At 56.4% G+C, this 115,343-nt stretch carries 90 protein-coding genes and 1 pseudogene (1 of these 91 running past the window's edge); 44 read left to right on the top strand and 47 right to left on the bottom strand.

What is annotated here, in order from left to right:
- Window positions 1–414, bottom strand: the beginning of a protein-coding gene (locus METAL_RS07195) for an efflux RND transporter periplasmic adaptor subunit (protein WP_040578302.1). 696 nt of this gene lie to the left of the window's left edge; 414 of the gene's 1,110 nt are visible here — the first part of the coding sequence; its start codon is at window positions 412–414; its stop codon lies off the left edge, out of view.
- A 146-nt stretch (window positions 415–560) separates the two neighbouring features.
- Between METAL_RS07195 and METAL_RS07190 the strand changes: the two genes are divergently transcribed.
- Both METAL_RS07190 and METAL_RS07185 read left to right on the top strand, forming a co-directional pair.
- Window positions 561–2,069: an ATP-binding protein gene (locus METAL_RS07190; protein ID WP_213069475.1), complete on the top strand. Its 1,509-nt coding sequence runs from the start codon at window positions 561–563 to the stop codon at window positions 2,067–2,069.
- Window positions 2,066–3,418, top strand: a complete 1,353-nt coding sequence (locus METAL_RS07185; RefSeq protein ID WP_005370984.1) for a sigma-54-dependent transcriptional regulator — start codon at window positions 2,066–2,068, stop codon at window positions 3,416–3,418. Before METAL_RS07190 ends, METAL_RS07185 begins: the two co-directional genes overlap by 4 nt.
- 52 nt (window positions 3,419–3,470) lie before the next feature.
- Here METAL_RS07185 and METAL_RS07180 read toward each other — a convergent pair whose 3' ends face one another.
- Window positions 3,471–3,776 carry a chaperone modulator CbpM gene (locus METAL_RS07180; RefSeq protein WP_005370982.1) on the bottom strand — a complete coding sequence of 102 codons (306 nt, stop codon included), beginning with the start codon at window positions 3,774–3,776 and terminating at the stop codon, window positions 3,471–3,473.
- On the bottom strand, window positions 3,776–4,729 hold the full coding sequence (locus METAL_RS07175) for a DnaJ C-terminal domain-containing protein (RefSeq protein ID WP_005370980.1): 954 nt from the start codon (window positions 4,727–4,729) through the stop codon (window positions 3,776–3,778). Before METAL_RS07175 ends, METAL_RS07180 begins: the two co-directional genes overlap by 1 nt.
- Before the next feature lie 185 nt (window positions 4,730–4,914).
- On the opposite strand from METAL_RS07175, the gene METAL_RS07170 reads away from it, so the two are divergent.
- From METAL_RS07170 to METAL_RS07160, 3 genes are read left to right on the top strand one after another with little or no spacing between them, the layout of a single operon-like run.
- A complete protein-coding gene (locus METAL_RS07170) occupies window positions 4,915–7,314 on the top strand; it encodes a Lon protease family protein (RefSeq protein ID WP_005370978.1) in 2,400 nt (799 codons plus the stop codon).
- A gap of 40 nt (window positions 7,315–7,354) precedes the next feature.
- Window positions 7,355–9,874, top strand: coding sequence for an alpha-glucan family phosphorylase (glgP, locus tag METAL_RS07165; protein WP_005370976.1), 2,520 nt, complete (start codon window positions 7,355–7,357; stop codon window positions 9,872–9,874).
- Window positions 9,862–10,791 (top strand): class I SAM-dependent methyltransferase, encoded by a 930-nt coding sequence (locus tag METAL_RS07160; protein ID WP_005370975.1) that lies wholly within the window; start codon window positions 9,862–9,864, stop codon window positions 10,789–10,791. The genes glgP and METAL_RS07160 overlap by 13 nt, the downstream gene beginning before the upstream one ends.
- Here the strand turns inward: METAL_RS07160 and METAL_RS07155 are convergent.
- The 4 genes from METAL_RS07155 to METAL_RS07140 are packed head-to-tail and all read right to left on the bottom strand — an operon-like array spanning window position 10,780 to window position 17,098.
- Complete coding sequence (locus METAL_RS07155; RefSeq protein ID WP_005370974.1) at window positions 10,780–11,544, bottom strand: hypothetical protein; 765 nt, start codon at window positions 11,542–11,544, stop codon at window positions 10,780–10,782. The two genes, METAL_RS07160 and METAL_RS07155, sit on opposite strands and share 12 nt — an antisense overlap.
- A 28-nt stretch (window positions 11,545–11,572) precedes the next feature.
- Window positions 11,573–13,018 (bottom strand): dihydrolipoyl dehydrogenase, encoded by a 1,446-nt coding sequence (gene lpdA, locus METAL_RS07150; RefSeq protein WP_005370973.1) that lies wholly within the window; start codon window positions 13,016–13,018, stop codon window positions 11,573–11,575.
- A 2-nt stretch (window positions 13,019–13,020) separates the two neighbouring features.
- Window positions 13,021–14,268, bottom strand: coding sequence for a 2-oxoglutarate dehydrogenase complex dihydrolipoyllysine-residue succinyltransferase (odhB, locus tag METAL_RS07145; RefSeq protein WP_005370972.1), 1,248 nt, complete (start codon window positions 14,266–14,268; stop codon window positions 13,021–13,023).
- A 1-nt stretch (window position 14,269) separates the two neighbouring features.
- Window positions 14,270–17,098 (bottom strand): 2-oxoglutarate dehydrogenase E1 component, encoded by a 2,829-nt coding sequence (locus METAL_RS07140; RefSeq protein WP_005370971.1) that lies wholly within the window; start codon window positions 17,096–17,098, stop codon window positions 14,270–14,272.
- Between the two features lie 178 nt (window positions 17,099–17,276).
- Between METAL_RS07140 and METAL_RS07135 the strand changes: the two genes are divergently transcribed.
- Both METAL_RS07135 and METAL_RS07130 read left to right on the top strand, forming a co-directional pair.
- Window positions 17,277–17,987 carry a DUF2914 domain-containing protein gene (locus METAL_RS07135; RefSeq protein WP_005370969.1) on the top strand — a complete coding sequence of 237 codons (711 nt, stop codon included), beginning with the start codon at window positions 17,277–17,279 and terminating at the stop codon, window positions 17,985–17,987.
- 304 nt (window positions 17,988–18,291) lie between these two features.
- Window positions 18,292–18,606: an H-NS histone family protein gene (locus METAL_RS07130; RefSeq protein WP_005370967.1), complete on the top strand. Its 315-nt coding sequence runs from the start codon at window positions 18,292–18,294 to the stop codon at window positions 18,604–18,606.
- Between the two features lie 180 nt (window positions 18,607–18,786).
- Here the strand turns inward: METAL_RS07130 and cysZ are convergent, their stop codons facing one another.
- Both cysZ and mtnA read right to left on the bottom strand, forming a co-directional pair.
- Entirely contained in the window at window positions 18,787–19,506 is a 720-nt protein-coding gene (gene cysZ, locus METAL_RS07125; RefSeq protein ID WP_005370965.1) for a sulfate transporter CysZ, read from the bottom strand.
- A gap of 27 nt (window positions 19,507–19,533) precedes the next feature.
- The gene (gene mtnA, locus METAL_RS07120) at window positions 19,534–20,574 is read right to left on the bottom strand and encodes an S-methyl-5-thioribose-1-phosphate isomerase (protein WP_005370964.1); all 1,041 of its coding nucleotides are present in this window, start codon (window positions 20,572–20,574) and stop codon (window positions 19,534–19,536) included.
- A gap of 61 nt (window positions 20,575–20,635) precedes the next feature.
- Here mtnA and METAL_RS07115 point away from each other — a divergent pair, with 61 nt between their 5' ends.
- The 5 genes from METAL_RS07115 to sufT all read left to right on the top strand — a co-directional run bounded on the left by METAL_RS07115 (window position 20,636) and on the right by sufT (window position 24,739).
- A complete protein-coding gene (locus METAL_RS07115; RefSeq protein WP_005370962.1) occupies window positions 20,636–21,946 on the top strand; it encodes a TRZ/ATZ family hydrolase in 1,311 nt (436 codons plus the stop codon).
- A 133-nt stretch (window positions 21,947–22,079) separates the two neighbouring features.
- Entirely contained in the window at window positions 22,080–22,787 is a 708-nt protein-coding gene (ubiG, locus tag METAL_RS07110) for a bifunctional 2-polyprenyl-6-hydroxyphenol methylase/3-demethylubiquinol 3-O-methyltransferase UbiG (protein ID WP_005370961.1), read from the top strand.
- A gap of 6 nt (window positions 22,788–22,793) precedes the next feature.
- Window positions 22,794–23,462, top strand: a complete 669-nt coding sequence (locus METAL_RS07105) for an HAD family hydrolase (protein WP_005370960.1) — start codon at window positions 22,794–22,796, stop codon at window positions 23,460–23,462.
- Entirely contained in the window at window positions 23,453–24,181 is a 729-nt protein-coding gene (locus METAL_RS07100) for an SDR family NAD(P)-dependent oxidoreductase (protein ID WP_005370958.1), read from the top strand. Before METAL_RS07105 ends, METAL_RS07100 begins: the two co-directional genes overlap by 10 nt.
- Before the next feature lie 9 nt (window positions 24,182–24,190).
- On the top strand, window positions 24,191–24,739 hold the full coding sequence (sufT, locus tag METAL_RS07095; RefSeq protein WP_005370956.1) for a putative Fe-S cluster assembly protein SufT: 549 nt from the start codon (window positions 24,191–24,193) through the stop codon (window positions 24,737–24,739).
- A gap of 319 nt (window positions 24,740–25,058) precedes the next feature.
- Here sufT and METAL_RS07090 read toward each other — a convergent pair whose 3' ends face one another.
- Window positions 25,059–25,529 carry a DUF302 domain-containing protein gene (locus tag METAL_RS07090; protein ID WP_005370954.1) on the bottom strand — a complete coding sequence of 157 codons (471 nt, stop codon included), beginning with the start codon at window positions 25,527–25,529 and terminating at the stop codon, window positions 25,059–25,061.
- 40 nt (window positions 25,530–25,569) lie between these two features.
- Here METAL_RS07090 and mobA point away from each other — a divergent pair, with 40 nt between their 5' ends.
- The 7 genes from mobA to METAL_RS07055 all read left to right on the top strand — a co-directional run bounded on the left by mobA (window position 25,570) and on the right by METAL_RS07055 (window position 33,665).
- The gene (gene mobA, locus METAL_RS07085; RefSeq protein ID WP_005370952.1) at window positions 25,570–26,166 is read left to right on the top strand and encodes a molybdenum cofactor guanylyltransferase MobA; all 597 of its coding nucleotides are present in this window, start codon (window positions 25,570–25,572) and stop codon (window positions 26,164–26,166) included.
- On the top strand, window positions 26,156–27,349 hold the full coding sequence (locus tag METAL_RS07080; RefSeq protein ID WP_005370950.1) for a pyridoxal phosphate-dependent aminotransferase: 1,194 nt from the start codon (window positions 26,156–26,158) through the stop codon (window positions 27,347–27,349). Before mobA ends, METAL_RS07080 begins: the two co-directional genes overlap by 11 nt.
- 342 nt (window positions 27,350–27,691) lie before the next feature.
- The gene (locus METAL_RS07075) at window positions 27,692–28,168 is read left to right on the top strand and encodes a formate dehydrogenase subunit gamma (RefSeq protein WP_005370948.1); all 477 of its coding nucleotides are present in this window, start codon (window positions 27,692–27,694) and stop codon (window positions 28,166–28,168) included.
- The gene (locus METAL_RS07070) at window positions 28,165–29,718 is read left to right on the top strand and encodes a formate dehydrogenase beta subunit (protein WP_005370947.1); all 1,554 of its coding nucleotides are present in this window, start codon (window positions 28,165–28,167) and stop codon (window positions 29,716–29,718) included. The genes METAL_RS07075 and METAL_RS07070 overlap by 4 nt, the downstream gene beginning before the upstream one ends.
- Before the next feature lie 19 nt (window positions 29,719–29,737).
- Window positions 29,738–32,578: a formate dehydrogenase subunit alpha gene (gene fdhF, locus METAL_RS07065; RefSeq protein WP_005370946.1), complete on the top strand. Its 2,841-nt coding sequence runs from the start codon at window positions 29,738–29,740 to the stop codon at window positions 32,576–32,578.
- 3 nt (window positions 32,579–32,581) lie between these two features.
- Window positions 32,582–33,442 carry a formate dehydrogenase accessory sulfurtransferase FdhD gene (gene fdhD / locus METAL_RS07060; RefSeq protein ID WP_005370945.1) on the top strand — a complete coding sequence of 287 codons (861 nt, stop codon included), beginning with the start codon at window positions 32,582–32,584 and terminating at the stop codon, window positions 33,440–33,442.
- A 10-nt stretch (window positions 33,443–33,452) separates the two neighbouring features.
- The gene (locus METAL_RS07055) at window positions 33,453–33,665 is read left to right on the top strand and encodes a formate dehydrogenase subunit delta (protein WP_005370944.1); all 213 of its coding nucleotides are present in this window, start codon (window positions 33,453–33,455) and stop codon (window positions 33,663–33,665) included.
- Between the two features lie 360 nt (window positions 33,666–34,025).
- Here METAL_RS07055 and METAL_RS21520 read toward each other — a convergent pair.
- A pseudogene (locus METAL_RS21520) lies at window positions 34,026–34,159 on the bottom strand (IS5/IS1182 family transposase); the annotation flags it as partial.
- Between the two features lie 257 nt (window positions 34,160–34,416).
- Here METAL_RS21520 and METAL_RS07050 point away from each other — a divergent pair.
- Window positions 34,417–35,007, top strand: a complete 591-nt coding sequence (locus METAL_RS07050) for an SRPBCC family protein (protein WP_005370943.1) — start codon at window positions 34,417–34,419, stop codon at window positions 35,005–35,007.
- Window positions 35,008–35,212: 205 nt separating this feature from the next.
- Here the strand turns inward: METAL_RS07050 and METAL_RS07045 are convergent, their stop codons facing one another.
- Entirely contained in the window at window positions 35,213–36,112 is a 900-nt protein-coding gene (locus tag METAL_RS07045; protein WP_005370942.1) for a hypothetical protein, read from the bottom strand.
- 841 nt (window positions 36,113–36,953) lie between these two features.
- On the opposite strand from METAL_RS07045, the gene thiO reads away from it, so the two are divergent.
- Together thiO and METAL_RS07035 are read left to right on the top strand one after the other, a co-directional pair.
- A complete protein-coding gene (gene thiO / locus METAL_RS07040) occupies window positions 36,954–38,057 on the top strand; it encodes a glycine oxidase ThiO (protein WP_005370941.1) in 1,104 nt (367 codons plus the stop codon).
- A 13-nt stretch (window positions 38,058–38,070) separates the two neighbouring features.
- Window positions 38,071–39,093 carry a quinone-dependent dihydroorotate dehydrogenase gene (locus METAL_RS07035; protein ID WP_005370940.1) on the top strand — a complete coding sequence of 341 codons (1,023 nt, stop codon included), beginning with the start codon at window positions 38,071–38,073 and terminating at the stop codon, window positions 39,091–39,093.
- Window positions 39,094–39,279: 186 nt separating this feature from the next.
- Here METAL_RS07035 and pmbA read toward each other — a convergent pair whose 3' ends face one another.
- The 8 genes from pmbA to rlmH form a co-directional block, all read right to left on the bottom strand.
- Complete coding sequence (gene pmbA, locus METAL_RS07030) at window positions 39,280–40,611, bottom strand: metalloprotease PmbA (protein ID WP_005370935.1); 1,332 nt, start codon at window positions 40,609–40,611, stop codon at window positions 39,280–39,282.
- A gap of 111 nt (window positions 40,612–40,722) precedes the next feature.
- A complete protein-coding gene (tldD, locus tag METAL_RS07025) occupies window positions 40,723–42,162 on the bottom strand; it encodes a metalloprotease TldD (protein WP_005370933.1) in 1,440 nt (479 codons plus the stop codon).
- 47 nt (window positions 42,163–42,209) lie between these two features.
- Window positions 42,210–42,899, bottom strand: coding sequence for an outer membrane protein assembly factor BamC (gene bamC, locus METAL_RS07020; protein WP_005370931.1), 690 nt, complete (start codon window positions 42,897–42,899; stop codon window positions 42,210–42,212).
- 10 nt (window positions 42,900–42,909) lie between these two features.
- Entirely contained in the window at window positions 42,910–43,722 is an 813-nt protein-coding gene (locus METAL_RS07015) for a carbon-nitrogen hydrolase family protein (RefSeq protein ID WP_005370929.1), read from the bottom strand.
- Window positions 43,723–43,745: 23 nt separating this feature from the next.
- On the bottom strand, window positions 43,746–47,564 hold the full coding sequence (locus tag METAL_RS07010) for a YhdP family protein (RefSeq protein WP_005370927.1): 3,819 nt from the start codon (window positions 47,562–47,564) through the stop codon (window positions 43,746–43,748).
- A gap of 76 nt (window positions 47,565–47,640) precedes the next feature.
- Window positions 47,641–49,095 (bottom strand): ribonuclease G, encoded by a 1,455-nt coding sequence (gene rng, locus METAL_RS07005; RefSeq protein ID WP_005370925.1) that lies wholly within the window; start codon window positions 49,093–49,095, stop codon window positions 47,641–47,643.
- Window positions 49,088–49,669: a Maf family protein gene (locus METAL_RS07000; protein ID WP_005370923.1), complete on the bottom strand. Its 582-nt coding sequence runs from the start codon at window positions 49,667–49,669 to the stop codon at window positions 49,088–49,090. Before METAL_RS07000 ends, rng begins: the two co-directional genes overlap by 8 nt.
- Window positions 49,666–50,136: a 23S rRNA (pseudouridine(1915)-N(3))-methyltransferase RlmH gene (gene rlmH, locus METAL_RS06995; protein WP_005370921.1), complete on the bottom strand. Its 471-nt coding sequence runs from the start codon at window positions 50,134–50,136 to the stop codon at window positions 49,666–49,668. The genes METAL_RS07000 and rlmH overlap by 4 nt, the downstream gene beginning before the upstream one ends.
- 632 nt (window positions 50,137–50,768) lie before the next feature.
- Between rlmH and METAL_RS06990 the strand changes: the two genes are divergently transcribed.
- Window positions 50,769–51,869 carry an L-dopachrome tautomerase-related protein gene (locus METAL_RS06990; protein ID WP_005370919.1) on the top strand — a complete coding sequence of 367 codons (1,101 nt, stop codon included), beginning with the start codon at window positions 50,769–50,771 and terminating at the stop codon, window positions 51,867–51,869.
- Window positions 51,870–51,876: 7 nt separating this feature from the next.
- Here METAL_RS06990 and METAL_RS06985 read toward each other — a convergent pair whose 3' ends face one another.
- Complete coding sequence (locus METAL_RS06985; protein WP_005370918.1) at window positions 51,877–52,800, bottom strand: LysR family transcriptional regulator; 924 nt, start codon at window positions 52,798–52,800, stop codon at window positions 51,877–51,879.
- A gap of 286 nt (window positions 52,801–53,086) precedes the next feature.
- Between METAL_RS06985 and amoA the strand changes: the two genes are divergently transcribed.
- The 4 genes from amoA (at window position 53,087) to METAL_RS06965 (ending at window position 57,201) form a co-directional block, all read left to right on the top strand.
- Entirely contained in the window at window positions 53,087–53,839 is a 753-nt protein-coding gene (gene amoA / locus METAL_RS06980) for a bacterial ammonia monooxygenase, subunit AmoA (protein WP_005370916.1), read from the top strand.
- 14 nt (window positions 53,840–53,853) lie between these two features.
- Window positions 53,854–55,077, top strand: a complete 1,224-nt coding sequence (gene amoB / locus METAL_RS06975) for a bacterial ammonia monooxygenase, subunit AmoB (protein ID WP_005370915.1) — start codon at window positions 53,854–53,856, stop codon at window positions 55,075–55,077.
- Window positions 55,078–55,190: 113 nt separating this feature from the next.
- A complete protein-coding gene (gene amoC / locus METAL_RS06970; protein ID WP_005370914.1) occupies window positions 55,191–55,964 on the top strand; it encodes a bacterial ammonia monooxygenase, subunit AmoC in 774 nt (257 codons plus the stop codon).
- A gap of 7 nt (window positions 55,965–55,971) precedes the next feature.
- Window positions 55,972–57,201 (top strand): MFS transporter, encoded by a 1,230-nt coding sequence (locus tag METAL_RS06965; protein ID WP_040578481.1) that lies wholly within the window; start codon window positions 55,972–55,974, stop codon window positions 57,199–57,201.
- Window positions 57,202–57,448: 247 nt separating this feature from the next.
- Here the strand turns inward: METAL_RS06965 and ispF are convergent, their stop codons facing one another.
- The 15 genes from ispF to METAL_RS06890 form a co-directional block, all read right to left on the bottom strand.
- Window positions 57,449–57,925, bottom strand: coding sequence for a 2-C-methyl-D-erythritol 2,4-cyclodiphosphate synthase (ispF, locus tag METAL_RS06960; protein ID WP_005370908.1), 477 nt, complete (start codon window positions 57,923–57,925; stop codon window positions 57,449–57,451).
- Entirely contained in the window at window positions 57,922–58,614 is a 693-nt protein-coding gene (gene ispD / locus METAL_RS06955) for a 2-C-methyl-D-erythritol 4-phosphate cytidylyltransferase (protein ID WP_005370907.1), read from the bottom strand. Before ispD ends, ispF begins: the two co-directional genes overlap by 4 nt.
- 63 nt (window positions 58,615–58,677) lie before the next feature.
- Window positions 58,678–58,950 (bottom strand): cell division protein FtsB, encoded by a 273-nt coding sequence (ftsB, locus tag METAL_RS06950; RefSeq protein ID WP_005370906.1) that lies wholly within the window; start codon window positions 58,948–58,950, stop codon window positions 58,678–58,680.
- A gap of 58 nt (window positions 58,951–59,008) precedes the next feature.
- Window positions 59,009–60,289, bottom strand: a complete 1,281-nt coding sequence (gene eno, locus METAL_RS06945; protein ID WP_005370905.1) for a phosphopyruvate hydratase — start codon at window positions 60,287–60,289, stop codon at window positions 59,009–59,011.
- 10 nt (window positions 60,290–60,299) lie between these two features.
- Window positions 60,300–61,133 (bottom strand): 3-deoxy-8-phosphooctulonate synthase, encoded by an 834-nt coding sequence (gene kdsA / locus METAL_RS06940; RefSeq protein ID WP_005370904.1) that lies wholly within the window; start codon window positions 61,131–61,133, stop codon window positions 60,300–60,302.
- A gap of 19 nt (window positions 61,134–61,152) precedes the next feature.
- Entirely contained in the window at window positions 61,153–61,413 is a 261-nt protein-coding gene (locus METAL_RS06935; RefSeq protein ID WP_005370903.1) for a Txe/YoeB family addiction module toxin, read from the bottom strand.
- Window positions 61,410–61,643: a hypothetical protein gene (locus METAL_RS06930; RefSeq protein WP_005370902.1), complete on the bottom strand. Its 234-nt coding sequence runs from the start codon at window positions 61,641–61,643 to the stop codon at window positions 61,410–61,412. The genes METAL_RS06935 and METAL_RS06930 overlap by 4 nt, the downstream gene beginning before the upstream one ends.
- A 54-nt stretch (window positions 61,644–61,697) precedes the next feature.
- On the bottom strand, window positions 61,698–61,997 hold the full coding sequence (locus tag METAL_RS06925; RefSeq protein ID WP_005370901.1) for a hypothetical protein: 300 nt from the start codon (window positions 61,995–61,997) through the stop codon (window positions 61,698–61,700).
- A gap of 149 nt (window positions 61,998–62,146) precedes the next feature.
- Window positions 62,147–63,778 (bottom strand): CTP synthase, encoded by a 1,632-nt coding sequence (locus METAL_RS06920; RefSeq protein WP_005370900.1) that lies wholly within the window; start codon window positions 63,776–63,778, stop codon window positions 62,147–62,149.
- Between the two features lie 105 nt (window positions 63,779–63,883).
- Entirely contained in the window at window positions 63,884–65,203 is a 1,320-nt protein-coding gene (tilS, locus tag METAL_RS06915; protein WP_005370899.1) for a tRNA lysidine(34) synthetase TilS, read from the bottom strand.
- Between the two features lie 63 nt (window positions 65,204–65,266).
- A complete protein-coding gene (accA, locus tag METAL_RS06910; RefSeq protein ID WP_005370898.1) occupies window positions 65,267–66,235 on the bottom strand; it encodes an acetyl-CoA carboxylase carboxyl transferase subunit alpha in 969 nt (322 codons plus the stop codon).
- Window positions 66,236–66,495: 260 nt separating this feature from the next.
- Window positions 66,496–67,377: a YiaD family glycine zipper/OmpA-like lipoprotein gene (locus tag METAL_RS06905; RefSeq protein ID WP_005370897.1), complete on the bottom strand. Its 882-nt coding sequence runs from the start codon at window positions 67,375–67,377 to the stop codon at window positions 66,496–66,498.
- A 189-nt stretch (window positions 67,378–67,566) separates the two neighbouring features.
- A complete protein-coding gene (locus METAL_RS06900; RefSeq protein ID WP_051040357.1) occupies window positions 67,567–69,933 on the bottom strand; it encodes a phosphoketolase family protein in 2,367 nt (788 codons plus the stop codon).
- Window positions 69,934–69,983: 50 nt separating this feature from the next.
- Window positions 69,984–71,189 (bottom strand): acetate/propionate family kinase, encoded by a 1,206-nt coding sequence (locus METAL_RS06895; protein WP_005370895.1) that lies wholly within the window; start codon window positions 71,187–71,189, stop codon window positions 69,984–69,986.
- A 121-nt stretch (window positions 71,190–71,310) separates the two neighbouring features.
- Entirely contained in the window at window positions 71,311–72,528 is a 1,218-nt protein-coding gene (locus METAL_RS06890) for a UbiH/UbiF/VisC/COQ6 family ubiquinone biosynthesis hydroxylase (protein WP_005370894.1), read from the bottom strand.
- Between the two features lie 432 nt (window positions 72,529–72,960).
- Between METAL_RS06890 and METAL_RS06885 the strand changes: the two genes are divergently transcribed.
- The 5 genes from METAL_RS06885 (at window position 72,961) to smbP (ending at window position 82,600) form a co-directional block, all read left to right on the top strand.
- Window positions 72,961–78,468 (top strand): glutamate synthase-related protein, encoded by a 5,508-nt coding sequence (locus tag METAL_RS06885; RefSeq protein WP_005370893.1) that lies wholly within the window; start codon window positions 72,961–72,963, stop codon window positions 78,466–78,468.
- Window positions 78,469–78,551: 83 nt separating this feature from the next.
- Window positions 78,552–80,294, top strand: a complete 1,743-nt coding sequence (locus METAL_RS06880; RefSeq protein ID WP_005370892.1) for a sulfite reductase subunit alpha — start codon at window positions 78,552–78,554, stop codon at window positions 80,292–80,294.
- A 263-nt stretch (window positions 80,295–80,557) separates the two neighbouring features.
- Window positions 80,558–81,079, top strand: coding sequence for a hypothetical protein (locus METAL_RS06875; protein WP_005370891.1), 522 nt, complete (start codon window positions 80,558–80,560; stop codon window positions 81,077–81,079).
- 2 nt (window positions 81,080–81,081) lie between these two features.
- Window positions 81,082–81,654, top strand: coding sequence for a hypothetical protein (locus METAL_RS06870; RefSeq protein ID WP_005370890.1), 573 nt, complete (start codon window positions 81,082–81,084; stop codon window positions 81,652–81,654).
- Window positions 81,655–82,267: 613 nt separating this feature from the next.
- On the top strand, window positions 82,268–82,600 hold the full coding sequence (smbP, locus tag METAL_RS20600) for a small metal-binding protein SmbP (protein ID WP_005370889.1): 333 nt from the start codon (window positions 82,268–82,270) through the stop codon (window positions 82,598–82,600).
- Window positions 82,601–82,667: 67 nt separating this feature from the next.
- On the opposite strand, the gene METAL_RS06860 is transcribed toward smbP, so the two are convergent.
- Window positions 82,668–84,422, bottom strand: a complete 1,755-nt coding sequence (locus tag METAL_RS06860) for a proline--tRNA ligase (RefSeq protein WP_005370888.1) — start codon at window positions 84,420–84,422, stop codon at window positions 82,668–82,670.
- Window positions 84,423–84,601: 179 nt separating this feature from the next.
- On the opposite strand from METAL_RS06860, the gene METAL_RS06855 reads away from it, so the two are divergent.
- Window positions 84,602–86,059, top strand: coding sequence for a M48 family metalloprotease (locus METAL_RS06855; protein WP_005370887.1), 1,458 nt, complete (start codon window positions 84,602–84,604; stop codon window positions 86,057–86,059).
- 629 nt (window positions 86,060–86,688) lie between these two features.
- Entirely contained in the window at window positions 86,689–87,393 is a 705-nt protein-coding gene (locus tag METAL_RS06850) for a urate hydroxylase PuuD (protein ID WP_005370886.1), read from the top strand.
- Between the two features lie 270 nt (window positions 87,394–87,663).
- Here the strand turns inward: METAL_RS06850 and METAL_RS06845 are convergent, their stop codons facing one another.
- Genes METAL_RS06845 through miaB form a run of 4 tightly spaced genes read right to left on the bottom strand, consistent with a single transcriptional unit; the run spans window position 87,664 to window position 91,324 of the window.
- Window positions 87,664–88,506, bottom strand: coding sequence for a CorC family transporter (locus METAL_RS06845; protein WP_005370885.1), 843 nt, complete (start codon window positions 88,504–88,506; stop codon window positions 87,664–87,666).
- The gene (gene ybeY, locus METAL_RS06840; protein ID WP_005370884.1) at window positions 88,503–89,006 is read right to left on the bottom strand and encodes an rRNA maturation RNase YbeY; all 504 of its coding nucleotides are present in this window, start codon (window positions 89,004–89,006) and stop codon (window positions 88,503–88,505) included. The genes METAL_RS06845 and ybeY overlap by 4 nt, the downstream gene beginning before the upstream one ends.
- A complete protein-coding gene (locus METAL_RS06835) occupies window positions 88,975–89,952 on the bottom strand; it encodes a PhoH family protein (protein ID WP_005370883.1) in 978 nt (325 codons plus the stop codon). The genes ybeY and METAL_RS06835 overlap by 32 nt, the downstream gene beginning before the upstream one ends.
- A 16-nt stretch (window positions 89,953–89,968) precedes the next feature.
- Window positions 89,969–91,324 (bottom strand): tRNA (N6-isopentenyl adenosine(37)-C2)-methylthiotransferase MiaB, encoded by a 1,356-nt coding sequence (gene miaB / locus METAL_RS06830; protein WP_005370882.1) that lies wholly within the window; start codon window positions 91,322–91,324, stop codon window positions 89,969–89,971.
- 413 nt (window positions 91,325–91,737) lie between these two features.
- Between miaB and METAL_RS06825 the strand changes: the two genes are divergently transcribed.
- Window positions 91,738–92,370 (top strand): PilZ domain-containing protein, encoded by a 633-nt coding sequence (locus tag METAL_RS06825; protein ID WP_005370881.1) that lies wholly within the window; start codon window positions 91,738–91,740, stop codon window positions 92,368–92,370.
- Window positions 92,371–92,766: 396 nt separating this feature from the next.
- Window positions 92,767–94,557, top strand: coding sequence for a multicopper oxidase domain-containing protein (locus METAL_RS06820; RefSeq protein WP_005370880.1), 1,791 nt, complete (start codon window positions 92,767–92,769; stop codon window positions 94,555–94,557).
- 175 nt (window positions 94,558–94,732) lie between these two features.
- Here the strand turns inward: METAL_RS06820 and METAL_RS06815 are convergent, their stop codons facing one another.
- The 4 genes from METAL_RS06815 to cysS all read right to left on the bottom strand — a co-directional run bounded on the left by METAL_RS06815 (window position 94,733) and on the right by cysS (window position 99,374).
- On the bottom strand, window positions 94,733–96,310 hold the full coding sequence (locus METAL_RS06815; RefSeq protein WP_051040356.1) for a cation-translocating P-type ATPase: 1,578 nt from the start codon (window positions 96,308–96,310) through the stop codon (window positions 94,733–94,735).
- Window positions 96,311–96,336: 26 nt separating this feature from the next.
- Complete coding sequence (locus METAL_RS21515) at window positions 96,337–97,044, bottom strand: P-type ATPase actuator domain-containing protein (protein ID WP_051040355.1); 708 nt, start codon at window positions 97,042–97,044, stop codon at window positions 96,337–96,339.
- Between the two features lie 53 nt (window positions 97,045–97,097).
- Window positions 97,098–97,727, bottom strand: a complete 630-nt coding sequence (gene fchA, locus METAL_RS06810; protein WP_005370879.1) for a methenyltetrahydrofolate cyclohydrolase — start codon at window positions 97,725–97,727, stop codon at window positions 97,098–97,100.
- 213 nt (window positions 97,728–97,940) lie between these two features.
- Window positions 97,941–99,374, bottom strand: coding sequence for a cysteine--tRNA ligase (cysS, locus tag METAL_RS06805; RefSeq protein ID WP_005370878.1), 1,434 nt, complete (start codon window positions 99,372–99,374; stop codon window positions 97,941–97,943).
- Between the two features lie 210 nt (window positions 99,375–99,584).
- On the opposite strand from cysS, the gene METAL_RS06800 reads away from it, so the two are divergent.
- From METAL_RS06800 to METAL_RS06785, 4 genes are all read left to right on the top strand, one after another.
- Window positions 99,585–100,094 (top strand): peptidylprolyl isomerase, encoded by a 510-nt coding sequence (locus METAL_RS06800; RefSeq protein ID WP_425357666.1) that lies wholly within the window; start codon window positions 99,585–99,587, stop codon window positions 100,092–100,094.
- Between the two features lie 296 nt (window positions 100,095–100,390).
- Entirely contained in the window at window positions 100,391–101,107 is a 717-nt protein-coding gene (gene lpxH / locus METAL_RS06795) for a UDP-2,3-diacylglucosamine diphosphatase (RefSeq protein WP_005370876.1), read from the top strand.
- 412 nt (window positions 101,108–101,519) lie between these two features.
- Entirely contained in the window at window positions 101,520–103,358 is a 1,839-nt protein-coding gene (locus tag METAL_RS06790; RefSeq protein ID WP_005370874.1) for a methanol/ethanol family PQQ-dependent dehydrogenase, read from the top strand.
- Window positions 103,359–103,619: 261 nt separating this feature from the next.
- Window positions 103,620–104,489, top strand: a complete 870-nt coding sequence (locus METAL_RS06785) for a quinoprotein dehydrogenase-associated putative ABC transporter substrate-binding protein (protein ID WP_005370873.1) — start codon at window positions 103,620–103,622, stop codon at window positions 104,487–104,489.
- A 214-nt stretch (window positions 104,490–104,703) separates the two neighbouring features.
- On the opposite strand, the gene malQ is transcribed toward METAL_RS06785, so the two are convergent.
- Window positions 104,704–106,185 carry a 4-alpha-glucanotransferase gene (gene malQ / locus METAL_RS06780; protein ID WP_005370872.1) on the bottom strand — a complete coding sequence of 494 codons (1,482 nt, stop codon included), beginning with the start codon at window positions 106,183–106,185 and terminating at the stop codon, window positions 104,704–104,706.
- Between the two features lie 580 nt (window positions 106,186–106,765).
- Window positions 106,766–108,025, bottom strand: coding sequence for a glucose-1-phosphate adenylyltransferase (gene glgC, locus METAL_RS06770; RefSeq protein WP_005370871.1), 1,260 nt, complete (start codon window positions 108,023–108,025; stop codon window positions 106,766–106,768).
- Window positions 108,026–108,257: 232 nt separating this feature from the next.
- On the opposite strand from glgC, the gene glgB reads away from it, so the two are divergent.
- The 4 genes from glgB to METAL_RS06750 all read left to right on the top strand — a co-directional run bounded on the left by glgB (window position 108,258) and on the right by METAL_RS06750 (window position 115,329).
- Window positions 108,258–110,531: a 1,4-alpha-glucan branching protein GlgB gene (glgB, locus tag METAL_RS06765; RefSeq protein ID WP_157203548.1), complete on the top strand. Its 2,274-nt coding sequence runs from the start codon at window positions 108,258–108,260 to the stop codon at window positions 110,529–110,531.
- 8 nt (window positions 110,532–110,539) lie between these two features.
- Entirely contained in the window at window positions 110,540–111,973 is a 1,434-nt protein-coding gene (gene glgA, locus METAL_RS06760; RefSeq protein WP_005370869.1) for a glycogen synthase GlgA, read from the top strand.
- 180 nt (window positions 111,974–112,153) lie between these two features.
- Window positions 112,154–113,659, top strand: a complete 1,506-nt coding sequence (locus METAL_RS06755; RefSeq protein ID WP_005370866.1) for an endonuclease/exonuclease/phosphatase family protein — start codon at window positions 112,154–112,156, stop codon at window positions 113,657–113,659.
- 74 nt (window positions 113,660–113,733) lie between these two features.
- The gene (locus METAL_RS06750; RefSeq protein ID WP_005370864.1) at window positions 113,734–115,329 is read left to right on the top strand and encodes a phospholipase D-like domain-containing protein; all 1,596 of its coding nucleotides are present in this window, start codon (window positions 113,734–113,736) and stop codon (window positions 115,327–115,329) included.
- The last annotated feature ends 14 nt before the right edge of the window (window positions 115,330–115,343 follow it).

The following is a 115,343-nucleotide window of genomic DNA, read 5'->3' as shown; positions in this document are numbered from 1 at the left end:
GGCTTGAGCGACTTCAAGCTCGGTCCCGGACACGATGTTTTTGGCCGCCAGCAGCTTGACATTGGCTAAATCCACTTTAGCCGCCTTCAAATCGGCCAAGGTATTTTTATAGACCGCATTCGCTTTTTGAAGCTCCTTTTCAAACTCCAATGCACTCAACGTGAACAATAATTGGTCTTTCTTTACGGTCTGACCTTCGTCCACATGAATTTCGTCGATGTATCCCTTCACTTTGCTGCGAATCTCGACATATTTCACCGACTGAATTTCGGCGACGTAGTCGCTGCTCCGGGTGATGTCTTTTACCATCGGATGGATCACTTCGCGGGATTCCGCAGTTTCGGTCTCCGTTTCTGAAGTGCAGGAGGCCAAGGCCAGGCACAGGGCGAGCAATGCGGTTCGGCTGTTTTTCATTGAAAAGAGGGATGTCATTGGCAATCCTAAAATTTATGCAATGATCATGCCGCCTTAAGCCGGAAATAAATTCATGCCGTTTTTCATGGGGTTTTCATGGGGTTGCTTGGAAGTAATTTTTTATTCGCTTACCGATGTGTTGCGTCTTGCAACAAAGCGGCGCAAAATACGTCACCATGTCGGTGATTTATAAATTGACCCTCTCCCTGTTTGCCCTGTCTCTCATGGTGTTCGGCATCTACGGGACGTATCAGCTTCGGGCCGAATCGCAAAATTTGCGGGATGAAGTCGAACAGGAAACGCGCTTGCTGGCCTACAGCCTGCTCGTTTCGGTAGAAAACGCCTTGCGGGATGAACAAACGGAAGACGTACAGGCGCTGTTGCAGCAAATAGACCGGCTCAGGCCCTCCATCGACGTACGCATCTATATTCGCAACCGCAACGTCATCCGTTCGGCTGCGGAAGGGCTGGCCTGGCCCGAACAAGTCGAGCATACCCTCTTCCAGACCACCCTTGAGGGTGAAAGAAAAGAATTTTACTTTCCCGCTGAAGATCCCGACTTTCTTGTGGTGTCTTTGCCTTTCGGCAAGGATTCCGGGGCCATTCCGCCGGGCAATCTGGCTCTGGTGCGCTCGCTGCAGAAAATGAGAGCGGACTTGAGCGACATGAAGACCTATATCGCGGTGTCCTTTTTTTCTTTCATTTTATTTATCACCCTCCTTTGCTTCTTTTTGGGCCAGATCTACATCTCCCGCCCTTTACGGGAACTGCGCCAGGCCATGCTTGCCTTCGGGAACGGCAAGGAGCCGCCGAAACCCTTGCCGGTGAACGGCAGCGACGAGCTGGCGTCGGTAAGGCAGGAATTCAACCGGATGACGACCCAATTGTTTTCGGCGCATTGCCGGCTCGAAACCGAAACCCAGCAACGCCGGCAGCTCCAGCGCGCGTTGCAGAATGCCGACAAAATGATCACGATCGGCCAACTGTCGGCAGGGCTGGCCCATGAAATCGGATCGCCCTTGCAGATCCTCAACGGCCGGGCAAGAGCGCTTGCAAACGGCGGCGACGATCCGGGAGAAGTGCGGCGAATCGCCAATATTCTGGTCGACCAGACCGACCGTATTACCCGCATCGTCCAGCGCCTGATGGAATTCGCCCCGCGCCATCCCGCCGAACCCGTGCCATGCGACGTCATCCAGACGGTCGCGGAAGTCATCGACATGCTGGGTTTCGAAGCGCGCCGGCAGGGAGTGACCATGACTTACACCCATCCCGAAACACTGCCGTTGGGGATGATCAACAAAGACGGCGTCCAACAAATCGTGTTAAACCTGCTGTCCAATGCGCTGGCGGCCATCGTCGGCCAGGGCGAGATCGGCATCGATTTGGCGCAGGAGTCGATCGCCTATGCCGACAAGCCGGTCACGGCGCTCCGGCTGACCGTCCGCGATACCGGAACCGGCATTGCTCCGGAGCATCTCCCCCATCTCTTCGAGCCTTACTTCACCACCCGCGGCAAACAGGGCGGCACCGGCCTCGGGCTATCCGTAGTCAAAACGCTGGTAACCGAAATGGGCGGCACTGTCGCCGCCGAAACCGCCGCCGGCAAAGGTAGTCGGTTCATCGTCCATCTGCCCTGGAAAAATCCGTTATGACCGAAGAAAACGCTCGCCTGCTGGTAATCGATGACGATCCCGGCGTTGTGGATTATCTGCTCGAAATGCTCAGGCAGCAGGGTTATTCGGTTACCGGCTGCACGCAAACCGGACAGGCGCTCGAAGCGATAGAAAAAGAACCGTTCGACCTGGTCGTTTCCGATGTGGTCATGCCCGGAATGCGCGGCCTCGAATTAATGGCCGCGATCCACCGCAAACGGCCCGAACAGTTGGTATTGCTGATCACCGCCTTCGGCAGCATCGATTTGGCGATACAAAGCATGCGCGCCGGCGCCTGCGATTTTTTAACCAAGCCGTTTCGCATCGAAGAACTCTATGCCGCGGTAACGCGCGCGTTCGAGGACAGGCAGATGCGCCGCACGGCGGTAAAAATCGGCGAGAGCGGCGGTAAAAACCCTGACGAAAGCACTTTCATCACCCGCAGCCCTTGCATGCTTCAACTGATCAATCTGGCCACCCGGGCGGCGGGGGTAAATTCCACGGTGCTGCTGACCGGCGAAAGCGGCACCGGCAAAAGCGCGGTGGCCCGCTGGATTCACGACCACAGCCCGAACCGTTCGGGCCCTTTTATCGCGGTGAATTGCGCGGCGCTGCCCCACAGCTTGGTGGAAAGCGAACTGTTCGGCGTACGCAAAGGCGCTTTTACCGATGCCAGCAAAGATCGTCCGGGGCTGTTTTTACAGGCCGACTCGGGAACGCTGTTTCTGGATGAAATTGCCGAACTGCCTTTGGAAATTCAACCGAAACTGCTGCAGGCATTGGAAACCGGAAAAATAAGGGCGCTGGGCGACACACGGGAAATCCGGCTGAACGTCCGCCTGATCGCCGCGACCCACCAGCCTCTGGCGCAGCGCGTCAACGATAAAACGTTTCGCGCCGACCTCTATCACCGGCTTAACGTGATCAATCTCGAAGTACCTTCTTTAAGGGAGCGCAAGGAGGATATCGACGAATTGGTCAATGTATTGCTTCACAGGATTTGCCGGCGGCTCGGCAAACAGGAATCCGTCAATATTTCCATGGAAGTGTTACGCTGGTTTCGGGCTTATCACTGGCCCGGCAATGTCAGGGAACTGGCCAATACGCTGGAAAGGGCCATCGTACTTGCCGAGCATGATACCCTGCTGTTGGAAGATCTGGCGCAAGCCTCGAAACTGCCGCCGAGCGAAGGGGATTTTCTCGAGTCGGCCATGCAGCAGGGATGGACGCTGGCGAATATCGAACGGGCTTATATCCGTCATGTACTGGAAGCGACCGGCGGCAATAAAATACAGGCCGCGCGGATACTTGGCCTGGACCGCAGCACTTTATACCGTAAGCTGGGCTGAGGCTTACTCCGAATGGCGCCCTGGCTCAGCCCAGTGGATTGACCGTTAAAAATCAGAAATCGCGCATTTGCCGGCGCAGCGTCTCCATTTCTTCGAGCAAATCCAGCACCAGCGCGCTACCCGGCAGATTCACGCCCAGATCGTGCTGCAAGCGGATCGCGATTTGGACCCGCTTCAGCGCCCGCGTATCGAAGCGCCAGGTATGGATCGAAGCCCCCTCCGGATCCAGAATGCCTTCCTCGACCATTTCGACCACCTGCTCCCGGGTGGCTTTCGCGCACTCGCACAATTCCACCAGCGAAAATTGGACCGATTCGTCCATGACCGTTCCGGCGATCACCAACAGTTCTTTTTTCATCAGTCGATTCCCATGTTCTGGCGAGGATTCATCGGCATCAGCTCGGCCATCCGTTTATACAGCGCGGCGGCGGCTTCATCGGGCGCCGGCGGCGTCACGATTTTCAAGGTGACGAGTTGATCGCCCGGCGTCACGCCCGGCAATCCGCGTCCCTTCAAACGCAACTGCGTCCCCGCTTGCGAACCGCGAGGAATTTTGACTTCGACTTTCCCTCCCAGCGTGGGAACCGGCACATTGCCGCCCAACGCCGCTTCCCAGGGCGTCACCGGCAACTCGATCGAAATATCCTTTCCTTTCGCCTGGAAGTAGCGGTGTTTGTTGAATTCGACTTCGAGGTACAAATCGCCGTTTTTTCCACCCTGCATGCCCGGCATACCCTGCCCGGTCAGGCGAATGCGCTGGCCGGCCTGAATCCCGCGCGGAATTTTGATATTGAGCGTTTTCCTGTTCGATACGATGCGGCCCTGGGCGTCGATTTCCGGCGTATCCAGCGCAACCGTCCGCGACGCGCCGTGGTACGCATCCTCCAGATCGATCAGGATACGCACATGCTGGTCTTCGCCCTGAGCCTGAAACCCGCGATAGAACACGCCTTCTTGATGCGGCGAAAAGCCGCCTCCGAACAACGCTTCGAAAAAATCGCTGAAGCCGGTTGTCCGGCCGCCGCCCGCGAACCCCGTACCGAAATCGAATTCGCGCTGCCACTCGGGTGGCGGGGTAAAGGTCTGCCCTTCCTGCCAATTCTGGCCGATCCGATCGTAAGCCGCGCGCTTCTTCGGGTCTTTCAGAACCTCATAAGCCTCGCCCAGTTCTTTGAATTTGGCTTCCGCATCCTTTTCCTTGCTCACATCGGGATGGTATTTGCGTGCCAACTTGCGGTAAGCTCTCTTGATTTCCTCCGGCGTTGCCTTACGATCAACACCCATGATCTTGTAATAATCTTTATATTCCATTGGCTTCGGCAAAAGGTTGGAAAACGCTGAAAGTTATGATAATCCTAATCCACGAAAACTATAATTAAAACTTCGGGTCTTTTGGTTTAATGGATATAGCCCCTATATTCATGATCAGTCTCGGCTAAAATAGAAATGGCGTAACCGCTCTTGCCCCTCCCGCTTCATTGGATGAGTAATATTGAATGAAAATGACACCGCTGCCATCTTCACAACTCTATAAAGCCTGCGATACCTCACAGTTAAACTTCGCTTCCACACAGGAACTGGAGGATATCGCCCTGACGGTCGGCCAGGAGCGCGCGATCGAATCGCTCAAAATCGGTATCCGGATCGCCAAAAAAGGCTACAACGTCTTCGCAATGGCTCCCTCGGGCACCGGCAAGCTGACGTCGGTGCTGCAGTTGGCCGAACACGAAGCCAGCCGCCATGAAGCCCCGGCCGATTGGTGTTACGTGAACAATTTCGCCCAGCCGTCCCGACCGCAGACAATCAGGCTCGCTCCCGGCGAAGGGCGCATTTTTCAGACCGATATGGAAAAATTGGTCGACGAACTCAGCATTGCGATTCCCGCCGCGTTCGACGGCGACGAGTACCGCTCCCGAGTCGGCGAACTGGAGAGCAAATCGCGCCAGCATGAAGTCGACCAGCTCAGTCAGCTTCGCGACGAGGCCGCCGAAGCGCACGTCATCCTGACCGAAACGCCGACCGGCTATGCGTTCGTTCCGGCCGACGATAAGGGAGAGCCGATCGGCGCCGAAGAGTTCAACAAATTCGATAAAGACAGGCAGCATCAAATTCAGGAAGCGATTTTCGCTTTCCAGGAACGCCTGCAGAACCTGCTCAAGAAATTTCCGGCGTGGCGCAAGGAAACCAAGCGCAAACTGCAGGCCCTGAACCGCGAAATCGCCGAACTGGCGGTCAACCATTCGATCGACGACCTGCTCGCCAAATACAGCCGGCAGGATGCAATCATGGCCTACCTGAAAGATGTCAAACAAGACATCATCGAGCATATCCGCGATTTCATTCCGCATGCCGAGAAAGTACTTCCTTTCATGGAAATGCCGCAGGAACAGAGTCCGTTCAAACGCTATCAGGCCAACCTGATGGTCGACTTCAGCCACAAAAGGTCCGCGCCCGTCATTTTCGAACAACATCCGAACTACGGCAATCTGATCGGGCGGATCGACCATCAGGCTTACATGGGTTCGCTGGTCACCGACTTCACGATGATCCGGCCCGGCGCGCTGCACAAAGCGAACGGCGGCTTCCTGATCCTCGATGTGCAAAAACTGCTGTTCCAGCCCTATGCCTGGGAGGGCCTGAAAAGAATCCTGCAGATGGAGGAAATCCGGATCGAATCGCTGGAACGCGCGCTGAGCCTGATCAGCACGGTATCGCTCGAACCCGAGCCGATTCCGCTGGACGTCAAAGTGATCCTGATCGGCGAACCGATTTACTATTATTTGTTGAGCGCCTACGATCCGGAATTTCACGATCTCTTTAAAATCGCCGCCGATTTCGACGATACGGTATCGCGCGAAACCGAAACCCGGGACTACGCACGACTCCTGGCAACGCTGGCGCGGCGCGAAAAGCTTCGCCCATTGAGCCGTGCGGCGGTAGCCCGCGTCATCGAACACAGCGCGAGGATGGCCGGCGATACGGAGAAGCTCCTGACCCACCTGCGCAGCCTTACCGACCTGCTGACCGAATCTGACTATTGGGCCGGCAGCAACGGCCATACCGAGATCACCAACAGCGACGTGCAGCAGGCGATCGACCACAAAATCAAACGGCTCGACAAAGTGCGCGAGAAACTTTACGAAAACATTCTGCGCGGCACTCTGATGATCGATACAGAAGGGACGGTCGTCGGCCAGATCAACGGCTTGTCGGTGTTGCAGCTCGGCGATTTCATGTTCGGCCAGCCGTCGCGAATTACCGCGACGACGCGCCTCGGCAACGGCAAAATCGTCGACATCATGCGCGAAACCGAGCTCGGCGGCGCCCACCATTCCAAAGGCGTGCTGATCCTCTCGAACTTCATCGCCGCGCGCTATGCGCGGAAAAGCCCGTTTTCGATGTCCGCCAGCCTGGTTTTCGAACAGTCTTACGGCCATGTCGACGGCGACAGCGCCTCCCTGGCCGAACTCTGCGCAATTCTTTCCTCGCTGGCGCGGGTGCCGCTCCGGCAGGATATCGCGATGACCGGCTCGGTCAACCAGCTCGGCCAGGTGCAGCCGATCGGCGGCGTGAACGAAAAAATCGAGGGCTTCTTCGACATCTGCTCCGCCAAGGGGCTGACCGGCAACCAGGGCGTGATCATTCCTGCCAGCAATATCAAGCACCTGATGTTACGATGGGACGTGGTGCATGCCGCGCAAACGAAACAATTCTCGATCTTTGCGGTTTCTACCGTCGACGAGGCGTTGGAAATACTGACCGGCATCGAAGCCGGCGAAGCCGACGCCGCAGGCACCTACCCGCAGGAATCGTTCAATGCGAAGGTCGACGGGCAGTTGCAGCAATTTACGACGATAAGAAAGGATTACGCCAAATCCCAGTCGGATCAAGCCTGAAAGGATGCCTCTTTCCCTCCTCCCCTTGAGGTAACATACGATGAAAACCCCTGCCTTCTTTCGTCCGGACATGGCATCGAAGCTCGACGGCCTCGCCGAGCTCGCCATTGATTGCAGTTACACCTGGGCGCACGGCGCGGACGAAGTCTGGTGCGAACTCGACAAGAAATTATGGACGCTGACCCGAAACCCGTGGCTGGTGCTGCAATCGGTGTCCTATTCGCATCTGGAAAAACTGTCCGAAAATCAGGACTTCTGCCAAAAGCTTCGCACGATCGTATCGGCGCACCGGCTGGCCTTGTCCGAAAACCGCTGGTTCCAGCATCATTACCAGCAGCAGGCCTCCCTGAAGAAGATCGCCTATTTCAGTATGGAATTCGGGCTCAGCGAGGCGCTGCCGATCTACTCCGGCGGCCTTGGCCTGCTGGCGGGCGATCATTTGAAAGCCGCCAGCGATCTGGGCCTGCCGCTGGTCGGCGTGGGCCTTCTCTACCAGAACGGCTATTTCCGCCAGGACTTCGATGCGCGCGGCAACCAGATTGCGCTCTACCCTTCCAGCAACACCAGCGATCTGCCGATCACTCCGGTGCGCGATGCCAACGACGAATGGCTGCGCATCAAACTGCTGACTCCTTATCAGCTTTGGGTGCGCGTCTGGAAGGCGCAAATCGGCCGCATCGAACTGTACCTGCTCGATACCAACGACCCGATCAACCATCCGGTCGACCGCTGCATCACCACGGAACTTTACGGCGGCGGCTCCAATCACCGCCTGGCGCAGGAAATTCTGCTCGGCATCGGAGGCTGGCGCGTTTTGCAGGCCTTGGGCATTACGCCCGACGTCTGCCACCTGAACGAAGGGCACGCCGCGTTCGTGGTGCTGGAGCGGGCGCGCGACCTGATGCGCGAGAAAAATCTCGATTTCGCGACCGCCGTGACGATCGGCCGCGCCGGCAACCTGTTCACCACGCATACGCCGGTCGAAGCCGGTTTCGACCGCTTCAGCCCGGAACTGATCAACACCCAGCTGGGGCTGTATGCGCAAGAACTCGGCATCGACATGCCGACACTGCTGAGCCTCGGCCGGGCGCCGGGTTGCAACGATCCGCAGGCCCTATTCAACATGGCTTACCTGGCGATACGCGGCAGCACCGCGGTCAACGGCGTCAGCCGGCTGCACGGGGAAGTCAGCCGGGATATTTTTACCCCGTTGTTTCCGAACTGGTCCCGCCATGACATTCCGGTCACGCATGTGACCAACGGCGTGCATGTGCCGGCATGGGACTCCAAAGAGGCGGACGAATTATGGACGCGCCAATGCGGCAAGACCCGCTGGTTGTGCGACCCGGAGATTCTCGGCAAAAACTTCAACCGCGTCGAAGACCTGGAACTCTGGAACATGCGCGCCAAAAACCGCGACCGCCTAGTCCATTTCGTCCGCGACGAATACAGCCGGGAAATCAACATCCACAGCAATTTGAACCCGGACGAACTCGAAAAGCACGTCCTGCGCCTGTTCGACCCGAACGTGATGACGATCGGCTTCGCGCGCCGCTTCGCGACCTACAAACGCCCGAACCTGCTGCTGACCGATCCGGAGCGGCTGGCCCGCATTCTATGCCATCCTTCAAGGCCCGTGCAGCTGGTCGTATCCGGCAAGGCGCATCCGGCCGACATGCCGGGACAACAACTGATCAAGGACTGGCACCAATTCATGCGCCGCCCCGAGATCCGCGAGCGCGCGGTATTCCTGAGCGATTACGACATGATCACCGCGGAATACCTGGTGCAGGGCGTCGATCTCTGGATCAATACGCCGCGGCGGCCGTGGGAAGCCTGCGGCACCAGCGGCATGAAGATCCTGGTCAACGGCGGCCTGAACGTTTCCGAGCTGGACGGCTGGTGGGCCGAGGCTTATACGCCCGAAGTCGGCTGGGCCTTGAACGGCGACGAAGCCGGACACAGCGACCTGGAACAGGCCGAGATACTTTACCGGCTGCTGGAAGAAGAGATCGTTCCGGCCTTTTACGAGCGCAACGAACAAGGCATTCCGGAACGCTGGACGAAAAAAATGCGCGCCAGCATGAGCTTGCTGACCCCGCATTTCTCCGCCAACCGGATGGTCCGGGAATATACCGAGCGTTTCTATCTGCCTCTGGCCGCGCAGTATCATCAAAGGGCGGCGGCGCAAGGCGACTCGGGCAAAAGGCTGACGCAATGGCTGCAGCGCCTGCAGGATTTCTGGCCCAAAATCCATGTCGAGCAGGGGCAGGCGGAAGACCACGGCGCAGAGCAAACCTTCAAACTGCACGTCTACCTGGGCGACTTGACCGCCGATGACGTTTCGGTGCAGCTGTTTTCCGAACCTGCGGCCGACATTCCGGAAAACATTTACCCGATTCCGATCGCACACCCGATTCCGGGCGCCGTCAACGGCTATGTGTACAGCCTCACGATTCCGGCGGTCCGCCCGATCCAGGATTACACGCCCCGTATCATTCCCCGCCATCCTGGCTGTCTGGTTCCGATCGAAACGCAGCATATTTTGTGGATAAAGTAGAGGGCCGCCTATTTCCGGGCAACCCCGGACCTACACATTCGGGCGAGCCTAACGCGCTAAAAACGGCCGATCTTCCCTATTTCGACGCGCTGCTGAAACTGCTGCAGAGCGGCAATGCGGCGGTCGAGCAGAGTTTCGGACGGCATGTGCACTGGGGATATTGGGAACATCCGCAGGAAGCTCTTCCGAGCGCCGCCGGTTTTGCCGAAGCCGCCGAGAACCTGAGCCGGGAACTCTGCCGGGCCGCCTCGATAAAAACGGGGCTGGCCGTATTGGATGTCGGCTGCGGTTTCGGCGGGACGATCGCGCATATGAACGACCGCTACGCCGACATGCAATTGACCGGTTTGAATCTGGACGCCCGCCAGTTACAGCGTGCCCGCGACCGGACCGTTCCTCAAGCCCGGAATCGGATCGGCTTCGTCCAGGGCGATGCCTGCCGACTGCCGTTTCCGGACCGATGCTTCGATGCGGTGCTGGCCGTCGAATGTATTTTCCATTTTCCGAGCCGCGAGCGGTTTTTTCGGGAAGCCTGGCGCGTATTGAAGCCGGGCGGCATACTCGCTCTGTCCGATTTCATTCCCGCGCCGGTGATCGCTCCTTTCGCCAAGATCAGGCTGCCGGAGCGTTTAAGCCGGGGATTTTACGGTAAATGCAACGTGCGATATACGCTTGCGGATTATCGGCAATTGGCCGCCGGCTCCCGGTTTACCTTACTTTGCGAACGGGATATTACGAGAAATACGCTGCCGACCTACCCTTACCTCAGACGCCTCGCCCGGCAGGCAGGCTATTTTAACGGCTTCGCGATGGTTGAAACCGCTGCATTGGAACTGCTGAGCCGTCTCGAACTGATCAAATATTTCGTTTTCGCGTTCGAAAAAGGCGCCGACGAATCCGCACCTTTAACGGGATAGCCTGACCGGCGCGATCGGCAGCATGATCAAAAATCCTAATCCAGAACCGAGCGCCAGCCATTTTACGAACGTATAAAGCCGGCGCAGTTTGCGGTTGGCCTTGTTGACGATCGTAAACTCGTTCAGATAAATCGTTTCGCAAGCGCCGTTGCCGGTATCCTCGCGCGTCGTGCTGGTGCCCCGGTAGAAGCCGTTGGCGGGATTCGCATACTCGACAAGCAGGCCGCTCAGGCGGATGTGATCGCCCGGCTCGGCTTTCATCAGCGCGGCTTTGACCGTCTCCTGGTCGGCCAGCAGATGATTGTTCGACAGCGCATTCATCTTAAACGCACTGCCGGTCTCGCTATCCTGCCAGGAAACCCAGCAGGTCCAGGAGTCGTTACGAAAGTCGATCCGGCGATAGATGCCGGACTGCACATTCTCGCCCCAGACCACGCACAAATCGCGCAGGTTCAGAAAATCCTGCCAACGGCCGTGATGCCAGATATCGTCCAGTTGATCCGCATCGTGCAGGCTGACCACCACGCCGTCGAGCCGGTAGGAAAATCTGGGCGTTACCGTATAATGCCGCCCATTGACTTGCGCTGTGAAGGCGGCTTCATCGGTCGGCTCCTGTTGAGGCTCCTGAAGCGCCTCGGCATCGTAATAGGAAGGTTCGGGCAGTCTGTCCTTGTAGACGTACAGGCTTACCCAAAGCAATGCGCTGACCCAGAAGATCCTCTTGAACAGCGTTTCCAGAACCGACAACAGCATCCTGCTCAGCGGTGCGGCAAATACATAGTCACTCGCTCATCGGCAAATGCAGGGCCATCTTCCGCAACGCCAGTGCGCCTTCGTAGAGCGCTTCGGACAGCGTCGGATGGGCATGGATGGTCTTCGCGAGGTCTTCGCTGCTGGCGCAAAACTCCATCGCGAGCACCGCTTCGGCGATCAGTTCGGACGCCTGCGCGCCGATCATGTGAACGCCGAGAATCCTGTCGGTTTCGGCATGCGCGATCACTTTGACCAGCCCTTCGGTGCGCCCCATCGTCAGTGCGCGCGGCGAAGCGCTCATCGGAAAAAAACCGACCTTCACCGGTTCGCCGAGCGCCCTGAGCGCCTGCTCGGTGTGTCCGACCCAGGCAATCTCCGGATCGGTATAAATCACGCTCGGCAACAGATCGTAGTTGATGATCGGATGGAGGCCTGCGATCTGTTCGGCCACGAACACCCCTTCTTCGATCCCCTTATGCGCGAGCATCGGACCGAGCAGAGTCAGATCGCCGACCGCATAAACGCCGGGTAGATTGGTCCGGCAATTTTCATCGACATGCACATAACCCGACTCGTCGAGCAACAGGTCGGCTTCAGGCGCAGCCAGTCCTTCGGAGTTGGGCTTCCGGCCGATCGCGACAATCATCCTGTCGACATGCAGCGTATCGTTGCCCTCGTGATTCTGGTATTCGATCACGACTTTGCCCTCGCTTTTCTTCGCCGAAATCACGCGCGCGCCGAGCCGCATCTCTATACCCTGGCCGGTGAAGATACGGTAAGCTTCGAGCGAAATATGCCGGTCCGGCAGATTCAGAAAATTTTCCTGGGCTTCGAGTAAAATCACTTCGGCTCCCAACCGGTTCCAGATACTGGCAATTTCCAGCCCCTTGATCCCGGCGCCGATGATCGCAAGGCGTTTGGGGACCGAATCCAGGTTCAATGCGTCGCCGGTGTCAATGATGTATTCCCGGTCGATCGGCGCATAAGGCAACTCCAGCGGCTTGGAGCCGGTCGCCAGAATGATATGGTCCGCGTTCAGATAAGACGCTTCGCCGCCTTTTACCGGAACGATCTCGACCCGTCCCGCCTGCAGCAATTTGGCTCTGGCATGAATATGATCGATCTTGTGAAAACCGAACAGTCCGGCAATGTGGCGGTTGATCTCCGCAACGATCCGGTCTTTCCGTTCGATCATCCGCCCGACGTCGAGCGAAATGTTTTCGACGCCGATCCCGTGCTGCGCCAGGCCGGTGGTCAGCGAATGATAAATCTTCGCCGACTCGAGCAGGGCCATCGACGCGATGCAGCCCGCGTTCAAATACGACCCGCCCAGATTGGGCCGGCCGAGTTTATCGCTCCAACTGTCGACGCAAGCCGTTTTCAACCCCAGCTGGCCGCAGCGTATCGCCGTCACATAGCCCGCAGGACCTGCACCGATGATGATGACGTCGTACTTCGCTCGTTGTATCGGCATGTTTAAATGTTCAGCAGTAAATGGGCCGGCGATTCCAGACACTCCTTGACCGTGACTAAAAACTGCACCGCTTCGCGGCCGTCCACCAAGCGATGATCGTAAGACAGCGCCAGGTACATGATAGGCCGGATCACGATCTGACCGTTCTCGACGACCGCCCGTTCCTTGATCGCATGCATGCCCAGAATCGCGCATTGCGGCGGATTCAGAATCGGCGTGGACAGCATCGAGCCGAACACGCCGCCGTTGGTAATCGTGAAGGTGCCTCCCTGCAGATCTTCATAGCTCAGCGTGCCGGTGCGGGCCTTCTCGCCGAAATCGGCGATGCTTTTTTCGATGCCGGCAAAATCCAGTTGATCGGCATCGCGCAACACCGGCACGATCAGGCCGCGCGGAGTCGAAACCGCGATCCCGATGTCGAAATAGCCGTGATAAATGATGTCGTTGCCGTCGATCGACGCATTGACCGCCGGAAATTTTTTCAACGCTTCGATCGAAGCCTTCACGAAAAACGACATGAAGCCGAGCTTGGTGCTGTGTTTTTGCTCGAATCGCGTCTTGTACTGGTTGCGCAGGTCGATCACGCTCTGCATGTTGACCTCGTTGAAGGTAGTCAGCATCGCCGCGTTCCGCTGCGCCTCCAACAGCCGCTCCGCGACTTTCGCGCGCAGCCGGGTCATCGGCACGCGCTGTTCCGGACGCAGGTTCGAAGCCCCGCGATTTTGCTCGGGCGCCGGACGCGGCGCCTGTTCCGGTGCGGGCGCGGGCGCTTTCTGCCCGGCTTCGGGCGCAGCCTGCTTCTTGAGATGGTCGAGCACATCGGATTTGGTAATCCGTCCGCTTTTGCCTGTGCCGGTAATTTCCTGCGGACTCAGCGTCGTTTCCTGAAGCAGGCGCCTGACCGAAGGGCTTAACGGCATTTCCGCGGCCTCCTGGCGAGGCTCCTCGGTTTTCGCCGCCGCCGCGGGGCTTTCAGCAGGCGGCCGAGTCTCGGCGGCATCGGCGCCAGCCCCGGAAGTATCGATGACGGCCAGCACCTCGCCCGCGGTCACGACCGTACCGTTCTCCTTCAGAATGCCGCTTAGCACGCCCGCTTCGGGAGCCGGAACTTCAAGCACGACCTTATCGGTTTCCAGGTCGACCAGATTCTCGTTCCGGGCCACCCGATCGCCGGGTTTTTTATGCCAGTTCACTAAGGTGGCGTCGGCGACCGATTCGGGTAAATTGGGGACTAACACTTCTATGCTCATATTAACTTCCTGAGGAATTGCCGTATAAAGCCGAATCCACGACGGCTTTCTGTTGCTGGATGTGTTCATGGAAATGGCCGACCGCCGGCGCCGCGGAAGCCTCGCGTCCGCTATAGCTCATCCGGATATGCGGCGCCAGGTTGTCGCGGAAATGATGGTTCGACTGATACCAGGCTCCCTGATTCTTGGGTTCTTCCTGGCACCAGACGAACTCTTCCAGATTCGGATATTTGGCCAGCTCGGCCTTGAACAATTCGGTCGGAAACGGATAAAGCTGTTCGATTCGCCCGATCGCGACCTGTTTCAGGCCGGCTTCGCGGCGCGCTTCCAGGAGATCGTAATAAACCTTGCCGGCGCAGAACACGTAGCGGGTCACCTGCCGAGGGTCGATCTCGTCCGTCTCGCCGATGATCGCCCGGAAATGACCGCCGGTCAATTCTTCCAGAGTCGAAACGGCCAGCTTGTGCCTGAGCAGGCTTTTCGGGCTCATCACGATCAGCGGTTTCCGGTAAGGCCGGATCAACTGGCGGCGGAGCAGATGAAAAATTTGCGCCGGCGTGGTCGGCGTGCAAACCTGAATATTGTGTTCGGCGCAGAGCTGCAGGTAACGCTCCAGCCGGGCGGAAGAATGCTCCGGCCCCTGCCCTTCATAGCCGTGCGGCAGCAGCAGCACCAAGCCGCACAAACGCCCCCATTTGGTTTCGCCGGAACTGATGAACTGGTCGATCACGACCTGGGCGCCGTTTGCGAAATCGCCGAACTGCGCCTCCCAGATCACCAGCGTGTTAGGCATCGTGGTGCTGTAGCCGTATTCGAAACCCAGCACGCCGGCTTCGGACAGCAGCGAATCGTAAATATCCGCGCGCCCCTGGTCTTTATCGAGGTGTTTCAGCGGAATGTATTCTTCGTTCTTCAGCTGGTTGTGCAGCACCGCATGGCGATGTACGAAGGTGCCCCGGCCCACGTCCTGGCCGGTCAGGCGCACATGGTATTTTTCCATCAGCAGCGTCGCATAAGCCAGGTTTTCCGCGAATCCCCAATCCAGCGGCAACGCGCCGGCCGCCATCTTACGGCGATTGTCCATCACCTTGGCAACGCGCGAATGAATTTCGAAGCCGGCCGGCAAACGCAGCATACGGTCGTTGCAATAGCGGATCCGGTCGAGCGAGACCGTCGTATCGCACGGCGCTTCCCAGTGCTGGCCGTGAAACTGATTCCACTGGTGCGTATAGGAATATTTCGGATTTTGCGACAGCGGCCGCGAAACGACCTGCCCTTCATCAAGCATTTTTTGATAGTTTTGCTCCATCGCCGCGGCTTCTTCCGCCGCAATCACCCCTTCGGCGATCAATTTTTCGGCATATAGCCTGCGGGTGGTTTTGAGCTGGCGGATTTTTTTGTACATCATCGGCTGCGTCGCGGCCGGCTCGTCGGCCTCGTTATGGCCGAGCCGCCGGTAGCAGATCAGATCGATCACCACATCCTTCTTGAAGGTCATCCTGAAATCCAGCGCCAGTTTGCTGACGAAGGCGACCGCTTCCGGATCGTCGCCGTTCACATGAAACACCGGCGCCTGGATCAGGCTCGCAATATCGGTGCAATAGAGCGTGGAACGAGCATCCCTCGGGTCGCTGGTGGTGAAACCGATCTGGTTGTTGATCACGATATGGATCGTACCGCCGGCTTCGAAGGCACGGGTTTGCGACATGTTCAAGGTTTCCATCACGATGCCCTGCCCCGAGAAGGCCGCATCGCCGTGGATCAGGACCGGAACGACCTGATCCTTGCCGTCGATGCCGGCGCGGTCCTGCCGCGCCCGGACCGAACCTTCGACCACCGGATTGATGATCTCCAGATGCGAGGGGTTGAACGCGAGCGTCAGGTGAATCGGGCCGGTCGGCGTATCGATATCCGACGAAAATCCCATGTGGTATTTGACATCGCCCGAACTGACGCCCGGCGGCGACGATGCCGAGTGACCCGCAAACTCGTCGAACAATAAGGCCGGACTCTTGCCGAGAATATTGACCAGCACGTTCAGGCGTCCGCGGTGCGCCATGCCGATCACGATTTCGTTGACCCCTTTGGTGCTGCAGCCCATGACCAGCTCGTCGAGAATCGGGATCAGCGATTCCCCGCCTTCGAGCGAAAACCGTTTCTGGCCGACGAATTTGTTATGCAGATAAACTTCGATCCCCTCGGCCGCCGTCAACAATTTCAGCACCCAGCGCTGTTTCTCAGCATCGAGCGTCAGATTGCCCTTGGCGTTTTCCATCCGGCTGATCAGCCACCGGCGCGTCGCGGTATCGACGATATGCATGTATTCGGAGCCGATGCTGCCGCAGTAAATCTCTTTCAGATTCGCGATGATTTCGCGCAACGGCAGGCGGTCGACGCCGTGCAGGATGCCGGTATCGAACCAGGTATCCATGTCGAGTTCGGAGAGTCCGTAAAAGGCCGGATCCATATCCGGGGGCGGCGGCAGAGTCTTGCCGAAGGGATTGTTGTCGGCGATCTGATGCCCGCGCACCCGGTAGTGATTGATCAGCCGCGCGACCGCAGCCTGCTTCTTGACGCTCTCTTCGGTAAAGCCCTGCAATTGGGCCAGCCGCCCCTGCGATTTCGTCGCGAGTTCGGCAAACCGTTCGACAATGGGGCTGTGCGGGGTCTCATAACCGCCGCCGTTCTGAATCGAGCGAAAACGCTGCCGCCAATCGGGATCGACCGACTCGGGGTCTTTCAGATAACGCTCGTATAAATCTTCGATAAACCAGGCGTTGCTTCCATACAGGGAGGAAGATTCCCGGAATTTTTCAAGCAGCGAAGCCATGATTAAGTATCCTGATGGGAAAAAGCGGAAACGGCTGTCTGTCCGGATTATATTCGCACGCAATAGCGTAGTGGTATATTACCAGTATGTACGGCCTTTGCTCACTAAATAAATGCGCGATAAATGCGCGCATAAAACTTGAGACAACGGAATTTCTTGAACTGTAATCGAAAAACGTATGACAGACCCTAAAAACATCGTAATCAAAGTCAAATACACGACGCCCGGCACCGCTGCAGAAACGTCGGCCTCGAACGTGAAAATGATCACGGAGTGGAACATCAAACGCATCGCCTGCACGGTAAGCGTCTTGATTTTGTCGATTACGGCGCTGTTCCTCCTGCTGGCCGGCAATTCCGAACCGGAAGTCGCCGCACGGAACGAAACTGCACTGCCACCGACACCTTCCGCAAGCCAAAGCGCTATTCAGTCCGGCCCGAAGCTTTCCTCGCCAGAGGTTTCGGCAACCCCGGAGAAGCAGGCTGCGATTCCGAATCTCTCTTCCCCTCCGGCAGTATCCACTCACGCCGAACCTTCCGCCCCTGCAGGCAACGGCGGTCGAATCCGACGGGCTGCGCTTGCCTACCGCATCGTCGATAAAGAACCGGCTGATTTGATCGAGGGCAACGTCAGTATCGGCAACGGAAAACCCGTGCAGATGTATTACTTCACCGAAGTCAGGGGCAAAACGGCACAAACCCTGTTCCACGAATGGCTTAGAAACGGCCAGAGGGTGCTACGCCACCCTGTTGCCATCGCCGCGGAAAGATGGCGCACCTCCAGCCAACGCGAACTTGGCCTCAACGACCGAGGGAACTGGTCCGTACGGACTATCGACAATCACGGCACGGTCATGAATGAAATACGTTTTACCGTATCGGCCGAATAATCCGGTCTGCCTCCCGGCTTGTAGCCTTGAATTATATTACGCATAAAAACGCACCCTGCCGTTCAGTTAAATATTACTGAATGTTTCCTTAAAACTTTGGTCACATAATCAATATCTCAATATCGGATGGAATTTTCTTCTACAGGGGGTTTTGTTTTTCTTAATAATCTCAACCATGCCGGATGCAGGATTGCTGATTCCGAGAATCAACGTGATCAATTTCACTAAATGATATAAGGCATGTTTTAAAATCGATAGGGGTTATGATAAAATTCAACCTCACTAAAATTTTGAGCAATACATTATGACTGATTTTCAGAATCTTTCTGTGAACGAATTACAAACGGTTATCGAAAACGCAGAGAAGGCGTTAAAAAATAAGCTTGTCAACCATCGCAAAGAAATCATCACGCAGATAAAAGAATTGGCCGCTTCGATCGACGTGACGGTGGAAATCATCGAGAACGATAAAAAATCGCCCCGGAAAGACGTTAAAGTGCCCGCAAAATACCGCCACCCTAATGATCCCAGCAAGATCTGGACGGGACGCGGCATGATGCCGAAATGGCTGCGCACTTTAATCGAAGAAGGGCACGATAGTTCGGAATTCAAAATCTAAATCGATTTTGAAAAATCTGAAACTGTTTCAAGCAAAAAATCGTTCTAACACCCTGTACTGTTCCGCAATGGGATTCCGCGGCTGCCGCCTGACGAGAGGAGGCGAAACCTCAAGCGTGAACTGATGCTATGGGCAAAAATGGGGATATTCGACAAAAAGACTATCCCCATTTCAAAGCGATCACTTTTTTTCGATTTCCCGTAAATACAGCGTCGCCCCGATCACTGCGGCAGGCGCAACGACGATATTCACGATCGGCACAGCCAAACCCGCTGCCGCCAGCCCTCCGAAACTCAAAGCCCCCCACCTGACGCTGCCGATGAGTTTACGCTGTTCGGAAAACAGAATACCCGCATTTTCCAACGGATAGGCCAGATATTCCAATGCCATTCCCCAAGCGCCGAATAATGCCCATAATAACGGCGCGATCACATTAATCCCGGGAATAATCGAAATGATTACCAGCAATATTGCGCGTACCCCCAAATAAGCCGCCCGCCGCAATTCGGCCTTGACGACCCGAAGCCAGGGCACTTCCATCACCGTTGCCGATTCCCCGGCGGCAATCCCCAAGGTCGCGGCCGATAACATCCCGTAAAACGGCGACGCGATCAGATTGGCCAATACTGTAAAGGTAAAAAATCCGCCGATAAAAAAACCGATAAAGAATAGCGGCCATAATATCCAGCGCAGCCATTGCAGCCAGTCCGGAATCAATCGATCGATCATATCGCCGAGATAAAGATATCCCAGCGCGAATGCGACCGCATACAGCACTAGATTGACCAGTACCGGAATCACGACAAATTTTCGCAGCTTCGAATTGCCGAGCCATCGGATTCCCTCCCCGAAAAACTTAATCGCCAGCAAAGGATTATTCCCTTTTCGATCTAACATCATTAGCCATACCTCCCGTATTTATTATGCTCAGGACATCCGCAAGCGGGCCATGCCGTCGGCGGACGGATTCGGCACGACTCCCGTTTCGGTCACGATCGCATCGATCAATTCCGACGGCGTCACGTCGAAAACCGGATTCCAGGCCTGGACCAGCGAATCCTGCTCCCGGTAACAGGCAGGCAGCAGTTCCGCCGGATCACGCTCTTCGATCTCGATACGGCTGCCGTCGGCGATCGTCCAGTCGATCGTCGAAGTCGGCGCGACCACCATGAATTTGACGCCGTGCTGCCTAGCCAAAACCGCCAAGGCATAAGTGCCGATCTTGTTCGCCGCATCCCCGTTCGCCGCGATCCGATCCGCGCCGACGATCACCCAGTCGACCGCGCCGGAGCGCATCAGCCAAGCCGCCGCCGAATCGGCAATCAAAGTCGCGGGTATGCCGTCCTGGGACAATTCCCAGACGGTCAGCCGCGCGCCTTGCAGCCAGGGCCGCGTTTCGCCCGCATAGACCTGCACCGGCCGGCGGCTGTACAAGCTGCGTATCACGCTGAGCGCGGTCCCATAGCCGCCGGTGGCGAGCGCGCCGGCATTGCAGTGCGTCAAGACCCCTTTCGCGCTGCCGATCAGGTCCGCGCCGCGTTCGCCCATCGCCCGGTTCGCGGCAATGTCGTCCGCATGGATCTTTTCGGCTTCCGCAAGCACCGCGGCCAAAGGCGTATCCGGGTGCGCATCGAGCGTCTTTTTCATCCGGTCCAGCGCCCAAAACAGATTCACCGCGGTCGGCCTCGATTTGGCCAGCCCGTCGATATCGGCATCGACCTTGGCCCGCCAGTCCGCTGCATTTTCGCCGGCATGGCGCCTCACCGACAATACCACCCCATAGGCAGCGGCAATCCCGATTGCCGGCGCCCCGCGCACTCGCATCGAAGCAATCGCACGGCTCACCTCTTCGGCCGTGTCAAAATCCTGATAAACGATCCGTTCGGGCACTTTCCGCTGATCCAGAATCTGCAACGCATTACCGGTCCACTTGAGAGCTTCGACAGACAATCTGTTTTGTTTCGTCATTATTTAGTCAAAAATCATCGTATATAAAGTTATAATTCCGCGCTTCAATCAAGGAATGCCCATGCAAGTCGATACCCTGATCCATGCCCGCTGGATTATACCCGTTGAACCCGAATCCGTAACCTACGAAAACCACACCCTGGCAATCGACGGCGGCCGGATTGTCGATCTTTTGCCAACCGAGGAGGCCCGGCAAAAATATACCGGGACGCATATCGAAAACCTGGACAGCCACGCCTTGCTGCCGGGGCTGATCAATTGCCATACCCATGCCGCGATGACGCTGTTGCGGGGCATTGCGGACGATCTGCACTTGATGGACTGGCTGCAGAACCACATCTGGCCGATCGAACAGCGCTGGGTCGGCGAAGCGTTCGTCAGGGACGGTACCGAACTGGCGATCGCCGAGATGATCCGCGGCGGCACGACCTGTTTCCAGGACATGTATTTCTTCCCGGAAGTCGTGGCGCAGCAAGCCGTACAGCACGGCATCCGCGCCAGTATCGGCCTGATCGTGGTCGATTTCCCGACCGTCTGGGCCGAAACCGGCGACGCCTACATCGAAAAAGGCCTGGCGTTGCGCGACCGGCTTCGCTACGAGCCGCTGCTGACGACCGCGTTCGCCCCGCATGCGCCTTACACGGTATCGGATGCGCCGCTCAAAAGAATCCGGATGTTTTCGGACGAACTGGAACTGCCGGTACACATGCATGTGCACGAGACGAAGCACGAGGTCGAGGAGGAATTCGCCAAGACCGGCCTGCGGCCGCTTCAACGCCTGAAAGCCTTGGGATTGTTGAGTCCGATGCTGTCGGCAGTCCATATGACGCAACTGACCGAGGACGAAATGGACCTGCTCGCGGAAACCGGCGCGCATGTCGTGCATTGCCCGGAATCGAACCTGAAACTGGCCAGCGGCTTTTGCCCGGTCGCACAATTGATGGCCCGCGGCGTCAACGTCACGCTCGGCACCGACGGCGCGGCCAGCAACAACGACCTCGACATGTTCGGCGAAATGCGCACCGCCGCGCTGCTCGCCAAAGCGGTCGCGAACGACGCGAGCGCCCTGCCTGCGTCAATGGCGCTGAGAATGGCGACGATCAACGGCGCCAAAGCGCTCGGCATCGGACGGGAAACCGGCTCGCTCGAAACCGGCAAGGCGGCCGACGTGATCGCGGTCGATTTGAGCGACCTCGAAACCCAGCCCTTGTATTGCCCGGTTTCGCAGATCGTCTATGCGGCCAGCCGCCGGCAGGTCAGCGACGTCTGGGTTGCCGGAAAACGCCTGCTGAAACAAAGAGAATTGACGACGATCAATTCCAACGAATTGAGCGGAAAGATCGGCCATTGGAAAGAACGGCTTTCATCCTGATCGGTTTATCTGAGGGCGCGCGCATTACGTATGATTTTCGCCGCGAAAAAGGTACGCACAACGTCCTCCGACGTATTGACCAAGATCAATAACCTAGTAAAATACTAAACTATAGCCACCCACGCTAACGCTTATGACTGCATCCAATAACGTCCACCCGCACGAAATCAACAAGTTCGGCTCGCAAGCCGAGCGCTGGTGGGATCCGCAGGGCGAACTGAAAACCCTGCACGACATCAACCCTCTCAGACTCCAGTTCATCCGCCGCTTTATCGACCTGAAAGGCGCGCGGATCGTCGACGTCGGCTGCGGCGGAGGCATTTTGACCGAAGGCCTGGCCAAAGAAGGCGCGGATGCGCTCGGCATCGACTTGAGCGCAGAACTGCTCGACATCGCCGACCTGCACGGCCTCGAATCCGGCATCCCTACGCAGTACCGAAAAATCAGCGCCGAAGACCTGGCCGCCGAGCAGCCAGCCGGCTTCGATCATGTGACGTGCATGGAAATGCTCGAACACGTGCCCGATCCCGGCGCGATCATCAACGCCTGCGCGACGCTGGTCAAGCCGGGCGGCATGGTGTTCTTCTCCACCTTGAACCGCAAGCCGAAGGCTTATCTGCTTGCGATCGTCGCGGCCGAGCACGTGCTGAAGATGCTGCCGAAAGGCACCCACGAGTACAAGACCTTCATCAAGCCTTCCGAACTCTGCCAATCGGCGCGCAACGCCGGCCTGCAGCTGAGCGGCGTGGTCGGGATCGAATACAATCCGCTGACCCAACGCTTCAGCCTCGGCAACGACATCGACGTAAACTATATCGCCGCTTTTCGGCGCCCCGAGTAAACGCCGATGGAACTTGCCTGCATCCTATTCGATCTGGACGGCACTCTGGTCGACACGGCGCCCGATCTGATGCGCTGCCTGAACCTCTCGCTCGCCCGGCACGGCTTTCCGGAAGCCAGCGACACTGCGGTTAAACCGTTCATTTCGTTCGGCGCCCGCGCCATGATCGCTGCCGGCCTGGCCGAACCGGTCGCTTCCGGCGTTCGGGAAACATTGCTTGCGACGATGCTCGACTGTTATGAACGGCATATCGCCGATCAGTCGAGCTTCTTTGCCGGTATCGAAGAGACGCTGGCGCAAATCGAAGCGCAAGGCCTGAAATGGGGCGTCGTGACAAACAAGCGCGAGCGTTTCACGAACCCGTTGATGGCGGCCTTGAACCTGACCGACCGCGCCGCCTGCATCGTCAGCGGCGACACCACCGCCTATTCGAAACCGCATCCGGGCCCCATGCTGGCCGCCTGCGAACAAGCCGGCGTAAAACCGGAGCAGTGCGTCTACATCGGCGATGCGGTTCACGACATCGCCGCCGGCAAAAACGCCCACATGAAAACCCTGGCAGCAAGCTACGGCTACTTGAAACCCGGCGACCGGCCGGAAACCTGGGGAGCCGACTCGGTGATCGATTCGCCCCTGCAAATTACCGACTGGATAGGAGCGCACCGATGCCGCTGAGCCACCAAGTAATACTGATTACCGGCGCGGGCGGCGGCCTCGGCGCGACCGCCGCATTGACGCTCGCCAAGCGCGGCGCGCATGTGATTCTGCTCGACAACAAAATTCCGAAACTCGAAGCGGTTTACGACAAGATCGTCGAAGCCGGCGCTCCCGAACCGATCCTGTACCCGTTCGACCTGGCCGGCGCGAGCGAAAACGATTTTCAGGAACTGGCCAACCGGATCGACGAAAAATACGGCTCGCTGCAAGGCGTTCTGCATTCAGCAGTCGAATTCAGCGGCTTTACGCCGATCTCGCTGCTTGGCACCAAGGAATGGGGCCATGCGCTGAACGTAAATCTAAACGGGCCGTTTCTGCTCTGCCGCGTGCTGCTGCCGGTACTGCAAAAAAGCCCGCATGCCTCGATCGTATTTATCTCCGACTCGTCCGCCCGAAACGCCCCGGCTTATTCCGGCGCCTACGGCGTGTCCAAATTCGCCGTCGAAGGCCTGGCGAAGATTTTGGCCGAAGAAGTGGAAAGCACCGGCAAAATCCGGGTCAACATCATGGTGCCCGGCCCGGTCGACTCCCCGCTCCGTAAAAAAGCCTATCCCGGCGTGGACAACAGCAAACTGCCGTCGATGGAATCCCTGGCGCCGGTCTACCTTTATCTTTTCGGCCCGCAGAGCATCGGCGTGAACGGCCAGGTGATCGATGCGCGGACCTTTCATCTCTAAAGCACTTTTATGACAGAACGAGAAGCCTTTGTCCTGACCCGCGACGTGGACGTCATCACGATCCCCGACGGCGTTCCCGGCAAGCTGAAAGAAGGGGAAACGGTCGTGATTCACCAATCGTTGGGCAACAATTATACGGTGGTAACCGAATACGGGCATATGGTCCGGATCGACGGCAAGGATGCAGACGCGCTCGGCAAGGAGGCGCACGCACTGCATACGCTGATGTCCGACACCAGCCCCGAAGCGGTCGAAAAAAACTGCTGGGAAGTGATGAAGACCGTGTACGATCCGGAAATTCCGGTCAATATCGTCGACCTCGGGCTGGTATACTCCTGCGAGGTCACGCCGGTCGGCGAACATCTGAACGACGTGCAGATCCGGATGACGCTGACCGCCCCCGGCTGCGGCATGGGCCCGGTGATTCAAGGCGACGTCGAAAGAGGCATCCGCGCGCTGCCGGGCGTCGACCAGGTCACGGTCGAAATCGTGCTCGACCCGCCCTGGTCGCGCGAGATGATGTCGGAAGTGGCGCAGTTGCAGTTGGGCCTTTACTGATCCTCATTCTTGGCGAGGCCGCGAAGGATATATACCTCTCCTCGATCTTCCATACTCCGCCGATCGTACCGTAACATAACGAAAACCCGGTGCCCTCAAGCCGATCGCCTGACGGCCTGACGACAAATAGAAGCGGAAACGCTCCCGATCAGTAATTATCGGGATTTGCCAATAGGAGTGGAATATAGCGGAAAAAAAGACAGCGCGAGAGGAAAATAAGCATACCAAATGGACATCCAAGCTGATGTAAGGAAATCGCTTCCGGTTTCCGGCGCCCGCCGGGTGTTGCCCCACCGGGAGGCGTTACGCGCCCGTCCTCCTACTCCTCGACGGCAAAGTCGAGAATCTCTTTTAGCTTTTGGTTCATCGTCTCCAGGAAACGATTCAATTCGGGATTGTCCGAATCGGTCGGCAGCAGGTGGGTCCTGACGACAGTCTTGCCGTCCCGCCGATACATTACGACATTACAAGGCATGTATTTGATCGCTTCCGGCGCCATCTTCAGCATCGTCCTTGCATGGGTCAGATTGCAGAACTGGATCGTGTCGAAATCCGGAAAATCCTTGTCGCCGCGTTCGCGGATCACTTTACCGACCCGACTGTGTGCTGTTATCCTGAAATTGTTTTCCGCAATCGCGCTTTTCAGCTCGTCGAGCACTTCGTCGTAGGGCTTCCGCGTTTCGACCTGGTAATAGTACACATACTCGCCGGACACCGGGGCAGCGCCGTTAATCCCTGCGCAACCGGCAAGGAATGACAGGCTGATCAAAATCACGGCGCATCGGAACATGGTCAAACCGAAAAGTGAACAACCGGCACAGCTTAACATTATGAACCATCGAACAACAACGGCAGGCGTGATCCTGGCGGGAGGGCGGGCGCGCAGGATGCACAATCAGGACAAAGGGCTGATTCCGTACCGCGGCCGTCCCCTGGTCTGTTACGCGATCGACGCGCTGGCTGGCGCGGTCTCCGAAATCATCATCAACGCCAACCGCCATCCCGACCGATACCGTGCGCTGGGCCGGCCGGTCGTGCCTGACCTGACCGCCGGTTTCGACGGACCATTAGCGGGCATCCTGGCAGCGATGCGGCATACCGAAGCGGAAGTCCTGGTGGTGCTGCCCTGCGATTCGCCGCTGATTCTGACCGAACATATCGAGAAATTACTCGCGGCACGGGACGAGCACGATGCGGACATCGCGGCCGCGCACGACGGCGAGCATCTGCATCCGGTTTTCCTCGCGCTCAAAACCGATTTAAAAAATAGCCTGCAGGAATACCTGAGCCGCGGCGAGCGCAAAGTCGGCCACTGGATCGGCCAGCATCGGCTCGTGCTGGCCGATTTCAGCGCCACGCCGGAAATTTTCGCCAACGTGAATACGATGTCCGAACTGGCCGCGCTGGAGACTCAAAATGAACGGTAAAATGGAACGACACCTATACCCGGCCCCGAGCCGGCGCATCGCCGCCGTGCAATCGCCGATCATCCCGGTCGTCGGCGCCTGGACCCGTAACCATCCCAGCACGCTCTCTCTCGGCCAGGGCATGGTTTCCTATCCGCCGCCCGACTCGGCCCTCGACGCGATCCGCGATTTCGGCAGGCAGGCCGAGCAGCATCTTTACGGTTCGGCGTTCGGTTATCCGCCGCTTTTGGACTTGATCCGGGACAAGCTGCGCCGGGAAAACGGCATCGATACGGGCGCCGGCATCGGCGTGATGGTTACCGCGGGCTCGAACATGGCGTTTCTGAACGCGCTGCTTGCGATCGCCGATCCCGGCGATGAAATCATTCTGCCCCTGCCCTATTATTTCAATCAGGAAATGGCGATCCGGATGCTGGGCTGCGCGCCGGTCGGCGTCAACACCGACAATCGCTGCCAGCCGGACATTGCGCGCCTTCGCGCCTCGATTACCCCAAAAACCCGCGCGGTCGTGACCATCTCGCCGAACAACCCGAGCGGCGCGGTCTATCCCGAAGCCGCGCTGCGCGCCATCAACGCGCTGTGCCGCGAATACGGGCTGTACCATATCAGCGACGAAGCCTACGAATATTTCACCTACGGTAAAATCCGGCATTTTTCGCCCGGCTCGCTGCCCGGCGCCGCGCCGCATACGATTTCGCTCTACTCGCTCTCGAAAGCCTACGGCTTCGCGAGCTGGCGGATCGGTTACATGGTCTATCCCGAAAACCTGGCACCCTCGCTGTTGAAGATCCAGGACACCAACCTGATCTGCCCGCCGCTGATCAGTCAGATCGCCGCCGCCGGCGCCCTGGAAACCGGCGCCGATTATTGCAAAAACCGTCTGCCGGAACTGGCTGCAAAACGCGAGCGGTTGATCGCCCGGCTACAGCCGCTGAAGGGCTTGTGCGAAATCCCGGAGCCCGAAGGCGCTTTCTATCTGCTGCTGAAGATCGATACCGAGAAAAACGACCTCGAACTGGCTAAAATGCTGATCGACGACTTCAAAGTCGCCGCCATTCCGGGCAGCGCGTTCGGATTGACCGACGGCTGCTGTCTGCGCATTTCGTACGGTATGCTGGATCAAGCGCAACTCGATGCCGCCGTCAGCAGGTTGATCAAAGGTATTCGACGATTCGCGACGTAAACGCCCGCCGCAGTCGCTGCAAACGCCTTGAACGACAGCTCTTCTCATACCTTGAAGTAGAAATGCCGCGCCCGTTCATTCGGCATTTTCCACTCTGCCGTAACGGTATTGCCTCCGGTTCGCCTGCCTCATTTCTTATCCGAAACTTTTATTTATGCTCGACTATCGAATTGTTTATTTCCGCTCTTTTTTACAATGTTGAAGTTTCAATAACATAATCTTTTGTCACTTTTATGATCCTTTTACTTCGAAATTCAATTGTGTTAATCTGGACAAACCACTTTTATGAGCAACGCAAAAAATCTGTTCGATTGTTCTAATTTTTTAGCCAGAGAGACAAACATGACTGAATCCGGCGCCAGCCATGCCGAAGTGCACGATATCATCGCCAAGTTGAAAGACCTCCCCGGCGCGCTGTTACCGATCCTGCACGGAATCCAGGACAAGCTCGGTTATATCCCGGCCGCCACCGTTCCCGACATCGCCAAGGCGTTGAATCTGTCCCGCGCCGAAGTGCACGGCGTCATCAGTTTCTATCACTATTTCCGCGAGACGCCGCCCGGCAAAACCACCGTCCACATCTGCCGCGCCGAATCGTGCCAGGCGATGGGAAGCAGGCAACTGGAGGCCCACGTCAAAAACAGACTAGGCATCGACTATCACGAAACCACCGCGGACGGCGCGTTCTCGCTGGAACCTGTCTATTGCCTGGGACTTTGCGCCGCCTCGCCGTCGATGCAGATCGGCGAGCAGCTTTACGGACGCGTCAGTGCGGACTTGTTCGACTGCGTGATCAAGTCCGAGGAGGTATCGGCATGATTCACAAGATTTACATTCCGGGCGATGCGGCTGCCGTTTCATTGGGCGCAGACCGCGTTGCGGTGGCCGTTGCGCAGGAAGCCGAAAAGCGCGGTATTCGGATTGAATTGGTCCGCAACGGCTCGCGCGGGCTCTTCTGGCTGGAACCCTTGGTCGAAGTTGCGGCCGCCAGCGGACGGATGGCTTACGGGCCGGTGCAAACCCAAGACGTCGCCGGATTATTCGATGCCGATTTTCTGAACGGCGGCAGTCATTCCCTCGCACTGGGCCCGATTGAAGAACTCCCTTATCTGAAAGCTCAACAACGCCTGACGTTCGCGCGCGTTGGAATTACCGACCCGGTAAGCCTCGACGATTACCTCGCCCACGAAGGCTACCGCGGCCTTAAAAACGCACTCGCCATGTCCGGGGCGGACATCGTCAAGCAAGTCACCGATTCGGGCCTGCGCGGCCGCGGCGGTGCGGCATTTCCGACCGGAATCAAATGGAACACGGTACTGAACACGCCGTCCGAGCAGAAATACATCATCTGCAATGCGGACGAAGGCGACTCCGGCACCTATTCCGACCGGATGGTGATGGAAGGCGATCCGTTCGTGCTGATCGAGGGCATGACGATCGCCGGTATCGCGGTCGGCGCAACCCAGGGCTATATCTACCTGCGCGTCGAATATCCGCATGCGCACAAGGCGTTGAATGCGGCGATCTCCAAAGCTTACGAGGCGGGCTACCTCGGCAACAATATTCTGGGCAGCGGTAAAAAATTCGATCTGGAAGTACGCCTCGGCGCAGGCGCTTACATCTGCGGCGAAGAAACATCGCTGATGGAAAGCATCGAAGGCAAGCGCGGCCTGGTCCGCTTCAAACCGCCCCTGCCCGCGATCAGCGGTCTGTTCGGCAAGCCGACCATCGTGAACAACGTCATTTCGTTGGCCTCGGTGCCGATCATTCTGGACAAGGGCGGCAACTACTACCGCGACTACGGAATGGGCCGCTCGCGCGGCACGCTGCCGCTACAACTGGCCGGCAACATCAAACACCCGGGCCTGGTCGAAATCGCGTTCGGGATGACGCTGCGCGAACTGCTCTACGATTTCGGCGGCGGCTCGGCGACCGGGCGCCCGATTAAAGCCGTCCAGGTCGGCGGCCCTCTGGGCGCCTTCCTGCCCGAATCGCAATTCGACACCCCGCTCGACTATGAAGCCTTCGCGGCGGTTTGGGCCGTGCTCGGCCACGGGGGCGTGGTCGCGTTCGACGATACGGTCGACATGGCCGAAATGGCGCGCTACAGCATGGAATTCTGCAAGATCGAATCGTGCGGCAAATGCACGCCGTGCCGGATCGGCTCGACCCGCGGCATCGAAGTGATCAGCGACATCATCGAAGGACGCAATCTCGCAAAGAACGTGCCGCTGCTGCGCGACCTCTGCAATACGCTGCTTAACGGCTCCCTGTGTGCTCTGGGAGGCATGACGCCTTATCCGGTACTCAGCGCCCTGAACCATTTCCCGGAAGACTTCGGCATCGCCGATCAAGCCGACGCCGCCTGATAATTAAGAGGTATTCGTTATGTCGCTCGATAAAGAAAAAGATTTCGGCACCCCTGCCAGACAATCCGATCAACTGGTCAATCTGGAAATCGACGGCTTCCAGGTCACTGCGCCTGCCGGCACATCGGTTCTGCGCGCGGCGGCCGGCATCGGCATCGATATTCCGAAGCTGTGCGCGACCGACAGCATCGAACCGTTCGGCTCCTGCCGCTTGTGCGTGGTCGAAGTCAAGGGCATGCGCGGCATGCCCGCCTCCTGTACCACGCCGGTCGCCGAAGGGATGGTGGTTACGACCCAGAATAAAAAACTGGCCGATGTGCGCCGCGGCGTCATGGAGCTCTACATCTCGGACCATCCGCTCGACTGCCTGACCTGCGCCGCGAACGGCGACTGCGAACTGCAGGACATGGCCGGCGCGGTCGGCCTCCGCGAAGTGCGCTACAATCCTGCCGGCGAAAACCATTTGGACGCCGTCAAGGACCAAAGCAACCCGTATTTCACGTTCGACCCGAGCAAGTGCATCGTCTGCTCGCGCTGCGTGCGCGCCTGCGAAGAAACCCAGGGCACCTTCGCGCTGACGATCGACGGCCGCGGCTTTGCCTCGAAAGTCTCGCCGAGCCAGAACCAGTCTTTCATGGATTCCGAATGCGTCTCCTGCGGCGCCTGCGTCCAGGCCTGCCCGACCGCGACACTGATCGAAAAATCGGTGATCGAGCTCGGTACGCCCGAGCATGCGGTCGTAACCACCTGCGCCTATTGCGGCGTCGGTTGCTCGTTCCGTGCCGAAATGAAAGGCGATCAAGTGGTCCGGATGGTGCCGCACAAGGACGGCAAGGCCAACCACGGCCATTCCTGCGTGAAGGGCCGCTTCGCTTTCGGTTACGCAACCCACAAGGACCGGATCACCAAACCGATGATCCGCAAGAGCATCAAGGATCATTGGCAGGAAGTCAGCTGGGAGGAAGCGATCGGCTATGCCGCCTCCGAACTGAAACGGATCCAGGCCAAATACGGCCGCGATTCGATCGGCGGCATCACCTCGTCACGCTGCACGAACGAAGAAACCTATCTGGTGCAGAAACTGATCCGCGCCGGCTTCGGCAATAATAACGTCGACACCTGCGCGCGCGTCTGCCACTCCCCGACCGGTTACGGACTGAAGCAGACTTTCGGCGAATCGTCCGGCACCCAGAATTTCGATTCGGTGATGAAGTCCGATGTGGTCATGGTGATCGGCGCAAACCCGACCGACGGCCATCCGGTATTCGGCTCGCAAATGAAAAAACGCCTGCGCCAGGGCGCGAAGCTGATCGTAATCGATCCGCGCGAGATCGATCTGGTCAAATCGCCGCATGTCAAAGCTTCGCACCATTTGAAATTACGCCCCGGCACCAATGTCGCTTTGATCAATGCGCTAGCACATGTCGTGGTAACTGAAGGGCTTGTTAATGAAGAGTTTGTCGATGCCCGTTGCGACCATGAATCGTTCAACAAATGGCGACACTTCATTGCCGACGAGCGCCATGCCCCCGAAGCGGCCGAAGCGGTGACCGGCGTGCCGGCCGGCGAAATCCGCGCCGCCGCGCGTCTTTATGCAAGCGCAGGTAATGCCGCGATCTACTACGGCCTCGGCGTCACCGAGCACAGCCAAGGCTCGACGACGGTAATCGGCATCGCGAACCTCGCCATGGCGACCGGCAACCTCGGACGCGAAGGCGTCGGCGTGAATCCTCTGCGCGGCCAGAATAACGTACAAGGCTCCTGCGACATGGGCTCGTTCCCGCACGAATTCCCAGGCTACCGCCATGTTTCGGACGATGCGACACGCAAACTGTTCGAACAAAACTGGGGCGTCCCGCTGCAAGACGAACCCGGTCTGCGCATTCCGAACATGTTCGATGCAGCCAGCGACGGAAGCTTCAAAGGTCTCTACGTCGAAGGCGAAGACATCGCGCAGTCGGACCCGGACATCCAGCACGTGCATCATGCGCTGGAATCGATGGAATGCATCATCGTTCAGGATCTGTTTCTGAATGAAACTGCGAAATTCGCGCATGTATTCCTGCCCGGCTCCTCTTTCCTCGAAAAAAACGGAACCTTCACGAATGCAGAGCGCCGAATCTCGCCGGTACGCAAGGTCATGGCGCCGCTCGCAGGTTATGAAGACTGGCAAATCACCCAGATGCTGGCGAATGCGATGGACTACCCGATGAACTACAGCCATCCATCCGAAATCATGGATGAAATCGCCCGGTTGACGCCGACCTTTACCGGTGTCAGTTACGATAAAATCGAGCACCTCGGCAGCGTTCAGTGGCCATGTAACGAGGATGCTCCGGAAGGCACGCCGACCATGCACGAACATCAATTCATGCGCGATAACGGCAAGGGCCTGTTCATGCTCACCGAATACATCGCAACGCAAGAACGCACGACCCGGATGTTCCCGTTGATCCTGACCACCGGCCGGATTTTGTCGCAATACAACGTCGGCGCGCAAACCCGCCGCACCGGTAACGTGGCCTGGCATGCCGAGGACCGTCTCGAAATCCATCCGCATGACGCGGAAGATCGCGGCCTGAAGAATGGCGACTGGGTCGGCGTCAAGAGCCGTTCCGGCGAAACCGTGCTGAGAGCGCTAATTACCGACCGCGTTCAGCCGGGCGTCGTTTACACGACTTTCCACTTCCCGGAATCCGGCGCAAACGTGATCACGACCGACAATTCGGACTGGGCGACCAACTGCCCTGAATACAAGGTCACCGCCGTGCAGGCCACCAAGGTCGGTCAGACTTCGGAATGGCAGAAAAACTATCGGGCATTTTCCGAAGAACAGCTGGAACTGCTTGCAAAGGGATAGACCATGGCCAATGTCGTGATGCAGCCGCTTTCGCCCGAGCTGGGCTGGCCGAGTTACCAGCAGAGCCGGGTCGAGCGTTGGCGCGGGCAGCAGCACAGCATCCAGCAGGACTATATCGCCGAAGAGGTGCCGGTGTCGCTGGTTTACAACGGCCAGCCGCATGTAGTGATGCTGATGACGCCGGCCAATATCGAGGATTTTGCGCTCGGCTTCAGCATTACCGAAGGCATTATCCAGGATCCTGCCGAATTGCTATCGATTCATATTTATAACCGTTCGAAAGGAATAGAAGCACGAATTAAAATTCCCGACACGCGTTTTGCCAATCTGGCCGACAAGGGCCGCAATCTGACCGGCAGGACCGGCTGCGGACTCTGTGGCGCGACGACCCTGCAACAGGCGGTGCGTGACACCAAAACGGTCGGCGGCGATTTGCAGCTGGCCTCCGGCGAGCTGTTCGCGGCACTGAACGAAATTCGCCAGCAGCAGACACTGAATCAACTGACCGGCGCGGTGCATGCGGCCGCCTGGATTCTGCCGGGACAAGGCATCCAATACCTTCGCGAAGACGTCGGCCGCCACAATGCACTCGACAAATTGATCGGCTTGTTATTGCGGCTCGGCAAAAACCCGGCCTCAGGATTCCTGCTCATGACCAGCCGGGCTAGCTACGAATTGGTACAAAAGGCCGCCAGCGCCGGCATTACCCTGCTGGCAGCCATGTCCGCACCGACCGGACTGGCCATTCGCCTCGCCGAAGAAGCCGGCATGACCCTCGTCGGTTTCGCCCGGGATGACCAGCACGTCGTCTACAGCCGCCCCGAACGGCTGACTCATACCACTTATCCTACCCTGATTACCTGATAATTGAGCGATGCAACTCGAAAAACTGATCAAAATGGCTAATGATATTAGCGATTTCTTCAATTCGGAAAGCGACAAGGAACTCGCAGCCGAAGGCATTAAAAATCATATAAAACGATCTTGGGATCCTCGAATGCGGAACCAGATCATTGCTTACTGTCAGGAAGACGGAAAAGACTTGAATGCTCTGGCGCAAAAAGCGGTACAGAAATTGGCCTCCTAATTCAGCAACGTAGACAGGGATAAGTCGGACTCACACCATCCCTTCCTCGGCAAATCCCCGGTTAAAAATAATCTGAGGTGAAATCGGCAAATGGCCTGGACCATCCAAAGATTTGTTGTAGTTGTAGGATGGGTAGAGCGTCAGCGAAGCCCATCAAACAGTCGTCCGGATACTAACAACAAGCGTTTCGAGGCTCCTGTTATCCGAATATGACCAAGCTCCATGCACCACATGCCCCCCAGCAATGGGTTTCGCTGACGCTCTACCCACATCCTACCGGCTAAACAACCTTCCTTCTATAACAAGCTTCAAAGCTCCCCCGTTGACGGTACGCGGATACGAATCACAAGTCTCGATCGCGTAGTCGCGGGATTGCTTGCGATTTCGACGCAGGGGAATGACAACCGCCATCTCGCGGTCTTGGGCTTGAGCGACAAACACATCGCTACATAGCCTTTATCCTCCCATAAATGCTGAGCATCCACGCCTTCGAGAAATCTTATCCCCAGTATTGAACAAGCAACTGGCCCTATGGAACCAGGAAATCCTGCTTCCGAACGCCACGGCTAAATTTCCTTTTCTCTTGAAATGTCTTGAGTGGTATTCATGAAATTCTGTATTTCCATTATGATAACAAACTTTTTACATATATATGTTATAAATGTATAAAATACTTTCCTGTAATCTGCATTGAGGCATTACGCTATGTGCCTGGGGATTGCGCAAGACTCATACCACAAGGAGTAGAATCATGTATAAAATCGCCACCATCCCACGAAAAATAGCCATCGTATGCGTGGCAATCGCCGGGCTCTTGTTCTTTCCCTTGGCGGCTCAGAGTGCCAATGTACTGCGCAGTTCAGTGACAAGACAGGGTGGTCAATACCTAATACACATGGAAACCGTTGTCCAAGCCCCCATTTCTAAGGTCCACTCCCTTCTCAAGGATTATAAAAACTTTACCCGCTTCAACTCAATTTTCAAGCAGGTTAAATTTGTGAAGGACCTGGATGATGGAGGGATTAGAATGGGCGTCGAATCGGAGTTTTGCATACTGGGCATTTGCCAGCATTTCGACTGGCTCCAGGATGTCCAGTTTCTACCCGACGGGGATATTTCCATAACTATCGTGCCGAACCAAGGTGATTTTCGGCAGGGAAATGGCCGCTGGAGTCTATCATCGGTAGACGGTGGAACTCGGCTATTATTCAACCTTGATCTAACACCGAAACATTGGGTTCCGCCAGTATTGACTACATTGTTAATGCAGCAAAAAATTTCCGATGACGCTTTTAAATTCGCCCAAGAACTAGAAAAGATGGCAATCTCGAAAGGCTGTTAATTCCTAGTTTATCAGCCAGTGCCGCTTCTGGCAGCCTGCCAGAGTCGGTCCATCATACAAGCAGAGATAGGATCTTGTGCAATATTAAGGATGACATCGAAGCGAAGAATGCCCTATCCATTATCCACACAACGTGTAGAGAATTTCAGACAAAAAAAGGAGGGCCATCGAAGTCCTCCTTTTTTGATAGCGGAAAGGATTCTTTTTAGAAACCAAAGCCGATATAGCCGCCGGCGGTGACGCCGTTGGTATTTACACCGTCCACGCTACCCAATGCTTGGTGCCAGCGGGCATCCGCACCGATATAAATATCCTTCCAAAGCTTATAATCCGCACCAGCGCCGAACTGCATACCTGGGTTGAGTACGGTAATTGCATCGGATGGCGGACTGATGATCGACAATTCGAAGCCGACAGGAATAATCCATGGTCTGAACGCGCTGCCTTTCATGAATTTGATTTTCGGGGAAGCCGCCAAAGACAACTGATTGACAGTAGCGCTCTGCGTATTGGCGGCAGGAAGGTTTACACCTAAACTAGCCAATACCGCAGTCTCTTGAGGAGATAAACCGTTTGATTTCTTGGTTCCAAGCTGCCGGTAATCGATCAACAATTCAGCCAAAAGTTCGGTATTGTCCATCAAGCCGAACAAATCGTCGTTGATGCTGAAATCGAAGCCAGCGCCGAAATACCAAGCGTCATGACCACCGATTGAGCCAACGGTAGCACCAAAAGGAGCTCCGCTTCCCGAAGGATCCAATGTACCGCCTCTCTTTTGTTCGTAACGCGCATAACCGCCGCGGAAGAAAGCCATGTTATCCTTGGTTTCAACCTTAACCGGTGCGGATTTGACTTGCTGCATCCATTGATCCAGCTCTTGAACTTTTTCGGAATCGTTATGCGGCGCATTGACTGCGGCGCGCAAACTGGCCAATTCGTTTTGAACCGCTTGCAACTGTGCTTCCAGAGCGTCCGCTTTGTTGCTTGCGGCTTCGGCAACGCGCTCCGCTTTCGAGTGAGCCTGTACTTCCGGCGCAGCGGCAACGCCGGCCAGAGTCAAAGCCGCTGCCGCAATAGCACAGGGTGTATAAATTTTCTTGCTCATTTATTCCTCCTCATGAGGTTGTAATTTTACAAAATTTTGCTTTGAAACAACAAAGCGTATTCCACGGCGTAATAATAGCAATAATACCTTTCCATTACAAGTTTTTATGTTATTTTTTCAACATATTTTTTTTATTTAAAAACATGGGCTTAAATGATTTTAGCAAAAACAATCTTATCCTTGTACGCCTAAAACAACAAACGCGGCGATCAATTTCCGTGACTACAATATAGTTGTCGAGAAGGCTTTCTATCCTCTACCCATCTTAAAAAGTAATTTCTAATAAACTAAAAATACTTCATAGAAGCTTTTTTGTTGCATTTCAACAACAATCAAACAACCGGGTATCTGAAAGGCGGAGAAGTAAAGGTTTCCTCATGCTCCGAATTTAATGACATGAATATCCGCTATTTATCATAATCAGAGCATTTTTATATCGCGTGCAAGGGGCGAATTTGTTCGCCTTCAAATCAAGGTCACGGGCAATTCAGTTCGCGTCCCTGTAGAAGCGGCTTCAGCCGCGATTAGAGAATCTATCGCGGCTGAAGCCGCTCTTACACAGTCTAGTTTTGGACAATTAAGGCCGTCATTTTTGTTGGAATCCCCTAACGGCATTGCCAAAAACAAAGACCCTAAACCCGAAACGAAAGTGCGTTGGCCCTCTCTTACCATCAAATACCGAACCGGAAGCCGCAATATTATGTTAGATTAACCGGTTCTTAGGTTGCAAAGGTCACTTGAGACCTCGTAAACCGATCGCTTCGATAAACCGATATCTACTTATCGATTATTTATACTCCTGAATCAACATCCCGGTTCTTTCCCCGGCTTTTATTGATCCATGACTCAACATCCAGACTTTACGCTAATCGGCGGCGGCATCATCGGCCTTTTAACCGCCAGAGAACTCCGCCAAACCGGCGCCCGCATTACATTGATCGAAAAAAACCGGCTCGGCCAGGAATCCTCCTGGGCAGGCGGCGGCATTTTGCTTCCTTTATATCCCTGGCGGCAACCGGATGCGATTTCCCGCCTGGTGATGCGCAGCCTCGCCTTGTATCCGATCCTGGCTGAACAGCTCATAGAAGACACGCGGCTGGATCCCGAATGGACGCCCTGTGGTTTACTGATCACCAAAAATCCCGATATCCAGGCGGCAATCGACTGGTGCCATCGCAATGCGATCCGCTACGAAGCGCCCGGAGCGGCTTTTTTCGATAATTTGAATACCCGGCCCGAAAATCCGCTTTGGCTGCCCGATATCGCGCAGGCGCGCAATCCCCGGCTGGTCAAATCGCTCAGACAGGACTTGATCGATAGAGGCGTTAAAATCATCGAAGCGTGCGAATTAATTTCGGCATCCATGCATCAATCCCGGATTGATGCAATCAATACCACGCAAGGTACATTCGCAGTCGACCGGCTGATCATCAGCGCCGGCGCCTGGACCGGCGAATTATTCGGGCAACGGTTTCCGGCCCTACCGCCGGCTTGTACGCCGAACATCGTGCCGGTCAAAGGCCAGATGCTGCTGTTCGAGGCCAAGCCCGATACGCTCCGGCATATGGTGCTCGACGAGGACCGCTATCTGATCCCGCGCCGGGACGGCAAGATTCTCGCAGGGAGTTCGGTCGAACTCGATCAATTCGACAAAACGCCGTCGCCGGAAATACACGATCAGTTGAAGAATTTTGCTTGGGCGCTGATGCCTTCATTAAAACACTTCCCGATCATCAAACATTGGGCGGGCCTCAGGCCGGGAACCGAACACGGCATCCCTTACATCGGCCGGCACCCCGAAATCGGGAATCTCTACATCAATGCGGGCCATTTCAGAAACGGTCTGGCAATGGGACCGGCCTCGGCCGAACTGCTGGCCGACCTGATTCTGAACCGCACGCCGCGCGTTGCGCCGGAACCTTATCAATTTTCCAGGCCGCATTAATCGTTTTTTCGACATGAATTTTTACCCTCTATTACGTCCGCTCCTGTTTAAGCTATCTCCTGAAACCGCGCATCGCGTCACGCTGAACCTGCTCGATGCGGCTTATGCCTCGGGCATCAGCCGCGCGCTCTATCCTGAGATCGAGGCTGCGCCGGTCGAAGTGATGGGCTTGAATTTTAAAAATCGGGTCGGGCTCGCAGCCGGTCTGGATAAAGACGGCGACCATATCGATGCCTTGGCCTCGCTCGGTTTTGGCTTCATCGAGATCGGAACGGTCACGCCTCGCCCCCAGCCCGGCAATCCGAAACCGCGCTTGTTCAGGCTGCCGGAGCATCGGGCGATCATCAACCGGATGGGATTCAACAATCTTGGCGTGGATCATCTGATCGAACGGGTCCGCCAAGCCGACTACAAGGGCATTCTAGGCATCAACATCGGCAAGAATTTCGATACGCCGATCGAGCAGGCGGCCGAAGATTATCTGGCAGGCTTCCGCAAGGTCTATCCTTGGGCCGGCTACGTCACGATCAATATCTCTTCGCCGAATACGAAAAATCTGCGCCAGCTGCAGCAAACCGACGAGCTCAAAAACCTGCTTTCGGCCTTGAAGGAAGAGCAATTCGTACTGGCCGAGAAACATCTGCGTTACGTACCGGTCGTCGTCAAAATCGCGCCGGATCTGAACGACGAAGAAATCGAACAGATTTCCCGATTGTTGATCGCCTTCGCGATCGACGGCGTGATCGCGACCAACACGACGCTCGACCGTACCGCCATCGGCGGGCATCCGCTCGCTGCGGAAGCGGGCGGGCTGAGCGGAGCGCCGATCAAGGACAAGTCCACGGCTGTCGTACGCCGGCTGGCGGAAGCATTGAATGGACGCTGCCCGATCATTGCGGCCGGAGGAATATTGAGTGGCGACGATGCGCGGGAGAAAATCGCGGCGGGAGCCAGCCTGGTGCAGATATACAGCGGCCTGATTTATCAAGGGCCGCAGCTGATTGCGGACTGCGTAAAGCGGTTGAATGCGGCGTAACGGCGTAGGGTGGGTTAGGCGCGCAGTTGAAAGGTTTTAAATGTAGTGCGATGTTTTCCGCGCGCCGAAACCCACCGTGGGTATAAACGGCAATGGCGGGTTACGGCGCGCGGAAAAACTTTGTCGTATATCAGAGGTTCAAGGGTTGGCGCGCCTAACCCGCCCTGCGATTCTGCAATAAACATATTATTCGCCGGCAACCGACATCCGCTCGATCAAAATCGATCCGGTACGGACATTGCCGCGCAGATCGACATCGTTACCGACAGCCACGATATTCCTGAACATATTCTTCAAATTACCGGCGATCGTGATTTCCTCGACCGGGTATTGTATCTTGCCGTTTTCGACCCAAAAACCGGCGGCACCGCGCGAATAGTCCCCCGTGACCATATTCACTCCCTGCCCCATCAGTTCGGTCACGAGCAGGCCGGTGTCCAGCAGCTTCAACATCCCGTGGAAATCCTGCGTGCCCGGATCGATGGTCAGATTGTGCACGCCGCCGGCGTTGCCGGTGCTCTTCATGCCCAGCTTCCGGGCCGAATAGGTTCCCAGCACGTAACTGCGGACGACGCCTTGGCTGACGATGTCGTGCGGACGGGTCGCGACGCCTTCGCTGTCGTACGCGGCGCTGCCGAGTGCACCGACCAGATGCGGCTGCTCGTGAATGTGGATGAATTCCGGAAAAATTTGTTTGCCGAGCGAGTCCAGCAGAAAAGAAGACTTCCGGTACAGTACGCCGCCGCTAATCGCGCCGATGAACGAACCGAGCAGGCCGGCCGCAACCTCCGCCGCATACAGCACCGGACATTGCCGGGTGCTCAAACCGCGCGCGCCGAGACGCCTCAACGTGCGTTGGGCGGCTTTTTGACCCACATGAATGGCCGACTCCAGATCCGAAGGATTCCGGGCCACGCTGTACCAGTAGTCGCGCTGCATGTTGCCGCCGCGTTCGGCCAGCACCGAACAGCTCAAGGAATGCCGGGTGGACATCGTTCCGTGCAGGAAGCCCAGCGTGTTGCCCAGCACATGGACGCCCTGATGGGTATTCACGCTGGCGCCTTCCGAGTTGCTGATTTCGGGATCGTAACCGCGCGCGACATCCTCGCATTCGATCGCGAGAGCGATCGCCGCTTCGGCATCGATCGGCCAGGGATGGTTCAGTTGGAGATCGGGAAATTCGGTCGCCAACAACTCCCGATCGGGCAGACCGGCACAGTCGTCGGCATTCGTGTACCGGGCGATGCTGCAGGCTGCCGCGACAGTGTCCTTGATCGCCTCGGGAGAAAGATGCGTGGTGCTTGCCGAGCCCTTGCGCCGATCAAAGTAAACCGTTACGCCAAGGCCCTGATCGCGGTGATGTTCGATCGTTTCGACATCGCCCATCCGGGCCGTCACCGACAGGCCGTTTTCCTGGCTGAGGCCGGCTTCCGCGGCGCTGGCGCCCTGCCGAAGAGCCTCGTCCAACAAGGACTGGACTATAGCCTTCAATTCGTTGAGTTGATCCTGGTTTTGCAAAATAGACTCTTGGGGTTCCGTGTCGGATTGCTTGGCGAACCCGACCTGATGATTTAAAGACCTGCCAGATTTTGAAAACCCGGCAGGTCTGATGATTTTTTCAAAAATCGATTAAACACTCGTCCCGCCCACGGTCAAGCCGTCGATTTTCAGAGTCGGCTGACCGACGCCGACCGGCACGCTCTGGCCTTCCTTGCCGCAGGTGCCGACGCCGGAATCCAGCTCCAGATCGTTGCCGACCATCGATACGCGAGTCAAGACGTCCGGCCCGTTGCCGATCAGGGTGGCGCCTTTGAGCGGCCGGGTAATCCTGCCGTTTTCGATCAGGTACGCCTCGCTGGCCGAAAACACGAACTTGCCGGAGGTAATGTCGACCTGACCGCCGCCGAAGTTTTTCGCGTAAATGCCTTTCCCGACGCTGCGAATGATTTCTTCCGGATGGTGCGGACCGGGCAGCATGTAGGTATTGGTCATCCGCGGCATCGGCGCGTGCGCATAGGATTCCCGACGGCCGTTGCCGGTCGGCTTGACGCCCATCAGCCGCGCATTCGTCTTGTCCTGCATGTAGCCTTTCAGGATGCCTTTTTCGATCAGGACCGTCCGCTCGGTCGGAGTGCCTTCGTCGTCGATATTCAGCGAACCGCGGCGACCCGGCAGGGCGCCGTCATCGACGACCGTACAGAGATCGGAAGCGACCCGCTGTCCCACCCGGCCGCTGAACGCGGAAGTACCCTTGCGGTTGAAGTCCCCTTCCAGCCCATGTCCGATCGCTTCATGCAACAGAATGCCCGGCCATCCCGGCCCCAGGACGACGGTCATATTGCCGGCCGGCGCCTCGACCGCTTCGAGGTTGACCAATGCCTGGCGCACCGCTTCGCGGCCGTAATTCAGCGCCCGGTCCTGTTCGATGAAATAACGGTAGTCGCTGCGCGCGCCGCCGCCCATGCTGCCCTGCTCGCGCCGGCCGTCCTGCACGACGATCACGGTCACGTTCATCCGCACCAGCGGCCGCACATCGGCGGCCAATGCGCCGTCCTGCCCCGCAACCAGGATATGGTCATGGACGCCGATCAGGCTGACGATCACCTCCTCGATGCGGGAATCCAGCTTGCGCGTTTCGCTTTCGACCCGGCGCAATAAATCGATTTTCTGCCGGTCTTCGAGCGACCGGATCGGATCGGCCGGCGCGTAATGAGACGGCCAGCTCGGCGGCAAGGACAATCCCACGCTGGCCTGTTGCGCCTGGCGCACGATCGCCTTCACGTTATTGACCGCCTCCATCAGGACCGGCAGTTCGATCCGGTCACTGTAGGCAAAGCCGGTCTTGTCGCCGGACACGGCCCTCACGCCGGCGCCTTGCGCGATGTTATGGCTGCCTTCCTTGATGATGCCTCCTTCCATGACCCAGGATTCGGCACGGGTGGACTGGAAATAAATATCGGCCGCATCCGCTCTGGAAGACATCAGGCGGCTCATGATCGTATCGATTTCGCTTTCGGTGATGCCTGAAGGCTTCAGGATGGCTTGTTTGGCCAGGGTGATCAATTCCATTAATACGGTTCGGTTAGAATAAAAGGACGCAAGTCAGTATAAAATCATTAATCTTCGCGAAGATCGTCTTTCAACGTGAAATAGAGCGATCTCAACAGTTTTTCGGCACCGCCGCCGGCCGGTTTGCCCTCCTCCGTAGCTGCCTCGCCGGCGATCTCTTCATCATCACGGTCGGTTCTTTTCCGGTACTCTGCGTCCTTCCCTGGCGCAACGGTCACTTTCGTGACGGACTCTTCCGGCGAAACGGTCAGCACGTAGGCCTGTTTCTCATAATCGTCACTGAACAGGCCGAGGGTTTTTTCGATCATGGAACCGTGCTTGGACACATAACTGTCCGCATCGTAACTGACGTAAAACTTACCCTTGTCATGTTCAAGATCGGTGACTTCGATCCCGCTTTGGATCATTGCGCGCTTCAGCGAGTTCCAGGCCGTATCGAAGGGCTGCCTGAGCGTCAGCACCCAGGGCGGCACCTCGCTAATCGAGACGGCCTGATCGCCCAGGCCTTTCTTGATTTTCGCTTTGACCTCATTGCGGTCTTCATCGGCGGCCGAAGCGGCGTCTTCCGGCCGCTTATCCGCGCCCGCGTTTTCCGGCGCCTCGCCAGCCGGCTCCTGCTTTTCGATCACCAGTGTAGGGGGCTTTTCAAGCGTCGAGGTGTCGCGGTAACGCGGATCTTCGGATGCACAGGCTGCCAGCAACAAGCCGGCAAACAGTAAACCGAAATGCAGCCGCATAGCTTCTTCCTTAAATGAATCGGCGGTGCTGCAGCACCGGAAACGCCGTACGAACTTTTTCGAGACGCTCCAGATCGATGTCGGCCATCACGAAGCCGCCGCCGGTCTTGCAGCAATCCAACACCACGCCCCACGGATCGACGATCATGCTGTGCCCGAAGGTCTTGCGTCCGTTGATATGAAATCCGCCCTGATTCGGCGCGATGATGTAGCACAGATTTTCGACCGCCCGGGCGCGCAGCAGCAGTTCCCAGTGCGCGGCACCGGTCTCGGCGGTAAACGCGGAGGGAATGATCAGGATTTCCACCCCCATCCGGGCCATTTCTCTAAAAAACTCCGGAAAGCGCAAATCGTAGCATACGGCAATGCCTATCCGACCGAACGGGGTATCGAAAACCAGAGGGCGCGCGCCGGCCTCGATCGAATCGGATTCCCGGTAGACTTCATTCGTGCCCGGCACGCTGACGTCGAACAGGTGCATCTTGTCGTAGCGTGCAACCCGTTCGCCGTGGTCGTTATAGATCAGGCAGGCGGCTCTGACTTTATTTTCGGCATCTCCCGCGATCGGCATCGTGCCGCCGACGATCCAGACCCCGTATTTCGCGGCCGTTTCGGATAAGAAATTTTGAATCGGCCCCTGGCCGTCGGTTTCCTTGATCCGTATCTTGTCCAGTTCATGCTCGCCCATCAGCGCAAAATTTTCCGGCAGCGCGACCAGTTTCGCACCGGCCTTTGCCGCTTCCGCGATCAGTTTTTCGGCTTCCAGCAGATTGGAGCCGACATTGGGACTGGAAGCCATCTGGATGGCCGCACACTTACTCATTCATTCCTCTCTCGTTATTGTCTTCATTTTTGCAGCAGCGACGGAAAGTCGGTAATTCCGCTCCAGGTTTTCTGCAGTAAACCTTCCTTTTCATGCAAAGTCAGAATCTCCGCGTTTTCCCAGCTGCCTTTGACCCGATATTGCGAGCCGAAAAAAAAGCCTTCATGCTCGGTGCCGGTGATCGTTTTGTCGATCAAGGCCGCAAACTTGCCCATAATTGTACCAGCAATGGGCACCGCATCGGCACTTTTTGGCGTCACCGTCACCACGTGATCGAGTGTCCGGTTCACGAAATCGGTTTCTCCGACAATCGAAATTTTGGCCGGCACGGCATCGACTACCAGATCGTCGGTGACGGCCTTACCGTAGGCCAGATTAAAGCGGCCTTTAATGCTGTTGAAAGTCAGCCCTTCCTGATACACGTCGCTAAAGTCCAATTGGAGACGTTTGAACCACTGCGCCATCGCCAGAATTCCGAGCACCCGTCCGAAGCCGGGTTCGATGCTCAGGATGCGCCCGCTCTTGAAATCGACGTCCGCAGCGCCCTCCAGATCGGCCAGCGCAAAACGGTAAGGCGGCGCCTGCCAATTCAGATCGAAATCGATCACGCCGCTGGTTTCGGTCAAGTCCTTGTTGATGCCGAGACGGGCGAACAGGGAGCCTCCCTTGACCAACTCCAGACGCCCCCTGGCACGGGTTTGAGAGCGGCCGCCGGCGCTTTTCCAGCTTCCGGTCAACGCCAGTCTCTGGTCTTTGCCCTGCAATTCGAAGCGGTCGAACGACAGGCCGTCTTCGACCCGTTCGGTATCCAGCACAAACCGACCCAGATCGGCTTCATTCCAAAAGGTTTTGGCGCTGCGGACCGAGAGCCGCGGAAAATAGTCGCGCGCCTCCCCTCGGCCTTCATCTTCCAGCCTGAATCGGGTCAGCGCGAAAACATCCAGACGATCCAGATTCAACTCGATCCGCTCCGGCCCCTGCAAGTCGGCCGGCAGCTTGACCCGACCTTTCAGAATGGCAGTGTCGATGCTGCCCTCCCAGTACGCATCCGATCGCCGCAAGTCGAGGTCGAACCGCCCGAGGCCGGTTTCCCCCCAAAGCCCCTGGCCGCCGTGCACCTTGATCTGCGCGACATCGAATTTACTTTTCTGGCCTGAGGACGGGGTGCCGGTCAACCGGATCCAGTCCCGCAATTGCAGCCGGTCGCGATGGATTTCAAGCAGCAGGCCGGGCTCGCTGCGCGGCTCGGCCCGGCCATCGCCCAACAGGATATGGCCCGACTCGACATGCGGCTTGTTCAAACCGATTTTGAGCGCGGCGCTGAAATCGTTGCCGTAATGCAGTTGGACCAGTGCCGTATTCCGATCGTCAAACTCGAAAGCAATCGACAAAGGTTTCTGTTGATTTGCCGGTTTTGCCAGCATATCGGGCAAATCCAGCCGCACCCCATTCAAATCGGATTGGGCTGTCAAGGTCGGCTTGCCCTCCGTATGCGGCAGGCGCAAGGCAAGCCGGTAAGCGGCCTCTCCCCGCGCGAAATCGAGCCAGGGCATATCGAGTTTGATACGGAGCGCTTCAATGCCGGCTCGCCCGTCGGCACGCACTTCGGTTTTAAAGCCGTCCGTGTCGAGGTTGATTTTGACCGGACGATCCAGAAAGCTGGCGGTAAGACTATCGCCATAGACGCCTTTCCCGTCGAACTTGAGATTTCCGGTCAGGTTTTTCAATGTCAAAGCGGGGGACTTCAGCCCCAACACGGCATCCTTGAACTGCGCTTCCACATCGGTCCGATAACCGCCGCCGTTTTCCAAAGGAATTTCCAAATTCAGGTTGAACTTGGCTTTCCCTTGCGGCGCCGCAATACGCAAAAACGCATTCGTGCGTTCGGCCAGGGGAGAGTTCCGCACGAATTCGAGCGCCTGGCCGATATCACCCTCCAGCTCGCCTTTGATCGCCAGCTTACCGGCGGCCTCCAGACTCCGGATGACGACATCGCCCTGCTTCACCGCTACGCCGTAAAACGCCCCCTGCCGCACAGCCACATTCAGACTCTGCCGGTAAAACAAGACTTCGGCCGCCGCACCGGTCAGATTCGGCCAGCCCGATTGATAGGCAAGCTCCACATTTTCCGCGTCGAAGAGAACTTCGAAGACGCCTTCGGAGCCTGTAAACGGAAAATCCCCCGGATTGCCGTACAGCAGAAATCCGCCTTTCGGGATGGAGCCTTTCACAAACGCATGATCGAGCCAATCCACCACGCCGGACGCGATGCTTTTGGCCGGCAAATAGCGGCTGATCACTTTGACGTCGGAACAAGAAAACCGGCTCTGCAGATCGATAAACGGCTCGCCGCCTTCGTCCGGAACGGAAAACTGCAAGCGGCTGTCCGTCTTGATGCCACGAGACTCCAGCGTCAGCAACGGACTGGCAATGGACAGCCCTTCGTCCGTATGCCGCCATTGGACAGTCCCCGCTACTCGATCGAGCGGGAGCGGTTCGCGAAACAGGCCCGGCGCATGGAATACCGCATCTTCGCCGGCCAGTTCGATCGCGCCCTGCTGCCGGTTGCCCCGGATCCGTCCGGACAGATTCTCCAGTCCGGGCAGTGCACCGACCGCCGCGAAGCCCGCCTGGTTGAAGCCGCCGTTCACCGACAGGATTTGTCGGTCGAAATCCGCAAACAGCGCAAAATCGCGCAGTTCGCCTTTCGGATTGAAATCGCGCAGCGACTTGGCCGCCGCATTTTCCTTCGGCAGCAGAAAACGGCCCAACAGAGCGGCTTCCTGCAGTTCCAGGCGCTCGGCATACAACGCCATCCGCCGCGCGGCCTTTTCCTGTCCGCCTGCATTTTTGATGCTGAGTACCGCATCGGGCCAGGTTTTGATCTCGTCGCGCTCGCGGGTCTTCAGTACGAATTCCTTGAGGTTAAGCTGCCACTGCCTTTCGCTGAGCCCCAGATAGAAACGGCTTTGCAGTTGTTCGGCGACGAAGGGTTCGGTACCGGGCCTGTTCAACCTCAAACCGCGAATATCCGCCTGGGCGTTAACCGCCACCGCCTGCGTCTGCCGCCAGTCGCTCCAGATCCTGAGATCGCCGTGCCCGGACGCCACCGTAATCGCCATCGGCAGATCGAGCGTCACCCATTCCGGCAAATTCAGGTTGCGGCCTTCGAGAAAGGCGCGGCCTTGCAGGTTTTTGAAATCGAACAGATTGCCGGCGAAGTCCACCGACACCCGCAGCGTTTCGCCAAACTTTTCGGGTAACCGCATCAGTACGTTCAACCTATGGCGATCGCCCTCGTTGATCAGCGCCATGTCGACGGACTCGAACGTCAACGGCCGTCCCTGTTTCTGCTCGTCCTGCCAAGCAATGTCGCTGTCGAGCACCTCGTATTTGCCGGTTTCGAGCAGCCACAACGGGTCGCCCTCGCCTTCCCTCAGGCCGGCGATGCTCAATTTGCCGTCGGCATTGCGTTTGACGGTCAGTTTCGCGCCGACCAGCGTCACCCAGGACGAGGCCAGCAGATCCCTTTTGAGAGCGGCCTTCAGCAGATGAATGCCCAAACGGATTTCCCTCAGCTCGATCGCATTGCGTTCGGCCGACGCGATCGAGGCGATGCCGATATCGCTGAGCACGACCTCGGGACTGAAGCCGCGCATCCGGGCGCCGAGCCGGCCGATCGTGACCGGAGCGCCGACCATCACGCCGACCCGCGACGCCAGCCGGGCCTTGTAGCCTTCGACGCCGGACAAGGCCAGGCGCACGCCGGTCATGCCCAGAGCGGCGGCGATCAATCCCCAGAAAAGCAGATGCCGGGCAGCCCGGCTAACATGGCGGATCATAAAAACGGGTGAAAAGCCAAGGATGCTCTAGGCTGGGATCGAAGCTTTTTTCGCAGGATGACGGGCGCCTTTCGCCTTACAAAAGCACCACATCGTATTGCTCCTGATTGTACTCGGCCTCGGCGCGGAACTTGATCTGCACGCCGAGAAACGCTTCGAGTTCCGCCAGCATGTCGGCCTCTTCGTCGAGCAGCATTTCGACCACTTCGTTCGAGGCCAGAACGAGCAGCTGTTTGACCTTGTATTGCCTGACCTCGCGGATGATTTCGCGGAAGATTTCGAGACACACCGTCTCCGGCGTTTTCAAGACGCCGCGGCCGCCGCACGCCTTGCAGGGCTCGCAAAGGATGTGTTCGAGGCTTTCCCGGGTCCGCTTGCGGGTCATTTCGACCAGTCCGAGCACCGACACCTCGGTGATCTTGGTCTTCGCGTGATCCTTCTCCAGATGGCGTTCGAGCGCCTGCAGCACCTGGCGCTTGTGCTCGTCGCTCTGCATGTCGATGAAGTCGATGATGATGATGCCGCCGAGGTTGCGCAGCCGGAGCTGGCGGGAAATCGCCTGCGCCGCTTCGAGGTTGGTCTTGAAGATCGTCTCTTCCAGATTGCGGCCCGAAACATAACCGCCGGTGTTCACGTCGACCGTCGTCATCGCCTCGGTCTGGTCGAACACCAAATGACCGCCGGACTTCAGCTTGACTTTGCGGTCGAGCGCCTTTTGAATCTCGCTTTCGACATTGTAGATTTCGAATACCGGGCATTCGCCGGTGTAATGCTCGATCACCGGCACGATCTCGGGCACGAATACTTCGGCAAACTCGACCAGCCGGTGATAGGTCTCGGTCGAATCGACCCGTACCCGATCGATGCCTTCCTTATAGAGATCGCGAAGCGTGCGGATGCTGAGCGGCAGGTCCTTGTGAATGAACTGCTTGGCCTTGGCGCCGGCAATCTTTGCAGAAATCGCCCCCCAGAGCTTCAGCAAAAAGGTCATATCGGCGATCAATACCGGCTCTTCGACGCATTCGGCCGCGGTCCTGGCGATGAAGCCGCCGCAATTGTGCTCCTGGCGGAACGCATCGAGGCAGGCTTTCAGGCGTGCCCGTTCTTCCTCGCATTCGATCCGGTGCGAGACGCCCGAATTGTTCGCATAGGGCATATAGACCTGATAGCGCGACGGAATCGAGATTTCGGTCGTGAGCCTCGCCCCTTTGCTGCCGATCGGGTCCTTCACCACCTGCACGACGATGTGCTGGCCTTCGTAAAGATAATGCTCGATGTTTTCGGAGCCTTTTTTTTCGAGCTCTTTGCTGGACAGGTCGGACAGGTGCAAAAACGCGGCCCTGGGCAGGCCGATATCGACGAAGGCGGCCTGCATGCCGGGCAGCACCCGGCAGACTTCGCCTTTATAGATGTTTCCCACTAATCCGCGCTGGCGGGTGCGTTCGATGATGAGTTCCTGCAAAATGCCGTTTTCGATGACAGCAACGCGCGTCTCCGGCGGCGTCACGTTGATTAGAATTTCTTCACTCATGCAAAACCTGGATACCTTGTTGTAAAAGAAGTTCGGCCGTTTCGAACAACGGCAGCCCGACCACGCCGGAAAAACTGCCCCGGATCGACTGCACGAATACACTGCCGAGTCCCTGGATCGCATAACTTCCGGCCTTATCGGCCGGCTCTGAGGTTGCCCAGTAGGCCAATATTTCCCGTTCGCTGAGCGCCCGGAAAGTGACATGGGTCACATTCAGCGCCTCGCCGTGTTCGTTCCCGCGCAGCGAGACCGCACTGTAAACCTGATGCGTTCTCCCCGACAATCGGCGCAACATCATGATGGCATCCTCCTTATCCTTCGGTTTGCCCATAATCTGCCCGCCCAATACGACCGTGGTATCGGCGGCAAGGACCGGCAAACCCATATGCACTGCTTGCGCATGACAAGCCGCCGACTTTTCGGCCGCAATCCTACGTACGTAGTCATGGGGTGCTTCATTGCACCGAGGCGACTCGTCGATGTGCACCGGCCAAATCTCGTAAGTCATACCGATCTGATCCAGCAATTCACGCCGACGGGGCGAGGCCGAGGCAAGAATGATCCGGGCTTTCATCCGCGATGATAAGGATGGTGGGTCAAAATACTCCAGGCGCGGTAAAGCTGCTCGGCCACGACGATACGTACTAAAGGGTGCGGGAAGGTCAGATTCGACAAACACCAGGATTCGCGAGCCGTTTTTTTAACCGCCTCGGCCAAGCCTTCCGGCCCTCCGATCAATAAAGCGAGGTTCTGGCCGCTTTCGAGCCAGCGTTTCAACGCCGTGGAAAGCTCGGGAGTGGACCAGGGCTTGCCTGCCAGATCAAGCGTAACCGGATGGCAATTCGCCGGAATCGCAGCCAGCATCCGGTCGCCTTCGTCCTTCACGATCCGGGCGACATCACAATTTTTGCCCCGGTTGCCCGGATTAATTTCCTTTAAAATCAACTCGCATTCCCGCGGCAGCCGCTTCGCATATTCGTCGTAACCTTGCTGCACCCATGCGGGCATGCGGTTTCCTATCGAGATCAGATGTATTTGCATCGGAGCAGGATACCGAGAAGCGGCGCTTGTTGCAATGCGGAGCGTGCAATTGCAGTAGTTCCGGCAGAGGGCTCAATTCGGCACATTGATGTTACAACGGATTATGGTGGCTGGATAAATTGATTGAGACACACTATTTTACAGCCAGATTGATGCGATCTTAAATGCTTGGGGAGTCAAATGAAAAAGGGTATTCGGAATTGGGTGTTGAAAAGTTAAAGTTTGGCTGAGACAGAAATTTCATTCATTGTTGAAATACCGTGCTCGGTATTGCTTCCAGAAGATCACAGGCAGCACTCGGCCAATTTGAGACATTTAAAGATTCCGAAATGGCTTCAGCAAAAAGTCGGCTCTATGTTACTAAGGATTCGGCTCCGAATAACTGCCCGGCCAAAGACCTGCCAGGTTTTAAAAACCTGGCAGGTCTGCAACGTATGCAGGGAAGTTAATTGCGGCCGAATCCTAAGCAGCCATTAATAAAATTATCGTTTTTTCTTCCCTTCAACAATCAATTCAATGGGCATCCTCGATTCATAAATTTTGTGAATGGCAGCATGAGTAAACATCATTTAACACCTGGGTAGCGCTCTAGTATGGTGTATTGGAACATAACCAACAATGAGGTATAAAAAATGAATCGTTTAGTCAAATTTAGCGCTATCTTACTTTTGGGAGTAGCTTGGCGAGCAGGTGCTGGAGGTAATTCGAATTTCGAGGTTCTGGCCAACCTGGACCAGGGGCCGGGCAATGTCACCGTGACGCAGGAGGGACGCATCATCATGAGCCTGCATCAGTTTTACGCGCCCGAGTTCTCTGTTGTTGAAGTGCAGCCGAATCATGCGTTGACGCCGTTTCCTTCACCAGCATTAAGTGCTTTTATCTCGCGATCGGCATTGAAGCTCGATTCGGTTCTGGGCATCCGTTCGGACAAAAACGGCATTGTCTGGATGCTTGATAACGGCATGCGCGGCAAGGCCACGCCGAAATTGGTCGGCTGGAATAGCCGTACCGATCGATTGCACCGCGTCATTTATTTGCCCCTTCCATTAACCGGTGAACACGCTTTCGTGAATGATTTTGTGGTCGACCTGCGCCACCAACATATTTATATCAGTGATCCGGCCGGCGGCAGCGATGCGGCATTGATTGTCGTAAATATAACAACAGGTTCTGCGCGACGGGTGCTGCAAGGCCATCCCAGCGTGCTTCCGGAAAACGTCGATCTGATTATCGACGGAAAACCGGTTCAGGTCAGGGAAGCGTCAGGGCGTTTGGTCAGACCGCATATCGGCGTCAATCCGATCACGGAAGACCTGAACAACGAATGGGTCTATTATGGCCCGATGCACGGGCATGGCCTGTACCGGATCAAGGCGGCCGATCTGACCGATGAAAGTCTCGATGCGCAGACGCTGGCAAAGCGGGTGGAACGCTATAGCGATAAACCGATTTCGGACGGCATCACAATCGACCAAGCGAATAACATCTATCTCGGCGAATTGGCCGAAAACGCGATCGGCGTCATTGCGCCGGATCGGACTTACCGGCGGCTTGCCCAGTGCCCGCGCTTGTCCTGGGTCGATTCCTTCAGCTTCGGACCGGAGGGCCGTTTGTACGCGGTAGTCAACCGGCTGCATCAATCAGCTGTGCTGAACGGCGGCGAATCGGCATCGAAGCTTCCTTATTATCTGCTGCAAGTCAAACCGCTCGCCCCCGGTCTGCCGGGGCGCTAAGCCAACCTCATAGGGCGGCAAAGGTCTGGCCGATGTCAGTAAGGAGCCCGCGCAGCCAGACCAGCGCTGGGTCCTTGTCGCAGAGCGGATGCCAAATCATCGTCAGGTCATAGTCCGGCAGATCGACCGGGACCGGAAAGATGTCGAGCGCCGCAAAGCGGGTGAACTGTTTGGCGGTCCGCTGCGGCAGCGACAGGACCATGTCGGTTTGCGCGACGATCAGCGGCGCCGATAGAAAATGCGGCACGATCAATTGAATGCGCCGCTCCATGCCCATTTCCTGCAATTTCTGATCAATCAGTCCAACCGGGCTGCCGGTCCGCGAAATCAGCATATGCGGCAATGCGACATAATCGGTTAGTGACAAACCGTCTTCTAACATCGGATGCCCCTTTCGGGCCAGACAGGCCATGCGATCGCTGAACAAAGTCTGACGATGCAGATGGGAAGGCGGATTCAACACCGATTCAAATCCGAGCACCACGTCCAGGCTGCCGTTTTCGAGGGCTCCTGTCGGAAACGAGGCTTCGGTGCGTTTGACCTGGACTGCAATGCCGGGCGCGAGGCGGCTGATCCGTTCGGATAGCGCTGGCAACATCAGAAGTTCCATGTAGTCGGTCGCAGCCAGTACGAATCGGCGCTGGCTGGTCAGCGGATCGAACGCCGCCGGCAACCGAATCAAATGCTCTACTTCTTTCAAAACTTCCTTGACCGGGTCTATCAAAGCCAATGCCCTCGGCGTCGGCTTCATGCCGCTTGGCGTTTTGATCAGCAGCGGATCGTCCAGTTGCTGGCGCAGCCGGTGCAGAATATGGCTCATCGCCGATTGGGTAACGAACATCCGTTCCGCGGCGCGTGTCACGTTCAATTCTTCCATCAGCACATCGAAGGCCACCAGCAGATTCAGATCGAAATTTCTTAGCGAAGTCATAAAAAAGTATCCCTGCCGCGATAAAAGCTGCATTTTTCCATGGTACTACGCCGGCGCGGAGCTGTACGTAGGTCCTCATGATAGCGAAAAATCACCGGGTTCCCGGTAATGAATTTGCTCAATGGCGGCATGAATTTTCACCATTTAACAAGCCGACTCGAAGTATTTAATCTATCTCCCCAGCGTGTTGTTGGCCGATTCAAGTATCCGCTTTCCCCTCATTTAAGTGATCCTCGGCGGCTGGACAATGCGCACCTTTTTTCATTTCATCCTAGGAGATGTGAATATGTCGCTACCTATTACTACGCAATCAATCAAGCCCTATTCGGGCGAAAAAGCCAGGCTTGTCAGGGCTTACGATTATCTGATTCTGGTCCTGGCCCTGTTTCTTTTTATCGGCTCGTTCCATCTGCATTTCGCACTGACCGTCGGCGACTGGGATTTCTGGGTGGACTGGAAGGACCGGCAGTGGTGGCCGTTGGTCACGCCGCTGATGGGCATCACGTTTCCGGCGGCGGTGCAGGCGGTGCTGTGGGATAAGTTCCGGCTGCCGCTCGGCGCGACCTTGTGCGTCGCCGCCTTATTAATCGGCACCTGGGTCACCCGGATCTTTGCCTATCACTACTGGAATTATTTTCCGGTCAACATGGTGCTGCCGGCAACGATGCTGCCCGGCGCGCTGGTGCTCGACGCGATTCTGATGCTGAGCAACAGTTTCACAATTACCGCCATCATCGGCGGCAGCGCCTTCGCCTTGCTATTTTATCCGAGCAACTGGCCGATTTTCGCGCTGTTTCACATGCCTGTCGAGTATGCGAATGCCCAACTGACCCTCGCCGATTTATTCGGTTTTCAATACATCCGAACCGGAATGCCGGAATACCTGCGCATTATCGAGCGCGGCACGCTCCGCACTTATGGCCAATACGCGGCGCCTCTGGCCGCCTTCTGTTCGGCGCTGCTGTGCACGCTAATGTATGCCTTGTGGTGGTACATCGGCAAGTGGTTTGCGACAACCCGTTACCTGAACAAAATCTGATCGGAGATAGCAAGATGAAAATCAGAATTACAAAATGGGTTTACACCATCGGATTGATTATCATAGGTTTAGGCGGGCCAGTACAAACCGCTCTCGCCCACGGTGAGAAAGCTCTGGAACCGTTCATCCGGATGCGCACGATCCAATGGTATGACGTGGCCTGGTCCAAACAACAATTCAAGGTCAACGAGGAAGTAACCGTAAGCGGCCGTTTTCATGTCGCCGAAGACTGGCCGGTCAGCGTGCCGAAGCCGGATGCGGCGTTTTTAAATGTATCGACGCCGGGGCCGGTGTTGATCCGTACCGAGCGTTGGTTGAACGGCAAGCCGTGGGTCAACTCGGTGGCGCTGCAACCGGGCGGCGATTATGAATTCAAGATCGTGTTGAAAGGCCGTCTGCCGGGACGCTACCACATCCATCCGTTCTTCAATTTGAAGGATGCAGGTCAGGTAATGGGTCCGGGCGCTTGGCTCGATATTTCCGGGAATGCCGGCGATTTTAGCAACGAAGTCAGAACATTGAATGGCGAAATCGTCGATATGGAAAGCGTCGGTCTCTTCAATGGTATCGGGTGGCACCTGTTTTGGGGCGTGCTGGCGACAGCCTGGCTGCTTTGGTGGGTACGCCGGCCGCTGTTTATCTCCCGTTACCGGATGTTGCAGGCCGGCATGGAAGATGAACTGATCACAGTTAATGATCGCTTGATTGCCAAGGTCGTGCTGGCGGCAGTGCCCGTGGCTGTACTCGCCATCAACGCGGTCACGGTCAATCGCTACCCGAACGCGATTCCCCTGCAGGCGTCTCTGGACCAGGTATTGCCGCTGTCCGCCCAGGTCAATGCGGGCCAGGTCGATGCAGAAGCGGTCAAAGCCGAATATATCATAGCGAAGCGGATGATGATCTTTACCGTCAGGGTCAATAACCGCAGCGATAAGCCGGTTCAGCTCGGCGAATTCAATACCGCGAACGTCAGCTTTATCAATCCCGAGTTGCCGGCCGCCTCCCAGGTTTCGACGATCGAGGCAACTTTGAGGCTGGATGATAATACGCCGATTCGACCGGGTGAAGAGCGAACGATCTCCGTAACAGCGCAAGACGCCTTATGGGAAACCGAGAAGCTGGATGGCCTGATCAACGATGCGGACAGCCGCGTCGGTGGCCTGCTGTTTCTTTACGATAGCGAAAGCGGCGAGCGTTACATCTCGAGTGTATCCGCCGCCGTGATACCGAAGTTTTAATCATTCATTAGGAGACCTAGCGGACCTGGCGGCATTCCGTATGGCGCTCTCCAAGGTGGGGACGTTGACCGGCCAGAACGATAGCTCCCTATATCATCAAGAGGAGAACCCTTATGGCTACAACATCAGAAAATATGCCCGTTATCACATCAACCGGGAACCGTCTACCCTGGTATTTGCAGGATTTGCCACGATACCTGAAAACCTTCGGCGTGCTAACCGTCATGTATATCGGCTTGCGTCTGTACCAGGGCGCTTTTGCGGTCTCGGCAGGGCTCGATTCGACCGAGCCGGCGTTCGAGCAATACTGGATGCGGTTGTTTTATATTGAACTGGCGGTCATCGCGGTGGTAATGACCGGCCTGTGGTCTTATTTATGGCTTACGCGCGATCGGCAGCTGGACAAGCTATCGCCTAAGGAAGAGATTCGCCGCTATTTCACGCTGACGATGTGGATCAGCATCTATACCTTCGCCGTGTATTGGGCCGGCAGTTATTTTGCCGAACAGGACAATTCCTGGCATCAGGTCGCGATTCGCGATACGCCGTTCACCGCCAATCACATCATCGAGTTTTATTTCAATTTTCCGTTGTATGTGATTCTTGGCGGCTGTGCCTGGCTTTATGCCAGAACGCGGCTTCCCCTGTATGCGCAAGGCATTTCCCTACCGTTAACCTTGGCCGTGTTCGGCCCGTTTATGATCCTGGTCAGCGTCGGCTTCAACGAATGGGGACATACCTTCTGGTTTCGCGAAGAATTCTTCGCCGCGCCGATTCACTGGGGCTTTGTGATCGGCGTCTGGTTTGCCCTGGGGGTGGGCGGCATTCTTCTCCAGGGCGTCACCCGCTTAATCGACTTATTGGATAAGATTGAGGATGCGGAATAACGCCGGGATGAACATAAACAGAATAGATTCCGCGCCCCAGCGGTTGCACTATGCCTGGATCGTATTGGCAGTGACCTTTGCGTGTCTGTTTTTCGCCGCCGCGCTCCGGTCATTGCCAGGCATCCTAATGCTGGCGCTAGAACACGAGTTCGGCTGGACCCGAGACACGATCAGCGGCGCCGCGGCGTTGAATCTGCTGCTATTCGGAATCTCCGGGCCATGGCTGGGCCGCTGGATGGATCTCTATGGACCCAAACGCGTATGTTTGGTCAGCATTGCGCTGCTGGCGCTCGCTGCCGGGGCCTGCACCATGGCCAGTGAACTATGGCAGTGGTATCTGCTGTGGGGAGTCATGGCCGGCATCGGCTCCGGAGGGACGTCAATCGTGCTGGGTTCGGCCTTGATCAACCGCTGGTTTACTGAGCACCGGGGATTGGCGCTCGGCGTGCTCGGCGCGGCGTTTTCATCGGGCCAACTGGTTTTCACACCGCTGCTGATGCAGATCAACATGGATTTCGGCTGGAGACCGACTCTTCTGCTATTGGCTGGACTGTTAGGGTTATTGGTGTTGCCGCTCTCGGCCTATTGGCTCGCTGACGAACCTATCCTGAAAAGGTGTCGTCCATACGGTAATGCCGGCAATGAGATAAAGCACGTGCCGGCCGATCCCAGGCCAATGCGCAAAGCGATACGTCAATCCCAGTTTTGGTTGTTGGCAGGCAGTTTCGCCATTTGCGGCTTCACTACATCCGGTCTATTCCAAACCCATCTGATTCCGCACGGTATCGAGCATGGATTTACAGAAATGGGGATGGCGGTATCACTGGGCTTGATGGGTGCGACTGACATTGTGGGCACCATCTTATCCGGCTGGCTTTGCGACCGTTTTGACAAAAGCAAATTATTGGCCATTTATTATGGCTTGCGCGGTCTGTCGCTAATGGGGCTGCTCTTCGTGGAGTCTATTGAACAAATGCTACTGTTTTCGATGGTTTATGGTTTGAACTGGCTCTCCACGGTACCCGCAACCTCGGCGCTGACCGCCGATTTGTTCGGCAAAAATAACGTCGGCGTCGTATTCGGTTGGATCTGCTGTGCCCATCAAGCGGGCGCCGCATTGGCTTCGTACTCAGCCGGCTACCTGCATAGCCGGCTGGGCAATTATCATCTGGCCTTTCTTTGCTCAGGCCTGTTTGCCTTATTAGCAGTGCTCATGGTTGTTAGAATTCGCAAATAAATTGAGATTCGGCGTTTTAGGAAAATATCCGGCGACAAATCGGTCACTGCTTCAGTCGGATAAGGGGAGAAAAGCAGACGGTTGAGAGGAAAAATAGTTAGCGACGAGTTTTGGGTCGATGACTGCTGCTCAACTTTTTCTAGCAAGCGATAAAAAAGTGACTTTTAGGCAGCGGTTCTGATGACATGCAATTCCAAATTACGAATCAATTGCTAATTTGCCATTCAACATCCACTCCTGAATACTCCTATTTTTTTTCTACCAACACCACCGCCTGCACCGCAATTCCTTCCTTACGGCCTTCGAAGCCGAGTTTTTCGGTCGTAGTCGCCTTCACATTGATGCAATCAATCTCGGCTTGTAAAGCGTCGGCAATATTCCGGCACATCGCGGCGATATGGGGAGCCATTTTCGGGGCTTGCGCGATGATCGTGACGTCGGCATTGACCAGGGTATAGCCCCTATCACGAACGACGCCGTAAACATGGCGCAGCAATACTCGGCTATCGGCGCCTTTGAATTTCGGATCGGTGTCCGGAAAATGTTTGCCGATATCGCCCAGCGCGGCTGCGCCCAACAATGCATCGGCCAGCGCGTGCAGCACCACGTCGCCGTCCGAATGGGCTTCCAGCCCTTTTTCGTAAGGAATCGTGACTCCGCCCAGAATGATATGGTCGCCCTCGTTGAAGCGATGCACGTCGTAGCCTTGCCCTACTCTGATCATTGTTGCTCCAGATAAAACATTGCCAGCGCCAGATCTTCGGGCCGGGTAATTTTGATGTTGTCGGCTCGTCCTTCGACGATTTTCGGCTTGAAGCCTTTCAGCTCAAGCGCACTGGCCTCGTCGGTGATTGCCGGGTTGCCTTCCGCTTCGGTCAACGCAGCCTTCAACATGCCGTAGCGGAACATCTGCGGGGTCAACGCGCGCCAGATATGGCGGCGGTCGAGCGTTCCGACGATTGAGCTTCCCTGCACATCCTTCAAGGTATCGTGCGAAGACAGCGCCAGAATCCCGCCGATCGGATCATCGGCCAGGGTATCGATCAGTTTACGGATATCTTCCGACGTGATACAGGGGCGAGCGGCATCATGCACCAGCACCCAGTCGCCGTCATCGGCTTGGCCGTGCAGGGATTTCAACGCGGACAGCACCGAATCGGCCCGTTCCTTGCCGCCGGGCGCGGTGATCACGCTTGGATGCCTCGATACTTCCAATTCGGGCCAGTAGGGATCCTCGGTCGAAACGGCCACCGCGACCGCACCGAACACGCCCGCCTCCAGCAAGCGGTTCAGGGTCCGCTCGATCACGGTCTTTCCGGCCAGTTCGAGATATTGTTTGGGACGGTCGGACTGCATGCGCTTGCCGACGCCGGCCGCCGGCACGACGGCCCAGAATTGGATTGACTCGGTCATCAAACAGGATTGATCAGCAGGGGAATCGCGTCAAAACGCATTCAACCCAATGGATGTTAGGGATTATTTTTCGATTACCTGAAAAAAAGTCTCGTCTTCGCGAATCATGCCCAATTCGTCGCGGGCGCGTTCCTCGATCGCTTCCTGGCCTTTGTGCAGGTCCCTGACTTCCGCATAAAGTTTCTCGTTGCGCTGGCGTTTTTCCTCGGCCAGCTTCTTCAGTTCCGCCAGCTGTTGTTGATAGGCGCGCGTTTCCTTCAGACTGCCGTCGCCGAGCCACAGGCGGTATTGAAAGTGGAGGATCAGCAGAATGATGACCGCAACGAGAAATTTCATGACGTCCGTTCAGGGCGCAGGCCGGCAAACATGCCGGCCTGCGCCCCGTTTCCAGGATTTAGAGCGACTTGAATGCGCTACGGCCGGCATAGCGCGCCACGCCGCCCAGCTCTTCCTCGATCTTCATCAGGCGGTTGTACTTGGCGACACGGTCGGAGCGGCTGAGCGATCCGGTCTTGATCTGGCCGGTGCCGGTCGCAACGACCAGATCCGCGATCGTAGTGTCTTCGGTCTCGCCGGAACGGTGCGAAACGACCGCCGAGTAACCGGCTTTTTTCGCCATGTCGATCGCGGCCAGCGTTTCGGTCAACGTGCCGATCTGATTCACCTTGATCAGGATCGAATTGGCGATGCTCCGCTCGATGCCTCTGGCCAGAATCTTCGGATTGGTTACGAACAAATCGTCGCCGACCAGTTGGATGCGGCCGCCGAGTTTTTCGGTCATCAGTTTCCAACCGTCCCAATCGTTTTCGTCGAAACCGTCTTCGATGCTGATAATCGGATATTTGTTGACCCAATCGACGAAGAAGTCGGCCATTTGCGCCGACGTGTACTGCTTGTTCTCGGACGCCAGATCGTAGACGCCGTCGCTGTAATATTCGGACGCGGCCGCATCCAGGCCCAGGTAAATGTCGACACCCGGTTTGAAGCCGGCCTGTTCGATGGCCTGCAGGATCACGCCGATCGCTTCTTCGTTGGATGACAGGTTGGGCGCGAAACCGCCTTCGTCGCCGACCGTGGTCGCCAAACCTTTCGATTTCAATACTTTGGCCAGATTGTGGAACACTTCCGCGCCGTAGCGGATCGCTTCGCGGAAAGTCGGCGCGCCGACCGGCAAAATCATGAACTCCTGCAGATCGACGCTGTTGTCCGCATGCGAGCCGCCGTTGATGATGTTCATCATCGGCACCGGCATCACGAATTCGCCGGACTTGTTCAGATAACGGTACAGCGGCTGCTTGCTTTCCTGCGCCGCCGCGTGCGCCGCCGCCATCGAGACCGCCAGCAATGCGTTCGCGCCCAGACGCGACTTCGATTCGGTGCCGTCCAGTGCGAGCATCTTGTTGTCGATGCCTTCCTGATCGGCCGCGTCCATGCCGATGATCGCGCCGCGGATTTCGGTCTTGACGTTCTCGACGGCTTTCAACACGCCTTTGCCGAGATAGCGGGATTTGTCGCCGTCGCGCAGTTCGATCGCTTCACGTTCGCCGGTCGATGCCCCGGACGGCACCATCGCGCTGCCGACCACGCCGGACGCCAGTACCACATCGGCTTCGACGGTCGGGTTGCCGCGCGAATCCAGAACTTCTCTTGCACGAATATCTACTATTGCAGCCATTAATGTTTCCTTAGATTGTTGTTTCTATCAGGGGATGGGCTTTGACCGCCTGATCGATGGTTAATAAAACTTCGAGTAATTCTTTGATCCGGTGCATCGGCCACGAATTCGGGCCGTCGCTTTTCGCCTCGGCCGGATTCGGATGCGTTTCCATGAACAGGCCGGAAATGCCGACCGCCACCGCGGCCCGCGCCAGCACCGGCACGAATTCGCGCTGGCCGCCCGAACAGTTGCCCTGTCCGCCCGGCAATTGTACCGAGTGGGTCGCATCGAACACGACCGGGCAGCCGGTGTCGCGCATCACCGCCAGCGAGCGCATGTCGGAAACCAGGTTGTTGTAGCCGAACGACACCCCGCGCTCGCAGACCATGATCTTGTCGTTACCTGCGGCCTTCGCCTTGTTCGCGACATTCGCCATGTCCCAGGGCGCCAGAAACTGGCCTTTCTTGATGTTGACCGGAATGCCGCACGCGGCGACGTTCCGGATGAAATTGGTCTGCCGGCACAGAAACGCCGGCGTCTGCATCACGTCGACGACCTTCGCAACTTCGGCGAGCGGGGTGTCCTCGTGCACGTCGGTCAAAACCGGCACGCCGATTTGTTTTTTGACTTTGGCCAGAATTTCGAGCCCGCGCTCAATGCCGAGTCCACGGAAGCTTTCATGCGACGAACGGTTGGCCTTATCAAACGACGATTTGTAGATAAAAGGAATGTTCAGTTCCTGCGTCACTTCTTTCAAATAGCCCGCCGTATCGAGCGCCAGTTGTTCGCTTTCGATCACGCAGGGGCCCGCGATCAAAAACAGCGGCTTGTCGAGGCCGACTTCAAAACCACATAATTGCATGAGTGTTCTCGTTTTGTGACTACTTCTTGTAATGGTATTTACAACTGATAACAATCAATCTGCCATCCTGGATTTTATAAACCAAACGGTGTTCGTCATCGATTCGCCGCGACCAATAGCCTTGCAGTTCATATTTCAACGGCTCCGGTTTGCCCAACCCTTCATAAGGATTGCGGCAAATATCCTTGATCAGCGTGACGATGCGTTTATGGCATTTTTTGTCATCGATTGCCCACTGATTAAAATCATCAAATGCCGTGGCTTCGAAACTGATGATCACAATTTTTCTAAATCAATATCGATCAGACGGTTGCTTTCGATCTGCTCAATGGCGGCCAGCAGCCTCTCTTTATTTTCGGGGTTGGACAATAAATAAGCCGTTTCATCTTGCGCGACCTGCGTCACTTCGGAAATCGCGATTTCGATCGTTTGATGAGGAAACTGGGCTTTTATCGCAGCGATGAAGTTTTCATTCAGATCATCGCTATTGATTTTATAAAGCGTGTACATTGAACTTAGAGGTTTATTCTTTTGATGTAGTGGTATTTTCCGTTCATTTATTTTTTAAAACCGCTGCAATATCGATATATGTGATTGCTTATTATACTTCTGGCAATAAGGCATCAGAACTAGTGCAGCTTCCCTAGCTCTTTGAGGCCCAAATTCCTTTTCAATCTTTTCCAGTATAATTTTATATTGCAACAGACTACCGCTACGATTATAAGGCTCGCGAGTATTTAGTATGCTTTCAAGCCAATTCATTGTCATTTTTGCTGAAGTAGGTTTCATATCTTGGGGTACATGTTTAAGCCTACCTTCTTTGAATGCTTCATAACATTCCAGAATCATTGCTTTTATGATCATTGCTAAATCTCCGTTCAGAGTTTACATTAAGCCGTGTAGGTCGGGCAGAGCTTTATTGCCCGACGTTTTAGATATCGGTTGCACGAAATGTCGGGCTACTACACTACGCAGCTCAAAATTGTTGGGTTACGGCTATCGCCTAACCCAACCTACACAGTTATCTTTTTATGCTCCGCCGCCGCGATCACGAATCCCGAAAACAACGGATGCCCTTTGCGCGGAGTCGAGGTAAATTCGGGATGGAACTGGCAAGCCAGGAACCAGGGATGATCGGCGATCTCGATCACTTCGACCAAACGCCCATCGATCGATTTGCCGGAAAAGCGCAGGCCGGCCTTTTCGAGCTTATCGAAATACTGATTGTTGAACTCGTAGCGATGACGGTGACGTTCGGTAATCACGTCTTTCTGGTAGAGACGGAACGCCAGCGAATCGGCCTGCAGGCGGCATTGCTGACCGCCGAGGCGCATCGTGCCGCCCAAGTCGGAGTTTTGATCGCGCGTTTCGATCCGGCCGGCCTCGTCCATCCATTCGGTGATCAGGCCGATCACCGGATGCGGCGACTTCGGCAGGAATTCGGTGCTGTGCGCGCCTTCGAGTTTCGCCACGTCGCGGGCGAATTCGATCACTGCGACCTGCATGCCGAGGCAGATGCCGAGGTAAGGAATCTTGTTCTCGCGGGCGTATTTGACCGTGGCGATCTTGCCTTCCACGCCGCGCTCGCCGAAACCGCCAGGCACCAGGATCGCATCGACGTTCTTCAGCGCGCCGACGCCTTCGTCTTCGATCGTTTCCGAATCGATATAATGAATTTTGACCTTGTTACGAGTTTTGATGCCGGCATGAATCAGCGCCTCGTTAAGGGATTTGTACGAATCGGTATGGTCGACGTATTTGCCGACGATCGCGATGTTTACCTCATTGGTGGATGTGGTCAATGCATCCACCACGTTTTTCCACTCGGCCAGATTCGCGGGCGGCGCATTCAGGCGCAATTTGTTCACGACGATGTCGTCCAGGCCCTGTTCATGCAGTAAGAGCGGAATCCGGTAAATCGTATCCGCATCGACCGCCGAAATGACCGCTTTTTCCTCGACATTGGTAAACAAGGCGATCTTGCGGCGCTCGTTTACCGGAATCGGCTGTTCGGAACGGCAGATCAAAATGTCCGGCTGGATGCCGATGGTGCGCAGTTCCTTGACCGAATGCTGGGTCGGTTTGGTTTTGAGTTCGCCCGCCGAGCGGATATAAGGGACCAGCGTCAGGTGAATGAACAGCGAGCGCTCCGCGCCGAGGTCGACGCGCATCTGCCGGATCGCTTCGAGAAACGGCAACGATTCGATGTCGCCGACCGTGCCGCCGACTTCGATAAGCGCGACATCTTTGCCCTCCGCGCTTTGCTCGATGCGGCTCTTGATTTCGTCGGTAATATGCGGAATCACCTGTACGGTCGCGCCGAGATATTCGCCCTTGCGCTCGCGGCGCAGTACGCTGTCATAGACCTGACCGGTGGTAAAATTGTTCTTCCGGGTCATCGTGGTTTTCAGGAAACGCTCGTAATGCCCCAGATCCAGATCGGTTTCCGCGCCATCCTCGGTCACAAACACTTCACCGTGCTGGAAAGGGCTCATCGTGCCCGGATCGACGTTGATGTAAGGATCCAGCTTGGTCAACGTCACTTTCAGGCCGCGCGCTTCCAGAATGGCCGCGAGCGAAGACGCCGCAATGCCCTTGCCGAGGGAAGAGACGACCCCGCCGGTGATAAAGATATATTTGGTCATGTAAAGATTGTTTACTTCGGATTTTAGACAGATGACGGGTATCAGAAGGGTGGCTATTCTAGCACCAAACAGGCACTATCGTCTTTAGCGATTTGCGCGCCCGGATCAATGACGGGCTAACGCCAGACGGAAGCAGGGATACAGGCCTTCCCGGTAATAGTCGGCGCCGATCCAAAGGTCGGCGACCGCGGCCAGTTGGCCGTCGAGATAGAGCAAAGGAAGCGCAGCCCTTTCCCAAGGCGGCATACCAATCTCCTGATAGAGATTTTTCAAAAGATGATGACCACGGCGTCCGGGCAACGCGATCTTTTCTCCCCCGCTACGGAATTTGACGGTTACGGTTGACTGCCGCCAGACGGACTCGGGAATTCCGTCCGTCGAAACGACCCGATTCAGGGTCATGCGTTTGCCGATCATCAGCGATTCCTTTTCCTTCGGCCAATCCAGGGGCTGCAAATCCTCGACTTGCCCATTTCGCAGGCAATACAATCTGTTCCGGTAGCGGCGCATTTGACAGCCCTGCCCGTTCAGCACCGGATCGCTATCGCCGGCGGCGCCGATCACGTGATCGAACAACTGCGTCAGAAAAGCCTGGGACGGCATTTTCAAACCCATTTGCCCGAACCAGTGCCGGATGATCAACCGGCGCCTTCGAAGATCAAACGTGCCGAGCCGCTCGATATCCAGCGTGTTGTCGCGGGCGGAGTGCACGAGAGCGAACGATTCGGCGGCACTCTCGGCCAGCACGGCATAAGCTTCCGCGCAATGGCCTGCCGCCCGACCCACGGTCCGATCGCAGGCCGGCCAGCGCTGTTTCAATAACGGCAGTACTTCGCGGCGCAGAAAGTTGCGGTCATACACGCTCTCGCGATTGGTCGGATCCTCGATCCAATCCAATCGATGCGCTAACGCATAGCGATCTATGTCTTGTTTCCGGACATGCAGAAACGGCCTGAGCAGCGTCCCCGGACCGAACGGCATGCTTGCCGGCATGCCGGCAAGCCCCGGCAAACCGCCGCCCCGCAGCAACTGCAGCAGGACCGTTTCGAGCTGGTCGTCCCGATGCTGCGCCACCAGCAGCACATCATCCGGGCGCATCAACGGCTTCAGCGCCGCGTACCGGGCGTTCCTGGCCGCTTCTTCCGGGCTTTCACCCGGCCTGGGATGCGCATCCACGCGGCGCAGCAAAAAATCGACCCCAAGTCCGCGCGCCGTCGTTTCGGCATGGCGCGCCCAATCATCGGCCTGCACCTGCAGGCCGTGATGCACGTGCACCGCCGTAACGCTTCCACGCAGTTTCGGTTCCTGAGCGCACAGATGCAGCAGCACGTGCGAATCGACCCCGCCGCTATAGGCGAGAAAAATTTGCCGGGGGGACGCCTGGCAGAAAGCGAGCGAAGACTCGATCAGCCGCGGCGTCAGCATGTGGGTTAAAACCTCGAGGTTCAAGAGCCCGGCATTAAACCGGGCGGCGGAAATACCGGTTATTTATTTAACCGGCTCTTCGATGAAAGCGCCGAAATTCATCAGGCGCTGATAACGTTTTTCCAACAACTCGTCGATATCGAGCTGTTTCAGTTCTTCAAGATGGCGCTGTAGGGCTTCCTTCAAATTCTCGGCCACGCCGTGAAAATCCCGATGGCCGCCGCCCACCGGCTCGCGCACCACTTCATCGAGCAGGCCCTGCTCGCGAATCCGGTCGGAAGTGATCCCCATCGCCTCCGCAGCAAGCTGCGATTTGTCCGCGCTTTTCCATAGGATCGAAGCGCAGCCCTCCGGAGAAATGACCGAGTAGGTGCTGTATTCCAGCATGATCAGACGGTCGCCGACGCCGATCGCCAACGCGCCGCCGGAACCGCCTTCGCCGGTCACGGTGCAAATGATGGGGGTTCCGAGTTTGGCCATTTCGAACAGGTTTTTCGCGATCGCTTCGCTTTGTCCGCGCTCCTCGGCGCCGATGCCGGGATAGGCGCCCGGCGTATCGATCAGGCAGATCACCGGCAATTGGAAGCGCTCGGCCATCTTCATCACGCGAAGCGCCTTTCGGTAGCCTTCGGGGCGCGGCATCCCGAAATTGCGGTAGATTTTTTCCTTGGTGTCGCGGCCTTTCTGATGCCCGATCACCACGACCGGCTCTCCGTCGAACCGAGCCAGGCCGCAAACGATCGCCGGATCGTCCGCATAAGCGCGGTCGCCGTGCAATTCATGAAAATCGGTGAACATCAGCTTGATGTAGTCGAGCGTATAAGGACGTCCCGGATGGCGGGACAATTGCGAAATCTGCCAGTCGGACAGCGTCGCGAAGATCGATTCGGTCAGTGCACGGCTTTTCTCTTCCAGTTGCTGGATGGCATCGGATATGTTGATGTCATTATCGAATTCCACATTACGAAGCTCGCGGATTTTGGCTTCCAGTTCGGCAATGGGCTGTTCGAAATCGAGAAATTTTAAATCCATGGGGTCTTGATCGATGAGGGTCTAAGTCTGTAAATAAAAACACCGGCCGCCCGAGAATGCGGCTAACGGGCAATGATTATACCCGATGCAGTAAGCGAATCGTAAATTAATCCCACGGAAAAACAATGTATCGTACTGCCGCTCAGTCCGGCCATGAGCCGGCAAAAAAAGCCCCTGCACAATCACGTTGCACAGGGGCCTGGCTCACGCAGCCGGAGAACTCGCCGGCCGAAACACATTCAGCGCGGATATCCGGAGGGCTATTGCGGGTAGCCTTGCTGCGGGTAGCCCTGTTGAGGATAGCCCTGCTGCGGATAACCCTGCTGCGGATAACCCTGCTGCGGATAACCCTGCTGCGGATAACCCTGTTGCGGGTAGCCCTGCTGAGGATAGCCTTGCTGTTGCGGATAACCTTGCTGTTGCGGATAACCTTGCTGTTGCGGATAGCCCTGCTGTTGAGGCTGCTGCGGAGAGCCTTGCTGCGCGCCGGCATTGCTGTTCGCAACGATCGCCAGTTCGACACGGCGGTTTTGCGCGCGGTTTTCCTCGCTGGTATTCGGAAACTTCGGCATTCTCTCGCCCATGCCCTGCTGTTTCAGACGGGAAAAGTTCACGCCGTGCTGTCCGAGATAATCGGACACGCTGGCAGCGCGTTGTTCCGACAAACGCTGATTATAAGTATCCGAGCCAATGTCGTCGGTATGGCCGGTAACGGTAATCGTCGATTCAGGATATTGATTCAGGATAGTGGCCACCGTATTCAGCGCGGACTGCGCTTGGGGGGTCAACGTCGATGAATTGAAGGCGAACGTCACGTTTTCCGGCATGTTCAGATTCAAGGTGTTCTCGGCGGTTCTCTGCACTTCGATGCCGGTACCCTGCAAAGACTGCTCCATTTGTTTCTGCTGATGATCCATATAAGCACCGACGGCCGCACCGACCAGACCGCCGGCCAAAGCCCCCCAGCCGGCATTCTTCAGATCGTTGCCGCCGAAAGCGGTGCCGATCGCCGCACCGGAAGCCGCGCCGATGCCTCCGCCCATAGCAGCCTTGCTGAGCGAAGACTGGCCGGTGTAAGGATCGGTGACGCAAGCCGATAATAATACGGAACTGATCGCTGTGATTAATAAGGTTTTTTTCATATTTGCCTCGGTCATGGGGTGAATAGTGGGCGACCTTTTATATTGAAGCCGATAAAACGTATTTTCAGAAAATTTGCCTAGTTTGACATTAATTTCCGAAAAGTTCTTAATAATTATACTAACAGATTCTAAACGGATACTGAACAACCGCGCCGGATTCGAACATGAACTTAGCCGCATAAGGACGCCTTAGCCAGCTTGCATCTGCAAACCTGCCGTCTCCGCAGGCCATTTCCATTCGCGGATCTCCGGCATGTCCTCGCCGTGGATCCGGATATAGTGCTTGTGGTCTATCAGTTTGCCCTTGAAATATTGTTTCAGATAAACCGCCCGCTCTTTTAACCGAGGCACTCTGTCGATCACATCGATCGCCAGATGGAAGCGGTCGATATCGTTCATGACGACCATATCGAAAGGCGTCGAAGTCGTGCCTTCTTCCTTATAGCCGCGCACATGCAGATTCTCATGGTTGGGGCGGCGGTAAGTCAGCCGGTGGATCAGCCAGGGATAGCCGTGATAAGCGAACACGATCGGCTTGTCGGAAGTGAACAGTTGTTCGAAATCGCGGTCGGACAGCCCATGCGGATGCTCGCCCGGCGGCTGCAGCTTCATCAGGTCGACGACATTGATGACCCGGATTTTCAGGTCGGGAATCTGGGTCCGCAGGATGTCGACCGCCGCCAATGTCTCCAGCGTCGGCACGTCGCCGGCGCAGGCCATCACCACATCGGGTTCTTTACCGAGGTCGTTGCTCGCCCATTCCCAGACGCCGATGCCGGCGTGGCAGTGCTTGATTGCTTGGTCCATCGTCAGCCACTGCGGCGCCGGCTGCTTGCCGGCGACGACCACGTTCACGTAGTTGCGGCTGCGCAGCACGTGATCGGTCACGGACAGCAGGGTATTCGCATCGGGCGGAAAATAAACGCGCACGACCTCGGCTTTCTTGTTCACGACATGGTCGATGAATCCCGGATCCTGATGCGAAAAGCCGTTATGGTCCTGGCGCCAGACGTGCGAAGTCAGCAAATAATTCAATGAAGCGATCGGCCGCCGCCAGGGTATGTGGTTACAGGTTTTCAACCATTTCGCATGTTGGTTGAACATCGAATCGACGATGTGGATGAACGCTTCGTAACAGGAAAAAAAGCCGTGCCGCCCGGTCAGCAGGTAGCCTTCCAGCCAGCCCTGGCAGGTATGCTCGCTGAGGATCTCCATGACCCTGCCGTCGCGCGCCAAATCGGTGTCTTCCGGCAGGATTTTTTCCTCCCAAACCCTGGGCGTCGCCTCGAAAACGGCATCCCAGCGGTTCGAGGCCGTTTCGTCGGGACCGAAAATCCGGAAGTTGCGCTGTTCGAGGTTGCCCCTCATCACGTCGCGCAAAAACTTGCCCATCACCCGCGTCGCTTCCGCCTCGACCGCTCCGGGTGCAGGGATTTCCAGCGCATAGTCGCGAAAATCGGGCAGCCGCAGATCGCGCAGCAACACGCCGCCGTTCGCATGCGGATTATCGCTGATCCGGCGCTGGCCGCGCGGCGCAAGCTCCAGCAACTCGGGTTTCGGCGTCCCCTGCGCATCGAAGAGCTCTTCGGGACGGTAACTCAGGAACCATTGTTCGAGCATCTCGATGTGCGCCGGATTATCGGCCAGATTGGCCAGCGGCACCTGATGCGAACGCCAGAAATCCTCGGTTTTCTTGCCGTCTACACTCTCAGGGCCGGTCCAGCCTTTCGGGGTACGCAGGATAATCATCGGCCACTTCGGGCGGCTCCAGGATTGGCCGGAGCGTACCGTTTGCTGTATCGCCCGGATCTCGTCCAGGCACCGGTCGAGCGCCTCGGCCATGCGCGGATGCACCGCCGCCGGATCGCTGCCTTCGACCAGATAAGGCCGGTAGCCGTAGCCTTCGAAGAGCTTGATCAACTCGTCCTGGTCGATCCGGCTCAAAATCGTCGGGTTCGCGATCTTGTAGCCGTTCAGATGCAGAATCGGCAGCACCGCCCCGTCCCGCGCCGGATTCAGGAATTTATTCGAATGCCAGGAAGCCGCCAAAGGGCCCGTTTCGGCTTCGCCGTCGCCGACCACGCAGCAGGCGATCAGGTCGGGATTGTCGAATACGGCCCCGTAGGCATGCGACAACGCATAGCCGAGCTCGCCGCCTTCATGGATCGAACCGGGCGTCTCCGGCGCGACATGGCTCGGCACGCCGCCCGGAAACGAAAACTGCTTGAATAGAGCGCGCATGCCCTCGCGATCCAGCGAAACGTTCGGGTAGCGCTCGCTGTAAGTGCCTTCCAGCCAGGCATTCGCGACCATCGCCGGCCCGCCGTGCCCCGGGCCGCAGATAAAGATCATGTTCAGATCGTGCGCCTTGATCAGACGGTTCAGGTGCACATGGATGAAATTCAACCCCGGCGTCGTACCCCAATGCCCCAACAAACGCGGTTTAATGTGTTCAAGCGCCAGCGGCTCGTTGAGCAGCGGATTGTCGAGCAGATAGATTTGCCCGACCGACAGATAATTTGCCGCGCGCCAATAGGCATCCATCCGGCTCTGCATTTCGGGGGAAAGCGTTGCATATTCTGAAGCGGTTTTCACGCGTATTCTCCTTAAGATCGATATTCCAAACGGTTTAAAATCTGCGCCGCAATCTCGCGCTCTTCTTCGGCATGGATAACCAGGATTCGCGGCTTTTTGATGGGACTGCCGATATCCCGGTCATGTTCCGAGACCCGCAGGTTGGCTTCAACATCGATCGCGAAACCGAGCCGGTCGAGCCCTTCGGCAATTTTTTGCCGGATCAGGGGCGCGTGCTCGCCGATGCCGCCGGTGAAAATCAGCGCATCCACATCGCCGAGCACCGCGCAGAGCGCCCCGATATATTTTCTGATCCGGTAGCAATAAATATCGACGGCCAGCCGGGCCCGCTGATCGCCGTTTTCGGCCAGCCGCAAGACTTCGCGCATGTCGCCCGCCCCGCACACGCCCAACAGGCCGCTTTCGCGGTTGAGCAAACGGTCCAATCGGTCCGCCGTCCAGCCTTCTCTGAGCAGAGTCACCGGAATCATCGGGTCGATGTCGCCGCTGCGGGTCGTCATCATCAGACCTTCGGTCGGCGAGAATCCCATCGAAGTGTCGACGCCTCTGCCGCCGAGTACCGCAGTCGCACTGGCGCCTCCGCCCAGATGCAAAATGATGCAATTGATATTGGCGCGGTCCTTCGACAAGAGCGTAGCGGCCCTTGTAACGCTGTATTGGCAGGAAATGCCGTGAAAACCGAAGCGGCGAAACTCGACATTGCCCGACAATGCAGGAGGAATAGGGTAGCGGCTCGCATGTTCAGGCATTTGCCGATGGAAAGCCGTATCGAAAACCGCATATTGCGGGATTCCCGGAAACGCGGCCTCCGCCATTGAAACGCCGAGACGGTTCAGCGGATTATGCAGCGGCGCATAAGCATCCAGTTCCGCAAGACGGGCCGACACCTCGGAAGTCATCCGAGTCGCACAGGTAAAGTCGCCGCCTCCATGCACGACCCGATGACCGATCGCCCCCAAGGGGGCTTGCAGGTCCGGCAGCTGTTCCCGCCACTCGTCGAAAACTGCGGACAAGGCTTGCCTGGCCATCGCGTTCTCGGGAATATGCCGCTCGATGTCCTTTCCCCGACTGTCCCAGCCGTTCAACCGAATGCCGCCTCCGTTTCCGTAATCGGCATTCATTCGCGCGATCTCCCGCAAACTCGAATCGAACAGCCGGGTTTTGACCGTGGCGCTGCCAACGTTTATGATCAGCAGCATGAATTCATCGGAACGCATGGACAAGAATTATCGCATTTAAATTTAACGAGCAAATGAAATAGGCACAAGCCGGCAGCCGCAGCCGCCCGGAGCGCCGCAAACGGCGGCCCCGCGCCAGCAGGATCATACCGGCAGGGAATTAGATGAACGGCTCGCCGCGCGCCAGCCTGGGAAGATCGCCCGCGATTCCCATCGCGTTGCGCATCACCAAATTCTTTGCCGGCAAGATCCGTTCGGCCAATCCCAGGCCGAGATTACGCAAAAATTTGACCGGCGGCAGATCGTTGCTGAAGACCCGGTAAAACGCGTCCATCACGGTCATCATTTTCAGATTTTCGTTCCGGCGCATTTTTTCGTAGCGCTTCAATACCGCGGCATCGGCGATGTCCTCGCCTTTTTTATCGGCATCGAGCAGCACTTCGGCAAGCGCCGCCGCATCGAGAAAACCGATATTGACGCCCTGCCCGGCCAAAGGGTTGATCATGTGCGCCGCGTCCCCGACCAGCGCGACGCCGGGTTTGACATAATGCTGCGCGTGCTGGCGCTTCAGCGGGAAGCTGGCCCGCCCCAGCACTTTGTCGATTTTGCCGAGACAATCGGGGAAAGCGGCTTGCAACTCCCTCAACAAGTCCTCGTCGGCCAACGCTTTTAAACGGTTGACCTGATCGGGAGAATTGTACCAGACGATCGATCCGTAATGCCCGGTCAAGGGCAGAAATGCTTGCGGTCCGCTCGGCACGAAGCGCTGCCAGGTAATATCCTGCTGCCCGTAGGCGGTTTCGACATAGATCACCAGCGCATGCTGTTGATAATCCCAGCCGGTCACCCCGAGGCCCACCGTTTGCCTAACCCTGGACTGGCCGCCGTCGGCCGCGACCAATACCCTGGCCGACAACACGCGCCCGTCCGCGAGTTCGAGCTCGGACACCTTTCCGGGCTGATAACGGATTTTGCTCACCTCGACCCGGTAAATGACTTCGACGTTTTCGAACGCCTCAAGACGCTCCAGCAGTGCCAATTGGGTAATCCGGTTTTCGACGATATGGCCCAGCTCGCGTTCTCCGATGTCGTCGCTGCGGAACTCGGTATCGCCCGCCGTTTCCCAGACCCGCATCCGTCTGAAGGGGCAAAACCGGCGACTTTCGACGCCTTGCCAGGCGCCGACCGCCGCCAAAATGTTTTTCGAGGCGATGCTGAGCGCCGAAACGCGCAAATCGTGCGGCTGTTCCGGCGAGAAAGGTTCGGGCGGCGCGCTCTCGATCACCGCAACTTTCAGGCGACCGCCGCCCAATCCGCAACCGACCGCCGCACCGACCATACCGCCGCCGACAACCACCACATCAAAATCTTCTTTCATGTTTCCGAAAAGTACTGTATGCCTAATAAACCGGACCCGAACATGGCTCAAAACGTTTTCCCGCCCTGTTCCACCCGACTTTACAGCGCCATTAAGCCCTTGTCCAATAAATATTTTGTATCCGAAACAGGGCCGATTCCCCGCTCGACAAGCATACGATTCGGTGATATAAGCAACAAAATCCGTGACGGTAACACCCTACTATCGTAAACGATTCGACGGCCTTCCGATGCCTTGCTGAGTTCGAGTAACCCATGACAAACCCGGACAAATCTGTTAGCATTGGCAGGTTTCACTAGATGAATTTCTTTGGCAAAGAAAATATCGTAACGGACTCAATGCGCCGGTTTTCGCCCGGCTTACTCTATCACGCATTGAAATAAAACGATCAATTATGGCCGCCTGCGCGGCATAATTAGGACGGGCTGAACTATGAACAACAATTCCCGAATGAGCGACCAGCAACCCTTACTCTACGATGCCGATTTATCCCAGGATAGCTGCGGCGTGGGTTTCATCACCCATAAGCAAAGCATACAGACGCACGACATTTTAGTCAAAACGCATGAAGCGCTGTGTACGATCCCGCATCGGGGAGGGATGAGTTCGGAAGGAGTCGGCGACGGCGCCGGAATCAATATCGACTTATCGCTGAAATTCTTCCGCAAGATTACCGGTTTGAATGACCTGGAACTCGGCCGATTCGGCGTTGCGAATTTCTTTTTTCCGGAAGATCACGATCACTACGACTCGGTTACCTCAGAACTGATCGAGCGCCATTTCAGAGAAGCCAAGCTGCCGATCATCTTATGGCGTAATGTACCGGTCGACAACTCGGTCCTGAACCAAGCCGCGGTCAAGGCGCAGCAGCCGATCAAGCAGGTCGTGTTCGGCCGCCCGGAGCATTTGAAGTCGGCTAGCCATGACGAGTACGAAAAGTATATTCAGGCGGCTCTGCTGGATCTCGAAAAGGAAGGTTTTACCCGTCCGGAGCTGAACGGCTTTTATCCGCTGTCGATGAGCTCCCGCACCCAGGTCTACAAGGGCCGGCTGAATTCGTTCGAAGTGATTCCGTATTTCAAAGACCTGTACGATACCGACCACGAAGTCAGTACGCTGTTTTTCCACACCCGGTTTTCGACCAACACCGCGCCGGCCACGATGATGGCGCAGCCGTTCCGCTACATGGCGCACAACGGCGAGCTGAATACCGACAAGAAGAACCGGCTCAGCGAAAACGCAATCGCGCGCCAGCACAACAAGCACATCTGCTTCCCGTGCGGCCAGTCCGACTCCGGCCGCTTGGACCAGACGCTGACCCGCCGCATCAACGAAGACGACCTGGACATCGTGACCGCGGTGCTCGCGATGATGCCGCCGGCGTGGGAAAACGACACGACCCTGTCGCCGGAAGTCCGCGCGATGCTCGAATACTTCAGCCTGTACGAAGAAAAGAACGACGGCCCCGCCGCGCTGATCTTCAACGACGGCATCCGCGTCGGCGCGCGCCTGGACCGCCTTGGCCTGCGTCCTCTGCGCTCGGTCGAAACCAAGGAATACCTCGCCGTGATGTCCGAAGCCGGCCAGATCGACTTCCCGCCGAAGGAAGTGCTGACCCGCGGCCGGATCGAGGCCGGCGGCATGCTCTACTTCGACCACAGCACCGGCGAAAAATATAACAGCCATCAGGTGATGGAAAGGCTCGCGAAGGAAAAAGACTACCGGGCTCTGCTGAAGCAGCGCAGCCTGCACTTGGCCGAACTACCGAAGGTCGAGCTGGCCGAACTGAGCAACGACCATGAATTCAATTTCGACCAGCGCCATACCGCCTACTCGCTGAACCAGGAAAGCTTCAAGTTCCTGCTCGACCCGATTCTGCAGACCGGCGCCGAAAAAGTCTCCGCGATGGGCTACGGCCTCGCCCCGAACGCGCTGTCGAGCGCGGAAGGCGGCATGTCGCGCTATTTCAGCCAGCGTTTCGCGCAGGTCACCAATCCGCCGCTCGACTCGATTCGCGAAAGCGACGGTATGACATTGCGCGTCGCGTTGGGCGCCAAGCCGACCTTTTCAGACGAATACAGCAAGCAACTGGTGATCGACTCGCCGATCCTGCAGCGCACCCAGCTCGAACAGATCCGCCGTGAGCCCCAGGTCAGCACGGTCACGCTGGACATGCTGTACCGGCCGGATTTCGACGACGCGAAGCGTAACGAGGACGCGCTCGAAGCGGCGCTGCTGGACGTCTGCGCGCAGGTCGAACAGGCCGCCCGCAACAATATCGGCATCATTATCCTGAGCGACGTGAAGATCGGCCGCGAGCTGGCCGCGATTCCGGCATTGCTGATGATCGCCGCCGCCAACCAGCATCTGGTCAGGATGGGCCTGCGCTTCAACTCCTCGCTGATCGCCGAGACCGGCCAGGCCGCGAGTCCGCACGACGTCGCGACGATTCTGGGCTTCGGCGCCTCCGCGATCTGCCCGATCAGCGTGCATAACCGCGTGATCACCGATTTCGTACCGGCCGACCATCAAAAAGCGCTCGACAAATTCCAGAAAGGCGTCGAAAAATCGCTGATGAAGACGATGGGCAAATTCGGCCTGTGCACGGCCGAAAGCTACATCGGCGGCGAATTTTTCGAATCGAATTATATCGATACCGAAGAGCCGGGACTGGCGCCTTACTTTCCGAACATTCATTCGTCGGTCGGCGGCGCGCGCTTTTCCGACATCGCCGCCAGCGCGGCCGGATGGCATCAAAAGGCGCTCAGTGTACAGGAGGAAAAGGATATTCCGTTCCTCGGCCTGTTCAAGGAGCGCCAGGACGGTGCGGGGCACTCGTACGGCAACACCGCGGTGCGCGAATACATCAACATGACCGACGAGCCGATCCTGTACATTCCGCAAGATAAATCGCCGGAAGCCTCCGACACGGCCTATACCGATTTCGGCTATACGAAGCGCACCCCCGAACAGATCGACAATTTCGGCATTACGCCCGCCTACCGCAGCTTCACGAAGAACCTATACCTGGAACGCGAATCGCGGCCGGCGGCACTGCGCGACATCATGGATTTTCCGGCCGACGTGACGCAGGCGGAAACCGCGCAGGATTTCGACCGGATTCTGGGCAAGCAAAACCTGCGCGGCAACATCAATTACCTGATCCGCGGCCTGGACGTCAGCAAGACCGGCGAAAACGCTTTTGCCGTTAAACTGACGTCAAATACTTCTACTTCGAAAGCGCGCCTGGAGCAACTGGCCGAGCACTTCAAGACCCGCTTCGCCGGCACCGCATTTACCGCCGCGATCGAAAGCGACGCGCTGACATTGAAACTGGAAGACGCTGACAGCCTGTTCGCGAACTATCTGAACAGGATCCGGGCCGCCCGCGAACCGATCGCGCTAGCCGAGGTCCAACCCGCGCACGAAATCACCCCGACGCTCGCGTCCGGCGCGATGAGCCACGGTGCTTTGCTCGCCGAAGCGCACGAAACGGTCGCCCAAGGCTTCAACATCGTGGGTTCTTTGAGCAACTGCGGCGAAGGCGGCGAGCATTCGAGTCGCTTCAACACGCTGAAATCCTGCAACATCAAGCAGTTCGCCTCCGGCCGTTTCGGCGTCTGGGCCGGCTATCTGGCCGATCCGAACCTGCGCGAGATCGAGATCAAGATCGCGCAGGGCGCAAAACCGGGCGAAGGCGGCCAGTTGCCGGCACCGAAAGTCACGGTCGAGATCGCGGCGTTGCGCGGCGGCACGCCGAAGGTCGAGCTGGTCAGCCCTCCCCCGCATCATGACACTTATTCGATCGAAGACCTGGGGCAATTGATTCACGATGCAAAAGCCGCCCGCGTTAAAGTCGGTGTCAAGTTGGTGTCGTCCGAAGGCATCGGCACGATCGCGGTCGGCGTCGCGAAAGCCGGCGCGGACGTGATCAACGTCGCCGGCAACACCGGCGGTACCGGCGCGGCGGCGGTCACCAGCCTGAAAAACAGCGGCCGCTCGCCCGAAATCGGCATTGCCGAAGTGCATCAGGCGCTATCGGTCAACGGTCTGCGCGACAAGGTGATTCTGCGCTGCAGCGGCGCGCACCAAAGCGGCCTCGACGTCGTCAAATCGGCGATTCTGGGCGCCGATTCGTTCGAATTCGGCACCACCGCGCTGATGATGCTGCGCTGCGTGATGGCGAAAAACTGCAACGTGAAATGCCCCGCAGGGCTGACCACCGTGCATGAAGAGTTCAAGGGCGATGCACGCGTGTTGGCGCAGTACCTGATGAACCTCGCGCATGAAGTCCGCGAAATCCTGGCCGTACTCGGCTACAAGAGCCTTGCGGAAATCCGCGGCCAGACCGGCCTCCTGCACCTGATCGAGCATCCGTCGCTGATCGGCCAGGTCGACCTACGCAAGATGTTGGCGTATGTCGATGTAGTCAAGATCGCCAACCCGGTCTATCTCGAAGCGAATTTCGCCATCGACGACAAGATCATCGAAAAGGTCAAGGCCGAGCTGATCGAAAAAGGCCAGCCCCAGGTCGTGATCGAAGGCAGCGAGTTCAAGCTGAATAACCGCCACAAGACCATCGGCGGCCAGACCGCGATCGATATCGAACGGATGCTCGCTTATGAGCTGTCCGAACAGCAGATTGCGAAGGCTAAGCCGATCTACCTGAACCACGGCAAGGGCCACCGCGCCGAGGGCCGCCGTTATCTGGCGTCCGAGACGATCGTGATCCGTACCACCGGCTCGGCCGGCCAAAGTTATGCCGCATTCCTGAATGACGGCATGCGCATGGAACATCTCGGCACCTGTAACGACGGCGTCGGCAAATCGATGTGCGGCGGCCTGTTGATCGTCGAATCGCCCGGCGGCGGTGTCAAAACACCCGGCAACAACGTGCTGATCGGCAATTTCGCGCTGTTCGGCGCGACCGGCGGCAAGGCGTTCATCAACGGCGAGGCGGGTGACCGTTTCGCGGTGCGCAACTCGGGCGCGATGGCGGTCGTCGAAGGCGTGGGCGATTTCGGCTGCGAATACATGACCAACGGCGCGGTGCTGAACATCGGCGGATTCGGCAAAGGCTTCTGCAACGGGATGTCCGGCGGCAACGCCTACCAGTACGACCCGGACAACCGGCTCGAAAACCTGTACGACAAATCGTCCGTGGAACTGCGCCGCCTGAGCGAAGACAGCGATGTCGCCCGCGCGCATGAGCAGTTCGTGATTTCCATGCTGGAACAGCATGCCGACTACGCGAATTCGAGCAAGGCCAAAAACCTGCTGAACAACTGGACGAACGAGCGCGAGCATTTCAAATTCGCGCTGCCTTTGTGGCTGAACAAAACGCAGTCGGCCGTATTCCTGCAAAAAGCGATGGACCGCAAGGAAATGATCGAGGAATTGTCGGTCGAACTGGCGCGCCGGCAGATCGAACAGGTCCGGGAAGCGTACCGGACCGCCAGCCCGCTGTTCGGCGGCGCGATTCCGGCTTACGGGTCGACCGACACCGACCTCACCTTCAAGCTGGTCAACAGTTTCATGGTGCTCGAAAAGGCGCAGCAAGTCGCGCAGGAGATGCTCAAACACTTGCCCGAAGCGCAACGCACTCCGGCCCGAATCGAACAGGCCGCGCGCAAACTGATCGTCGAGCGCCCGCGCAAACTGCAGGATACGCTGGTCAAGACCACCCGCGAAGCCTACAGCAATTACACGGACGAACAGTTGTCCTGGCTGCTGGCGGATAAACGGCTGAACGATTACAAAACCGCCCTGATCAACCGCTCGGTGCAAAGCATTTATTCGATCGGTTCCACCGCCTGGATTATCGAGCAGGATCAGGTGAACAAGGCAGCACTGGCGGGCATTCCTTCGATCGAGCAATATCTGGCCAGTCTCGCCGGCCTGAGTATCGTGCAAGGCATGTTGAACGAACAGGCGGCCTAATCTCGCACCCGTAATTTCTTCGAGCTGCGCTCCCTCGGATCCCGAGGGGGCTCCGATTTTTATTGATTTACATTTAAACGGAAATGAAAACACCGCAAATTCCTCTCGACGGTCCTTACAGCGAAAGCCAGCGCGCTTGGCTCAGCGGCTTCTTTGCCGGCATGCACACCCACATGATCCAAAGCGCGGGCGCCGCCCAGCAAACCGCGAGCCGTACGATCGACATCCTGTACGGCAGCCAGACCGGCAATGCCGAATCGGTTGCGAACGATGCCGCGCAGATCGCCAAGGCGCACGGACTCAAACCGGTCGTCAAGGGCATGGACGAAGTCGAAGCGAATGCATTGGCGGAAATGAATTACCTCCTGGTCATCACCAGCACTTACGGCGAAGGGGAGATGCCCGACAATGCGCAAATGCTTTGGGATGCGGTCAAGAGCGATGCGATGCCGCGGCTCGAAAAGCTGCAATATTCGGTGCTGGCGCTCGGCGATACCAGCTACGATCTGTTCTGCCAGGCGGGCAAGGACTGGGACGAACGGCTCGCAGAGCTCGGCGCGAAACGCGTTTACGACCGGGCCGACTGCGACGTCGATTTCGAAGAGCCCGCCGAAGCCTGGATCAAGGCGGTCATTCCGTTCATGTCCGGCGGCAACACGACGGCGACCGTGGTTGAAACCGAAGCGACAGTTGCCGAAAAGTCTCAATATAATCGGAAAAATCCGTTCCCCGGCAGAATGCTGGTCAATCGCCTAGTCACGGCGCCTTCCTCGTCGAAAGAAACCCGTCATTACGAAATTTCGATCGCAGGCTCCGGAATGAGTTACGAAGCGGGCGACGCGCTGTGCGTCGTACCGACCAACTGCCCGGAACTGGTCAAGGATATTCTCCAGGCGATCGGCTGCAACGGCGACGAAGACGAACCGGTCAACGGTGAATTTACATCTCTGTACGAAGCTCTGCGTACCCAGTTCGAAATCAAGACGCCGAGCAAGGAACTGGTCGAGGAAATCGCTGGCCGCTCCGGCAACAAGGAATTGAACCCGATTCTCGAATCCGGCGACAAGGACAAACTGGCCGATTATTTGTGGGGCCGAGACATCCTGGACCTGCTCCGGCAAAATCCCGGCTGCGAGTTTTCCGCCGCCGAATTCATCGCCCTGCTGAAGCCACTGCAGCACCGCGCCTATTCGATTTCATCGAGCGGCAAGGTCTATCCCGACTCCGTGCACCTGACGGTCGCCAGCGTGCGTTACGACAGTTTCGGTCGCCAGCATAAGGGCGTCTGCTCGACCTTCCTGGCCGACCTGGTTGACGAACACACCGAAGTGCGCTGCTTCTTCACGCCGAACAAAGTCTTCAGGGTACCCGACGACAACAGCCTGCCGATGATCATGGTCGGCCCCGGCACCGGCCTTGCGCCATTCCGCGCCTTCCTGCAGGAACGCGAATACCGGGGGGCAACGGGTAAAAACTGGTTGTTCTTCGGCGACCGGAACGCCGCGACCGACTTCATGTACCGCGACGAGATCGAAGCGATGCAGGCAAAAGGTCTCCTGACCCGGCTGGATCTGGCGTTTTCGCGCGATCAGGACGAAAAGATCTATGTGCAGGACCGAATGCGCGAGCACGGCGCCGAACTGTTCGTCTGGCTCGAAGAAGGCGGCTATTTCTTCGTCTGCGGCGATGCGTACCGGATGGCCAAGGATGTCGACAAGGCGCTGCATGACGTAATCGCCACACACGGCAAAATGAGCGAGCAGCAAGCGGTCGATTATGTGAATCAGTTGAAAAAGGATAAACGTTACGTGCGGGACGTCTACTAAAAACAGCCCGCCCACATGCTTCGGCGGAAAAGGATAAGCGCACCGTCCCACCACGCCCTGCGCTCGCCGTTATACACATTGCCACGCGCGCCAGAAACGCTATGTAGGTTGGGTTAGGCGTTAGCCGTAACCCAACAAAGTCAATGATGTAAATGTTGGGTTACGCTTCGCTAACCCAACCTACGCTACAGACGCTGTCATGATGAGTCTGCGGCGACAAGGAAAATGATAAATCCGATTTTTACAAATTCCTGGTCGAACCGATGATCAAAACCGCCTTTTCCCTCTTCATCGCCTCGCTAATGCTGTTCCTGGTTGCCGAAGTCCTCTCTTTGCTGCCCAGCCAAGCTTTCAGCAAAGCGTTTTACCCGATCGGAATCTTATCGCTACTCGCTTCTTTCACGCTGCTGCTCAGTTATCTGGCGCTTCTCACCGTCAGGCAGATCATACGGGAATTCCGCCGATATTTTTCCGGCATCGAGCGCAGGCAACGCCGGCTCTGGTTCGTTCAGGGAAAACTCGACCGGGAACAACGCTTATTCTTTCACCGTCGTTTGCAAACCCGTTATTTTCTCGAAGCCCGAAAGCAACGCCTGACACGCGTCAACGACCGCAAACACAGCCGCTCACTGGCCAAAGCGATCGACACCGATCTGGCCGCGATCAAATCGCTCGTTTCCAGCGACCAACTTGAGGCATGGAAGCGGCAGAATCGCACTTACCGCAAACAGGCAAACATCGAAGGCCTGATTGCGCTTCAACAATCGATCGTCACCCACCGCTAGTCATGGCCTGGTTATCCGAACGCATTCTCGGCCTCGTCGATCTACTGAACTCGATCAAAGGCAGGAATTTGCAATGGCGGCAAAGCAATCAGGCGCAGCAGGCGGAGTTGAAACAGCAACGGATTCTGGCCGAAAAAGCGCTGGAAGCCGAGCTCAAAAAACAGAGCGTAAAGCTGGAGCACGAAATCGATCTCCTGAAAACCCGGCACGACGCAGAGCTATCCATGTACAAAACTCGCTGCAAGCAGGATATCAAGGATTACCGGCAATATCTGGATTCGCTCGACCAATTGAAAGAATCGATACAAAAAAGCTATACCCATTTGCCCGAGTCGGTCGCACTCACGATCCACCACCACGCCAAACATCTTTTGCGCAATATGTGGGAAGCCGAGGACCATGAACGAAAGATACGCTATGAAATAGAATTGATCCGATTCATGACCGCGGTCCACGAAGACGCCCGGCTGCACCTGGAAAACGCCGGCCTCAGAAATTTGCCGGAAAGCACGCTAAAGCTGCTCCAGCAGCCATCGGCCGGGCAAAACGAGTCTGCTCGTCCGGCTAAAAGATAAGCTCCAGCTTCCGTAGCGGGTTCTCTAACCTGCTCCGAGGAAGCCACTTCAAAATGAAAAAAGCGGTATTCTATGAAGCCCGGACTTCGCATTACATCTTATAATCTCCCTGCTTGACAAGGCGAGAAGTCGTGTAGATGCCTGTACCCTCCGGGAGAGAGTGAGGGAATTTAAATGGCTTTTCCAAACACGCCGAAGGATATTTATCTCGGCCGCACCATTCGGAGATACCCCCAAAGGTCGGCTTGCCAGTGTTTTCGAACAGTTCAAACCGACTGCACCGCTTCGCTAAAGCGTGCGGATGGGTTTAAAAAACCGTCCGGCGGAAACCTCGCATTAATATAACTCACTAGTATTCTAGTTCAATCGCCACACCTTATATAAGAATTTCCATGCTAAAGTTTTTAATATTGAAATTTAAGGTGAACTGTGAAGGCTATTTATGGTCTAATAGAAGCGTTGCCTTTGCAACATAACAAAAAAGTGTAATTCCAATATTATTGAATAAGCCTCCATCCCGCCTTTTCTGACGGTTATTCGTGATGATTCGTTATGAGCCGCAAATAAGAAAGGCAGGCTGGATCATTTAAAACAATTAATGAGGAAAGCTATTATGAAAAAAATAATAACACTTAGCGCCACTGTCCTGTTAGCCATCTGCTCTTCCGCTTTTGCGGAGGAACATGCCGCCGCCGCACTCGAACATGCCAAAGCTGCCGTCGAACACGGTAAAGCCGGCCATGCAAACGTACTGGTCGAGCATGCCAACGCCGCGCTGGAACATGCGCTTGCCGGCGCGATCGTCGATAGAGGAGAACAAAAAGCACATCTCGAAGAGGGTGCCAGCCACCTTGAAGAAGCCATCAATCATGGCAACCTGGGTCATGCCAAAGAAGCCACCGAGCATGCCGAAGCAGCGGTCACCCATCTAACAGCCGCACAATAATTCAGGCAAAAAGCTGAAAAAAGAAACGGGCGGAATATCCGCCCGTTTTGTTATTGACGAATATGGATTAAGCCAGTCTGGCTTTCAGAAAGTCGATCAGCTCGGCCATCGGGATTTCCTGATTTTCACTTGCCGTTCTGGACTTATACTCGACCGTGCCGCTATCCAGGCCGCGGTCGCCGACCACGATGCAGTGCGGGATACCGATCAGTTCCATGTCCGAAAACATGAAGCCGGCGCGCACTTTGCGGTCGTCGAACAGCACGTCGATGCCGGCGGCAAGCAGTTCCTGGTACAGCTTTTCCGCAATGGCCTTCAGGCGTTCGGATTTATGCATGTTCATCGGGCACAGCGCGACCTGGAACGGCGCCAGGCTGGCCGGCCAAACGATCCCTTTCTCGTCGTGGTTCTGCTCGATCGCGGCCGCGACGACCCGCGAGATGCCGATTCCGTAACAGCCCATGATCATCGTGTGATTCTTGCCGCCCTCGTTGATCACCGCCGCCTTCATCGCTTCGCTGTACCTGGTGCCCAACTGGAAGATGTGACCGACTTCGATGCCGCGCGCGATCTTCAGTACGCCGTGGCCGTCCGGGCTCGGATCGCCTTCGATCACATTGCGAATATCCGCGACATGCTCCGAAAGAGTGGCGGAAGATGCCAGTGCAAAATCCCTTTCCCAGTTGGCGCCTTTAAAGTGATAGCCGGGCTCGTTGGCGCCGCAGACGAAGTCGCTCATGTGCATCGCCGAACGATCGGCTACCCAATAAATAACCTGATCGGTTGGCACTCTCGGCGGGCCGATATAGCCGGCGCGGCAGCCCAAATGCTGTTCGATTTCTTCGTCGTGGGCGAAGCGGAAATCGCCCAGAACCTTGCGCGCCTTGACTTCGTTCAGTTCATGATCGCCGCGCAAATACAGCAGGCAGAAGACATCGACTTCTTCGTTCCGGTCCGTACGCACCTTGCGCATTACCGCAATCGTCTTCAGAATTTTTTCCGGCGCGACGTTTAGAAACTCGCTGACTTCGGCAATCGATTTCCGGCCGGGGGTTACGATTTTCTCCAGCGCTTCCTTGGGGAAAGCTCTGGGCGAGGTGGGCGGCAAGGCTTCCGCCTGTTCGATGTTGGCCGCGTATTCGCTGTCCGTCGAAAACGCGATCGCATCTTCGCCGGACTCGGCCAGCACATGAAACTCGTGCGACACCGCGCCGCCGATCGCCCCGGAATCGGCCATCACCGCCCGGAACTTCAGGCCGAAGCGGCTGAAGATCGCCGTGTAGGCGCCGTGCATCACCTCATACGTCTCCTGCAGCGACGCCTGATCCATATGGAATGAATAGGCATCCTTCATCACGAATTCGCGCGAACGCATCACGCCGAAGCGCGGGCGGATTTCGTCACGGAATTTGGTCTGGATCTGGTAATAGGTGATCGGCAACTGCTTGTAGCTTTTGATCTCATTGCGCGCCAGGTCGGTGATAATTTCCTCGTGCGTCGGCCCCAGGCAGAAGTCGCGCTCGTGCCGGTCTTTCAGGCGCGCAAGTTCCGGACCGTATTTTTCCCAGCGCCCGGTTTCTTGCCACAATTCGGCAGGCTGCAAAGCCGGCATCAAGACCTCCAGAGCGCCCGCGCGTTCCATTTCCTCCCGGGTGATCTTCTCGACTTTGCGCAATACCCTGAGCCCCAGAGGCAGCCAAGTGTATAAACCTGCCGCCAGCTTACGGATCAGCCCGGCCCGAATCATCAATTGATGGCTCGCCACCACGGCGTCCACGGGAGTTTCTTTAACGGTATTGAGCGGAAATTGAGTCGTACGCATGATCTAGGGTCTGAATGATTGAAAAAACGCTTATTTTACCGATTTCGGGCATTATTCGTCATCTGCTTGTCGGTGCAACCATTCTCGCCGGAACAGGTCAAACCCGCATCGATGCGCTACAATAACGGCTGAAGCCGCCCGAACCCGATCATTTATCCCAATATACGCTCTGCCTGCTAATGCAAAAAACCGCTCTGTTGGCCCTGATCCTAAGCCTGACTCTTTTTCCGTCCCTCCCTCACGCCGCCGACGACATCAGCAAAATCGAGCTTCCCGACATGGGCGATTCCTCCGGCACGCTGATCACGCCGGAAGAGGAGCAACAGCTCGGCGCCGCTTTCTTCCGCAGCCTGAACGCGCAGATCACAATCAATCAGGATCCGGAAATTCAACATTACATTCAGTCGATCGGCCAAAGGCTGGTCACGGTCAGCGACTTGCCGGGCTATCCGTTCCACTTTTTTGTGGTGCTGGAAAACGACATCAATGCGTTTGCGGGGCCCGGCGGCTATATCGGCGTCAATTCCGGCCTGATTCTGACCACCGAAGCGGAAAGCGAACTGGCCTCCGTGATGGCGCACGAAATTGCACACGTGACCCAACGGCACCTGTACCGCGCCGCCGAAGCCGCAAACCGCTTGTCGATTCCGACCGCCGTCGCGACGCTGGCCGCGATCCTGCTCGGCACGCAGTCCCCTCAACTCGGGCAGGCCGCCCTGGTGGCGATCCAAGCCGGCAGCATTCAATTCCAGATCGACTTTACCCGCGAAAACGAAGAAGAAGCCGACCGGGTCGGCATGCATATCCTCTCCGAATCGCAATACGACCCGCGCAGCATGCCGACTTTTTTCGAACGCCTGCAGCAATCGACGCGCTATTACGGCCAGAACATTCCGGAATTCCTGCGCACGCACCCGGTCACCACCTCACGGATTTCCGATAGCCGCAGTCGCGCCGACCAGTATCCTTACAAACAATATCCGGATTCCTTGAGCTACCAGCTGATCAGAGCCAAGCTGAAGGTTCAGACCGGCACCGACCCGGCCGAAAGCCGTAAATATTTCGAGAGCCGATTGAACCAGGGAACCGAAGAACAAAGAACCGTAGCCCTTTACGGACTCGGCCTGACCGCCCTGGCGCAACAGAAATTCGACGAAGCGGAACGGATTTTCCAGAAATTGATGACCGGCTTCCCGGCCCAGCCGCAGTACGGTGCCGCGCTTGCCCGTACCGCGCTCGAACAGCGCCAACTCAACAAAGCGCTTGCGCTCTACGAAAAACTGAGCAGCCAGTTCCCGGAAAACGAAGCGATCAAACTCGAATACATCACTTCACTCCTGAAAACCGGCCAGGCCGAAAAAGCCCGGCAAACGCTCTTCTCGCTGAGCACCAACATGCAGAAATTGCCGATTTACTACCAAATGCTGGCCGAAACTTACGGCAAATTGCACCAACCGGCCGAATCGCACCGCTATTTCGCCGAGTATTACTATGCGATGGGGCAAACCCGCGACGCCATTACCCAAATCCGGCTCGCGCAAAAATCGAAAGGACTGAATTTTTATTTGTCTTCAATTCTGAGCGAACGGCTGAGGTTTTTTCTCGATGAAGAAAAGAAAGCCAGAGAGGCGCATTGAGAAACGCCCGGGCGAAGAATGAAGCTTGTTGTCCCATTAGATCGAAAAATTTTGGTCTAACTATAAATCGATCCGAATGGTAACGGCATGACGGACCGGCGCTTTTCCTCCAAAAGCCCCGTCAAAAAATCATAACCGATTGTTTTTATTAAATTATTTTATTGATCAAGAATTTTCCATAAAAAAAATCGTTTTTTTGTGGACAATGCGTTTTCAATCGATTTAGAATACGCCCGCTCTTGAAGAAGAGCGAGCTGGATAATCAACCAGCGGTGGAGGATAGCTTAATTTAGCTATGCTGATAACAATAATTAAATACAAAGAACCTGCTTGAGTAAAGTTGTACGGTCAATGGCTCAGTACAACGGCATCATAACAATAATAATAAAATGCTCAACACGCCCGCTTTATGCGGGCTTTTTATCGCCCGAAGAAAAACTTTAACGGGAGAAATCCCCTGCTTTCCCTTTCTCATGTCTCTGCATTCCAAAGGCATCCGCTTTGCCCAAAGCATGACTTGACTTTTATCGCCGAATCTGTCCAATATCTACTCTTGTACAGCATCAGCATCCGCTTCGCGTACAATTCAACCAAATCATCCATAACAAATAATTATAAGAGGAGTTGCCATGGGTATCGTTACGACAAACGCCGGTCTGGAAATGCTTTTACGGTGGGGACATTTATTGGGCGGCATCACCTGGATCGGATTACTGTATTATTTCAACCTGGTGCAAAGCGAATATTTCAAGGAAGCGGAAGCCTCCGCCAAATCGGACGCCTTACAAAAACTGGTGCCGCGCGCGCTCTGGTGGTTTCGTTGGGGGGCGGTGGTGACCTTGCTGACCGGCTTGGGAATGTTCGCAGTCAGCGGCGGAAGAATCGCGTCGATGGACATCTACCTCGGCGCCCTGCTTGGAATCCTGATGTTTACGAACGTCTGGCTGATCATCTGGCCAAACCAGAAAGTCGTGATCGCTTCGGCAAAACAGGTGGCTCTTGGCGGAGCGGCGCTGCCGAATGCGGCTGATGCGCTAGCGGCAGCGGGACTGGCATCGAGAACCAACACACTGTTTTCGATTCCGATGCTGTTCTTCATGGCGGCCTCTTCACATTATCCCCACCTGACCTTCAAGCCGCTGCCGTTCATCATTGCCGTCGCAATCATTCTATTGCTCCAATATAACGGTGCGTATCTGGCGTTGAAACGGTTCGAACTCGTGAAGAAGTTGCCGGCGGGCGGCAAGATGAAATTTTACGCCAGCATCGGCGGAGTGATCCATTGCGGTCTGGCATTGGCAGTGGTGCTGTTCCTGTTACTGGATCTTCTATAATACAGCCGAAAAGCCGTTCTCTGTGAAGGAGACCGGCTTAACCGCTCAGGGGATCATCAAAAACTCAAGCGGCCCAGCCAAAAGAGGTTTATCGTTCCCGCTCTCGGGCACGCTCGAAAACATGCCAATGGAAGGCAAGCCCGACGCTCTCCGGCATCGTGCGCCACCGGCGCGACGCTAATAACGCCGTCGCTATTCAACGCATCAAGGAGAGGACGCACCGGAGCGCGGGAACGATGCATTGGGCGAAGAAACGCTTCATCGCCTTGATCATTCGAGAAGCTTCAGCTTGACCAGATGCACGCGCCGGGTGTCGGCCCTGACGATTTCGAAGCGCATATTGTCGACGGTCAGGCTTTCGCCTTTCTTCGGCATGTGCTCCATTTCGTTCACGATAAAGCCGCCGACCGTGTCATATTCGTCGGTTGCCAGATGGGTATTGAAATATTCGTCGAACTCCTCGATCGGCGTGAGCGCCTTGATCATGTATTCGTTTTCGTTGCGCTGTAGAATGTAGCTTTCGTCATCCTGCTCGTCATGCTCATCCTCGATCTCGCCGACGATCTGCTCCAGCACGTCCTCGATCGTGACCAGTCCGGCGGCCTGGCCGTATTCGTCGACGACGATCGCCATGTGATTGCCCTTGGTGCGGAGTTCTTTCAACAGTACATTCAGGCGCTTGCTTTCCGGCACCAGGATGACCGGACGCATGATTTGCTCGACTTTCAACTGCTTGTTTTGAAGCGAATGCGCGAACAAATCCTTCACCAGCAAAATACCGACCACTTTGCTGCGGTCTTCCTCGATGACGGGATAACGTGAGTGGCCGAATTGAGTGACCAGCGGAAACAAGGTATCGAGCTCCGCATCTTTAGGCACTACGACCATTTGAACGCGCGGAATCATGATATCCCTGACCCGCAATTGCGATACCTGCAATGCGCCTTCGATCATGCTCAAGGCGTCGGTATCGAGTAAATGATTTTCCCTGGCGTCGCGGAGTATCTCCAGCAGATCGTCAAGGTCCTGAGGCTCCCCGGTCAGCAGCTGACCGATTTTTCCGATCCAGCTTTTCTGCGAGGAGTGCCTACTCGGAGGCTGCCCTTCACTCATTTATGTATAACCTCTATATATGGGTTTTCGATTTGCAATTGTTTTAGAATCGCGATTTCTTTCGTTTCCATTTCCTCGGCCTCATTCTCCTCGATATGGTCGTAGCCTAGCAAATGCAGGAGGCCATGAACGACCATATGGGCCCAATGGGCCGACAGTGTTTTGTGCTGCTCCGCTGCTTCCCGTTCGACGACGGGAGCGCAAATCACCAGATCGCCCAGTAAAACGCCTTCTTCAGATTCGGCCGCGTCCAACCCTTCAGGCCATTCGAACGGAAAGCTTAACACGTTGGTCGGCCCCTGCTTGTGCCGGTATTGGACGTTCAACGCGGCGCTCTCCTGTTCATCGACGATACGAATCACACAGGCATAAGGTTCGTGGCTGTCTTCCAGCACACCATCGATCCACTTGACGATCTGACGCCGGTCGGGCTGTCCCGGCGACTTAAAAACGCGCTGAATGGAAATATTATGCTTTCGGCGCTTTGGCGTTTTTTTCATAAGCTTCGTAGGCGGATACGATACGCTGCACCAAAGGATGCCGGACCACGTCGCGCACCCCGAAATAGGTGAAGCTGATGCCGTCGATATCCTTCAGCACGTCCAGGACCTGCCGGAGTCCGGACATTTTTTCGGACGGCAGATCGATCTGGGTCAAGTCGCCGGTCACGACCGCCGTCGAACCGAACCCGACCCGGGTCAAAAACATCTTGATCTGCTCGGTAGTGGTATTCTGCGCTTCATCCAAAATAATGAACGCATCGTTCAAAGTCCGGCCGCGCATGAACGCCAACGGCGCCACCTCAATGATGCCGCGTTCCAGCATTTTCTCGACGCGCTCGAAGCCGAGCATCTCGTACAATGCATCATACAACGGACGCAGGTACGGGTCGACCTTTTGCGCCATATCGCCCGGCAAAAAGCCGAGCTTTTCACCCGCCTCGACCGCCGGACGCACCAAGATGATTTTGCTGACTTTTTCGTTCTGCAGCGCCTCGATCGCGCAGGCGACCGCCAGATAGGTCTTGCCGGTGCCGGCCGGGCCGATGCCGAAATTGATGTCGTGAGTCACGATCTTTCTGAGGTAATCCTGCTGATTCGCTCCCCGCCCCCGGATCATGCCGCGCTTGGTCTTGATAGCGACCACCGGCTGGTTCGGTTCCTCGGGAGCGTCAAGAATCGCATCGATCGACGCATCCTGCATCGCCAGATGTATCGATTCGGAGGTCAGTTCTTCTTTTTCGGTGGTTTCGAACAGCTTCTGCATCAGTGCACAGGCGGCCTTGACCGACGCCGGAGCGCCGACCACCTTGAACTGGTTTCCCCGATTCGAAATTTCGACTTGGAGGCGCGCTTCGATCTGACGCAGATGTTGATCGAGTTGTCCGCAGAGATTGGAGAGCCGGACATTATCGGCCGGCATCAGGATCAGCTCCTGGGAGGTCATGGAAGGCAAATCAGCCTTAACTGTTGGCAACAATTCTTTCAATACTGGAATCAACGATCCGGCCTCGCAAGGAATTAGGCAGCGCCTCGGTAATCAGCACATCGACAAACTGGCCGGCCAGCCGCGGATGAGCGGCAAAATTAACGACCCGATTGTTTTCGGTACGGCCCTGCATGTGTAAAGGGTTCTTTTTCGATTTGGCTTCGACAAGCACGGTTTGCACCGTGTGCACCATCTTCTCGGCAAACCGGGCCGCATTTTCATGAATACGGTTTTGGAAGCGCTCGAGGCGCTGCTTTTTGACTTCCAGCGGCACATCGTCCGGCAGTTCCGCCGCAGGCGTTCCCGGACGCGGACTGTAAATGAAACTGAACGACAGGTCGAAACCGATCTCATCGACCAGCGCCAGAGTGTCCTCGAAATCCTGCTCGGTTTCGCCCGGAAAGCCGATGATGAAATCGGAAGACAAATAGAGGTTCGGGCGCACTTCCCGGAGCTTGCGGATTTTTTCGATGTAGTCGGCGCAGGTATGACCGCGTTTCATCATTTTCAAGATACGGTCGCTCCCGGACTGCACCGGCAGATGCAGATGGTCGACCAGCGCCGGAATTTCGGCATAGGCTTCGATCAGGCTGTCGGTAAATTCGACCGGATGCGAGGTGGTAAAACGGATCCGCCCGATGCCTTCGATAGCGGCTACATGATGCAGCAGCAACGCAAAATCGGCGATATCGCCGTCTTCCATCCGCCCCCGGTAAGCGTTCACGTTCTGGCCGAGCAGATTGACTTCACGGACGCCCTGTTTGGCCAATGCCGCGATTTCGGCGATCACATCGTCGAGCGGACGGCTGATTTCTTCGCCACGAGTATAAGGCACCACGCAGAAGGAACAGTATTTGCTGCAGCCCTCCATTACCGAGACGAATGCCTTCGGCCCTTCGGCGCGCGGCTCGGGCAGCGCATCGAATTTCTCGATTTCGGGAAAAGAGATGTCGACAACCGGCTTGCGCTTGCTGCGGGCCTGGTCGAGCAGTTGCGGCAACCGATGCAAGGTTTGCGGGCCGAACACGATGTCGACGAACGGGGCGCGTTTCTGAATTGCATCGCCTTCCTGACTGGCGACGCAACCGCCGACGCCGATCACGACTTCAGGGCGTTTTTCTTTCAGCATCCGCCATTGGCCTAACGCAGAAAACACTTTTTCTTGAGCTTTTTCGCGAATCGAACAGGTGTTCAACAACAAAACGTCCGCCTGTTTCGGATCGTCGGTCAATTCGAACCCATGTGAAGCACGCAGCACGTCCCGCATTTTATCGGAATCGTACTCGTTCATCTGGCAACCATTGGTTTGAATATAAAGCTTCTGCGTCATATCGTCGAAATCATTTAAAATCGCTAAGTCTATGTTCCTAAAGAAATAACCCGCGAGATAAAATGATGCTCACAGCCCCCGCCATATCAATGACTATGCTCAGAGTGATTGGGTAACTCCAGGAAAGTTCATCAGGAAAGGGGGCATTATACCCTGAATCGTAACTAAACAAAAAACCGGCGGCGGATTTCATCGGATAAAATACGCCGCTCCTCTCATTAGGATCGCGGGCGTAACCAAGATCCGTTCGCTATTCATCCTCTTTTCGTATCACTCACATGACCATCCGGAATATGGCTCCGAGAATAAAGTAACCCGCCTTTCTGACGAAAAGGCCCAAATTGATTACAATGACCTTAACTTTAAAGTGATCGCCGAAAGCTGAATCGGCATAATCGGGAGAAAGAGAAAACATGAGACTTGAATCGCGGCGCGCTTTTCGAAAAGACCTGCACCTTGAAGGCATGATCTTTCTGAACGAACAAGAACAGTCCATTACCATTAGGAATCTGTCCATTACCGGCCTGCTGGTCGAGCTCGATCAGCTTAAAGGCGGCGAAATCGACATCAAGGACATCTTCAACTCGCTGCAATCCTCAACCCTGGTCGATATCTTCATTCCCTCAATGCGCCTGGCCGGAGAAATGGAAGTCATCCGGGCCGACATAAAAAAGGACAAGATACTGATCGCGCTGGAATTCAAATCGGTTTCCTATGATGTCGAAGATTTTATTTACCGCCGGAAAATGTACCGGAAAAAGATGCCGGGAAGCGGCCGTATCCTGTTGAACGGCGCTTATTATCTTTTCACGGCGATAAACGTTTCGGTCGAAGGCCTGATGATTCAACTGAATGAGACAATTACCGGCGATGTTTTGAACACCACGGTTTCCTTCGAATTCGAAAAACTCGAAATGAACGGCGAAGCGCGAATCGTCTGGATCGAGCATCCTCAACCGGAGAAAACACTAATGGGTCTGAATTATGTGCATCTGGAGAAAGCAAAACTGAGCGCGATTCCGCGTTTCGAAAACCGGTACGCCTGAAAAAGCGAACTTCATAAAGCCCGGTTTGTCCTATGGGCGTGCGATGCATGAACTTGGCTTTTTGGCCGGCATGATTCAACATGCCGGCTTGCAAAACCAAAAAACGGCGCCGCTCCAGCCTGTTTTGGCTTGCTAAACTTTTCACCCTTTCAACCATCCATTATAATCGCCCGATTTATTGAGGCGGACTTTAAAATAGACTGATGCGCGTCCAAGTAACAATCAACAGCCTGCGCTGTCCCGGCCTGCTTTTATTTAGAGACCGCTCTGACCATCAATGTCCCGCTTACCGTCAAGGAAGACTTCGACGTTCTAATTTGTTAGAATCAATAAGGTAATTATACTTGTAATCCGTTGGAACAAGTGTCTTATTCGTGTAGTTTTCCGAGGTAATTTATGCAAAAAAAGCTTCTTGCCATTCTTTGTGGCACTCCCTTGCTCCTCGCCCCGCTATGGAGCCAGGCCGCCACCGATCTGCCGCCCAACGGAAAAACCGAACTGGGCGCGGTGGAAGAAGTCTGTTCGAACTTCACCGACCCGGAATGGCGCAAAGCCCAAGTCATCGACGGCGTCGAAATTCAGGAGTCGTTGCTCTGTAACCCGGACAATCCTGCCGAAATCGCCGCCTTCGTCAAAGGCACCAACAACATTTCGATGGACACCCTGATGCAGACCCAGCTCGCCGCCGACGCGATCACGGTATCAGACGATATGGACGGCGACGGCGATCCGGACAAATACATCATCAGACTCGAAGTCGCCGAATTGAACGGCCATTCGCCGGACATGAAAGATCCCACCACCACCTTCGACATCGCGCCGGGCATTCAGCCAACCTTTTGGGTGTTCGCACCGAAGACCCGCGACATGTCGACGCTGAGCCTCTACGAACCGATTGCGAACCCATTGCTGCGCGCGCCGTCGCCGGTCATTCGCGTCGAGCAGGGCGACATTGTCTGGCTGGTGCTCGAAAATACCCATTATCTGCCGCACTCGATCCATCTGCACGGCATCGACCATCCTTACATGGATCACAGCGGCAGCGGCAACGACGGCGTCGGCCAGACCAGCGCAATGGACGTCATGCCGGGTCAAAAGAAGACCTATGTAATCAAGCCCCGCCAGCCGGGAACCATGTATTATCACTGCCATGTGCAGCCGCACGTCCATATTCCGATGGGCCTGCAGGGCATGTTCGTGATCGAGGAGAACCGGCCGAACAACTGGCCGCAAGTCTTCAACGTCGGCGCCGGCCAGGTTCGCCACCCATCGGTTGGGGTGCTCGAAAAATACAACTGGGAATACGACCTGCATTATCAGTCCGCGGACAAGGAACTGCATGAAATGGCCCGCTCGGCCAACGATCCGCGCCTGATCGCCAAAAAATTGAATCTGGATTACGACGTAACCGATGCGAAGGACGACTATTTCATGCTGAACGGACGTGCATTCCCTTATACGCTCCGGGAGTCGCTGATCGTTCTTGAGCAGGATCAAAAGGTGAAATTGCGCGTCTATAACGGCACTCAGGAAACGATCGCGGTGCATCTGCACGGACACAAGCCGACCTCGACCCATTACGACGGCGTCGATAACGGTCCGAATTCCTATATCACCCGTGACGTGCACGGCTTGACGCCGGCGCAGCGCCTGGATCTGGAACTGTCGGGAGTCGATGACGGCTTGCACAGCTTCGGCGAGGGCGTGTGGATGTTCCATGACCACGTCGAAAAAGCCTTTACGACCGACGGCGTCGGCGAGGGCGGCGACATCAGCCTGGTCGTGTATAAAAAATTCCTGAACGACAAGGGCATTCCCTCTCTGCACGGAATGAGCCTCGCGCCGTATTTCACGAAGGAATTCTGGCAGAAAAAATATCCGGTCTGGCAGGACCTGGATGCTTGGCACAGCCTCGGCTTTCCTGACGTGAAAGCGGGCTACCAACCGGCCAAAAAAGCCGTGCAGATCGTGCAGCCGAGTTCGGTCCCAACCTCCGCGAGTCCGGCGGCCGTTCCTTCTTCATCAGCGCAAACCGCAGCCACAGCGGCCGCTCAGGAAGAATCGTCCGTTTTCGGTAAGCTGATCTTCGGCCTGCTGCTCGGCCTGCTGAGCTATTGGGCAGTCATCAAGCGGGAATGGCTTTTGGGAATGGTGAGAAAACTGGTGAAAAACAATTTGGGCAATTGACACCACTCAAAAATGACCGGCCGGCGCATGGAAGCGCCGGGTGATTTTACTTTCTGCCCGGCAGCGAATTTCCCTTATTTCCGTCACGAAGCGCTGCCGCCGCCCCCGAGACAATCGGCTTCATCCATCAAAGTGCCATAGAACACGGCCCCGGCTTTCCCGACTTATACCCTGCTTATTTGAAACGCCTTTGCCGACTCAATAGCACCTTTCTGACTTCCAAAGCCGTCAACGGAATGCATCCCAGCGCCATCCAGACGACAAAATGGTCGGCGGGCAGCGGCTTCGTTACAAACAAGCCCTGCAGCACCGGCATTTGGTGAATCAGCAAATGCAGGGAAAAACTCAAGATAATGACCAGAAACAGCCACAGGTTCGACAACAGCCCTATCTCGAACACGGTCTTTCGGCTGCTGCGCGCGCCGAATGCCCGTAACAGCTCTGCAATTACCAATGCCGTGAAGGTGGCGTCCCGCGCATATTCCAAACCCTCCCCGTACAGATAGAATTCCAAGACGAAGGCGGAAAGGGAGGTTGCCGCCGTCAAAACGCCGGCCAAAAGGGTCAGGCGAACGTGCTCTTCGTCCAGCAACTGCGCCTCAGGCGGCCGCGGCGGACGCTTCAGCACGTCGGCAGCGACCGGGTCGGTCGCCAGCGCCAAGGCCGGCAGGCTATAGATGGTCAAGTTGATCCACAATAAGTGCAAGGGCAATAACGGCAACGGCCAGCCCACGAGCGCCGCGATCGGCATCACCATTAATTCGGCAGAATTACCGGCGAGCAGGTAAGCAGGGGTTTTGGCGATATTTTCATAGAGGCCTCGCCCTTCTTCGACTGCGGCGACGATCGAGGAAAAGTCGTCATCGACGATGATCAGATCGGCGGCCTCCTTCGTAACTTCGGTACCGGTTTGCCCCATGGCGATGCCGATAGCCGCTTCCTTCAGCGCCGGCGCATCATTCACGCCGTCCCCGGTCATTGCCACGACCTTATTGTCCGCTTTCCAGGCGCGCACGATACGCAGCTTGTCTTCGGCCGTTACCCGCGCATACACCGCCGTATTCCGTACCATGCTGGCAAAGTCGGTATCGGCCATTCGCTCCAGGTCACGGCCGGTCACCCGTTTGTCGCCGTCATCTCCCAAAATGCCCAGTTCACGTGCGATCGCCGCCGCCGTATCGGGATGGTCGCCGATAATCATCACTGGCTTGATGCCGGCGCTCCGGCAGCGCGCCACCGCGCTTTTGGCCTCGGCTCGTGGCGGGTCCTGCAAACCGAACAGACCGAGAAAAACCAACTCCCGTTCGATCTCGTCGGCCGTACCTTCGGGATCGATCAGCGGGCGCTGAGCGACGGCGAGCACGCGCAAGGCATTCCGGGCCATTTCTCCCACCGCTTGCGTAATGGCCTGCCGATCCTCATCGGCCAGCGTTCTGAATTCCCCATTGTCATGGATATGGGCGCAACGCGCCAACACGACTTCGGATGCCCCCTTGGTGAAAGCCTTGACTGAATCTCCTTCCCTGCGCACAACCGTCATGCGTTTGCGCCCGGAGTCGAAAGGCAGCGCAGTCAAGCGGACGCAGAGGCTTCGATGTCCGCGCGGCCGATGCCGCCTTTGGCGGCACGCACCTTCGGTCGGATCGCCGATGATGCCCTGTCCGGCGAGTTCGGCATCGCTACAGGCCGCCGCCGCATACAACAATGCATAAAGCGCGGCGTCTTGCGAAAGCACGCGCTGCGCATCGCCCAAAAAAACTCCCTTCTACCCGATAGCCTTCACCCGTCACCTCGTAAAACCGCAGGCCTGCGAGCATACGGCGCACCAAAGCGTTGCGGCGAATCATGCGCTGCATTGCCAGCGCCAGGGCCGCCGTCACGACGGCCGGCAGGCCTTCGGGAATCGCAGCCACGGCTAGGCTGACCGCGGAAAGAAAGAAACAATTCGAAAAGCACCGCAGACCGCAGCAAGCCCAACAGAAATACCAATGCCACGGTACCGAGGCATGCCCCCAAAAGATAACGGGTAATCCTGTCAAGCCGTTTTTGCAGCGGCGTGGCATCTTTTTCCGCTGTTTCCAGTAATTGCGCACTCAATCCTAACTCGGTACCCATACCGGCTGCGATGACTAACGCCCGCGCCGAACCTCCGGCGATACGGGTCCCCAGAAACACCATATTGCTGTGGTCCGCTAAAGGCGTTTCAATCGGTAGAATGCCGATCGATTTGTCTACCGGTTGGGATTCGCCGGTCAAAGAGACTTCGTTGGCGCGCAACGAGGAAGCTTCGATCAGGCGGGCATCGGCCGCCACCAGATCGCCCGCGTCCAGCAGCAAGATATCGCCGGCTACAATCTCGGCCGCAGCGCATACCTGCGCACGTCCGTTCCGGACGACCCTGGCTTTGGGTGCGGCCAAGCGGGCTAAAGAAGCGACGGCCTTTTCGGCGCGAAATTCCTGAAAGAAACCGATCACCGCATTCAGCACAACGATAGGTTTGCGATTAATCCTCCGGATTTACAAATAATTATTTTCGTATCTTATAACTTTGTCTTCACGATTCGATAAATTTCCTCGGCAGCAACCTCGCTTCCCTGCAACAGCGACTCCAGCGCGGCCAGTTTGGCTTCCGCAAAGTCACGATCCTTTAAACTGCCTGCATTGATATAGACATTCAGCGCCGCGCTTTTCAGCGCGCCGTAGCCTGCCATCGCGGCAACCCCGGCATCACTGATCACGCCGGGATTGCCTTTTTCGGCGGCAAGCCGGCTCAGGTCGATCGCTTCGCGGCAGGCGAGCGCGCAGGTCAAGGGTACTTCGGTCGCTTCTTTCAACGCCTCCTGAATCGCCGCGCTGCGCACCGCTTTTTGTTCGTCGGTCTCTTTCGGCAATCCGTAAGTCGCCATCAGCCGGTTGAACACATCGACATCGGCTTTGATCATGTCGGTCAGCTTAACACGCAACGCTTCGGATTTTTCTAGCAGGGCCTGCATGTCGGCCTCGACTTCCGCGAATTTGGGCTTGCCGATCGTCAGGTTGCAGACCATGCTGGTCAGCGCCGCCGACTGGGCGCCCATCACCGCCGCGGCGCTGCCGCCGCCGGGCGTCGGCGCCTTGCTGGCCAGTTCAGTGAAGAAGGTTTCGAGGGATTTGTCTTTGATTTCGGTCATTTTAAAAAAATTGCAAAGATAATGAGAAGATGCCCGAGCCCATCAAGTCCATTCTTTAAATTGTTTCAAAAATCGCAAACAAAAGGTTCGGGTAAAAATAACACGCCTGTATTCCGTAGGGTACGCTCCGCGTATCATTTTTTGAGGGAAGGGTCCGAATCGACATCTCGAAAAGTACGCGGAGCGTACCCTACAGAGCGACACGAGGCGTCGCTAGACGCGCCGCCAGTTGGTCGTCCCGTTCGGCGCGTCTTCGAGGATGATGCCTTGTTCTTTCAATTGATTGCGGATTTGATCGGCCAGCGCCCAGCTTTTGGCTTTTTTGGCGTCCAGGCGGGCCTGGATTTGCCGCTCTATCCAAACATCCCCTCTCATCACGTCTGCCGAAACCCAATCACCAGCGGTTGCGCTTTCATAAACGGCGGAATGAAATGCCCCGCTTTTCAACCAAGCTTCAGGATCGTCCTGCAAGATGCCGAGCAAGCCGCCGAGCTGTTTTAGACTTGCCGCAAACTGCCCTGCCTGCTCCACGTCTTTCGTTTTAGCCTTGTTCAATTCCCGCGCGAGGTCGAACAACACCGAAACCGCAACCGGCGTGTTGAAATCGTCGTTCATCGCCTGCTCGAAGCGACCTCGATAGTCGGGAAGAATCGGCGCATCGGGAGCGGTTACGCCACGCTGGGCCGTATAGAGCCGATTCAGCGCAGTTGCCGACTCATTCAACTGTTCATCCGAATAATTCAGCGGACTCCGGTAATGGCTCGACAGGATGAAGAAGCGGATGATCTCGGGCCGGTACTGCTTGAGCACTTCGCGCACCGTGAAGAAATTGCCGAGCGACTTGGACATCTTCTCTTCGTTCACCCGCACGAAGCCGTTGTGCATCCACAGGTTCACGAACTTTTCGCCGGTCGCGCCTTCGGACTGGGCGATTTCGTTTTCGTGATGCGGAAACTGCAGATCCATGCCGCCGCCGTGAATGTCGAAATGATTGCCGAGGCAGCAGGTCGACATGGCCGAGCATTCGATATGCCAGCCGGGGCGGCCGTCGCCCCACGGAGCAGGCCATGAAGGCTCGTTGGCCTTGGCCATTTTCCAGAGCACGAAATCGAACGGATTCTGCTTCGCCGCATCGACATCGACCCGTTCTCCGGCTTGCAATTCTTCGAGCTTCTTGCCGGACAGCTTGCCGTAGTCTCTGAATTTTTCGACCGCATAGAACACGTCGCCGCTGCTGCCGATATAAGCATAGCCCTTCGCAAGCAGGGCTTCGATCATCGCGATGATCGAGGCGATCGATTGCGTCGCACGCGGTTCGATGTCCGGCGGCAACACCGCCAGCGCGCGCTCGTCCTCGTGCATCGCGTCGATGAAACGCGCGGTCAGTCGGTTGAAATCCTCACCGTTCTCGTTGGCGCGCTGGATGATCTTGTCGTCGATATCGGTGATGTTCCGGACATAGGTCAAATCGTATCCCAAATGCCGGAAATAACGCGCCACCGTGTCGAACACGACCATCACCCGCGCATGGCCGATGTGGCAATAGTCGTAAACGGTCATGCCGCACACATACATGCCGACCTTGCCTTCGATGCGAGGCTTGAAGGTTTCTTTTCGACGCGTCAGGGTATTGTAGATTTTCAACATGAACCGAGAATTCCGTGATCGGGACGGGCGGAAATTTAACCGCCCGTTTGCAAAACGTTACAATTTACCAAGCGCACGCTTCTCTTTCAAGGCGAAAACACATAAACTTAACCGTTTTGTATCTTAGTCAAGGAAAAACTCATGCGTCTCATCTTTCTGAGCCTGATACTCGTTTTAAATTCAACACTCTCATTCGCAACGGAAAACAAAATGTCTGAATCCCCGAAAGTCAAACTGACCACCTCGCTTGGCGACATCGTGATCCAGCTGGATCCTGCCAAAGCGCCGGTTTCATCGCAGAATTTTCTCGACTATGTGAACAAGGGCTTTTATAACGGCACGATTTTTCATCGCGTGATCAAAGGCTTCATGGCGCAAGGCGGCGGTTTCGACACCCAGTTCCAGCAAAAAGCGACCGATGCTCCGATCAAGAACGAAGCGGACAACGGCCTGCCGAACAAACGCGGCAGCATCGCGATGGCGCGCACGAATGATCCAAATTCCGCGACCGCGCAGTTCTTCATCAACTACGCCGACAATACCTTCCTGAACCATACCAGCCCGACTCCGAGCGGCTGGGGCTATGCGGTGTTCGGAGAAGTCGTCGAAGGCATGGACGTGGTCGACAAGATGGCCGACCAGCCGACCGGCAACCGCGGCCCGCATCAGAACGTGCCGAAGGCCGACATCGTGATCGAAAAGGCGGAAGAGATTAAATAAGGCATAGGATGGGTAGAGGCGCTAGCCAAAGCCCATCAATCGAAACCCATCAGGTGTTATTTCTTGATGGGTTTCGCTTGCGCTCTCGGCAATAGCTCCTGCATTGCTCTACCTCCTGCATCCCTGCAGTCGTCGGCAATAGCTCCTGCATTGCTCTACCTCCTGCATCCCTGCAGTCGTCGGCAATAGCTCCTGCATCGCTCTCGATCGCGTGTCCCCGACGCAATCCATCTCCTCCATTCCTGGGGTCGTAACTCCTGCATCCGTGCAGTCGTACCCATCCTACATTTTGAATCATGATCCTCTTCATCTCCGACCTCCACCTCTCGCTCGACAAGCCCGAAATCACCCGCCGTTTCCTGGATTTCCTGGAAAACCGCGCCTCCAGGGCCGAAGCGCTGTACATTCTCGGCGATCTGTTCGATGCCTGGATCGGCGATGACGATCCGACGCCGCCGAACGGCAAGATCAAACGCCGGCTTAAAGAATTGGTCGACAGCGGCACTCGGGTGTACTTTCAGTCGGGCAACCGCGACTTTCTGCTCGGCGAGCGTTTCTGCCGCGAAACCGGCGTAACATTGCTCGGCGATTACCATGTGATCGATCTCTACGGCATCCCGACTCTGCTTACGCATGGCGATCTGCTCTGCACCGACGACCTGCCCTATCAGGCGTTTCGCGCCAAATCGCATACCCCGGAATGGATACGGTCGGTCCTGAGCAAACCCCTGCCGCTACGCCTTTTGGCCGCGCGCTGGTATCGTTTGCGCAGCTTTTGGCACAAGCGCAAAAAAAATCAGGAAATCATGGACGTCAATCAGGAAACGGTGATGCGCATCATGAAGGAACACAATTGCCGGCAGCTGATCCACGGCCATACCCACCGGCCCGGCATACATGATTTTCAGATCGACGGCGAGTCGGTACGCCGCTTCGTGCTGGCCGCCTGGAGCAAAGAAACAGGTCAGGCATTATGCTGGACAAATCAGGGATACGGCATCGAGAAAATTTGAAGAGACCGGAACCTCGCCGGCCCGGTCGCCAAGCCATAAGATCCGCAAAAACGGAGCTGCCGGAAAACCGCAACAGACTGATTCTTTTTGTGCTTTCCTTTTCCTGAATACGCCTGCCGGCCTTTTCCGGCATTGATTTTTTTAGGAAAAAATCCCTGAACCACTGAAGCGCAATGTCTACAAAAGCGGAGCCGTCAAAAACCGCAACAACCTGATTTTTTTGAATTTTCCATTTCGTAATATGCCTTTTATCCTTCTTTGATATTGACTTTTTAGGAAAAATCCCTGAATCTAAGCAACTGGAGTGAGCCTGTTTGACCATTCGAAAAACACCAATTCACCCAAAAACTAATATTAGTCAAAATAAATAAACCGTATTTTGTGGCACAGCAAAATACCAGGAGAGAAAAATATGAAGAAGCCTATTAAGAGTTGGCTGCTAGCTTCAAGTGTGGCTGCAATCCTGGCTGCACCGGCAATTGCATCGGCTAACAGCGAACTTGAACAACTTTCGCAAAATCCCGCTAACTGGTCTATGTGGGGCGGAAACTATGCAGGCACCCGTTACAGCGAGCTGAGCCAAATCAACGCCGGCAACGTCAAAAATCTGCAGCCAGCCTGGTCTTTTTCTACCGGTGTTCTGCGTGGTCATGAAGGCGGCCCACTGGTCGTAAACGATGTTCTTTACATCCATACTCCTTTCCCTAACACCGTTTTCGCAATCGATCAAAAAACCCAGGCCATCATCTGGGAATACACTCCGACCCAGGACGCTGACGTGACCGTACCCGTCATGTGCTGCGACACCGTCAACCGCGGTTTGGCCTACGGCGACGGCAAAATTTTCCTGCAGCAATCCGATACCGTTCTGACCGCTTTGGACGCAAAGACCGGCAAACGCGTGTGGAGCGTACAAAACGGCGACCCGAAACTGGGCATGACCAACACCCAATCTCCATTGGTGGTTAAAGATAAAGTCCTGACCGGTATCTCCGGCGGTGAATTCGGCGTACGCGGCTTCCTGGCAGCCTACGACATCAAAACCGGCCAGCTGGCATGGAAAGGCTACAGCATGGGCCCTGATGCCGACACCTTGATCGACCCGAACAAAACCACTGCCTGGAAAGACGGCAAGGTACAACCGGTCGGCCCTAACTCGAGTACCAGCACCTGGGAAGGCGACCAATGGAAAATCGGCGGCGGCACCACCTGGGGATGGTACAGCTACGATCCTAAACTGAACTTGGTTTACTACGGCTCCGGCAACCCATCCACCTGGAACCCGGCGCAACGTCCGGGCGACAACAAATGGTCGATGTCGTTGTGGGCGCGCGATGCGGATACCGGAGCGGTCAAATGGGTTTACCAGATGACTCCGCACGACGAATGGGACTACGACGGTATCAACGAAACCGTATTGGTCGACCAGGAAGTTAAAGGCAAACCGCACAAAACGATCGTGCATTTCGACCGTAACGGCTTCGGCTACACTTTGGATCGTGAAACCGGGGAACTGCTGGTTGCCGAAAAGTTCGACAAATCGGTCAACTGGGCGACTCACATCGACATGCATACCGGGCGTCCTGTAGGCGATCCAAAATACAGCACCGAACACAACGGCGAAGACGTGACCACCGAAGGCGCCTGCCCTGCGGCATTGGGCGCCAAAAACATGGCACCTACGTCTTACTCTCCGCAAACCGGCCTGTTCTACATCTCGGGCAACCACCTGTGCATGAACTACGAGCCGTTCGAAGTTTCTTACACGGCGGGCCAGCCTTATGTGGGCGCAACTTTGACCATGATGCCGGCCGGCGCGGACGTCATCACCGGACAGCCTGACGGTTCCACCAACCTGGGCCAATTCACCGCGTGGGATGCGAAAACCGGCAAGATCGTCTGGTCCAACAAAGAACCATTCTCTGTGTGGTCCGGCTCACTCGCCACTGCTGGCGGCGTGGTATTCTACGGTACGCTGGAAGGCTACCTGAAAGCGGTCGATGCGAAGACCGGCCAGGAACTGTACCGGTTCAAGACCCCATCGGGCATCATCGGCAACGTCAACACCTGGAGCTATAACGGCAAACAATATATTGGCGTACTGTCGGGCATCGGCGGCTGGGCAGGTATCGGTATCGCGGCCGGCCTGGAAGGCGAAAGCGAAGGTCTGGGCGCAGTAGGCGCATACAGAAGCCTGAGCTCATTCACCAAACTGGGCGGCACCTTGACCGTGTTCACATTGCCGGACTAAGCCAAGCGGTTTGGGTTTATAGGCTGAATCGAAGCCCTGGCTGATTCTTCGGTCAGGGCTTTTTTTTATTTATTGAAGTGATTCAATTCTTTTTCCATGCCAGGCTTCCTGCCGGCTCTGGCAGCGATCCCGATTAATCGTTGCCGGTTCGACCGCCATGCGCTATAAAGGCTGTCTGTTTCCCTTTAAATGAATTTGGTTAAAATTTTTTACCCATTCTCAAGCCCCGATTCCTATCACTATTCCCTGGAGGAAATATTCATGCAGGCAAAATCCATTTTTCGACGATTCGTGATCAGCGCCCTTCTGCTCGGAAGCGTTGCGCCGATTCATGCCAAAGAAAAATTCAAAGTCTGCGCCGATCCGTTGAATCCGCCCTATTCGACTAAAAAGAAAGACGGCTTCGAGAACAAGATAGCCGAACTGTTTGCAAAGAAGCTGGGACAGAAAATCGAGTATACGTGGTTCCCGCAACGCATCGGCTTCATCCGCAACACCTTGAACGCACCTGTCGACGAAAAAGAAGTGGACAGCAAGGAATTCAAATGCAACGTGGTAATGAACGTCCCTGCCGATTCAGACATGGCCTTGACCACGGAACCTTATTATCAATCGACTTATGTCCTGTTGATCGCCAAAGGCCGGGGTTTTGACGACATCAAGAACGCCCAGCAACTGGCTGAACTCCCCCTGGAAAAACAGGAAGCCGCGAAAATCGCGATGTTCGACCGGGGACCGGGGACTGCCTGGCTGCAAAAACACGGACTGCTGGAGACGAGCATCCCCTACCAGTCGATGTCCGGCGACGAAGACAACAATGTTGCGATGCAAATCGATCGAGACTTAAAAGCGAAAAAAATCAATATGGTGATCGTATGGGGACCGATTGCGGGTTATATCGTTTCACAGGGGCCCAAGAACGGCTATACAGAGATACCGATGCACTCGGAGTCCGGCATCCCGTTTGAATTCGCTATGGCGATGGGCGTCAGGAACGGCGACAAAGAAAGGCAGCAAATGCTGAACAAACTGATTGCCGAAAACAAGAAGGAAATCCGGAGAATCATTGAAAGCTACCATATCCCTCTGACCGAGATCAAGAAGACGGCGAAGCCGAAAGACGATGATTGATGTTGACTGGGGCAGTCCGGATTATAAAAAGCAATGATGGACGGAGCGATTTACGGTCCTCCAGCGTAACCCGAAATCACGGCTTCGAAATGCCGGGTTACGCTATCGCCCGGCAACTGCTCCCTGCGTTGCTCTACCTCCTGCATCCATGCAGTCGTCGGCAACTGCTCCCTGCGTTGCTCTACCTCCTGCATCCATGCAGTCGTAACCCGACCTACGCACGTTTTCGATCGTATAGAGCGACCAGGTGAGCCAGCTTCCCGGCCCGCTCGTCGGTCAACTGGCACCACTGAAAACGCCAATTCCAGTTGCCGGACGTCGTACCGGGCGTATTCATCCGATGCTCGGTATCCAGTTCCAGGATATCCTGCATCGGAATCACGGCAAGGTTCGCAACCGAACTCAAGGCCGCCTGCATCAGAGCCCAATGCAGCGGAATGGACGGAAAGCCGAGATAATCGTAAACGAAATGTTTTTGCTGATGGCTCAGCTTGTGCACCCAGCCGACGGTCGTATCGTTGTCGTGCGTGCCGGTATAGACGACGCAGTTTTTGGTGTAGTGACTCGGCAGATAAGGATTGTCCGTATTGCCGCCGAATGCGAAATGCAGAATCTTCATGCCCGGCAACTCGAATTCGTCCCGAAGCATTTCCACTTCGTGGGTAATCACCCCCAAATCCTCGGCGATCAGCGCAATTGCGCCGAATTCGCCATTGATCGCCTGCAACAACGCTTTGCCGGGCGCTTTGGCCCAGGCGCCGTTGATTGCGGTCTCTTCGTGCGCCGGAATTTCCCAGGCGGCCTCAAACCCACGGAAGTGGTCGATGCGCAGAATATCGAACAGTTCCATTTGGGTTCCCATCCGCTTGAGCCACCAGTCGAAGCCATTTTGCCGCAATACAGTCCAGTCATAATGCGGATTGCCCCAGCGCTGCCCGTTAGCGGAAAAATAATCCGGCGGAACCCCTGCAACGACTCGCATCTCTCCCGACTCGTCGAGCTTGAACACGGAACGGTTGGCCCAGACATCCGCGCTGTCGTACGAGACGAAAATGGGCACATCGCCGAACAATAAAATACCTTTCTCGTTCGCGTAGCGCTTCAGGCCCATCCATTGATTATAAAACACATATTGCTCGAATTTAATGCAGTCGATTTCGCGTTTCAGGCGCCGCTCCATTTCTTTCAACGCTTTCGGATCGCGTTCCTTGTAACGCTCGGGCCAGTAATTCCAGCTTTTACAGTCGAACTCGTTCCTGAGCACGATGAACAGCGCAAAATCGTCGAGCCAAAAAGCCTTGGCTTCGCAGAACTGCTTGAAGTCTTCCTGGTCCTGTTCGCTCGCCCTATCCAGGAAACCGTAATAGGCCTGCGCGACCAGCGCACCTTTGTCAAACTCGCGCGATTCGCGAACCACCGGCCCCTGGTCGGAAAAATTCAGCCATCCCGACTGCACCAGTTGATCGAGACTGATCAATTCCGGATTGCCCGCATGCGCTGACAAACATTGATAAGGCGAACCATCGCCGTGAGGCATCCCGAGCGGCAAGGTCTGCCATACCGAGACGCCGCAATTTTGCAGAAAATCAACGAAATAATATGCGTTTTGACCTAGATCGCCCTGCCGATCATGACCGGGCAGGGAAGTTATATGCAGAAGGACGCCTGCACGCCGTTGGTTCAGTACATTATTCAAACAATCATCTCAAGCAAAATGAAAAACCTTAATGAGCCTTTGACTGCACTCGGCTTGCTGCCGAGGTAAAAACCGAAGCAGGTGGGATCCGGCAAGGCCAGACGGGGAACGGCCGACAGGGAATTTCCCAGCCCGCTGGCGCTGCGGCCTGTTTTGAACGATCATAGCAACAATGCCGGGATTCATCTATCTCGGAACCAAAAGCTGAATGGGTATTGAGCAGCCCGGAAAAATCGCCCTAGGAGGCTCGACGCAAGCCGCTTGCCGGAACGGCCGTTCCGGCACATGGAAAAAAGAGCGCGCGAATCGGCGACACGGAACCGCATTGCTGATAGGATGCCTTTCGCGCAAATGATGAAATACCTCGCAACGCAAGCTGGGGGCGCTTTTATCTTGGGCCAGATTAAACAATACTTCACCCATTATTTCAAGGAATATCGCCTCTGCCTCGACAACAAACCGTCCCTTCTCGGTCAACCATTGGATTTTACGGATAACGGGGCGGAAAAACGCGCCTCGCAAATCCGATGCTGCCGCCGGACTCATTCGCGGGTCCGGCGGCAGCATCGGGTTAAGCTGTCTATCTAACGAAATGCAGCTTCTGACCGAGCATGTCCGGCGTCACCAGCACGATGCCGCCCGGGCTGACGTAATATTTCTTTGCGTCTTCGGCCAGATTCTCGCCGATGACCGTACCTTCCGGAATCTCGCAGCCTTTTTCGATGATCGCGCGCTTGATCCGGCAATTACGGCCGATATTCGCTTGCGGCAGCACGATGCAATGTTCGAGCGTCGTAAAGGAATTGACGCGCACGTTCGAAAACAATAGCGAATGCCGAACCGAAGCGCCGGAGATGATGCAGCCGCCGGATACCATCGAGTCGACCGCATAGCCGCGCCGGTTGTCGTCGTCGAAAACGAATTTGGCGGGCGGCGTCTGGTCCTGATAAGTCCATATCGGCCAGGTCTGATCGTACAGGTTCATGTCAGGCTTGACGCCGATCAACTCCATATTCGCTTCGAAATACGCGTCGATCGTACCTACGTCCCGCCAGTAGCTTTGCAAGCCGCTCTGCATATCCAGAAAAGGATAGGCGTTCACCAGATATTTGTCGATCACGGACGGAATGATGTCCTTGCCGAAATCATGTTGGCTGCCTCGGGTATCGGCATCCTTGATCAGCTGCTCGAACAGGAAACGCGAGTTGAATACGTAGATGCCCATCGACGCCAGCGCGCTGTCGGTTCTACCCGGCATGACCGGAGGATTGGCCGGTTTTTCGACGAACGCCCGCACCCGGCGGTTTTCGTCGACGCCCATCACGCCGAACGCGGTGGCGTCTTGCAAAGAGACTTCAATGCAGCCGATGGTCAGATCGGCGTTGCGGGCCACATGATCCGCGATCATCGCCGCATAGTCCATCTTGTATATGTGGTCGCCCGCAAGCACGAGCACATAGTCGGGGTTACGTGCCCGCAGGATATCGATATTCTGGAATACGGCATCGGCCGTGCCCTTATACCAGGAATCTTCGTCATGACGTTGCTGGGCAGGCATGATATGAACATATTCGCCAAACTCCCCGGTCAGAAACCCCCACCCTAACTGGATATGCCGAATCAGCGAATCAGCCTTGTACTGCGTCAGGATGCCGATCTTACGAATCCCCGAATTGACGCAATTGGATAAGGGGAAATCGATGATTCTGAATTTACCGCCGAACGGTACGGCCGGTTTAGCACGCCAATCCGTCATATTCATCAGACGTGAACCTCGACCTCCCGCCAAAATCAGCGCGATGGTATTGCGTGTTAAATGACTCATTAAATGGTCTGGCATTTGATCCTCCTCCTAGATATAGATTCACATCTATTGTCGTGTTTGGTAACATTCACTGCAAATTTATTTTACTCCAATGAGGCGAAATCCAGTGACGAAACGCTCGAAAACCCTGCAAGATACTGACGCCCTAAAGACCCAGCTCCTCCACCCTGCTACCCCGTCGCCTTCGAGTGTCGAGGCCGAGCAAAACAAAGCCGCAGAGAAACAAAATGTTAGCAAAACCGCTGCGATGATTTCTCCCGAGCAATCCTCCGCCTCCGTTAAGCAGATTGCCGCCGAAAGCAGCGGCTCATCGAAAACGGCGCATATTACGTCTCCGAAAATCCATTCCCTCGCCGAGTCCTATCACCCGCTCGACGACGAGTATTTGAAGATTGCGAACGCCCGCCACCACGACCCGTTCTCGATTCTCGGCCGCCATTCCAAGAATGGAGGCATTGAGGTGAAGGTCTTCATGCCGCATGCCGAATCGGTCCATTTCAGCCATAACGGCAAAGCCCTCGAACGGATTCCCGGTTCCGATTTCTTCATCTATCAGGCCGAGGAAGACGATCTGCCCGCGCATTACCGCCTGGCCTGGAAAGACAAAAACGGCTACAGCCACGAAAATTTCGATGCGTACGACTTCGGCGCACAGACGCCCGAATTCGACCTGCATCTGTTCGGCGAAGGCAAACACTGGCATATCTACCAGAAACTCGGCGCCCATCTGCATCAGGTCGACGGTATCAGCGGCATACAATTCGCCGTGTGGGCGCCGAATGCCAGCCGGCTCAGCGTAGTCGGAGACTTCAACCGATGGGACGGGCGCTGCCATCCGATGCGCTGCCTCGGCAGCAGCGGCGTCTGGGAAATCTTCATTCCCGACCTGAAGGCCGGCAGTTTGTACAAGTTCGAAATCCTGAACCGCTTCACGAACGAAATTCTGGTCAAATCCGATCCTTACGGCCAGTATTTCGAATTCCGGCCGAACACGTCGTCGATCGTGATCAAGGAAAAAACCTACCAATGGAGAGATCATCAATGGATGATGCAGCGTACCGCGCATAACTGGCTGCATGAGCCGATGTCCATTTACGAGGTGCATCTGGGCTCCTGGCGGCGCGACAATCAAGGCAATTTTCTGAGCTACCGCCAGCTCGCCGTGCAGCTGGTCGATTACGTCAAACAGATGGGCTATACGCACATCGAGCTGTTGCCGGTCACCGAACACCCGCTGGATCTGTCCTGGGGTTATCAGACCACCGGCTATTTCGCGCCGACCAGCCGGCACGGATCGCCGGACGATTTCCGCTTTTTCGTGGATACCTGCCACCAAAACGACATCGGTATCATCCTGGACTGGGTACCCGCGCACTTCCCGAAAGACAATTTCGCGCTGGCCCGCTTCGACGGCAGCGCACTGTACGAGCATGAAGACCCGCGCAAAGGCGAGCACCGCGACTGGGGCACGCTGATTTACAACTACGGGCGCAACGAAGTCAAAAACTTCCTGCTGTCGAGCGCGGTGTACTGGCTGGAAGAATTCCACCTCGACGGCCTGCGGGTCGACGCGGTGGCCTCCATGCTCTATCTGGACTACTCCCGGGAGCGTAACGACTGGATCCCGAACATGTACGGCGGCAACGAAAATCTCGAAGCGATCGATTTTCTGCGCGAACTGAATACGGTTACTCATCAGCAGCATCCCGGCACCGTGATCATGGCGGAAGAATCCACTGCCTGGCCACAGGTGACCCGCCCGACCTGGACCGGTGGCCTCGGCTTTTCGATGAAATGGAACATGGGCTGGATGCATGACGTACTTTCCTACATGAGCAAGGATCCGATCCACCGGATGCACCACCACGACCAGCTCACCTTCGGCCTGCTTTACGCGTTCACCGAAAATTTCGTGCTGCCGTTCTCTCATGACGAAGTCGTGCACGGCAAAGGCGCGTTGGTCAATAAAATGCCCGGCGACGAGTGGCAGCGCTTCGCCAACCTGCGTCTGCTGTTCACCTTCATGTTCACCTATCCGGGCAAGAAGCTGATGTTCATGGGCTGCGAATTCGGCCAGGGCACCGAATGGAGCGTCAGCCGCGCGCTGGACTGGTACGTGCTCGATTATGCCCACCACCGCGGCATTCAAACGCTGGTCAGGGACCTCAATCGCCTGTATAAAACGCATCCGGCGCTGTTCAAGCACGACTTCGAACACCTGGGCTTCGAATGGGTCGACTGCCACGACATCCAGCAATCGATCATCAGCTATCGCCGCAAGAGCGATCTGGAAGATCTGGTCATCGTGCTGAATTTCACTCCGGTACCGCGCGAGCATTACCGGATCGGCGTCCCGGCCGAAGGCGTCTATACCGAAATTTTCAACTCCGACTCGCACTATTACGACGGCAGCAATATCGGCAATGGCGCGGTGATGTCGGAACCGATTCCGTGGATGAATCTGCCGCACTCGCTGACTTTAACCTTACCCCCGTTAGGCGCACTGATTCTGAAGCAATAACCCACTGCATGAAAAAAATTCTTTTTGTCACCAGCGAGGCGCATCCGTTGATCAAGACGGGCGGCCTCGCCGATGTCTCCGGCAGTCTGCCCAAAGCCCTGGCGGAACTGTCGCAGGATATCCGGATTCTGATACCTTACTATCAGGCGCTCAAGACCTTCGGCAACGTCCGTTATGTTTGTTCGCTACGCATCGATAACCGGAGCGTGAACATTCTCGAAACCCGCATGCCGGAAAGCCACATTCCGGTCTGGCTGGTCGATTATCCGACCTTCTTCAATTATCCGGGCAACCCTTACGTCGATGAAAACGGCAACGCCTGGGAGAACAATGCCGAACGTTTCGCACTGTTCTGCCGGGTTGCGGTCGAGATCGCGATGGACCGGGTGCATCAGGACTGGAAGCCCGACGTCGTGCACTGCAACGATTGGCAAAGCGCCCTCGTCCCGGCGTTCCTGTCGCTGGAAGATAACCGGCCGAAGACCGTTTTCACGATCCACAATCTGGCTTACCAGGGCCTGTTTCCGGCCAGCACCGCGGCGACACTGAACCTACCCGGCCAGCTGTTGAGCCCGGAAGGACTCGAATTCCACAGCCTGCTTTCGTTCATCAAGGGCGGTCTGGTCTACAGCGACCGGATCACCACAGTCAGCCCGACCTATGCGACGGAAATCCAGACGCCCGAATTCGGCTATGGGCTCGAAGGGCTGCTGAGGCATCGCAACCATGTGCTGAGCGGCATTCTGAACGGCATCGACCTAGAACACTGGAATCCGGAAAGCGACCCGCTCATCGCGCAAACCTACACCGCACAAACCCTGGCGGAAAAAAAAGCCAACAAGGCCGAACTGCAGAAACGCTTTTCGCTGCCGGTAACCGACGGGGTTCCCTTGTTCGGCCTGATCGGGCGCCTGGTCGAACAAAAAGGCATCGACCTGATTCTGGACTCGCTGCCTGCCATCCTGGAGATGCCGCTGCAAATCGTCCTGCTCGGCAGCGGCGAAAAAAGCATGGAACGCAAGCTGATGAGTTATGCGCATCTGTATCCCGAGAAAATCGCAGTCACGGTCGGCTACGACGAAGCGCTCGCGCATAGGATCGAAGCCGGCTCGGACGTATTTTTGATGCCGTCGCGCTTCGAGCCCTGCGGCCTGAACCAGATGTACAGCCAGCGTTACGGCACCCTTCCCCTGGTCCGGCGGACCGGCGGCCTCGCCGATACGGTGGTCGATGCGGTGCCGCAAACCCTCAATGATAACTCCGCGACCGGCATTGTCTTCGACGAAGCCACGGCGGGGTCGCTGCTCGAGGCAGTCAAGCGCGCCGCGATTCTGTACGGCAATCCGAAGGCTTGGGAGCAAATGCAGATCAACGGCATGAGCAAGGATTTTTCCTGGCAGCAAAGCGCCAGCCAGTATCTGGACTTATACCGGAGCCTGTAGCGCAATGGAACCGCTTCCGCGTTTCGGATGAACATGACCGTGTGCCGCGACTTCCAATTGTAGGGTACGCTGCGCGTACCTTTCTCCAATTGTTAATATCGGAAAAAGGTACGCGCAGCGTACCCTACCTGCCACCGTTCCTTTTTTGCCTTGCATGGACAGCCGCCCCGATGACATCCTATGAGTAAAATCCAGCTGCATTACGTTGAAAACGTGATTAGCCGTAAAAAAGGCGGCGTGCACCAGCATTTGACGTTCTTCATCGCCGTCGAAAATCTGAGCTACCACAAGCAGATCAACGTCCACTGGGCCGGCGAAGACGGCATCTGGCACGACCTGCCGGCACGCTTTCACAGCGCGATCGCACCGAACAGGGAATACTGGCAGGCGCATGTTCAGTTCCAGCTCGAACCTGCCCAATCCCTGCCGGGCAACATTACCTTTTCGCTGCGCTACCGCGCCGAGGAAGTCGAATATTGGGACAACAATCACGGCCGAAACTATCGCAGCCAGGCCGACTCCGGTATCCGCCTGCCGGGGCGCCAGCCGTTACAGGTCGTGGATTTCAACGCGGCATTGCCCGAAAGCCGCAAATACCTGCCGGTCACGGTCGCGGTCGAACAGTCGCTTGCGCCCGAAAAGGTGACCGTGCACTGGACGACCGACAACTGGCGCCACACGCATCAAACCCCCTGCCGTTTCAAACGGACCTATTGGGACAAAGAGTTGCACAGCAACGCCCGCAATCCGAATCAATACGGCCTCCAAATCTGGAAAGGCTGGCTGAAAACCGCCGACGCATTCCGCGTGCAGTATTCGGTCTCCGTCGAAAGCCGCGGCCGGACCGTTTGGGACAACAATTTCGGCCACAATTACGCGGCGAGCCGCAAGCCGCTCAAGATCCTGATCCTGAACCTGCACTGCTATCAGGAAGCCGACCAGGACGCAAAATTTTCCGCGATCGCCAGGGCGATCGACGAACTCGGCGTCGACGTCGCCTGCTTCCAGGAAGTTGCGGAACTCTGGAACGAAGGGCGCGGCGACTGGCCCAGCAATTCGGCCCGCATCATCGGCAGCCGCCTCAAAAAGCCTTATCATTTATACGCCGACTGGTCGCATCTGGGCTTCAACAAATACCGCGAAGGCGTCGCGATCCTGAGCCGCTTTCCGCTCCTGCATCCGGAATCGCGCTACGTCTCGGCAAGCGAGGATCCCTACAATATCCATGCCCGCAAAGTCGTGATGGCCGAGGTCGAGGCCCCGCATATCGGCCGGCTGAATATTTTCTCCGCGCATTTGAGCTGGTGGGAAGACGGCTTTCAAGAGCAGTTCGACCGGCTACGCGAATGGGCGGCCGGCAAACGTACCGACCAAGTGACAGGCACCCTGCTCTGCGGCGACTTCAATATCCCGGCCGGATCGCAAGGCTACCGCCACGTGATCGGCTCCGGCGAATACGAAGACCAGTTTCTGGCTGCGAATGCCCGAGGCGAGCCTTCGCAAATCCGCCGGGTCAACGATCCCCACTGGAACCGTTATCTCGCCGACGACTACCGGATCGATTATATCTTCATGCGCAAAGACAGCGGCTTGTCCGTCACTTCCGGCCGGGTATTGTTTACGCCCGAGGATTACGGCCACGTTTCGGACCATTGCGGCTACCTGATGACTTTCGAACCCCAATAAGGACCTTACCGGGCACTCAACACTTATGCCAAACCACAGATTTCACCGGCCTGATTCATCGATGGAGAATTTTGATGCAAATCGCTGAGCATTTTGCCATGCCCGTCTACGGCGAGTTGGGAGGCTTCTTCGCGCGCACCAACGACTTCGGCGACAAGTTTTATATCCGCTGGGGCAAGCTCGAATTCGACGTCCATTACGGCGTACAGGCCAATATCAAGGTGATCCTGAAAGTCTATCGCGAGCACAATGTCCGCGAAACCTACATCGTCGATACCGACCCCTACGACATCCACTGGGACCGCCACAAGCGGCGCACCCGGGATTTTTACATCCATCCCGAGTCCGGCCATTTCGGCCGCATCAACTGCGTCAAATTTTCGTTCATCGTGCATCTGCACGAACATTCGATCGCCTCGCAGAACGATTACATCTACATGGACGGCCACCAGTTGCAGGACGACCAGCCCAAACACCGCCATATTACTTCGGAATGGGCGACCCCGAACGCCTACCGGACTTACGAACTGAACGCCGGTGAGCTGCAGGCCGACGTCGACTGGTACAATCACCATTTCGAATCGCTCCGGCTGACGCCGAAGTTCACCAAGGGCCTGCTCTACCATCCTTACCATCCGAAGCGCTTCATCCACGACCATATCGACAAGGTGATCCGCAGCAAACACGAAAATCCGGAGCGCCTATGCACGATCAAGGTCAGCGTCGACTGCATCGACGACGGCGACTTCATCACGCACCTGATTCACGCGCACCATCAGGGCGTCTGCGTGCAGTGCATCGTCGACTGGCGCAAGATGACGCTGACCAACAGCCAGAACTACGCGCGGCTGAAACGCTCCGGCATCGAACTGGTCGGCGTGTTCTGCACGGCCAAACATCACCTGATCGAAGTCGAGCCGGACATGCACACCAAATTCATCCTCTTCAACGACGAAGACTGCATCCTGGGCTCGTTCAACATCACTTTCGACCGCTGGTGGGCGAACTGGGAATCGGGCATGACCTTCCACTCGCGCGGCGTCTGCCGGCTGCTCGACAACGTCTTCCAAAGCCAGCGCGGCGGCGTGATCCAGAAATACGGAATCGACCCCTTCAGCCAGTTCAACCTGCTGTACACGTTCGGCCGCCATACGATGTTGAACGGCCGTTATTACAAGCCGCACCATGCGATCCTGGCCGAAATCCACCGCGCCCGCCATTCGATCAAATGCTGTCTGTTCCTGATCGGCGACCTAGTGGGCGACCATCACGACAGCGTGGTCGACGCACTGGTCCAGGCGCATCACCGGGGCGTCTACGTGCATATCCTGTTCAACGGCCATCTGGCGCGCGAAGGCCGCGTCGGCGTCGAACGCAGCATGGCCGAAGAGCTTGCCCGTCCCTTGCTGCCGTCGGTGCAGCGACTGAAGAACGCGGGTATTCCGGTCGGCCTGGTCTACGGCCAGGACGACCACAAAGTGCCCTACTCGCCGATCCATTCCAAATATTGCATCATCGACGATGCGATCGTGATCGAAGGCAGCTTCAACTGGTACAACACTTCGGTATTCTCGCACGACCTGATCGTGATCGCGAACAAGCGCGAGGTGGCCGGGCCGTATTTGTACGAGTTTGATGAAATCCAACGATCGTTCAGGGTGTTTTATTGACCGGCCCACGTAAG

It is taken from the genome of Methylomicrobium album BG8, from assembly GCF_000214275.2.
Taxonomy (GTDB): Bacteria; Pseudomonadota; Gammaproteobacteria; order Methylococcales; family Methylomonadaceae; genus Methylomicrobium; species Methylomicrobium agile.
This window is presented reverse-complemented; position numbering and strand designations above follow the sequence as displayed.

Bases quoted from the DNA above. Each gene is read 5' to 3' on its own strand.
- METAL_RS07185 (WP_005370984.1), top strand. From the start codon at position 2,066: ATGACCGAAGAAAACGCTCGCCTGCTGGTAATCGATGACGATCCCGGC.
- METAL_RS07180 (WP_005370982.1), bottom strand. From the start codon at position 3,776: ATGAAAAAAGAACTGTTGGTGATCGCCGGAACGGTCATGGACGAATCG.
- METAL_RS07175 (WP_005370980.1), bottom strand. From the start codon at position 4,729: ATGGAATATAAAGATTATTACAAGATCATGGGTGTTGATCGTAAGGCA.
- METAL_RS07170 (WP_005370978.1), top strand. From the start codon at position 4,915: ATGAAAATGACACCGCTGCCATCTTCACAACTCTATAAAGCCTGCGAT.
- glgP (WP_005370976.1), top strand. From the start codon at position 7,355: ATGAAAACCCCTGCCTTCTTTCGTCCGGACATGGCATCGAAGCTCGAC.
- METAL_RS07155 (WP_005370974.1), bottom strand. From the start codon at position 11,544: ATGCTGTTGTCGGTTCTGGAAACGCTGTTCAAGAGGATCTTCTGGGTC.
- lpdA (WP_005370973.1), bottom strand. From the start codon at position 13,018: ATGCCGATACAACGAGCGAAGTACGACGTCATCATCATCGGTGCAGGT.
- odhB (WP_005370972.1), bottom strand. From the start codon at position 14,268: ATGAGCATAGAAGTGTTAGTCCCCAATTTACCCGAATCGGTCGCCGAC.
- METAL_RS07140 (WP_005370971.1), bottom strand. From the start codon at position 17,098: ATGGCTTCGCTGCTTGAAAAATTCCGGGAATCTTCCTCCCTGTATGGA.
- METAL_RS07135 (WP_005370969.1), top strand. From the start codon at position 17,277: ATGACAGACCCTAAAAACATCGTAATCAAAGTCAAATACACGACGCCC.
- METAL_RS07130 (WP_005370967.1), top strand. From the start codon at position 18,292: ATGACTGATTTTCAGAATCTTTCTGTGAACGAATTACAAACGGTTATC.
- cysZ (WP_005370965.1), bottom strand. From the start codon at position 19,506: ATGATGTTAGATCGAAAAGGGAATAATCCTTTGCTGGCGATTAAGTTT.
- mtnA (WP_005370964.1), bottom strand. From the start codon at position 20,574: ATGACGAAACAAAACAGATTGTCTGTCGAAGCTCTCAAGTGGACCGGT.
- METAL_RS07115 (WP_005370962.1), top strand. From the start codon at position 20,636: ATGCAAGTCGATACCCTGATCCATGCCCGCTGGATTATACCCGTTGAA.
- ubiG (WP_005370961.1), top strand. From the start codon at position 22,080: ATGACTGCATCCAATAACGTCCACCCGCACGAAATCAACAAGTTCGGC.
- METAL_RS07105 (WP_005370960.1), top strand. From the start codon at position 22,794: ATGGAACTTGCCTGCATCCTATTCGATCTGGACGGCACTCTGGTCGAC.
- METAL_RS07100 (WP_005370958.1), top strand. From the start codon at position 23,453: ATGCCGCTGAGCCACCAAGTAATACTGATTACCGGCGCGGGCGGCGGC.
- sufT (WP_005370956.1), top strand. From the start codon at position 24,191: ATGACAGAACGAGAAGCCTTTGTCCTGACCCGCGACGTGGACGTCATC.
- METAL_RS07090 (WP_005370954.1), bottom strand. From the start codon at position 25,529: ATGTTCCGATGCGCCGTGATTTTGATCAGCCTGTCATTCCTTGCCGGT.
- mobA (WP_005370952.1), top strand. From the start codon at position 25,570: ATGAACCATCGAACAACAACGGCAGGCGTGATCCTGGCGGGAGGGCGG.
- METAL_RS07080 (WP_005370950.1), top strand. From the start codon at position 26,156: ATGAACGGTAAAATGGAACGACACCTATACCCGGCCCCGAGCCGGCGC.
- METAL_RS07075 (WP_005370948.1), top strand. From the start codon at position 27,692: ATGACTGAATCCGGCGCCAGCCATGCCGAAGTGCACGATATCATCGCC.
- METAL_RS07070 (WP_005370947.1), top strand. From the start codon at position 28,165: ATGATTCACAAGATTTACATTCCGGGCGATGCGGCTGCCGTTTCATTG.
- fdhF (WP_005370946.1), top strand. From the start codon at position 29,738: ATGTCGCTCGATAAAGAAAAAGATTTCGGCACCCCTGCCAGACAATCC.
- fdhD (WP_005370945.1), top strand. From the start codon at position 32,582: ATGGCCAATGTCGTGATGCAGCCGCTTTCGCCCGAGCTGGGCTGGCCG.
- METAL_RS07055 (WP_005370944.1), top strand. From the start codon at position 33,453: ATGCAACTCGAAAAACTGATCAAAATGGCTAATGATATTAGCGATTTC.
- METAL_RS07050 (WP_005370943.1), top strand. From the start codon at position 34,417: ATGTATAAAATCGCCACCATCCCACGAAAAATAGCCATCGTATGCGTG.
- METAL_RS07045 (WP_005370942.1), bottom strand. From the start codon at position 36,112: ATGAGCAAGAAAATTTATACACCCTGTGCTATTGCGGCAGCGGCTTTG.
- thiO (WP_005370941.1), top strand. From the start codon at position 36,954: ATGACTCAACATCCAGACTTTACGCTAATCGGCGGCGGCATCATCGGC.
- METAL_RS07035 (WP_005370940.1), top strand. From the start codon at position 38,071: ATGAATTTTTACCCTCTATTACGTCCGCTCCTGTTTAAGCTATCTCCT.
- tldD (WP_005370933.1), bottom strand. From the start codon at position 42,162: ATGGAATTGATCACCCTGGCCAAACAAGCCATCCTGAAGCCTTCAGGC.
- bamC (WP_005370931.1), bottom strand. From the start codon at position 42,899: ATGCGGCTGCATTTCGGTTTACTGTTTGCCGGCTTGTTGCTGGCAGCC.
- METAL_RS07015 (WP_005370929.1), bottom strand. From the start codon at position 43,722: ATGAGTAAGTGTGCGGCCATCCAGATGGCTTCCAGTCCCAATGTCGGC.
- METAL_RS07010 (WP_005370927.1), bottom strand. From the start codon at position 47,564: ATGATCCGCCATGTTAGCCGGGCTGCCCGGCATCTGCTTTTCTGGGGA.
- rng (WP_005370925.1), bottom strand. From the start codon at position 49,095: ATGAGTGAAGAAATTCTAATCAACGTGACGCCGCCGGAGACGCGCGTT.
- METAL_RS07000 (WP_005370923.1), bottom strand. From the start codon at position 49,669: ATGAAAGCCCGGATCATTCTTGCCTCGGCCTCGCCCCGTCGGCGTGAA.
- rlmH (WP_005370921.1), bottom strand. From the start codon at position 50,136: ATGCAAATACATCTGATCTCGATAGGAAACCGCATGCCCGCATGGGTG.
- METAL_RS06990 (WP_005370919.1), top strand. From the start codon at position 50,769: ATGAATCGTTTAGTCAAATTTAGCGCTATCTTACTTTTGGGAGTAGCT.
- METAL_RS06985 (WP_005370918.1), bottom strand. From the start codon at position 52,800: ATGACTTCGCTAAGAAATTTCGATCTGAATCTGCTGGTGGCCTTCGAT.
- amoA (WP_005370916.1), top strand. From the start codon at position 53,087: ATGTCGCTACCTATTACTACGCAATCAATCAAGCCCTATTCGGGCGAA.
- amoB (WP_005370915.1), top strand. From the start codon at position 53,854: ATGAAAATCAGAATTACAAAATGGGTTTACACCATCGGATTGATTATC.
- amoC (WP_005370914.1), top strand. From the start codon at position 55,191: ATGGCTACAACATCAGAAAATATGCCCGTTATCACATCAACCGGGAAC.
- METAL_RS06965 (WP_040578481.1), top strand. From the start codon at position 55,972: ATGAACATAAACAGAATAGATTCCGCGCCCCAGCGGTTGCACTATGCC.
- ispF (WP_005370908.1), bottom strand. From the start codon at position 57,925: ATGATCAGAGTAGGGCAAGGCTACGACGTGCATCGCTTCAACGAGGGC.
- ispD (WP_005370907.1), bottom strand. From the start codon at position 58,614: ATGACCGAGTCAATCCAATTCTGGGCCGTCGTGCCGGCGGCCGGCGTC.
- ftsB (WP_005370906.1), bottom strand. From the start codon at position 58,950: ATGAAATTTCTCGTTGCGGTCATCATTCTGCTGATCCTCCACTTTCAA.
- eno (WP_005370905.1), bottom strand. From the start codon at position 60,289: ATGGCTGCAATAGTAGATATTCGTGCAAGAGAAGTTCTGGATTCGCGC.
- kdsA (WP_005370904.1), bottom strand. From the start codon at position 61,133: ATGCAATTATGTGGTTTTGAAGTCGGCCTCGACAAGCCGCTGTTTTTG.
- METAL_RS06930 (WP_005370902.1), bottom strand. From the start codon at position 61,643: ATGTACACGCTTTATAAAATCAATAGCGATGATCTGAATGAAAACTTC.
- METAL_RS06925 (WP_005370901.1), bottom strand. From the start codon at position 61,997: ATGATCATAAAAGCAATGATTCTGGAATGTTATGAAGCATTCAAAGAA.
- METAL_RS06920 (WP_005370900.1), bottom strand. From the start codon at position 63,778: ATGACCAAATATATCTTTATCACCGGCGGGGTCGTCTCTTCCCTCGGC.
- tilS (WP_005370899.1), bottom strand. From the start codon at position 65,203: ATGCTGACGCCGCGGCTGATCGAGTCTTCGCTCGCTTTCTGCCAGGCG.
- accA (WP_005370898.1), bottom strand. From the start codon at position 66,235: ATGGATTTAAAATTTCTCGATTTCGAACAGCCCATTGCCGAACTGGAA.
- METAL_RS06905 (WP_005370897.1), bottom strand. From the start codon at position 67,377: ATGAAAAAAACCTTATTAATCACAGCGATCAGTTCCGTATTATTATCG.
- METAL_RS06900 (WP_051040357.1), bottom strand. From the start codon at position 69,933: ATGCAGAGCCGGATGGATGCCTATTGGCGCGCGGCAAATTATCTGTCG.
- METAL_RS06895 (WP_005370895.1), bottom strand. From the start codon at position 71,189: ATGCGTTCCGATGAATTCATGCTGCTGATCATAAACGTTGGCAGCGCC.
- METAL_RS06890 (WP_005370894.1), bottom strand. From the start codon at position 72,528: ATGAAAGAAGATTTTGATGTGGTGGTTGTCGGCGGCGGTATGGTCGGT.
- METAL_RS06885 (WP_005370893.1), top strand. From the start codon at position 72,961: ATGAACAACAATTCCCGAATGAGCGACCAGCAACCCTTACTCTACGAT.
- METAL_RS06880 (WP_005370892.1), top strand. From the start codon at position 78,552: ATGAAAACACCGCAAATTCCTCTCGACGGTCCTTACAGCGAAAGCCAG.
- METAL_RS06875 (WP_005370891.1), top strand. From the start codon at position 80,558: ATGATCAAAACCGCCTTTTCCCTCTTCATCGCCTCGCTAATGCTGTTC.
- METAL_RS06870 (WP_005370890.1), top strand. From the start codon at position 81,082: ATGGCCTGGTTATCCGAACGCATTCTCGGCCTCGTCGATCTACTGAAC.
- smbP (WP_005370889.1), top strand. From the start codon at position 82,268: ATGAAAAAAATAATAACACTTAGCGCCACTGTCCTGTTAGCCATCTGC.
- METAL_RS06860 (WP_005370888.1), bottom strand. From the start codon at position 84,422: ATGCGTACGACTCAATTTCCGCTCAATACCGTTAAAGAAACTCCCGTG.
- METAL_RS06855 (WP_005370887.1), top strand. From the start codon at position 84,602: ATGCAAAAAACCGCTCTGTTGGCCCTGATCCTAAGCCTGACTCTTTTT.
- METAL_RS06850 (WP_005370886.1), top strand. From the start codon at position 86,689: ATGGGTATCGTTACGACAAACGCCGGTCTGGAAATGCTTTTACGGTGG.
- METAL_RS06845 (WP_005370885.1), bottom strand. From the start codon at position 88,506: ATGAGTGAAGGGCAGCCTCCGAGTAGGCACTCCTCGCAGAAAAGCTGG.
- ybeY (WP_005370884.1), bottom strand. From the start codon at position 89,006: ATGAAAAAAACGCCAAAGCGCCGAAAGCATAATATTTCCATTCAGCGC.
- METAL_RS06835 (WP_005370883.1), bottom strand. From the start codon at position 89,952: ATGACCTCCCAGGAGCTGATCCTGATGCCGGCCGATAATGTCCGGCTC.
- miaB (WP_005370882.1), bottom strand. From the start codon at position 91,324: ATGACGCAGAAGCTTTATATTCAAACCAATGGTTGCCAGATGAACGAG.
- METAL_RS06825 (WP_005370881.1), top strand. From the start codon at position 91,738: ATGAGACTTGAATCGCGGCGCGCTTTTCGAAAAGACCTGCACCTTGAA.
- METAL_RS06820 (WP_005370880.1), top strand. From the start codon at position 92,767: ATGCAAAAAAAGCTTCTTGCCATTCTTTGTGGCACTCCCTTGCTCCTC.
- fchA (WP_005370879.1), bottom strand. From the start codon at position 97,727: ATGACCGAAATCAAAGACAAATCCCTCGAAACCTTCTTCACTGAACTG.
- cysS (WP_005370878.1), bottom strand. From the start codon at position 99,374: ATGTTGAAAATCTACAATACCCTGACGCGTCGAAAAGAAACCTTCAAG.
- METAL_RS06800 (WP_425357666.1), top strand. From the start codon at position 99,585: ATGTCTGAATCCCCGAAAGTCAAACTGACCACCTCGCTTGGCGACATC.
- lpxH (WP_005370876.1), top strand. From the start codon at position 100,391: ATGATCCTCTTCATCTCCGACCTCCACCTCTCGCTCGACAAGCCCGAA.
- METAL_RS06790 (WP_005370874.1), top strand. From the start codon at position 101,520: ATGAAGAAGCCTATTAAGAGTTGGCTGCTAGCTTCAAGTGTGGCTGCA.
- METAL_RS06785 (WP_005370873.1), top strand. From the start codon at position 103,620: ATGCAGGCAAAATCCATTTTTCGACGATTCGTGATCAGCGCCCTTCTG.
- glgC (WP_005370871.1), bottom strand. From the start codon at position 108,025: ATGCCAGACCATTTAATGAGTCATTTAACACGCAATACCATCGCGCTG.
- glgB (WP_157203548.1), top strand. From the start codon at position 108,258: ATGATTTCTCCCGAGCAATCCTCCGCCTCCGTTAAGCAGATTGCCGCC.
- glgA (WP_005370869.1), top strand. From the start codon at position 110,540: ATGAAAAAAATTCTTTTTGTCACCAGCGAGGCGCATCCGTTGATCAAG.
- METAL_RS06755 (WP_005370866.1), top strand. From the start codon at position 112,154: ATGAGTAAAATCCAGCTGCATTACGTTGAAAACGTGATTAGCCGTAAA.
- METAL_RS06750 (WP_005370864.1), top strand. From the start codon at position 113,734: ATGCAAATCGCTGAGCATTTTGCCATGCCCGTCTACGGCGAGTTGGGA.